Origin of the sequence: Achromobacter spanius, from assembly GCF_029637605.1 — a bacterium.
GTDB classification, from domain to species: Bacteria; Pseudomonadota; Gammaproteobacteria; order Burkholderiales; family Burkholderiaceae_B; genus Achromobacter; species Achromobacter spanius_E.
Window position 1 is genome coordinate 3,990,990 of sequence record NZ_CP121261.1, and the last position, 115,343, is coordinate 4,106,332.

96 protein-coding genes and 1 tRNA gene (2 of these 97 cut by a window edge) are annotated in these 115,343 nt (G+C 64.0%); 43 read left to right on the forward strand and 54 right to left on the reverse strand.

The features are described 5' to 3' along the window. A protein-coding gene (locus P8T11_RS17775; RefSeq protein ID WP_268080734.1) for a type VI secretion protein IcmF/TssM N-terminal domain-containing protein crosses the window boundary here: on the forward strand, positions 1-579 show its end. The gene continues 3,348 nt to the left of window position 1, outside the view; the window shows 579 of its 3,927 coding nt (coding positions 3,349-3,927); its start codon lies off the left edge, out of view; the stop codon is at positions 577-579. Positions 580-714: 135 nt separating this feature from the next. Here P8T11_RS17775 and P8T11_RS17780 read toward each other — a convergent pair whose 3' ends face one another. Genes P8T11_RS17780 through P8T11_RS17790 form a run of 3 tightly spaced genes read right to left on the reverse strand, consistent with a single transcriptional unit; the run spans position 715 to position 5,430 of the window. Next, positions 715-1,866, reverse strand: coding sequence for an acyl-CoA dehydrogenase family protein (locus tag P8T11_RS17780; RefSeq protein ID WP_268080733.1), 1,152 nt, complete (start codon positions 1,864-1,866; stop codon positions 715-717). Between the two features lie 55 nt (positions 1,867-1,921). After that, positions 1,922-4,033: an acetate--CoA ligase family protein gene (locus P8T11_RS17785; RefSeq protein WP_268080732.1), complete on the reverse strand. Its 2,112-nt coding sequence runs from the start codon at positions 4,031-4,033 to the stop codon at positions 1,922-1,924. Between the two features lie 41 nt (positions 4,034-4,074). After that, complete coding sequence (locus tag P8T11_RS17790; RefSeq protein WP_268080731.1) at positions 4,075-5,430, reverse strand: MmgE/PrpD family protein; 1,356 nt, start codon at positions 5,428-5,430, stop codon at positions 4,075-4,077. Between the two features lie 234 nt (positions 5,431-5,664). Here P8T11_RS17790 and P8T11_RS17795 point away from each other — a divergent pair, with 234 nt between their 5' ends. From P8T11_RS17795 to P8T11_RS17820, 6 genes are all read left to right on the forward strand, one after another. Beyond that, positions 5,665-6,558 (forward strand): NAD(P)-dependent oxidoreductase, encoded by an 894-nt coding sequence (locus P8T11_RS17795; RefSeq protein WP_268080730.1) that lies wholly within the window; start codon positions 5,665-5,667, stop codon positions 6,556-6,558. Positions 6,559-6,617: 59 nt separating this feature from the next. Continuing rightward, complete coding sequence (locus P8T11_RS17800; RefSeq protein WP_268080729.1) at positions 6,618-7,595, forward strand: Bug family tripartite tricarboxylate transporter substrate binding protein; 978 nt, start codon at positions 6,618-6,620, stop codon at positions 7,593-7,595. Continuing rightward, complete coding sequence (locus P8T11_RS17805; RefSeq protein ID WP_268080728.1) at positions 7,596-9,026, forward strand: NAD-dependent succinate-semialdehyde dehydrogenase; 1,431 nt, start codon at positions 7,596-7,598, stop codon at positions 9,024-9,026. A gap of 23 nt (positions 9,027-9,049) precedes the next feature. Beyond that, on the forward strand, positions 9,050-10,285 hold the full coding sequence (locus P8T11_RS17810; RefSeq protein ID WP_268080727.1) for an ABC transporter substrate-binding protein: 1,236 nt from the start codon (positions 9,050-9,052) through the stop codon (positions 10,283-10,285). Between the two features lie 87 nt (positions 10,286-10,372). Further along, positions 10,373-10,756: a hypothetical protein gene (locus P8T11_RS17815; protein WP_268080726.1), complete on the forward strand. Its 384-nt coding sequence runs from the start codon at positions 10,373-10,375 to the stop codon at positions 10,754-10,756. Then, positions 10,753-11,637, forward strand: a complete 885-nt coding sequence (locus tag P8T11_RS17820) for an alpha/beta fold hydrolase (RefSeq protein WP_268080725.1) — start codon at positions 10,753-10,755, stop codon at positions 11,635-11,637. Before P8T11_RS17815 ends, P8T11_RS17820 begins: the two co-directional genes overlap by 4 nt. Before the next feature lie 44 nt (positions 11,638-11,681). Here the strand turns inward: P8T11_RS17820 and P8T11_RS17825 are convergent, their stop codons facing one another. The 4 genes from P8T11_RS17825 to P8T11_RS17840 form a co-directional block, all read right to left on the reverse strand. Next, a complete protein-coding gene (locus P8T11_RS17825) occupies positions 11,682-12,584 on the reverse strand; it encodes a LysR family transcriptional regulator (RefSeq protein ID WP_268080724.1) in 903 nt (300 codons plus the stop codon). 145 nt (positions 12,585-12,729) lie between these two features. Next, positions 12,730-12,806 (reverse strand) — tRNA-Pro (locus tag P8T11_RS17830). A 219-nt stretch (positions 12,807-13,025) separates the two neighbouring features. Beyond that, positions 13,026-13,991, reverse strand: a complete 966-nt coding sequence (gene ispB, locus P8T11_RS17835; protein ID WP_100853993.1) for an octaprenyl diphosphate synthase — start codon at positions 13,989-13,991, stop codon at positions 13,026-13,028. A 155-nt stretch (positions 13,992-14,146) separates the two neighbouring features. Next, entirely contained in the window at positions 14,147-15,307 is a 1,161-nt protein-coding gene (locus P8T11_RS17840; protein ID WP_268080723.1) for a fumarylacetoacetate hydrolase family protein, read from the reverse strand. Positions 15,308-15,426: 119 nt separating this feature from the next. Between P8T11_RS17840 and P8T11_RS17845 the strand changes: the two genes are divergently transcribed. From P8T11_RS17845 to proB, 5 genes are all read left to right on the forward strand, one after another. After that, on the forward strand, positions 15,427-16,185 hold the full coding sequence (locus P8T11_RS17845; protein ID WP_268080722.1) for an IclR family transcriptional regulator: 759 nt from the start codon (positions 15,427-15,429) through the stop codon (positions 16,183-16,185). A 298-nt stretch (positions 16,186-16,483) separates the two neighbouring features. After that, positions 16,484-16,795: a 50S ribosomal protein L21 gene (gene rplU / locus P8T11_RS17850; RefSeq protein WP_006216228.1), complete on the forward strand. Its 312-nt coding sequence runs from the start codon at positions 16,484-16,486 to the stop codon at positions 16,793-16,795. Between the two features lie 34 nt (positions 16,796-16,829). Further along, positions 16,830-17,090: a 50S ribosomal protein L27 gene (rpmA, locus tag P8T11_RS17855; RefSeq protein WP_050445798.1), complete on the forward strand. Its 261-nt coding sequence runs from the start codon at positions 16,830-16,832 to the stop codon at positions 17,088-17,090. A 188-nt stretch (positions 17,091-17,278) separates the two neighbouring features. After that, complete coding sequence (gene obgE, locus P8T11_RS17860) at positions 17,279-18,415, forward strand: GTPase ObgE (RefSeq protein ID WP_268080721.1); 1,137 nt, start codon at positions 17,279-17,281, stop codon at positions 18,413-18,415. Between the two features lie 55 nt (positions 18,416-18,470). Then, entirely contained in the window at positions 18,471-19,607 is a 1,137-nt protein-coding gene (proB, locus tag P8T11_RS17865; RefSeq protein WP_268080720.1) for a glutamate 5-kinase, read from the forward strand. Here proB and P8T11_RS17870 read toward each other — a convergent pair. Further along, entirely contained in the window at positions 19,604-20,341 is a 738-nt protein-coding gene (locus P8T11_RS17870; protein ID WP_268080719.1) for a response regulator transcription factor, read from the reverse strand. The genes proB and P8T11_RS17870 overlap by 4 nt on opposite strands. A gap of 41 nt (positions 20,342-20,382) precedes the next feature. On the opposite strand from P8T11_RS17870, the gene P8T11_RS17875 reads away from it, so the two are divergent. Then, positions 20,383-20,811 carry a helix-turn-helix domain-containing protein gene (locus tag P8T11_RS17875; RefSeq protein ID WP_268080718.1) on the forward strand — a complete coding sequence of 143 codons (429 nt, stop codon included), beginning with the start codon at positions 20,383-20,385 and terminating at the stop codon, positions 20,809-20,811. Positions 20,812-20,907: 96 nt separating this feature from the next. Here P8T11_RS17875 and P8T11_RS17880 read toward each other — a convergent pair whose 3' ends face one another. Further along, on the reverse strand, positions 20,908-21,477 hold the full coding sequence (locus tag P8T11_RS17880) for a SecDF P1 head subdomain-containing protein (RefSeq protein ID WP_268080717.1): 570 nt from the start codon (positions 21,475-21,477) through the stop codon (positions 20,908-20,910). A gap of 402 nt (positions 21,478-21,879) precedes the next feature. Between P8T11_RS17880 and thiC the strand changes: the two genes are divergently transcribed. Beyond that, positions 21,880-23,793 carry a phosphomethylpyrimidine synthase ThiC gene (thiC, locus tag P8T11_RS17885; protein ID WP_268080716.1) on the forward strand — a complete coding sequence of 638 codons (1,914 nt, stop codon included), beginning with the start codon at positions 21,880-21,882 and terminating at the stop codon, positions 23,791-23,793. A 321-nt stretch (positions 23,794-24,114) separates the two neighbouring features. Here thiC and P8T11_RS17890 read toward each other — a convergent pair whose 3' ends face one another. The 7 genes from P8T11_RS17890 to gpmA form a co-directional block, all read right to left on the reverse strand. Continuing rightward, positions 24,115-25,527 carry an FAD-binding oxidoreductase gene (locus P8T11_RS17890; protein WP_268080715.1) on the reverse strand — a complete coding sequence of 471 codons (1,413 nt, stop codon included), beginning with the start codon at positions 25,525-25,527 and terminating at the stop codon, positions 24,115-24,117. Next, entirely contained in the window at positions 25,524-26,243 is a 720-nt protein-coding gene (locus P8T11_RS17895) for a FadR/GntR family transcriptional regulator (protein WP_268080714.1), read from the reverse strand. The genes P8T11_RS17890 and P8T11_RS17895 overlap by 4 nt, the downstream gene beginning before the upstream one ends. A 116-nt stretch (positions 26,244-26,359) precedes the next feature. Then, on the reverse strand, positions 26,360-27,562 hold the full coding sequence (locus P8T11_RS17900) for a GGDEF domain-containing protein (RefSeq protein ID WP_268080713.1): 1,203 nt from the start codon (positions 27,560-27,562) through the stop codon (positions 26,360-26,362). 151 nt (positions 27,563-27,713) lie between these two features. Further along, positions 27,714-28,469 (reverse strand): HesA/MoeB/ThiF family protein, encoded by a 756-nt coding sequence (locus tag P8T11_RS17905; protein ID WP_277549952.1) that lies wholly within the window; start codon positions 28,467-28,469, stop codon positions 27,714-27,716. Further along, positions 28,466-29,911 (reverse strand): S41 family peptidase, encoded by a 1,446-nt coding sequence (locus tag P8T11_RS17910; protein WP_268080712.1) that lies wholly within the window; start codon positions 29,909-29,911, stop codon positions 28,466-28,468. The genes P8T11_RS17905 and P8T11_RS17910 overlap by 4 nt, the downstream gene beginning before the upstream one ends. A gap of 69 nt (positions 29,912-29,980) precedes the next feature. Beyond that, on the reverse strand, positions 29,981-31,579 hold the full coding sequence (locus P8T11_RS17915) for a murein hydrolase activator EnvC family protein (protein ID WP_268080711.1): 1,599 nt from the start codon (positions 31,577-31,579) through the stop codon (positions 29,981-29,983). Positions 31,580-31,586: 7 nt separating this feature from the next. Next, positions 31,587-32,339, reverse strand: coding sequence for a 2,3-diphosphoglycerate-dependent phosphoglycerate mutase (gene gpmA / locus P8T11_RS17920; RefSeq protein WP_050445786.1), 753 nt, complete (start codon positions 32,337-32,339; stop codon positions 31,587-31,589). A 184-nt stretch (positions 32,340-32,523) separates the two neighbouring features. Between gpmA and P8T11_RS17925 the strand changes: the two genes are divergently transcribed. From P8T11_RS17925 to P8T11_RS17945, 5 genes are read left to right on the forward strand one after another with little or no spacing between them, the layout of a single operon-like run. After that, positions 32,524-32,946, forward strand: coding sequence for a rhodanese-like domain-containing protein (locus P8T11_RS17925; protein ID WP_268080710.1), 423 nt, complete (start codon positions 32,524-32,526; stop codon positions 32,944-32,946). A gap of 60 nt (positions 32,947-33,006) precedes the next feature. After that, complete coding sequence (gene grxC, locus P8T11_RS17930; RefSeq protein ID WP_050445784.1) at positions 33,007-33,264, forward strand: glutaredoxin 3; 258 nt, start codon at positions 33,007-33,009, stop codon at positions 33,262-33,264. A gap of 37 nt (positions 33,265-33,301) precedes the next feature. After that, on the forward strand, positions 33,302-33,847 hold the full coding sequence (gene secB, locus P8T11_RS17935; protein WP_268080709.1) for a protein-export chaperone SecB: 546 nt from the start codon (positions 33,302-33,304) through the stop codon (positions 33,845-33,847). Between the two features lie 15 nt (positions 33,848-33,862). Further along, positions 33,863-34,975, forward strand: a complete 1,113-nt coding sequence (locus tag P8T11_RS17940; protein ID WP_268080708.1) for an NAD(P)H-dependent glycerol-3-phosphate dehydrogenase — start codon at positions 33,863-33,865, stop codon at positions 34,973-34,975. A 50-nt stretch (positions 34,976-35,025) separates the two neighbouring features. After that, complete coding sequence (locus P8T11_RS17945; protein ID WP_268080707.1) at positions 35,026-36,018, forward strand: Bug family tripartite tricarboxylate transporter substrate binding protein; 993 nt, start codon at positions 35,026-35,028, stop codon at positions 36,016-36,018. Positions 36,019-36,165: 147 nt separating this feature from the next. On the opposite strand, the gene P8T11_RS17950 is transcribed toward P8T11_RS17945, so the two are convergent. Both P8T11_RS17950 and P8T11_RS17955 read right to left on the reverse strand, forming a co-directional pair. Then, positions 36,166-36,636, reverse strand: a complete 471-nt coding sequence (locus P8T11_RS17950; protein WP_050445780.1) for a tRNA (cytidine(34)-2'-O)-methyltransferase — start codon at positions 36,634-36,636, stop codon at positions 36,166-36,168. Between the two features lie 357 nt (positions 36,637-36,993). Then, on the reverse strand, positions 36,994-37,431 hold the full coding sequence (locus P8T11_RS17955) for a ComF family protein (protein ID WP_268080706.1): 438 nt from the start codon (positions 37,429-37,431) through the stop codon (positions 36,994-36,996). A gap of 477 nt (positions 37,432-37,908) precedes the next feature. Between P8T11_RS17955 and P8T11_RS17960 the strand changes: the two genes are divergently transcribed. From P8T11_RS17960 to P8T11_RS17990, 7 genes are all read left to right on the forward strand, one after another. Continuing rightward, on the forward strand, positions 37,909-38,844 hold the full coding sequence (locus tag P8T11_RS17960; RefSeq protein WP_268080705.1) for a methyltransferase domain-containing protein: 936 nt from the start codon (positions 37,909-37,911) through the stop codon (positions 38,842-38,844). 7 nt (positions 38,845-38,851) lie between these two features. Further along, positions 38,852-39,442, forward strand: coding sequence for a sigma-70 family RNA polymerase sigma factor (locus P8T11_RS17965; RefSeq protein ID WP_268080704.1), 591 nt, complete (start codon positions 38,852-38,854; stop codon positions 39,440-39,442). Further along, entirely contained in the window at positions 39,436-39,678 is a 243-nt protein-coding gene (locus P8T11_RS17970; protein ID WP_268080703.1) for a hypothetical protein, read from the forward strand. The genes P8T11_RS17965 and P8T11_RS17970 overlap by 7 nt, the downstream gene beginning before the upstream one ends. A gap of 120 nt (positions 39,679-39,798) precedes the next feature. After that, positions 39,799-40,095: a BufA1 family periplasmic bufferin-type metallophore gene (locus P8T11_RS17975; protein WP_268080702.1), complete on the forward strand. Its 297-nt coding sequence runs from the start codon at positions 39,799-39,801 to the stop codon at positions 40,093-40,095. A 17-nt stretch (positions 40,096-40,112) separates the two neighbouring features. Next, positions 40,113-41,000, forward strand: coding sequence for an MNIO family bufferin maturase (bufB, locus tag P8T11_RS17980; RefSeq protein ID WP_268080701.1), 888 nt, complete (start codon positions 40,113-40,115; stop codon positions 40,998-41,000). Then, positions 40,997-41,758, forward strand: a complete 762-nt coding sequence (locus P8T11_RS17985) for an HvfC/BufC N-terminal domain-containing protein (protein ID WP_268080700.1) — start codon at positions 40,997-40,999, stop codon at positions 41,756-41,758. The genes bufB and P8T11_RS17985 overlap by 4 nt, the downstream gene beginning before the upstream one ends. Before the next feature lie 42 nt (positions 41,759-41,800). Beyond that, positions 41,801-42,313 (forward strand): DoxX family protein, encoded by a 513-nt coding sequence (locus P8T11_RS17990; protein WP_268080699.1) that lies wholly within the window; start codon positions 41,801-41,803, stop codon positions 42,311-42,313. A 131-nt stretch (positions 42,314-42,444) separates the two neighbouring features. On the opposite strand, the gene P8T11_RS17995 is transcribed toward P8T11_RS17990, so the two are convergent. The 7 genes from P8T11_RS17995 to rsmB all read right to left on the reverse strand — a co-directional run bounded on the left by P8T11_RS17995 (position 42,445) and on the right by rsmB (position 51,896). Then, positions 42,445-43,686 (reverse strand): YbdK family carboxylate-amine ligase, encoded by a 1,242-nt coding sequence (locus tag P8T11_RS17995; RefSeq protein ID WP_268080698.1) that lies wholly within the window; start codon positions 43,684-43,686, stop codon positions 42,445-42,447. A gap of 331 nt (positions 43,687-44,017) precedes the next feature. Further along, on the reverse strand, positions 44,018-45,487 hold the full coding sequence (locus tag P8T11_RS18000) for a TrkH family potassium uptake protein (protein ID WP_268080697.1): 1,470 nt from the start codon (positions 45,485-45,487) through the stop codon (positions 44,018-44,020). A 52-nt stretch (positions 45,488-45,539) separates the two neighbouring features. Continuing rightward, on the reverse strand, positions 45,540-46,919 hold the full coding sequence (trkA, locus tag P8T11_RS18005) for a Trk system potassium transporter TrkA (RefSeq protein WP_268080696.1): 1,380 nt from the start codon (positions 46,917-46,919) through the stop codon (positions 45,540-45,542). Beyond that, positions 46,916-47,608, reverse strand: coding sequence for a response regulator (locus P8T11_RS18010; RefSeq protein ID WP_268080695.1), 693 nt, complete (start codon positions 47,606-47,608; stop codon positions 46,916-46,918). The genes trkA and P8T11_RS18010 overlap by 4 nt, the downstream gene beginning before the upstream one ends. An 11-nt stretch (positions 47,609-47,619) precedes the next feature. Further along, positions 47,620-49,932, reverse strand: coding sequence for a sensor histidine kinase (locus P8T11_RS18015; protein ID WP_268080694.1), 2,313 nt, complete (start codon positions 49,930-49,932; stop codon positions 47,620-47,622). Beyond that, complete coding sequence (locus tag P8T11_RS18020; protein ID WP_268080693.1) at positions 49,929-50,519, reverse strand: DUF4390 domain-containing protein; 591 nt, start codon at positions 50,517-50,519, stop codon at positions 49,929-49,931. The genes P8T11_RS18015 and P8T11_RS18020 overlap by 4 nt, the downstream gene beginning before the upstream one ends. 39 nt (positions 50,520-50,558) lie before the next feature. After that, entirely contained in the window at positions 50,559-51,896 is a 1,338-nt protein-coding gene (gene rsmB, locus P8T11_RS18025; RefSeq protein ID WP_268080692.1) for a 16S rRNA (cytosine(967)-C(5))-methyltransferase RsmB, read from the reverse strand. A 92-nt stretch (positions 51,897-51,988) separates the two neighbouring features. Between rsmB and P8T11_RS18030 the strand changes: the two genes are divergently transcribed. Then, positions 51,989-52,621, forward strand: a complete 633-nt coding sequence (locus tag P8T11_RS18030; protein WP_268080691.1) for a LysE family translocator — start codon at positions 51,989-51,991, stop codon at positions 52,619-52,621. Positions 52,622-52,649: 28 nt separating this feature from the next. Here P8T11_RS18030 and P8T11_RS18035 read toward each other — a convergent pair whose 3' ends face one another. The 12 genes from P8T11_RS18035 to P8T11_RS18085 form a co-directional block, all read right to left on the reverse strand. Beyond that, positions 52,650-52,820, reverse strand: coding sequence for a hypothetical protein (locus P8T11_RS18035; RefSeq protein ID WP_268080690.1), 171 nt, complete (start codon positions 52,818-52,820; stop codon positions 52,650-52,652). Next, on the reverse strand, positions 52,817-53,023 hold the full coding sequence (locus tag P8T11_RS18040; protein WP_268080689.1) for a hypothetical protein: 207 nt from the start codon (positions 53,021-53,023) through the stop codon (positions 52,817-52,819). Before P8T11_RS18040 ends, P8T11_RS18035 begins: the two co-directional genes overlap by 4 nt. A 785-nt stretch (positions 53,024-53,808) precedes the next feature. Further along, positions 53,809-54,138 (reverse strand): Imm45 family immunity protein, encoded by a 330-nt coding sequence (gene imm45 / locus P8T11_RS29260; protein ID WP_418910294.1) that lies wholly within the window; start codon positions 54,136-54,138, stop codon positions 53,809-53,811. A gap of 1 nt (position 54,139) precedes the next feature. Continuing rightward, positions 54,140-54,559 carry a colicin E3/pyocin S6 family cytotoxin gene (locus tag P8T11_RS18045; RefSeq protein ID WP_268080688.1) on the reverse strand — a complete coding sequence of 140 codons (420 nt, stop codon included), beginning with the start codon at positions 54,557-54,559 and terminating at the stop codon, positions 54,140-54,142. Between the two features lie 129 nt (positions 54,560-54,688). Next, entirely contained in the window at positions 54,689-54,937 is a 249-nt protein-coding gene (locus tag P8T11_RS18050; protein ID WP_268080687.1) for a hypothetical protein, read from the reverse strand. Between the two features lie 353 nt (positions 54,938-55,290). Continuing rightward, positions 55,291-55,671: a hypothetical protein gene (locus P8T11_RS18055; protein ID WP_268080686.1), complete on the reverse strand. Its 381-nt coding sequence runs from the start codon at positions 55,669-55,671 to the stop codon at positions 55,291-55,293. A gap of 272 nt (positions 55,672-55,943) precedes the next feature. Further along, positions 55,944-57,542, reverse strand: a complete 1,599-nt coding sequence (locus P8T11_RS18060) for a pre-toxin TG domain-containing protein (protein ID WP_277549937.1) — start codon at positions 57,540-57,542, stop codon at positions 55,944-55,946. Positions 57,543-57,549: 7 nt separating this feature from the next. Continuing rightward, positions 57,550-57,858 carry a DUF6984 family protein gene (locus P8T11_RS18065; RefSeq protein WP_268080684.1) on the reverse strand — a complete coding sequence of 103 codons (309 nt, stop codon included), beginning with the start codon at positions 57,856-57,858 and terminating at the stop codon, positions 57,550-57,552. Next, positions 57,855-63,065 carry a hemagglutinin repeat-containing protein gene (locus tag P8T11_RS18070; protein WP_278072143.1) on the reverse strand — a complete coding sequence of 1,737 codons (5,211 nt, stop codon included), beginning with the start codon at positions 63,063-63,065 and terminating at the stop codon, positions 57,855-57,857. The genes P8T11_RS18065 and P8T11_RS18070 overlap by 4 nt, the downstream gene beginning before the upstream one ends. A 112-nt stretch (positions 63,066-63,177) precedes the next feature. Next, on the reverse strand, positions 63,178-63,660 hold the full coding sequence (locus tag P8T11_RS18075) for a pentapeptide repeat-containing protein (protein WP_268080682.1): 483 nt from the start codon (positions 63,658-63,660) through the stop codon (positions 63,178-63,180). Beyond that, a complete protein-coding gene (locus tag P8T11_RS18080; protein ID WP_278072144.1) occupies positions 63,657-77,621 on the reverse strand; it encodes a hemagglutinin repeat-containing protein in 13,965 nt (4,654 codons plus the stop codon). The genes P8T11_RS18075 and P8T11_RS18080 overlap by 4 nt, the downstream gene beginning before the upstream one ends. Positions 77,622-77,734: 113 nt before the next feature. After that, a complete protein-coding gene (locus tag P8T11_RS18085; RefSeq protein WP_268080680.1) occupies positions 77,735-79,348 on the reverse strand; it encodes a ShlB/FhaC/HecB family hemolysin secretion/activation protein in 1,614 nt (537 codons plus the stop codon). A gap of 474 nt (positions 79,349-79,822) precedes the next feature. On the opposite strand from P8T11_RS18085, the gene rimO reads away from it, so the two are divergent. Then, positions 79,823-81,139, forward strand: a complete 1,317-nt coding sequence (gene rimO, locus P8T11_RS18090; protein ID WP_268080679.1) for a 30S ribosomal protein S12 methylthiotransferase RimO — start codon at positions 79,823-79,825, stop codon at positions 81,137-81,139. Positions 81,140-81,249: 110 nt separating this feature from the next. Here the strand turns inward: rimO and P8T11_RS18095 are convergent, their stop codons facing one another. Then, positions 81,250-81,801 carry a ferritin-like domain-containing protein gene (locus P8T11_RS18095; RefSeq protein ID WP_268080678.1) on the reverse strand — a complete coding sequence of 184 codons (552 nt, stop codon included), beginning with the start codon at positions 81,799-81,801 and terminating at the stop codon, positions 81,250-81,252. Between the two features lie 230 nt (positions 81,802-82,031). On the opposite strand from P8T11_RS18095, the gene P8T11_RS18100 reads away from it, so the two are divergent. From P8T11_RS18100 to P8T11_RS18120, 5 genes are read left to right on the forward strand one after another with little or no spacing between them, the layout of a single operon-like run. Beyond that, positions 82,032-82,619, forward strand: coding sequence for a TIGR00730 family Rossman fold protein (locus tag P8T11_RS18100; protein ID WP_050448759.1), 588 nt, complete (start codon positions 82,032-82,034; stop codon positions 82,617-82,619). Positions 82,620-82,645: 26 nt separating this feature from the next. After that, positions 82,646-83,230, forward strand: a complete 585-nt coding sequence (locus P8T11_RS18105; protein WP_418910293.1) for a hypothetical protein — start codon at positions 82,646-82,648, stop codon at positions 83,228-83,230. A gap of 32 nt (positions 83,231-83,262) precedes the next feature. Then, positions 83,263-83,889, forward strand: coding sequence for an HAD hydrolase-like protein (locus P8T11_RS18110; RefSeq protein ID WP_268080677.1), 627 nt, complete (start codon positions 83,263-83,265; stop codon positions 83,887-83,889). Positions 83,890-83,910: 21 nt separating this feature from the next. Next, positions 83,911-84,537 (forward strand): pyridoxamine 5'-phosphate oxidase family protein, encoded by a 627-nt coding sequence (locus P8T11_RS18115; protein ID WP_268080676.1) that lies wholly within the window; start codon positions 83,911-83,913, stop codon positions 84,535-84,537. A gap of 24 nt (positions 84,538-84,561) precedes the next feature. Beyond that, positions 84,562-85,083 (forward strand): class IV adenylate cyclase, encoded by a 522-nt coding sequence (locus P8T11_RS18120; RefSeq protein WP_268080675.1) that lies wholly within the window; start codon positions 84,562-84,564, stop codon positions 85,081-85,083. Between the two features lie 4 nt (positions 85,084-85,087). Here P8T11_RS18120 and fmt read toward each other — a convergent pair whose 3' ends face one another. Together fmt and def are read right to left on the reverse strand one after the other, a co-directional pair. Further along, the gene (gene fmt / locus P8T11_RS18125; protein ID WP_268080674.1) at positions 85,088-86,029 is read right to left on the reverse strand and encodes a methionyl-tRNA formyltransferase; all 942 of its coding nucleotides are present in this window, start codon (positions 86,027-86,029) and stop codon (positions 85,088-85,090) included. Between the two features lie 33 nt (positions 86,030-86,062). Next, positions 86,063-86,575: a peptide deformylase gene (gene def, locus P8T11_RS18130; RefSeq protein ID WP_268080673.1), complete on the reverse strand. Its 513-nt coding sequence runs from the start codon at positions 86,573-86,575 to the stop codon at positions 86,063-86,065. Between the two features lie 288 nt (positions 86,576-86,863). Here def and dprA point away from each other — a divergent pair, with 288 nt between their 5' ends. The 3 genes from dprA to P8T11_RS18145 all read left to right on the forward strand — a co-directional run bounded on the left by dprA (position 86,864) and on the right by P8T11_RS18145 (position 89,513). Continuing rightward, entirely contained in the window at positions 86,864-87,976 is a 1,113-nt protein-coding gene (gene dprA, locus P8T11_RS18135; protein ID WP_268080672.1) for a DNA-processing protein DprA, read from the forward strand. Between the two features lie 158 nt (positions 87,977-88,134). Then, on the forward strand, positions 88,135-89,043 hold the full coding sequence (locus P8T11_RS18140; protein WP_268080671.1) for a hydroxymethylglutaryl-CoA lyase: 909 nt from the start codon (positions 88,135-88,137) through the stop codon (positions 89,041-89,043). Then, complete coding sequence (locus P8T11_RS18145) at positions 89,040-89,513, forward strand: hypothetical protein (protein ID WP_268080670.1); 474 nt, start codon at positions 89,040-89,042, stop codon at positions 89,511-89,513. The genes P8T11_RS18140 and P8T11_RS18145 overlap by 4 nt, the downstream gene beginning before the upstream one ends. Positions 89,514-89,549: 36 nt before the next feature. On the opposite strand, the gene P8T11_RS18150 is transcribed toward P8T11_RS18145, so the two are convergent. Then, positions 89,550-90,566, reverse strand: coding sequence for an amino acid ABC transporter substrate-binding protein (locus P8T11_RS18150; RefSeq protein ID WP_268080669.1), 1,017 nt, complete (start codon positions 90,564-90,566; stop codon positions 89,550-89,552). Between the two features lie 150 nt (positions 90,567-90,716). After that, on the reverse strand, positions 90,717-91,958 hold the full coding sequence (locus tag P8T11_RS18155; RefSeq protein ID WP_268080668.1) for a PLP-dependent aminotransferase family protein: 1,242 nt from the start codon (positions 91,956-91,958) through the stop codon (positions 90,717-90,719). 200 nt (positions 91,959-92,158) lie between these two features. Here P8T11_RS18155 and P8T11_RS18160 point away from each other — a divergent pair, with 200 nt between their 5' ends. Together P8T11_RS18160 and P8T11_RS18165 are read left to right on the forward strand one after the other, a co-directional pair. Beyond that, positions 92,159-92,878, forward strand: coding sequence for a YggS family pyridoxal phosphate-dependent enzyme (locus P8T11_RS18160; protein ID WP_268080667.1), 720 nt, complete (start codon positions 92,159-92,161; stop codon positions 92,876-92,878). Between the two features lie 159 nt (positions 92,879-93,037). After that, positions 93,038-94,006, forward strand: coding sequence for a Bug family tripartite tricarboxylate transporter substrate binding protein (locus P8T11_RS18165; RefSeq protein WP_268080666.1), 969 nt, complete (start codon positions 93,038-93,040; stop codon positions 94,004-94,006). A gap of 304 nt (positions 94,007-94,310) precedes the next feature. Here P8T11_RS18165 and P8T11_RS18170 read toward each other — a convergent pair whose 3' ends face one another. Beyond that, positions 94,311-98,270 (reverse strand): FAD/FMN-binding oxidoreductase, encoded by a 3,960-nt coding sequence (locus P8T11_RS18170; protein WP_268080665.1) that lies wholly within the window; start codon positions 98,268-98,270, stop codon positions 94,311-94,313. Between the two features lie 132 nt (positions 98,271-98,402). Continuing rightward, on the reverse strand, positions 98,403-98,939 hold the full coding sequence (locus P8T11_RS18175; RefSeq protein ID WP_230693770.1) for a YqaA family protein: 537 nt from the start codon (positions 98,937-98,939) through the stop codon (positions 98,403-98,405). Positions 98,940-99,096: 157 nt separating this feature from the next. Here P8T11_RS18175 and ilvA point away from each other — a divergent pair, with 157 nt between their 5' ends. Continuing rightward, positions 99,097-100,605 carry a threonine ammonia-lyase, biosynthetic gene (gene ilvA, locus P8T11_RS18180; RefSeq protein WP_268080664.1) on the forward strand — a complete coding sequence of 503 codons (1,509 nt, stop codon included), beginning with the start codon at positions 99,097-99,099 and terminating at the stop codon, positions 100,603-100,605. A gap of 161 nt (positions 100,606-100,766) precedes the next feature. Here ilvA and P8T11_RS18185 read toward each other — a convergent pair whose 3' ends face one another. Then, a complete protein-coding gene (locus tag P8T11_RS18185; protein ID WP_268080663.1) occupies positions 100,767-101,879 on the reverse strand; it encodes a porin in 1,113 nt (370 codons plus the stop codon). A 478-nt stretch (positions 101,880-102,357) separates the two neighbouring features. After that, positions 102,358-102,741, reverse strand: coding sequence for a DUF4148 domain-containing protein (locus P8T11_RS18190; RefSeq protein WP_268080662.1), 384 nt, complete (start codon positions 102,739-102,741; stop codon positions 102,358-102,360). A 391-nt stretch (positions 102,742-103,132) separates the two neighbouring features. Between P8T11_RS18190 and P8T11_RS18195 the strand changes: the two genes are divergently transcribed. Next, a complete protein-coding gene (locus tag P8T11_RS18195) occupies positions 103,133-104,023 on the forward strand; it encodes a LysR family transcriptional regulator (RefSeq protein WP_268080661.1) in 891 nt (296 codons plus the stop codon). A gap of 396 nt (positions 104,024-104,419) precedes the next feature. Here the strand turns inward: P8T11_RS18195 and P8T11_RS18200 are convergent, their stop codons facing one another. From P8T11_RS18200 to purT, 8 genes are all read right to left on the reverse strand, one after another. Further along, a complete protein-coding gene (locus P8T11_RS18200; protein ID WP_050446237.1) occupies positions 104,420-104,971 on the reverse strand; it encodes an adenine phosphoribosyltransferase in 552 nt (183 codons plus the stop codon). A 54-nt stretch (positions 104,972-105,025) separates the two neighbouring features. Then, positions 105,026-106,723: a thiol reductant ABC exporter subunit CydC gene (cydC, locus tag P8T11_RS18205; protein WP_268080660.1), complete on the reverse strand. Its 1,698-nt coding sequence runs from the start codon at positions 106,721-106,723 to the stop codon at positions 105,026-105,028. After that, a complete protein-coding gene (gene cydD / locus P8T11_RS18210) occupies positions 106,720-108,390 on the reverse strand; it encodes a thiol reductant ABC exporter subunit CydD (RefSeq protein WP_268080659.1) in 1,671 nt (556 codons plus the stop codon). The genes cydC and cydD overlap by 4 nt, the downstream gene beginning before the upstream one ends. Positions 108,391-108,467: 77 nt before the next feature. Beyond that, the gene (cydX, locus tag P8T11_RS18215; protein WP_268080658.1) at positions 108,468-108,593 is read right to left on the reverse strand and encodes a cytochrome bd-I oxidase subunit CydX; all 126 of its coding nucleotides are present in this window, start codon (positions 108,591-108,593) and stop codon (positions 108,468-108,470) included. A gap of 14 nt (positions 108,594-108,607) precedes the next feature. Then, entirely contained in the window at positions 108,608-109,762 is a 1,155-nt protein-coding gene (cydB, locus tag P8T11_RS18220; protein ID WP_268080657.1) for a cytochrome d ubiquinol oxidase subunit II, read from the reverse strand. Positions 109,763-109,776: 14 nt separating this feature from the next. Further along, positions 109,777-111,351, reverse strand: coding sequence for a cytochrome ubiquinol oxidase subunit I (locus tag P8T11_RS18225; protein WP_268080656.1), 1,575 nt, complete (start codon positions 111,349-111,351; stop codon positions 109,777-109,779). Positions 111,352-111,479: 128 nt separating this feature from the next. Then, on the reverse strand, positions 111,480-112,025 hold the full coding sequence (locus tag P8T11_RS18230; protein ID WP_268080655.1) for a GbsR/MarR family transcriptional regulator: 546 nt from the start codon (positions 112,023-112,025) through the stop codon (positions 111,480-111,482). A 196-nt stretch (positions 112,026-112,221) separates the two neighbouring features. After that, the gene (purT, locus tag P8T11_RS18235) at positions 112,222-113,439 is read right to left on the reverse strand and encodes a formate-dependent phosphoribosylglycinamide formyltransferase (protein ID WP_268080654.1); all 1,218 of its coding nucleotides are present in this window, start codon (positions 113,437-113,439) and stop codon (positions 112,222-112,224) included. A gap of 107 nt (positions 113,440-113,546) precedes the next feature. Between purT and P8T11_RS18240 the strand changes: the two genes are divergently transcribed. The 3 genes in view from P8T11_RS18240 to lptC are tightly spaced (at most 37 nt apart) and all read left to right on the forward strand, a layout consistent with a single transcriptional unit that may run on beyond the window. Then, entirely contained in the window at positions 113,547-114,536 is a 990-nt protein-coding gene (locus P8T11_RS18240) for a KpsF/GutQ family sugar-phosphate isomerase (RefSeq protein WP_259250964.1), read from the forward strand. Next, on the forward strand, positions 114,533-115,141 hold the full coding sequence (locus tag P8T11_RS18245; protein ID WP_418910292.1) for a KdsC family phosphatase: 609 nt from the start codon (positions 114,533-114,535) through the stop codon (positions 115,139-115,141). The genes P8T11_RS18240 and P8T11_RS18245 overlap by 4 nt, the downstream gene beginning before the upstream one ends. 37 nt (positions 115,142-115,178) lie before the next feature. Beyond that, positions 115,179-115,343 carry the start of an LPS export ABC transporter periplasmic protein LptC gene (lptC, locus tag P8T11_RS18250; protein WP_268080652.1) on the forward strand. The gene runs 468 nt beyond the window's last position, so only the first 165 of its 633 coding nucleotides appear in the window; its start codon is at positions 115,179-115,181; the stop codon falls past the right edge of the window.

Here is a 115,343-nt window from a genome sequence, read left to right on the forward strand (position 1 = left end):
GACGTCCAATGGATCGTGGTCACCTATCGCCAGCAGGGCCAGGCGCCGCTGCAGAACGCGTTCGCCGAGGCGGACCGCCTGGCGGCCCAGGCGGAAGAGATCAAGGCGCGGCTTGCTGAACTGCAACCCGGCACCGCCCCCGGATCGACCATGCCGACGCCGGCCCCGGCAAGCCCGGTGCCGCAGCGTATCGTGTCCTATTGCATGGGCCCCATCGACAGCGCGGCTCTCCATCTGCCGGAACCCCAGGCGGCGCCCGAGCCCAGCCCGGCGCCCGTCGCCAAACCGCCTGCCACCAAGCGGGCGCCCGCAGCGGTACCGGCAAAGCCCGCGAGCCGCGCGGCAGGGCCCTACGCGGTACAGGTCGGCATCTTCTCGCACCCGGACTCCGTGCGCGCCACGCTGAAAAAGAACGGCTATACCGCCCAGGAATCCGACATCACGCTCCGAGGCGTGAAATACCGCAAGATCTGGGTCGACGGCTACGCCACCCGGGAAGCCGCCCAGAAGGCGGCGGACAAGATAGGCGCCCTGCTCAAGCTGAAGCCGGAAGTGCTGCGGCAGGAGGCCGAGCGGTAGATGACTAACGGGTCAGGCCCGCGCAATTGCTTGCGCGGGCCTGTTCGATTCATCCACGGATGGGGCGGATGGCGTGCCTGCCCCTTGCGTGGCAGCCCGGATGGGGCACGCGGGATGGGGCACGCGGGATGCCGCTTAGCGCGGGAGACGCTGCGGAAAGCTGCGTTCGAAGATGCCCTCGGCGATCCGGTTCTTCAAGATTTCGATAGAGCCGCCTGCGATCATCCAGCCGCGGCACCGGCGCACGCAGTACTCCACCAGCGACTCCCGGCTGTAGCCCAAGCCGCCCAGCACCTGCAGGGCATCGTTGGCCACATCGAAGCCCACTTGATTGCAGTAGGCCTTGGCAATCGCGGTATCCGTGGCTGAGGGGAAGCCGGTGTCCGCGCCACTGGCCGCCCGATACAGCAGCAATTGGGCGGCATCCAGCTTGATCCGCATGTCCGCGAATTTCCACTGCAAGCCTTGGAATTCGCACAGCAAACGGCCGAACTGCTTGCGCTGCATTGCCCAGTTGCGCGCTTCTTCATACGCATAGCGGCCCAGCGCCAGTGACCGCGCCGTATTGCCGATGCGCTCTACGTTGAAGCCGGCGATCTGCTTCTTGAAACCGCCCTCACCCAAGACGACCATGTCGTCGGCCACAAACACGTTGTCGAAAAAGATTTCGACCCATTCCTCGCCGGACATGAACGCGGAGCGTTTGCCGAGTTTCACGCCGGGGGCCTTGGTGTCGATCAGCACCGATCCGATGCCGCCCGTGCCGGGGCCAAAGCGCACATAGGTCAGGATCACGCTGGCGTGCGGGCCGTGCGTCGTGAAGATCTTGGTGCCGTTGATGCGCCAGCCGCCCTCGGCACGCGTGGCGCTGGTCTTGAGCTCGGTCACCGCGGACCCGGCGTCGGGTTCCGTCATGCCGACAGAGATCAACCCTTCGCCGGCCAGCAACGCCGTCAGGTACTTCTGTTTTTGCAAGCCGCTTCCGTATTCGGCCAGCACGCGGATGGCGCCGAAGTTGCCCGCCTGCACCACGTCCGCGCTGCGCGGGCAAACGGACGCCACGGTCTCGATGGCGATAACGGCGTCCATCAACGACCCGCCGACGCCGCCGTCCTGCTCGGCGACGGTGATTCCCAATAGCCCCTGTCCGGCCATCTTGCGGGCCACGTCCCAGGGGTAGTCGTCGGAATGAGCGCGTTCGACGGCGCCGTCGCGCAATTCGCGGTCCGCGAAACGGCGCACGGCGGTTTGGAAGTCTTGTTGTTCCGAAGTCAGATTGAAGTCCATTTAGGCTGTTCTCGATGCAAAGGTGAAGGGATGGGTGCGGGTCAGGCCAGGCGGGTCAGGCCAGGCGCGCCAGGCCATCGACGGCGACGACACCGTCGGCGCGCACGAACAAGGGGTTGATTTCGGCTTCTTCGACCCGCGCGTCCGCCAGGCAGGCCAGCCGCGAAAAGGCCGCAACGGCGTGGGCCAACGCGTCGCAGTCGCCTTCGGGCAAGCCGCGAAACCCGCGTATCAGCCGGGTCTGCCGCACTTCCAGGACCATGCGGCGTGCTTCGTCCACGTCCACCGGCGCCAGGCGCAACGCAAAGTCCGGCGCGAGCTCGGCAGCGATGCCGCCCGCGCCCAGCAATACCGTGGGGCCCACCAAGGGGTCATGGCGATAACCCAGGATCAGTTCGATCAAGCGGCTTTCCATGGGCTGGACCAGAATGCCGTCGATCCTCGCGTCCGGCGCCTGGCGGTGCACCGCTTCCAGCATCTGGTGCACGGCTTCCGACAAGGCCCTGGCATCCGCGATGCCCACCCGGACGGCGCCCAGCTCGGTCTTGTGTGCAAGGTCCGGCGAGCAGACTTTGGCGACCAGCGGGTAAGGCACGGCGTGCTGCAGCGCATCCGGCGACAACAATTGGCCGGCCGCCACCGGCACGCCCAAGCTACGGAACAGCGTTCCCGCCTGATGCTCGCTAAGCATGCCGTGTCGCGGCAGGCCTTCCGGACACGCCACGGAATCACCAGCGGTAGGGGGTTGGCCCGCGTCGGCGAAAAATACCGATAGCGCGTCGGCGCAAGCCTCCGGCGTGCGAAAGGCGGCGATGCCGCCCTCCCGCAGCAAGGCCAGGGACTCCGGGGCCTCTGGCGCCAGGAACACCACCAGGGGTTTATTCGTAGGCCTCTCGGCCTCCAGCAACGGCTTGACTGCCAGGCCCGGATGGAATTGCGCGGATGAGCCCACCACGCTCAGAACCGCGTCGCACCAATCGGCGCGCAGCAGGTGTTCAAGCAGCATCTTGTATTGCGCGCTGGTCGCGGCCAGCGTCAGATCAATGACGGGCGTTTCGCGGATATTCAATCCCGCTTCTGCGATCGTCCGAACGAAATCAGGCGGCGGCGGCACGGCAGCCAAGCCGTGCAATCCCAGGTTATCGACCACGGTGGCGGCGCCGCCGCCCGTCGTCGTGATGACCGCCACCCGGGTAGCCGCAGCGGCCACGCCGGCCGCGGCACGCGGTGGCCGGGCATGCCGCGCGGCCAGCGGCGCGATCTCGAACAGCGTCTCCAGATGCTGAACCCGCATGACTCCATGCGCGGTCAAGAACGCGTCGACCGCCGCGTCATTGCCCGCCATGGCGCCAGTATGCGACTGCGCCAGCGCGTCGCCCTGCTCGGACCGACCTAGTTTGTAGGCAATCACGGGCTTGCCCAAGGCGCGCGCGCGCGACAACGCTCGCCCCAGCGTGGGCGCGTCGCGCAGGGTTTCCAGGAACAGAAGAATGACCTTGCTGCGGGGGTCATCCACCAGCGCGTCGACCACCTCGCCGACCGAGATATCGCTTTCATTGCCAACCGACACCGATTTGGCGAAGCCGAACCCGCGGGCGGCTGCGCGCGACAGCAACGACCCCATCATCGACCCGCTCTGCGACACCATGCTGATGTCGCCGGGCAGCAGGGTATCCGCCTCGAACACAGCATTCACGGACAGGATGCCGCCGGTATGCAGGTCGGCCAGGCCGATGCTGTTCGGCCCCAGCAGACGCAGCCCCAGCCCCCGAGCCTGCGCCACCAGCGCGGCCTGGCGTGCCTGGCCGTCGGGTCCGGTTTCCCCGAACCCGTCCGAATAAACCGTCACGACCCGCGCGCCCGCCTGGGCGCATGCGGGTAACAGCGCGGCGACCTCACTGCCGGGAATCATCACGAAGACGTGGTCCACCGGCCCGGGTAGGCCGGCCAGTGACGGGTAGGCCCGTTCACCCAGGATGTCGGCGCGGGTGGCATTGATGGGATAGATAGCGCCGGTGTAGCCGTGCTTGCGCATGAATCGCAGTGGCCGCGCGGTGTTCTTTCGCACGTCGCCCGATGCCCCCACCAAGGCGATGGCACGGGGGGACAGCAGCGCGTCGGCGAAGGACGGCGATGAGGAGCAAGAGGAAGCGTAGGAAGAGGACATGGATACGACTGGGGTCATGGGTTCCGGAATGGGATGAGGGTTCACAGCCGAGGCATGTCGGCGGCCAGGCGCAGCGCACGCACCGGCATCGTGTCCAGACGCCAGACGGCGTCGCGTAGCGCACGCACGCGCGCATGGCCCAGCACGGGGCCGGCCAATTCATCGAACTTGTCGTTGAGGTCCGCGTCGGACAGCGGCGACTCGGGGTCACCCTTGCGGTACGGGGAATGGTGTTCAAGCACCAGCCCGGCGGTGGTCGTGACCGACAACCGGGCAGCGCGCATGGTCGGAAAGCCCGCGGTGAATGCGGGATCGGCCCGCAGTTCCAGCCCTTGCATCAAGCGGTGCACCTGAGGGTCGCGCAGACGCTCGGCGCCGAATGCGTCCAGGCGAACCGAGCCATGAACCAACGCGTGCGCCACCACATAGGGCAAGCTGAACTTGGCTTCGAAGGCGGTCGCGGGCGCGAAGTTTCCCGTGACGTCCAGGGCCGTCTGATAGGCGTCCACGCGCAACGATGCAACGTCGTCCGCGCGCAGCCCTTGCTGGCGCAGCGCCAGCGCGGCGTCAATCGCGGCAAAGGTGTGGCCGCAGCAGCCGTGGTTCTTCTGCGTGATCGACAGGATGTTGTAGCGCTGGCCCAGGCCATCGACCGCGGCGGACCAGTCCGGCTCTTGCGCCAGCGCCGCGCCGAAGCCCACCTTGCCTTCCAGGATGTCAGCCACGCCGGTGATGCCGTGCGCCGCGCCCTGCCCGGCCCGCACGCCTACGGCGGCTGCATGGCCGGCATGCAGCGCCTTGCTCATGGCATCCGAGCGGAATGCTTGCTGCAGGCCGCTGGCCAAGGTACCGGCGGTGGCCAGCGCGTGCAACATCGCTTGCGCGTCACCCGGCGCACACAACGCGGCGGCAGCGGCTGCACTGCCGAAGCAACCCACCGTGCCCGTCGTATGGAAGTAGCGGTAGTGCGACGGCTGCACGGCAACGCCGATGCGCGTCGATATCTCGTACCCCACAACGATGGCATTCAACAGCGCCTGGCCGCTTACGTCGCCCTCTTCCGCCAACGCCAGCGCGGCGGCGATGGTCGGACAGCCGGGGTGGTAGATCGCGTCGCGGAAGATGTCGTCGAACTCCACGGCATGCGACACGCTGCCGTTGATCCACGCCGCCGTCGCCGCGAACGCGGTGGTGGCGCAACCGGGCAAGCTGGATGTACCCGCGCCCAGTTCCGCCCCGTGCGCACCCAGTAATTGCAGGCAAGGCGCGGTGCGCGTGCCCGGATACAAGGCGGACAACCAATCCAGGAATGCCCGCTTGGCGTGGTGGAGGACCTCGTCCGGCAATCTTGCCAGCGTGTCCCGCGCGCCATAGGCGGCGATCGTGTCCAGCAGCATGCTTGTGTCTCCCGTTGTTGTTGCGGCGCGGCACAGGCGTCGCTGATATCTGCCGTCCACTCTATGCGGCCGGCCCGGGGTCAGGATTGATAAAAAGGAAAACGAGCGTTCTTGATCTTGGGGGGCGGATTTGGAGATAGTTGCTTTGCCAATTTTTCACACCGCCGCGTCGGGGCCTTCCGTAAGCTGCATGGCAATAGCTAGAAAAACAGATGCCATCCCAAGGAGGAAGTAATGAGTGAGACAAAGACCCCGCTGGGCTTCATCGGCCTGGGCGTGATGGGCGAACCCATGTGCGCCAACCTGGTCCGCAAATCCGGGCATCCGGTGTATGTGGCCGATATCAGCCAGGAACCCGTGGCCCGCGTCGGCGCATTGGGCGGACACGCCTGCGCATCGGTCGTGGAAGTGGCCCAGGCCGCCGAAATCGTGTTCCTGTCTTTGCCCAGCATCGTGCAGGTGGAACAGGTATGCACCGGACCCGGTGGCCTGGTGGAAGCCGCCGGCCGCGTGCGCATCGTGGTGGACATGAGCACCAGTGACGTCGGCCGCACCCGCCGCCTGGCCGAGGTTCTGCGTGGCCACGGCATCCTGCTGATCGACGCGCCGGTGGCCCGCATGCGCGAAGCCGCTCGTCTGGGCACGCTGATGATCACCGTGGGCGCCACCCGCGAGGATTACGAGGCGGTTCTGCCCTATCTGTCATGCATGGGCACGGACGTGCTGCTTTGCGGCGGCGTCGGCAACGGCCAGGTCGTGAAGATCATGAACAACATGGTGGTGTTCATGACCGTGCATGCGCTGGCCGAGGCCATCACGATCGGGCGCAGCGCGGGTGTCGACGGCACGCTGCTGCTCGATGCGCTGAGCAAGGGCTCGGCCGACAGTTTCGTGCTGCGCAATCCCGGCCAGAAGGCGCTTGCCGCGGAGACCTTTCCCGAGAAGACCTTTCCGACGGAATACGCCATCAAGGACATTCTGCTGGCGCTGGAACTGGCAAACCAGGGCGATGTCGACGCCCGCGCCGCCAAGCTGACGCATGACCTGCTTGAACGCACTCGCGCCGCCGGCTACGTCAAGGAGTACTACCCGGTGATGGTGAAGCTGATAGAACGCGGCTACGCCTGAACCCCACCGTACTGCCTGCGGCGCCCGCCGTGCCGTGGACTTCCCTATTCGAGACAATCATGACATCCATGCTTCGCAGATGGGCGCTGCCCCTGCTCGCCACCGCGTTCGGCTTCAATGCCGCAGCCGCGGAATACCCCGTCAAGCCGATCACACTGGTGATTGGATTTACCGCCGGCGGCCCGACGGACGCCGTCGGACGCTACCTGGCCCGCGGCCTGGAGGCCGAGCTTGGCCAGACCATCGTGGTGGAAAATCGCCCGGGCGCCAACGGCGTCGTGGCGTTGCAGGCCGTCAAGCGCGCCGCCGCCGACGGCTACACCCTTATGCTCGGCAGCAGCGGCACGCTGTCCATCGAACCCGTCTACAAGCAGAAGGTCGACTACCAGGTGCTGAAGGACTTCCAACCCGTCGCCCTGGTCGCCAGCTACCCGTATTTGCTGGTCGTGCCCGCTGATTCGCCCTTCAAAACGGTGCAGGAATTGATCGCCGGCGCGCGGCAGAAGCCCGGCGCGCTGACCTTCGCATCCGCCGGCAACGGCGCCGTGAATCACCTGGCTGGCGAATGGTTCAAGAGCGCGTCCCACGTAGACATCACCCACGTTCCCTACAAAGGCGACTCGGCGGCGATCGCGGATCTGGTGGCGGGACGCGTGGACATGGCGTTCTTGAGCGCAACCGCCGCAATGCCACAGGTGCAGGCAGGCAAGATGCGTGTGCTTGGCATCGCCGCCGCCAAGCCGTCGTCCGTGGCACCGGGCGTGCCCACCGTGGCGGCATCAGCCGGTATTCCAGGATTCAGCGCTGAACCGTGGAACGGCGTACTGGCGCCCGCCGGCGTGCCGCCTGCCGTGACGCAGCGTTTGAACGCCGCGATCAACAAGGTGATGGGCACCGAGGCCGCGCGCGACGCGCTGCTGAAGCTGGGCCAATACCCGATGACGGGCAGCCCCGACGACTTCGCGCGGCACATCGGCACGCAAACCGAGCGCTGGGCGCAAGTGATGCAGACCAGCCACATCGCAAAGGCGAATTAAATGCACTATCCCGAACTGAATCTACTGATAGGCGGCCGGGCCGTGCCCGCCGGCAACCGCTCGAGCCTGGACGTGATCGACCCGGCCACGCTGGACGTGCTGGGCCGTGTGCCGGTGGCCACGCCGGAAGACATCGACGAAGCGCTGGACGCCGCCCGGCGCAGCTTTCCGGGCTGGCGCGATACGCCCGCGCTGGAACGGGCGGCGATCCTGCGCCGCGCCGCCGCGCTCATGCGGGAACGCACTTCCCTCTTGGCATGGCTGATCACCCGCGAACTTGGCAAGCCCTTGCCCGAATCCGAAAAGGAAGTGGCGACCGCCGCCGAAATGTTCGAATGGGCCGCCGAAGAGGCCCGGCGCACGTATGGCCGCCTGATCCCGGGGCGCGTCGGTGGCATCCGGCAAATGGCCATTCCCGAACCCGTCGGCCCCGTCGCGGCGTTCTCCGGGTGGAACGCCCCGGCGATCACGCCGTCGCGCAAGATAGCGGGCGCGTTGGCCGCCGGCTGCTCGATCGTGATCAAGCCATCCGAAGAAACACCCGCGATCGCGCTGGAAATCGGCCGTGCCCTGGCGGATGCCGGCCTGCCCGCCGGCGTGTTGAACATGCTGTTCGGCGACCCAGGCGAGATCTCGCGGTTGCTGATCGCCTCGCCCACGATCCGCATGCTGACGTTCACCGGTTCCACGTCCATTGGCCGCGATCTGGCGGTGATGGCCGCCAGCGGCCTGAAGCGCGCCACGCTGGAATTGGGCGGGCATGCCCCGGTGTTGGTCTTCGATGACGCCGATCCGGAAGCCGCCGCCGATGCGCTGCTGGCCGCCAAGCTGCGCAATAGCGGTCAGATCTGCACGTCGCCCACCCGCATGTATGTGCAGCAAGGCGTCTACGAACGCTTTGTGCAGCGCCTGGCCGATCGCGCCCGCGGCTGGCGTGTAGGCAACGGCCTGGATGCCGGCGTGCAAATGGGGCCGATGGCGAACCCGCGCCGGCTGGCCGCGATGGAATCCATGGTGGCCGATGCCGTCAAGCACGGCGCGCAGCTTGCCGCCGGGGGCTCGCGTCTGGACCTGCCGGGCTGGTTCTGGGCGCCGACCGTACTGCGCGATGTTGGCCCCGATTGCCTGGCCGCCAACACTGAACCCTTCGGACCGCTGGCGCTTGTGCAGCCTTTTGGCGATACGGATGAGGCGCTGGCGCTGGCCAACCGCCTGCCCTTCGGCTTGGCGTCCTATGTGTACACGCGCGACGCGGCCACCGCGCGGCTGGCGTCGGAGCGCCTCGAAAGCGGCGTCGTCTGCATCAACCATTGCCAGGCCTCGCTGCCGGAGACGCCCTTTGGCGGCTTCAAGGACAGCGGCCTGGGCAAGGAAGGCGGCGTCGAAGGCCTGCAGGAATTCATGCAGGTGAAGTACGTCAGTCAACTGTAGCCGCGTCCCCAAAGGAGAAGATCATGAACAAGAAAATCACCGCCGTGCTTGCCTTGGTTGCAGGCACCGGCTTGGCCCATGCCCAGACTCAAACCGAGGCTCAAGCTGAGGCGCCCGCGGGCATTTCGGACGGTGTCGTACGCATCGGCGTGCTGACCGACATGTCCGGCGCGTATTCGGGCAACGTCGGGCCGGGTTCCGTGCTGGCCACCCAGCTTGCCATCGAGGACTTCGGGGGCAAGGTGCTGGGCAAGCCCGTTGAAATGTTGTCCGCCGACCATCTGAACAAGACTGATGTCGCCGCCGGACGGGCTCGGGAATGGATAGACCGCGACAAGGTCGACGTGGTGACCGAACTGGGCAACAGCGCGGTCGCGCTGGCCGTCATGAACATCGCTCGCGAAAAAGGCCGGATGACCATGGTGACGGGCGCCGGCGCCACTCGCATCACGGGCGAAGACTGCTCGCCCAATAACGTCCAATGGGTCTATGACACCTATGCGCTGGCCAAGGTGGGCACCCTGCCGCTGGTGAAGGCCGGCGCAAAAAAATGGTACTTCGTCACGGCCGACTATGCCTTCGGCCATTCGCTGGAAAGCGACGGCATGCGCTTCGTCAAGGAAGGCGGCGGCACGGTGGCGGGCTCGGTCCGCTATCCCTTCCCGGGCACGGATTTCGCGTCCTTCCTGCTGTCGGCGCAAGCCAGCAAGGCCGACGCGGTCGCATTCGCCAGCGCGGGCGCCGACTTGCAGAACGAAATCAAGCAGGCGCGCGAGTTCGGCCTGGCCGACCGCCAGAAGCTCGTCGCCATGCTGATGAGCATCACGGACGTGCATGGCGTGGGTCTGGAAGCCGGCCAGGGCATGACGTTCGCCGAGACCTTTTACTGGGACATGGACGACGAAACCCGCGCCTTCGCGCAGCGCTTCTTCAAAGCCGCCAACAAGATGCCGACCGCGCTGCAGGCCGGGCAGTACTCCGCCGTGCTGAACTACCTGCGCGCCGTGGAAAAGGCCGGCACGGACAACGTGGACGCCGTGATGCGCACGCTGCGCAGCATGCCGATCCATGACGCTTTTGCCCGCAACGCCCGCCTGCGAGAAGACGGAAAACTGATCCATGACACCTATGTCGTCGAGGTCAAGGCGCCGTCTGAATCCAAGGCCCCGTGGGACTATTACAAGATCGTCAAGACGGTGCCAGGTGACGAGGCATTCATGCCCTTGGCCGAGAGCCAATGCAAGCTGGTCAGGAAATAATCTGGCAGTCGTCCGGCAATATCCGCCCGCCGACGATGTAGCGGCATCTACCTGCCGGCACGCCGCCTTTGTGACAAGGAACATCCGATGCAAGACGACTTCATCCTTAACCGCCTGGCCGACGCCGTCAACCAGCAGGAACGCCTGGTGTGGCGCGGCCGGCACCTGAACACCACGTTCCTGCTCGAACGCGGCACGGACGCCTTCCTGATCACGGTGGCGGCGGGCCGCATCCAAGCCGTGCGCCAGGGCCCGTTCGTGATGCCGCGCTGGCAGTTCGCGCTGCGCGCCTCGGCTGAAGACTGGGCACAGTTCTGGCGCCCGTTGCCGCCGCCGGGTTACCACGACCTGATGGCACTCGTGAAATTCCGGCGCCTGCGCGCCGACGGCGACCTGTATCCCCTGATGTCCAATCTGCTGTATTTCAAGGACGTGCTGGCCTGCCCGCGCGCCGAAGGAGCGCCCTCGTGAATCCGCAACAAGCGAATCCGGATCCCACTGTGTTCGAACCCATCATTGGCCGCTATCTGCATTTGACGCTGGGCGGCCGCGCGCACCGGGTCTATGTCGAGGAAGCCGGCAGCGGCATCCCGCTGCTGTGCCTGCACACCGCGGGCGCCGATACCCGCCAGTACCGCGCCGTGATGAACGACCCAAGGATCCTTGAGTCGTTCCGCGTGATCGCGTTCGACCTCCCTTGGCACGGGAAGTCATCACCACCAGAAGGCTGGCAGCAGGAAACCTACCAACTGACGTCCGAAGACTACGCGCAAGCCATCATCGCCGTGGCCGACGCGATGGTGCTGGACCGGCCACTGGTGATGGGGTGCTCGATTGGCGGGCGCATCGTGCTGCATCTGGCGCTGGAACATGCGAACCGTTTCGGCGGCGCAATCGGGCTGCAATCGGGCGCCCATGTGGATCCCTATTACGACCTTGAATGGCTGAACCGGCCCGACGTGCATGGCGGCGAAGTCTGCGCCGGCATCGTATCCGGCCTGGTCGGCCCGGGCAGCCCCGACAACCATCGCTGGGAAACACTGTGGCACTACATGCAGAGCGGCCCGGGTGTGTTCAAGGGCGACCTCCATTTCTACACGGCCGATGGCGACATCCGCGACCGCGTAGCCCGGATCGACACGCGCCATTGCCCGTTGTGGCTGTTGACCGGCGAGTACGACTATTCCTGCACGCCGCAAGACACCGAGTTCCTGGCCGGACGCATCGCGGGATCCCACTGGCAGATCATGGAAGGCATGGGCCACTTTCCCATGAGCGAAGACCCCGACCGCTTCCTGGACTATCTACGTCCGGTGCTGGCGCAGGCGGCCGAGGCGCGGCAGAGCGGATAGCGTCCGTCACTTCTTATCGCGGCCACTTCTTGTCGCCGGCGCGTCTACTGTGCCGGCGACTCTGGCGCCAACAGCGCGGTCAGCAATTCATCCACTGGGCGTGCCAGTTGCGCCGTGTCGCGCACGCAAACGTAGAACTGCCGTTCGGCCCAATCATCGCGCAACCGCAGCAGCACAAGCCCCATCGACGCCAGGTAGTGGCGAGCGATGCCTTCCGGCACCACACCAATGCCAAGGCCCTCACGGATCATCCGGCACCGGGTCTCGAAATTGGACACTTGCAGCTTGACGTTGGGCGGCCTCGACAGCGTCTGCCCCGCATACGCCAGAAACTGGTCCAGCGAATGGCGGGGAAAGTAACCCAGCAGGTCATAATCCAGCGCGTCCTCCAGAAACAGTTCCGTCCGCTCAGCCAGAGGATGCCCGACGGGCACCACCAGCCCAACGCGATCACGCCGGAACGGAAACGAGGCCACGCCGGGCACGGGATGATCGGCGTGGTAGATGCCGAGATCGACCGAGGCCTCGGCCACCAGGCGGGGAATGTCGTAGCTGTGGCCCTCAAGCAAATCCACGCTGACATCGCTGCGGCCCGCCAGGAACCGTCCCATCACGCCGGGCAGGAACTGCAGAATGGTCGACGGGTTGGAAGCCAGCCGGATCTTCGCCTGTCCGTTGAGGGAGTAGCCGTTGATCGCCTGTTCCGTCAGTTGGACGCTGCGCAGGATGGCCTTGGCGCGCTGGTAGAGCAAGACACCCGCGGACGTGGGTTCGACGCCGCGGCCGTGGCGGTGCAGCAGCGTCCGGCCCAGGTGGCGCTCTAGCTCGGCCACTCGTTTGCTGGCCGCCGATGTCACCAGATTTTCCCGTTCGGCCGCTTTCGACAGGCTCTTTTCTTCGACGGCCGCGACGAAGATTTCCAGGGCAGGAATATCCAGCTTTTTCATATCGCGAATATACCGTGCCGCTACCCCACTACCACGCTGATGGCTCACAAAGCCTCCAGACGCAAAAAAGCCGGCCCGCTTTCGCGATACCGGCTTTCAGCTAAAAGTGTCGGGAAACACTTTCAAGAATTCGACCACAAATCAGTGGTCGGGGCGAGAGGATTCGAACCTCCGACTCCTGCGTCCCGAACGCAGTACTCTACCAGGCTGAGCTACGCCCCGAATCAGTGAGTTTGGCAATCTGCCAAGCTCGTACTACCAACTTAGCGGCGCTCAGTGCTACCAAGTTTCTACTGCTTTTTTTTCTACTACTTTTTCCGCTGCCAATTCAACAGCGACCGCTATTAGAACCTATATTCCGTTTTTTTGAAAATCAGGTTTGCTCACCTGCTCGGTTTGCTTCCCTGTCTTTCACTTCCATCCGGAACATCAAGTTCGCTCTCAGCGATCTCTATTCACCGCGAAAGCGCAGAATTCTAGCAGAGAATCCAGAAAAGGCGAAACGGGGTAGATCGACAGCGCATCCCGAGCGCGATCTGCCTCGGCCACGGCGGCCAGGCGGGCGTGTTCCAGCGCATCGGTCGCTTGAATCGCGGCAGCCACGGCCGCGAAATCCGCGTCGCCCGTCTTGATGGCGTCGCGGATCAACTGTTGCTGTTCCGGCGTACCCACTTCCATCACGCGGATCAGCGGCAGCGTCGGCTTGCCTTCGCGCAAGTCATCACCCACGTTCTTGCCCAAGGCGGCCGCATCGCCGCTGTAGTCCAGCACGTCGTCAACCAGTTGGAACGCGGTGCCCACGTGGCGGCCGTAGGCGGCGGCGGCGGCTTCCTGTTCGGGCGTGGCGCCCGCCAGCACGGCGCCCACCTGGGCGGCGGCTTCAAACAGCTTGGCGGTCTTGTAGCGCACCACTTGCAGGTAGCGTTCCTGCGAGACATCGGGATCGTGCACGTTCAGCAACTGCAGCACCTCGCCTTCGGCGATCACGGTCGTGGCCTCGGACAGGATGCTCATGATGCGCATCGAGTCGGCCTCGACCATCATCTCGAACGAACGGGAATACAGATAGTCGCCCACCAACACGCTGGCGGCGTTGCCGAACACGGCGTTGGCGGTTTCACGGCCACGGCGCAGATCGGATTCGTCCACCACGTCGTCGTGCAGCAGCGTCGCGGTGTGGATGAATTCCACCACGGCGGCCAGCAGTTGGTGATGGGTGCCTTCGTAGCCCAGGGCGCGCGCCACCATCAACACCATGGCGGGGCGCATGCGCTTGCCGCCCGCGCCAATGATGTAGTCGCCAATCGTGCGGATCAAGACCACGTCCGAATTCAGCCGATCGCGGATGACCGCGTCGACAGCCTTCATGTCGTCTGCAATGGGGGCAATAAGCGCGGGGAGATTCAAGACGTATCCGACAAGTGAAACGAGCCGCAAGGGGGCTCTTACCGCTGGGCCCGCCAGGTGCGGCGGGGGATTCGACCAGCGATTATACGGGGTGTGACAAGAGGGGCGGCCCGCTGCCGCCCCTCTTGTCAGTGCAGGCGGCGCCGGCCGCCGCCCTAGCTGACCAGGCCGCGCTTGGCCAGGTTGGCGTACAAGGCTCGCACGCCAAACGTCCACGGCGTGATCTCGGTGGACAAGCGCACTTCGTTGACCAACGCCCCGATGCGCTCGGATGCGATCTGGACGCGGTCACCCAGCTTGTGCGTGAACCCCGTGCCCGGGCCCTTGCGGTCCTGGCTGGGCGAGAACATCGTGCCCAAAAACAGCATGAAGCCGTCGGGATACTGATGGTGCGCGCCGAACGCCTGGCGCACCAGGTCTTCGGGGTCGCGGCTGATTTCGCGCATGTGGCTCACGCCATCCAATTGGAAGCCGTCGGTGCCGTCGATGCGCAGCGACACGTCGGCCTGGCGCACGCTATCCAGATCGAAGTCGCCGTCGAACAGGCGTATGAAGGGACCGATGGCGCAAGAGCCGTTGTTGTCCTTGGCCTTGGTCAGCAGCAAGGCGCTGCGGCCTTCGATGTCGCGCAGGTTGACGTCGTTGCCCAGCGTGGCGCCCACGATCTCGCCTCGGCTGTCCACGGCCAGCACGATCTCGGGCTCCGGGTTGTTCCATTGCGATTCGGGCAGCACGCCGATCTGCGCGCCGAATCCCACGGAGGCCATCGGCGGCGTCTTGGAGAAGATTTCGGCGTCGGGTCCGATGCCCACTTCCAGGTACTGCGACCACTGGCCGCGTTCGACCAATTCCGCTTTCAGCTTGGCCGCCTGGTCCGATCCCGGCTGCAAGCGTGACAGATCCGACCCGATCAACGCCTGCATCCGCACGCGGATCTCGTCGGCGCGGCTGGCGTCGCCGCCCGCCTCTTCTTCGATCATCCGCTCCAACAGGCTGATGGCGAAGGTGACGCCAGCGGCCTTGATGGGCTGCAGATCGCAAGGGGCCAAGAGACGCGGCCCGCCCTGGTTCTGCAAGGTGGCGTTCATCAAGGCGCGCACGTCGCCCAACGATTCGCCCTTGGCGCTTTTCGCCAGCGCCACGCGATCAGGGCGGTCAAGCAAGTCTGAAACGGTGGAGGCCACGGCCGTGATGTCGATGACCTCGCCGTTGCGCACCACGACCACGCTGGGGCCATCAATGGGCGCCGGGCGCCACACTCGTCCAACCAGCAGCGCACCCGCTAGGTCGGCGGGCAGTGAGTTTTCTTGGTCCATGAGTCTCCACGCTTTATGCCTTGCAGGCGGCATTCGAATTAGGAGCCACGAGTCTAGAAGAAGGCCGTTATGATGTCCAACATAGTGAATATTCGTCCAATATATTGGAAATAAAGTCGATGACCACGGAATACGATGTGCCCGCCATCCGGCGCACCCACGACATCCTGCGCGTGCTGGCCAGCCGCCGTACGCCCGTCAAGGCGGCCGAATTGGCGCAGTCCTGCCAGCTTGCCAAGAGCACGCTGTACCTGCTGCTGGACTGCCTGGAGCACCGCCGCTGGATCGAACGCAAAGACGGCGGCTACATCATTGGTATTGAATTGATGTCGCTGGGCTTCGCTTACCTGCGCCACGACGGCTTGCAAGCCGCCTTCCACGAGGCGGCCAGCGCCTTCGTCACCCGCTGCAACGAGGTCGTGCAACTGGCGGCGCTGGACGGGTTCGACGTGGTCTACATTGCCCGCGAAGACGCCCGGCGCCCGGTACGGCTGGTGTCGGAACTGGGCCTGCGGCTGCCGGCCCACGCCTGCGCCCTGGGCAAGGCGCTGCTGGCCAGTCTTGACCCGGACGCCCTGGCCGCCTGTGTGCCCGATACGCTGCCGCGCGTGACCGAGCGCACCCTGGCAACACGCCAGGCGCTCGATGAAGAGCTGGACCGGGTCCGCCAGACGGGCCTCGGCCAGGACCAGGAAGAAGTGGCCACGGGCCTGGTCTGCTACGCCGCCTATGTGGGCGTGACGCCGCTGGGCAAACGGGTGGCTGTCAGCACGTCGATTCCCACCGACCGGCTGGACGACGCCCACCGGCGCGACGTGATGGAAGGCATCCGCCAGGTGGCTCGCCACGTGGCGCTGCGGGTGCTTGCCCCGGTCTGAAGCGCCCGCGCCACACCTAAGCCCTTAGCCCACAACGGCTTTTTGACTTTTGAAAAGGCCCACGCTAATATTGCGGATTCGGTCAGCAATGCCCGAATTACGTCGGTTGTTCGCGTAAACCCTTTGGGTGTTTGGCCAGGGCATTTAAGTTAAATGCATTCGGCTAAGTACTTGGGCTCCCTTCCTTCTTGCCAGATTCTGGCGCCAAGACAGGAATTCAGCCTTTCCAAAGCGGCAATCCCACCCAGCAGGGCGGGCCCTCGCGAATGAACCCATTTACCTATTTAAGGAACACCCCATGTACGCGGTCGTAAAAACCGGTGGCAAGCAGTATCGCGTTGCCGCTGGCGAAAAACTCAAGATAGAACAGATACCGGCAGACATTGGGCAAGAAATCACCCTGGACCAAGTGCTGTCCGTGGGCGAAGGCGACCAACTCAAAGTTGGCACGCCCCTCGTCTCCGGCGCTGTGGTCAAGGCAACGGTTCTTGCGCAAGGCCGCCACGACAAGGTCAAGATCTTCAAGATGCGCCGTCGCAAGCACTATCAGAAGCGTCAGGGCCACCGTCAGAACTACACCGAAATCCGCATCGAAGCCATCACGGCTTAAGAAGCGACTCGGTACCACTTAGCAGGAGCTAAACATGGCACAGAAAAAGGGCGGCGGCTCTACGCGAAACGGACGCGACTCAGAATCAAAGCGTCTGGGCGTCAAGACTTTCGGCGGTGAACTGATTCCCGCTGGTTCGATCATCGTGCGTCAGCGCGGTACTCGCTTCCACGCTGGCGTGAACGTCGGCATGGGCAAGGACCACACCCTGTACGCGCTGATCGACGGCAAGGTTCAATTCGGCTTCAAGGGCGCGTTGAACAAGCAGACCGTTTCGATCGTCGCTGCCGAGTAATCGGACAAGCACGTCAGTAACGCGGTTCGCCGCGTTCTCGAACGGCAAAAGCCCTGTCGCATGCGGCAGGGCTTTTTTGTTTTAAGCTTTTTTGTTCTCAGGCAATTGGCGAGTAAAGTTTCCAATGCCACCTGGCAGCGTCCCATGGCGGGCGGCTGTCCTTATTACCCACTACACGCGCAAACACCATGAAATTCGTAGACGAAGCCACCATTGAAGTGGTCGCCGGCAAAGGCGGCAATGGCGTGGCGAGCTTTCGCCGCGAAAAGTTCATCCCCAAAGGGGGCCCGGACGGCGGCGACGGCGGACGCGGCGGCACTATCTATGCCGTGGCAGACCGCAACATCAACACGCTGATCGACTTCCGCTACGCGCGACTGCATCGCGCCAAGGGCGGCGAAAACGGCCGTGGCTCGGACCAGTACGGCGCAGCCGCCCCGGACATCACCTTGCGCGTGCCCGTGGGCACGGTCATCCATGACGCCGAAACCGGCGAAGTCCTGTTCGACATGGACACGCACGAGCAGAAGGTCGTGCTGGCCGCCGGCGGCCAGGGCGGCATGGGCAACATCCACTTCAAGTCCAGCTTGAACCGCGCGCCGCGCCAGTGGACGCCCGGCAAGGAAGGCGAACATCGCTACCTGCGCATGGAACTGAAAGTGCTGGCGGACGTGGGCCTGCTGGGCCTGCCCAACGCCGGCAAGTCGACGCTGATCACCCGCATCTCGAATGCCAAGCCGAAGATCGCCGACTACCCGTTCACCACCCTGCACCCGAACCTGGGCGTCGTGCGTACGTCGCCGTCGCGCAGCTTCGTCGTGGCCGACATTCCCGGCCTGATCGAAGGCGCGTCCGAAGGCGCCGGCCTGGGCCACCTGTTCCTGCGCCACCTGGCGCGCACCCGCGTGCTGCTGCACCTGGTGGACGTGTCCACGCCCGATCCCGACGCGGATCCGGTCGAGCAAGCCGTGATCGACGCGCGCGCCATTGTTGAAGAACTGCGCCGCTACGACCAGGAACTGGCCGACAAGCCGCGCTGGCTGGTCCTGAACAAGCTGGACATGGTGCCCGATCCCGAAGACACCAAACGCCGCTTCCTGGAACTGTATGACTGGAAGGGCCCTGTATTCGCCATTTCCGGCCTGACGGGCGAAGGCACGCAAGACCTGCTGTACGCGCTGCAAGACTACCTGGACGCCGAGCGCGAAAAGGAACACCTGTCGCGCGACCAGGCGGACGGCACCTACGTGGCGCCGGACCCCCGCTTTGACGACACGCGATCCGACGCCGACAAGCCGGCCGCGCCGCGCGGCGGTGACGAATAAGCCATAATCGCAGTCCTTTCGATTACGTCTTTTTTCGCCGCAGCCGGCGCCTACCATGTCTGCTGAAACACCCGCCGTTTCCGTCGTCACCCACGCCCAGCGCCTGGTCGCCAAAGTCGGCTCGTCGCTGGTCACCAACGAAGGCCGAGGCCTGGACCGCGCCGCCGTGGCGCACTGGGCCTCGCAGATCGCCGCCCTGCACAAGCAGGGCAAGCAGATCGTGCTGGTTTCCAGCGGCGCCATTGCCGAAGGCATGGCGCGGCTGGGCTGGCGCAAACGCCCTTCCGTCATGCACGAGCTGCAAGCCGCGGCCGCCGTGGGCCAGATGGGGCTGTGCCAGGCCTACGAAGCAGCGTTCGCCGAATACGGCCTGCGCACCGCGCAGATTCTGCTGACCCACGAAGACCTGGCCGATCGCCACCGCTACCTGAACGCCCGCAGCACGCTGTTTGCGCTGCTGCGCCTGGGTGTGGTGCCGATCGTGAACGAGAACGACACGGTCGTCACCGACGAAATCCGCCTGGGCGACAACGACACGCTGGGCGCGCTCGTCACCAACCTGATCGAAGCCGACACGCTAATCATCCTGACCGACCAGCGCGGCCTGTACGATTCCGACCCTCGCAAGAATCCCGGCGCCACCTTCATGTCGCATGCGCAAGCGGGCGACCCTGCGCTGGAAGCCATGGCGGGCGGCGCGGGCAGCGGCATCGGCACGGGCGGCATGCTGACCAAGGTGCTGGCGGCCAAGCGCGCGGCGCACAGCGGCGCGCACACCATCATCGCCTCGGGCCACGAGCGCAACGTGCTGACCCGGCTGGCGCAAGGCGAATGCATCGGAAGCGAACTGCGCGCCGTGCTGCCCGTGTGGTCCGCCCGCAAGCAATGGCTGGCCGACCACCTGCGGCTGCGTGGGCGCGTGGTGCTGGACGATGGCGCGGTGCAAGCGCTGATGCGCGAAGGCAAGAGCCTCCTGCCCATCGGCGTGACCGAAGTGGAAGGCGAGTTCGGCCGTGGCGACGTGGTGGCCTGCATGGATAGCCAGGGCCGCGAATGCGCCCGCGGCCTGATCAACTATTCGTCGGCGGATACCCGGCGCATCCTGCGCCAACCCTCGTCGCAAATCGCCCGCATCCTGGGCAGCATGACCGAACCCGAGCTCATGCACCGGGACAACCTGGTGGTGCTCTAGTCGCGCGTTTCCTGGGGCGGGCTGTGCTGCAGCAGGATGTAGCCCCATCCGCGCACGGCCAGCACCGGCAGCTCAATATCAAAGCGGCGCGCCTTGGTGCGCAGCCGCGATACCAGCACATCCACGCTGCGAGCCCCTTCCCTTGGATTGCAGGGAAAGAAGCGGTCGCGCCGCAGGCATTGCCCGGGTGCTCTCAACAAACGGATAAAAAAGTCCCGTTCGGTCAGCGTCAATGGCAGCCGTTCGCCAGCGGGCCCTGACAGCACCCGTTTGTCCAGGCGCCAAGCCGGCCCATCGGTAGATGGCGGCAACAGTCGGCGCCGCACATTGCGCAGCAACGCATCCCATTCCTCGGGTTCCATGCGGGCTGAACTATAGAAGTGCACACCGGCCTCCAATGCCTCGACGCGCTCACGTGCCGATGCCGCCGCCGACTGCCACACCACCGCCGCATCCGGCGCCGCGCGGCGCAACGCCGCAATCAGCTTCGGGACCTCGGCGCCCTGCCCACGCAATACCATTGCGTCGACATGATCCGTGCGCAGCCGTTCAAGAAGTTCGTCGCCTGACTCAAACGCGCTGACTTGCCATTGAAAATCCTGCAATGCAGCGACAAAATGATTGCTCGTCATTTCATCAAGTTGCACGACGAACACGTTGCCTCGTTCATGCATGTGCGCTCGCCTCCTAAAACTATCACTCAGGTAATGCTTATAACCACCAAAGTAAATCATGAGCAAGCTTCAATCGACGCGTGAAGACATTTTCAGACCGATTGAAGCAAGCCCGTCTTCTGCGTGGTCACACGCAGAAGACGCTCGCTCGTCTTGCGCGAATCTCGCAAAGTGCAATCGCCAGTTACGAAAGCGGGCTGCGGCACTCCAGCCGCTCCGTCCGTAAGCTTGCGCAGATTCTGAAGATTGAGCTGGAATGGCTGGAGACCGGCAAGGGTCCCATGGAAATGCCCATGGAAGGCTACGACCTGTCCGACACCTTGCTGCCCGTGGGCGTGGCCGAAACCATGCCCCGTGTGGCGCGAAGGCCGCGCCCACAGGCGCCCTGGCCCTTTCCCAACATTGCCCCGTCGCAGTTCGACGGCCTGACTCCCGACGATCGCGCGATGCTTGAAGCGTTGACGCAGACCTTCATTGAAACGGCGCAGGCGCGCCGCACCGTCAAACCGCGCGGGCGCAAGATAGGCTGACCGCTACGCGCAACGCTAGTCGCCCAACCCATTACTGGCAGGCAAAAAAATATCCGCACCCTAGGGTGCGGATATTTTTTCTTATGCGCTGAAAGATCAGGGCTTGGGTGCGGGTGCCGTGCCGCCGGTGGCCGGAGCCGATGCCGGAGCCGGCGGGGCATCACCGCGGATCTTGGCGGCAATGTTGGAAGCCGCTTGCGCCGATGCCACACCGAAGGCCAGCACGCCACGGTTGAGCGGTTCGGCGATGCTCGGGGCAGCAACGAGTTCCTGGTCAATCACCAAGGCCAAGCGGTTGCCGACGTTCTTCGTGCTGATTTCGGTCAGCTTGCGGGCGCCAGCTTCCGAGAAGCGCAGGCCCACGAAATTCTGGCCTTGGCGGTCGACCAATGCAGCGGCGTCGGTGAGATCGGCACGCGTCAGCACGGGCACTTCCTGCAAATAGAGCTTGCCGTCGGGCAGAGCGATTTCACGCAGGCCCGGGCCAGGTTGTTGGTGAGCCAGATAGAAATCCACCGACGAAGCGGCGGCGGGTTGGGTCGTTTGTTGGCCGGCGTCGGGCGTGGTTGCCGCGCCAGGCGCTTTGGTCGGAGCGGTTTTGCAACCCGCCAGCGCCAACGTCACGACAACCAGGGCGGGCGCCAATTTGCGTAGGGTCAGTTGCATGCTCGATTCCTTCTTCTAAGTTAGCTATGCCCAGCGAAGATAAGGCCCGCCGGGCGTTTGGTTGGAAAAAGTGTACAGAACCTGAATGACGGTGTCGCCGCAGACTGAATCCAAATGTAAACCAGTAATACCAGCTCTCTGCGACGAGCGTTGCACGAATGATCTCATGCACGCCAGGCATGAGTTGGACCGCGTGGCGACGTGCACCGGCTTGGCACGCTCTATACTTCGCTTTCGTGCAGGGGTACTCGTTTCACCTTTTGGGGTGGAACGTGTTGAGAGAGTCCCTTCGTACCAGTACGGATAATGCCGATGCTGGGAGCCGTATTTCCGCCTTGCGTCGCTGCACGCCTGGAGGAAGTCCATTCCCGATCGGCTCCAACCACTCGCTTGGAGCTTTCCATGAACGCCAATCCCAAATTCCTGGCCGCTACCGCCGAAGTCGACGCGGCGGCCGTCGCACCGCTGCCCAAATCGCGCCGCGTGTATGAGACGGGCTCGCGCCCCGACATCCGCGTCCCGTTTCGCGAAATTGAGCAGGACGACACGCCGACGATGTTCGGCGGGGAAAAGAACCCGCCGTTGACCGTCTATGACTGCAGCGGCCCCTACACCGATCCCGACGTCAAGATCGATATCCGCCGAGGCCTGCCCGCGCTGCGCCGCGCCTGGATTGAAGAACGCGGCGATACCGAGGTGTTGGCCGGCCCCACCAGTGAATACGGCAAAGAACGCCTGACCGACCCCAAGCTGACGGCGATGCGCTTTGACCTGCAACGCCCGCCGCGCCGCGCCACAGCGGGCGCCAACGTGTCGCAAATGCACTATGCGCGCCGCGGCATCATCACGCCTGAAATGGAATATGTGGCCATCCGCGAAAGCCTGCGCCGCGAGCACTACCTGCAAACGCTGCGCGACAGCGGCCCGGATGGCGAAAAAATGGTCAAACGCCTGCTGCGACAGCATCCGGGCCAGTCGTTCGGCGCGGCCATTCCCGCGGCGATCACGCCGGAATTCGTGCGTGATGAAGTCGCGCGCGGTCGCGCCATCATCCCGGCCAACATCAACCACCCCGAGGTCGAGCCCATGGCAATCGGGCGCAACTTCCTGGTGAAGATCAACGCCAACATCGGCAACTCGGCCGTGAGTTCGGGCATAGGCGAAGAAGTGGAAAAGATGACCTGGGCGATCCGCTGGGGTGGCGACACGGTGATGGATCTGTCCACCGGCAAGCACATCCACGAAACGCGCGAGTGGATCATCCGCAATTCACCCGTGCCGATTGGCACGGTGCCCATATACCAGGCACTGGAAAAAGTGGATGGCAAGGCCGAGGACCTGACGTGGGAAATTTTCCGCGACACGTTGATCGAACAGGCCGAGCAAGGCGTGGACTATTTCACGATCCATGCGGGGGTTCGACTGCCGTTCATTCCGATGACGGCCGACCGCATGACTGGCATCGTGTCGCGCGGCGGTTCGATCATGGCCAAATGGTGTTTGGCGCATCACAAGGAAAGCTTCCTGTACGAGCGCTTCGAAGACATCTGCGACATCATGAAGGCCTATGACGTGAGTTTCTCGCTGGGCGACGGGCTGCGTCCGGGCTCGGGCTACGACGCCAACGATGAAGCGCAGTTCGCGGAATTGAAGACGCTGGGCGAGCTGACGCAGGTGGCGTGGAAGCACGATGTGCAGGTCATGATTGAAGGCCCGGGTCACGTGCCGATGCAGATGATCAAGGAAAACATGGAGCTGCAGCTTGAACACTGCCACGAGGCACCGTTCTACACGCTAGGGCCGCTGACCACCGACATCGCGCCCGGCTATGACCACATCACGTCCGGCATCGGCGCGGCGCTGATCGGCTGGTACGGCACTGCAATGCTCTGCTACGTGACGCCCAAAGAACACCTGGGCTTGCCGAACAAGAAGGACGTGAAGGACGGCATCATCACGTACAAGATCGCGGCGCATGCGGCGGATTTGGCCAAGGGTCACCCGGGCGCGGCGATTCGCGACAACGCCTTGTCAAAGGCGCGGTTCGAGTTCCGCTGGGACGATCAGTTCAACCTGGGCCTGGACCCGGACACCGCGAAGGAATTCCACGACGAGACGCTGCCGAAGGATTCAATGAAGGTCGCGCATTTTTGTTCGATGTGCGGCCCGCATTTCTGCAGCATGAAAATCACGCAGGACGTGCGCGATTACGCGGCGGCGCAAGGCGTCAGCGAGAAAGACGCCTTGCAGAAGGGCATGCAGGAAAAGTCGGTGGAGTTCGTGAAGAAGGGCGCCGAGGTTTATCACCGGCAATGATGGGTTGCGCGCGAGGCGCATCGTCATTCTTGCGCGCACATTGCCGCGCTACACCCATCCTACGTAGGATGGGTGTAGCGCGCCAGATTGATGCCACGAACACCGCCGCCCACCGCGCGAAACCCATCAAGCAGCGCACAAAAATTCATCACCCGTAGGATGGGTGTAGCGCGCCAGATTGACGGCAAGAACACCGCCGCCCACCGCGCGAAACCCATCAAGCAACGCGCAAAGATTCATGACCCGCCGGATGGGTGCAGCACGCCAGATTGATGCCACGAACACCGCCGCCCACCGCGCGAAACCCATCACAGCAGCCAACTACAGCAACTTCCCCGGATTCATGATTCCCGCCGGGTCCATCACCTTCTTGATCTCTCGCATCAACCTCAGCTCCACCGAGTCCTTGCTATGCAGAAAATGGTCGCGCTTGAGCTGCCCGATGCCGTGCTCAGCGGAAATACTCCCGCCATAGCGGTTCACCTCGTCCAGCACGGCATCGGTGATCGCCGCCCCATTCACCGCCACCCAATCGCGCGCCGCGCCTGCCGGGCGAGACAGGTTGTAGTGCAGATTGCCGTCGCCAAAATGCCCGAAGATGAACGGACGGATATCAGGGAATATCGCCCGCACCCGCGCTTCGGCGGACACCATGAATTCCGGGATCCGTTCAATCGGCAGCGACACGTCGTGCTTCAAATGCGGACCATCAGCGCGTTGCGCCTCGGAGATTTCCTCACGCAGTTTCCACAAGGTCTGCAACTGCGCCATCGAAGCCGACACCGCTGCGTCCAGGCACAGGCCGCGTTCCAGCGCCGTGCCAATCACGTTTTCCAACAGCGTAGTAAGACCCGCCTCGTCCGCCGTATCGGCAAGCTCCACCAGCACATACGCGGGATAGCGCTGGTCGAACGGCTCTTGCACGCCTTCGGCATGCGTCAGCACCAAGTCCAGACAATCACCCGAGAAGTACTCAAACGCCTGCAGGCGCGCGCCGCATTGTTCGAACAGGATCTCAAACAACTGCAAGGCCTGCGCGGGCGATTCAACCGCCGTCAGCACCACCGAACGTACATCCGTGCGCGGGAACAGGCGCAGGGCTACCGCCGTGATCACGCCCAAGGTGCCCTCGGAGCCGATCAGCAACTGCTTCAGGTCGTAGCCCGTGTTGTCTTTGCGCAGCGTGCGCAAGCCATTGAAGATTTCGCCGGTGGGCAGCACGGCTTCCAGACCCAGCACCAGCTCGCGCGCCATGCCGTAACGCACCACGTTCACGCCGCCGGCATTGGTGGCGACGTTGCCGCCGATCTGGCTGGAGTCTTCCGCTGCCAGGCTCAGCGGCAAGAGACGCCCCGCGTCTTGCGCGGCGCGGCGCAAATTCCCCAGGATGGCGCCCGCCTCGGCCACCATGGTGTTGGCCACCGTATCAATCGAGCGCACGGCATTCATGCGGTCCAGGCTCAATACCACGTTCCGCGCGCCGGCGTCGGGCGTTGCGCCGCCGCACAGCCCGGTATTGCCGCCACGCGGCACCACCGGCACGCCCTCGTGCTGGCACAACGCCAGGCAGGCGGCGACGTCCGCCGTGGTGCGCGGACGCACGACCGCCTGCGCGTGGCCGTTGTAAAGGCCGCGCCAGTCGGACAACCAGGGTGCGATGTCCGCCTCGGCGGTGTAGACGGTGTCAGGGCCCAGGGCTTGGACCAGGCGTTGCGTGAAGTCGGATGCGGTCATGATGTTGGCGTGCCTGCGGGAAAAAGGAGATCAAGTTGCAGGCGGTTGGCCGCCTGCTGCAAATGGCGCACCGCCGCCTGGCGGGCGCGGTCGGGATTGCGGGCGCGGATGGCTTCAAACACCGCCACATGTTCCTGGTGCACGGCTGCGCTCAGGCCGTCATGCAGGCGGCTGTTCGCGCGGGCAGTGCTGACGGCCAGGCGCAGTTGCCGGTTCAGGTACTGCAGCAGGTCCTGATAGCTGCGGTTGTGCGTGGCGGCGGCAATCGCGACGTGAAACGAGACGTCGTGCTCGACGCCTTGCTCGGGATGTTCAAGATGGGTTTCCAGCAACGCCAAGGCCTGCGCCATGGCATTCAGGTCGGCGGCATTGCGCCGCAAGGCAGCCAGCGCCGCCGCGCCCCCTTCCAGTTCCATCCGCAATTCATAGAGGTTGGCCAACAGTTCGCGGTTGAGCGCGACCCCGCTCGACACCTGGAAGCCTTGGCCGCCGGTGCGTGACACGACGGTGCTGCCCGAGCCCTGACGGCTTTGGATCAGCCCTTGGGCACGCAGGCGCTCGGTCACCTCGCGGATCACAGCGGCGCTCACGCCATATTGCTCGGCCAGCACGCGGCCAGGCGGAAGCTTGGCGCCCACGGCGTGTACGCCGTCGGCAATATCCGCAGCGATCCGATGCGCGACTTGTTCGGTCAGGGTCAGGCTTTTAGTCAACATGGGGCGAATTATAGATAACTTTTCAGGTTATCTGATAAGTTTGCGCAAAAAAATCCGGTCGATCTGTGGTCCACGCAAGGTCGCAGCACGCGTGGCACTCTCAAGCCGTGGCGTTCTCAGGCGGTCGCTGGCTCGCTGCTGCTGCTGCCCGCCACCGGCTCTTGCTGCCCGTCCACCTCACCATTGTCGACTTCGCAGCAGCGCCCTCCTCTCGCCTTGGCGCGGTACAGCGCGGCGTCGGCGGAATCCAGTGCCGCCTGGGGGCTGCGGTGGGTAGCCGAAATAATCGAAATACCGATCGACAGCCCGACAATCACCCGCGTGCCATCCGCCAGGGCGATGGGCTGCAAGGCATCCAGCAGCAGATGCTCCCCCAGGCGTCGAGCGGCCGTGGCGTCGATACCTGTCACCAGCACGATGAATTCATCGCCGCCAATCCGCGCCGCCACGTCGTCCACCCGCAACATGGCGCGCATGCGCTGGGCAATCGTCACCAATACCTGGTCGCCGGCGGCATGGCCGTAGGTGTCATTGATGCGCTTGAAATCGTCCATGTCCATGTAAAGCAGCGCGGCGTTGCTGTCCTGCCCGCGCGCGCTGGCGCATACGCGCTCAAGCGCCACCTGCAAGCCGGTGCGGTTGGCCAGCCCGGTCAGCGCGTCTTCGTTGGCGCGGCGCTTGCTGGCCCGCTCGGCCACCATGGTCGACACCAGAATGCGGTTCAGCCGGTGTGAGGCGATGGTCATGCTGACCAGGTAGAACGGGATCTGGATGAAGACGATGGCGGTGACGTATTCGCCCGTGAACAAGGCGCCCAGGCACATGGGCCCCATGCTCAGGAAGATCATCACGCCCACCAGGCGCGGCGCGCCATAGTTGCGAAAGCAGATGCCGCCGGCCATGGCCCCGCAGGAAACGCCCGCCAGGGTTGCCGCCAGCCAGTCACCGTTCAGGAAGGTGATGAAGACGCCATACCCCACGCTGAAGGCCCAGCCCAGGGCCAGCACGATATACAGGTCAGTGTGGGTGTTGCCGCCTTTGGGAGCGGCGCGCAAGGCCGCGCGCAGGACCGTGACGCGGATAATGGCCAGCACCACCTCCAACAGCAGCCAAGACAGGTACAGGGGTTCGGGGCGCCGCCAGGCGACGACGCCGGAAATCATGAGTGTGTTGATGACGCCGCCCGCAAAAATGGGCAGCGTGCCGAATAGGCTGGCAATCAGCGCCGCCCGAATGTCCGCGGGGGTGTCCGGCCCCGAATGGGTCAGCCAACGCGTCAGGCGCCACTTGGGCAAGCTGAACTTCAGTCCTGTATCCACGCGGTCACGTCCATTTCGCCACCTTTGATTTCAGTAGGCTGGCTGGCGTTATAGCAGGTATTGATGGCCTTTAATATTGTCCGCAAGGGCAATACGGCGCCTGTGCAGGTGGCGACGCCGAGGCGGACAGGCTGCCGAAGGGAGCAGCGAGCTAGTGCCCGCGATGCCCGCAGACCTCGCATTCGGGATCGCGCTGCACGTTGACGCTGCGCCATTGCATGGTGCGAACATCCAGCCACAGCAACCGGCCCGACAGGCTTTCACCCACGCCGGACAGCAGTTTCAGGGCCTCGGCGGCCTGCATGCTGCCGATGATGCCGACCACGGGGGCAAACACGCCCATCGTGGCGCAGTTGGCTTCTTCGACATCGTCCGCTTCGGGAAACAGGCAGTGGTAACAGGGCGCGCGGTCGTCGCGCAGGTCGTACACGCTGACCTGCCCGTCAAAGCGGATCGCCGCGCCCGACACCAAGGGCTTGCGGTGCTGCACGCAGGCGCGATTGATGGCATGGCGGGTGGTGAAGTTGTCGGTGCAGTCCAGCACCAGATCCGCCGCCGCGACGGCATCGGACAGGGCTTGCCCTTGCAGACGCTCAACCCGGGCATGGACCTGCGCCTGCGGGTTGAACGCGGCCAGCATGTCGCGCCCGGACTCGGCCTTGTGGCGGCCGATGCTGGCGGTGGTGTGGAGAATCTGGCGTTGCAAGTTGCTGAGCTCGACGACGTCGTCGTCGGCCAGGGTGATGTCGCCCACGCCGGCGGTGGCCAGGTACAAGGCGGCGGGGGAACCCAGCCCCCCGGCACCCACGATGAGCACACGCGCCGCCAGCAGTTTTTCCTGCCCTTCTATGCCCAGCTCATCCAGCAGGATGTGGCGGGCGTAGCGCAGCAATTGCTGGTCGTTCATTTGGCCTTGCTGGGCTCGACTCCGGTCGGCGTGATCGTCATGCGCACCGGGGCGCCGCCGCCCGCCTTGGCGTCGGCCTTGGCTTGCGCGCGGGCCGAACCCTTCTGCACCGGCTTGCCGGCCAGCACGTTCAGGGCTTGCTGCAGTTGGAAGTCGTCCTTGCCGCCGAACTCGAACACCTTGGTGGGCAGGTCGACGTTGTCTTGCGACGAGTTGGACTTCACCTCGTTGGTGGTCTCGGGGTTGGACAGGTGGCGCTGCAGGTCGGCTTCGCGCGGCAGGCGGAACAGGTCGCCATCGGCCGTATCGGCAACGACGTAGTCCGGCTCAATGCCCGTGGCCTGGATGGAGCGGCCGCTGGGCGTGAAGTAGCGCGAGGTGGTCAGCTTGACGGCGGTGGATTCGGACAGCGGCAGGATGACCTGCACCGAGCCCTTGCCAAACGTGCGGTTGCCCAGCACCTTGGCGCGCTTGTGGTCTTGCAGCGCGCCGGCCACGATTTCGGATGCCGAGGCCGAACCCACGTTCACCAGCACCACCATCGGCACCGTCTTGGTCCAGGCCGGCAGGCCCGACAGGTAGTTGCTTTCGCCACGGGCATATTCCGACGGCGTGGCCAGGTATTTGTGGCGGGCGTCGGGCGTGCGGCCGTCGGTGGACACCACCAGGGTGTCCGGCGGCAGGAACGCGCCCGACACGCCGATGGCGCTGGTCAGAAGGCCGCCCGGGTCATTGCGCAGGTCAAGCACCAGACCCTTGGGGGCTGCCTTGGCGCCCAGGTCCTTCAGTTGCTTGGCCAGATCGGCACCGGTCTTTTCCTGGAACTGCGCAACACGAACGTAGCCGACGCCGTTGTCCAGCATCTTGCTGCGCACGCTGCGCACCTTGATGACATCACGCACGATCTTCAGCACGATGGGCTGGGGACGATCGGCACGCATGATGGTCAGGGTGATGGGCGACTTGGGCGCGCCACGCATGAGCTTGACCGCGTCGTTCAGGGTCATGCCCTTGGTGGGCGTGTCGTCGATCTTGATGATGAGGTCACCGGCCATGACGCCGGCGCGCGCGGCGGGCGTGTCTTCGATGGGCGAGATCACCTTCACGAAGCCGTCTTCCGCGCCAACCTCAATGCCCAGGCCGCCGAATTCGCCTTGGGTCGCCGTCTGCATTTCGCGGAAGGCATCGGCATCCAGATAGGCCGAGTGCGGGTCAAGGTTCGAGACCATGCCCGAGATCGCATTGTCGATCAGGGTTTTGTCGTCGACCGCTTCGACGTAGTTGTTCTTGATGGCGGCGAAAACGTTGCTCAGTTGCCTGAGCTCGTCCAAAGGCAATGGACTGCCGCGCTGGGCAACGGCTGTTACCCCTACGCTAAGCAATACGCCAGCCACCGCACCGATGGCAATCAGACCGAAACCGCGAAACTTGCGAGTGCCCATGCACACTTCCCGAATTTTGTTTTCGCCGATGGCGGTTTGGTAATTTACCAACGACTTGTACCTACCAACCTATTGGGCCAGCCACTGGGCCGGGTCCACAGGAGCGCCACGATGGCGAATTTCAAAGTATAGGCCGGATTCCACTTGGCCGCCGGTTGCACCTACGGTAGCAATAGTATCGCCACCTGACACCGAATCCCCCACCCGTTTGAGCAAGCTTTGGTTGTAAGCATAGACAGTCAGGTACTGCTGACCATGATCCACAATGATGAGATTGCCAAAACCACGCAGCCAAGCGGCGTAGACCACGGTGCCCGGGGCCACCACCTTGACGGGCGTGCCTTCGGGCGCGCGCAGCACCACGCCCCGCCAGACGCCGCCATCCGGGCGGTCAACCCCGAAACGGCCCTGCACCTGGCCCCGCACCGGCATGGCCAAGCCATGTTTCAAGCCGCTGCCACTGCCCAACGGCGCGGCGCGGGCGCTTTGTTGCGCCGATGCACTGCGGGTTGGAGTGGTTTCAGCCTCTGCGGGTTCCGTCTTTTTTGCGGGTTCGGGCGATTTGGCCGAGGTTTGCGGCGTTGATACGGCCGGATCGATCAGGCGAGTCTGCTTTTGTTCAGCCGGGCGTAATCCGGCGGCGTCTGGGTCGGCCACGGCGATCGGGCCACGGCTTTGGCGCGAGGCCGCCTGGACTTGTTCGCGGGCTTGGGCCGCGTCGCGGGCATCGCGGCTATCGCGCTCGCGGCGGGTGGCGGCTTCGGCGGCCAGCTTGCGGTCGGCCTCGGCTTTTTTGCGGGCGTCTTCGGCACGGCGTTCGGCCTCGACGCGCTTCTTGGATTCTTCGGCCGCACGGCGCGCTTCTTCCACGCGGCGGGCCTCTTCGGCCTTCTTGCGCGCCTCTTCGGCCTTGCGGGCTTCTTCGATCTGCTTGGCGATGGCCGCATCCAGATCGGTGATCAGGCGCGACAGGCGCTGATCGTCGCGCCCCAGCTTGTTGGCTTCGGCACGCTGGGCGGCGATCTGCCCTTCCAGCCGGGCCAGGAGCGTGGCGCGCTCTTTCTGCTGGCCGACCAGCGCGGCCTTCTGCTCGGACGTCTCAGCCACGACTTTTTCGATTTCATCGCGCCGGGCATCAGCGCGCGCCTGCAAGGCCGCCAGGCGATCGATGTCGGCCCGAAGCGCCTTGACGGCATTGGCCCGGGCTTGCGACACGTAGTCCAGGTAGCCCAGGTTGCGGCCCAGCACTTGGGGATCGTCGCCGGACAGCAGCGCCGTCCACGGCGACAGGCCGCTGGTGTACTGGGTGCGAAGCTGGTCGGCCAGTTCCACACGGCGCTTGGCCAGCACGGCTTCCTGCTCGCCGATCTGCTTTTCCAGCCCGGTCAGTTCGGTCTGCGCCTGACGGCCGGCATCGGCCAGTTCGCGCAGGCGCAGGTTGATCTTGGAAATGGCCGATTCCGACTGCTTGAGCGCGTCGGCGGCTTCCTTGCGGGCGGTTTCCCGTCCGTCGATTTCCTTTTGCAGATTCTCGATGCGGTCGCGCAAGGCCGCCTGCTGACGCTCGGCGTCGGACTGGCGGCCTGCAAGGTCGTTGGGCGCGGCGCGAGCCGACAGCACCCCACCGGTCAACATGACCGCCAACAACAACCCTGCCGTGCGACGCATAGAGATATCAGTCCTTCTTAGCCTTGCCTTGGGCGGCAACCGCAGCCATGGCCGCCTCGATCTCGGCGGCATCGCCCAGATAATAGTGGCGGATCGGGCGCAGGTCATCATCCAATTCGTAGACCAGCGGCTGGCCGGTCGGGATGTTCAGGTTGACGATGTCGTCGTCCGAGACGTTGTCCAGGTGCTTGATCAGCGCGCGCAGGCTGTTGCCGTGGGCGGCGATCAGCACCTTGCGACCGGCGCGGATGGCCGGGGCGATCGAATCATTCCAGAACGGCAGTACGCGGTCCACGGTGTCTTTCAGGCACTCGGTGGCGGGCAACTGGTCGGCCGGGATCTTGGCGTAGCGGCTGTCGAAACGCGGGTGGCGTTCGTCATCCAGCGACAGCGGTTCCGGGGCGATGGCGTAGGCACGGCGCCAGATCAGCACTTGCTCGTCGCCATACTTGGCGGCGGTTTCGGCCTTGTTCAAGCCTTGCAGCGCGCCGTAGTGGCGTTCGTTCAGGCGCCAGTTCACGCCCACCGGGGTGTACATGGCGTCCATGGCGTCCAGCGCGATCCACAGCGTGCGGATGGCGCGCTTGAGCACCGACGAGTAGGCCAGGTCGAAGGTGTAGCCTTCTTTCTTCAGCAGCTCACCGGCTTTGCGGGCCTGTTCACGGCCGGTTTCGGTCAGGTCGACGTCGGTCCAGCCAGTGAAGCGGTTTTCCAGATTCCACTGGCTTTCGCCGTGGCGCATGAGAACAAGTTTATGCATGGTTTGGCACGCTTTCCGCGCGGGTTAAAGTTAAAGGATGGTTAAAGAATGCGCTCATTTTATAATTGAGTGATTTTGCCCTTGATTTTGCCCCGGCGCACTCGTCCAATTCCCTGGCGCGGCGCCCGCGGGTTGGCCGAGGGTTCGCCCATATCCGGCTAGCTGCCGCCCTTCAGGATGACCCGTGGATCTTTTGCAATTCTTGCTCGATAAAAATAACGTCTTCATCGTCGCCGTCACCGTGATTTCCGGCGTGATGCTGGCCATTCCCGCCCTGCGCAAGGGCCGCAAGGGCTCTGCCGTCAGCACCGGCGAGGCCATCCAGATGGTGAACCAGCGCAACGCCGTGTGGATCGACGTACGCCCCGCCGAACAATTCCAGGCCGGCCACATTGCCCAGGCACGAAATGTGCCGGCGGCCGATATCGAACAGAAGGCCGCGTCGCTGCCGAAGAACAAGCCGCTGGTCGTGGTTTGCGACAATGGCCGCGACTCGGCCCGCGCCGTCGCCAAGCTGCGTGCGCAAGGTTTCGCCGACGCGGTGCCGCTGGAAGGCGGCATGCGCGCCTGGTCGGCGGCCAGCCTGCCGGTCACGCAAAAGGGCTGACCTGGGGACGCCCCCCGGGGCTGCCCCCTCTTTTCAATCTTGAATTCGCAAGGAGCGCCTATGAATAAAGTCGTCATGTACAGCAAGGACTACTGTCCCTATTGCTCACGCGCGAAGGCCCTGCTTGAGCAGCGTGGCGTGACCGACCTGGAAATCATCCAGATCGACCGCGACCCGTCACAACGCGATGTCATGATCGAACGTACCGGCCGACGCACCGTGCCGCAAATCTTCATCGGCGATACCCATGTCGGCGGTTGCGACGACCTGATGGCCCTGGACCGCTCGGGTGGCCTTGCCCCCATGCTCAACGGCTAATCGCCTCTACTTTTGCCCCCCACCAACGGAAACACTCATGGCTGATCAAGACCAAAACACCCAGCAAGAAGGCAGCAACGACGCGCCCTCGTTCAATCTGCAACGCGTCTACCTGAAAGACCTTTCGCTGGAAATGCCGAACGCGCCTCACGTCTTCCTGGAGCAAGAAGCGCCCCAGGTTGAAGTGAGCATCACCGTGGGTGGTCAGCGCCTGGCCGACACCGTGTTCGAAACCACGGTCACCGTCACCGTCACCACCCGCATCAACGACAAGGTCGTGTACCTGGTCGAAGGCACGCAAGCCGGCATCTTCGAAGCGGCCAACATCCCCGAAGAGCAGCTTGATCCGCTGCTGGGCATTGTTTGCCCGACGATGCTGTACCCGTACCTGCGCGCCAACGTGGCCGATGCGATCACCCGCACCTCGATGCCGCCGCTGCACCTGACCGAAGTCAACTTCCAAGCCCTGTACGAACAGCGCCTGGCCGAGTTGCAACAGCAGCAAGGCGCCGCCAACGGCAACGGCAATACCAACGGCAGCGATTCGGGCATCATCCTGCCCGCCGGCGCCACCCGTCAGTAAGCACGCCGCGCCCCGATGAACCATCCCGCTCAGCCGCGCTTGCGCGTTGCCGTCCTGGGTGCGGGAAGTTGGGGCACCGCGTTGGCGGCGGCCTCCAGCCGCCGCCACCCCACCCTGCTCTGGGCGCGCGACGCCGCGCAGGCCGCCAGCATGGCCGCCTCGCACGAGAACGCGCGCTACCTGCCGGGCATTTCCCTGCCCGCGTCCCTGAATTTTTCGTCCGATCTGGACGCCACGCTACGCAGCCTGCAGGACGAGGCCGACGATGAGAACGCGCGCCGTCTGATCGTGCTGGGCGTGCCCGTGGCCGGGCTGGCCGCCATCTGCGGCGAACTGGCCCGCCGGCTGCCCGTCTTGGGCCTGCAAGACACTCCCATCGTCTGGACATGCAAGGGCTTTGAGGCCGACACGGCCAGGCTGCCCCACGAGATCGTGCAAGAGGCCCTGCCCGGCGCGGTCGGCGGCGCCTTGTCCGGCCCGTCCTTCGCCCGCGAAGTGGCCCAGGGCCTGCCCGTGGCGCTGACCGTGGCCAGCACCGACATCGGCCTGCGGGACGCCACCACCTCTGCCTTTCACGGGGCGGCGCTGCGCGTCTACGCCAGTTCCGACCTGGTTGGCGTCGAGGTTGGCGGCGCCTTGAAAAACGTCATCGCGGTCGCCTGCGGCATCGGTGACGGGCTGGCGCTGGGCACCAATGCCCGCGCAGCGCTGATCACACGCGGCCTGGCTGAAATGACCCGCTTCGGCGTAGCGCTGGGCGCGCGCGGCGAGACCTTCGCCGGGCTGACCGGCCTGGGCGACCTGGTGCTGACCGCCACGGGCGAGCTCTCGCGCAACCGTCGCGTGGGCCTGGAAATCGGCGCCGGCCGCAAGCTGGCTGACATCCTGGCCAGCGGCATCACCGCCGAAGGCGTGCGCTGTGCCCGCGCGGCGCGCGACCGCGCCCGTGCCATCAATGTCGAACTACCCATTACCGAAGCCGTCTGCGCCGTGCTGTTCGACGGCGTTGCGCCCATGACCGCGGTGTCCGCGCTGCTGGCGCGCGACCCGCGCGATGAAAGTGCCGACCTCAGTGCCAACGCCAGCGCCAACGGCGCGCTGGACGATACGCTGGGCGGCCATCTTTGACCCCTCTCTAACAACAACACACACGCCCCCATCCCGAGGAGACATCCGTCATGACGCAAACCCGCAAATTCCGGGTCGGCCCGCTGCTGCGCGGCCTCTGTCTGAGCCTGGCCGCCGTGCTGCCGGCCGCCGCCCATGCCGACTGGCCCGACCGCCCCATCCATATGGTCGTGCCGTTTCCCCCCGGCTCGTCGCCGGATCTATTGGCGCGCACGATCTCCGAGCCGCTGTCGCAGGCGCTGGGCCAGCCCATCGTTATCGACAACAAGCCCGGCGCGGGCGGCAACATCGGCACCCGCGTTGTGTCGCAAGCCAAGCCGGACGGCTACACGCTGCTATACACGATCAACGGCCCGCTGGTGACCGCGCCCACGCTGTACAAGAAAACGCTGGGCTACGACCCGCTGAAGGATCTGGCGCCGGTGACGCTGGTGGGCACCAGCCCGAACGTGCTGGTCGTGCCCGGCAGCCTGAAGGTCGATAACGTCCAGGACTTCGTCAAGCTGGTCAAGGAACGCGGCAATTCGTTGAACTACGGGTCGGTGGGACCGGGCAGCTCGGCGCATCTGGCGATGGAAATGTTCAAGGAAAGCGCGGGCGTGGACCTGGCGCATATTCCGTATTCCGGTTTTCCGCAGGTGATTACGGCGATCATCGGCGGCGACGTGCAGGCGGGTTTCATGGTGCCGGCGATTGCGGTGCCGCAGGCGCGCGACGGCAAGGTGAAGCTGTTGGCGGTGACCAGCCTGCAACCCAGCGAGGCGTTGCCAGGTGTGCCGACGATGGCGTCCCAGGGGTATCCCGACTTTGAGGCGATTTCCTGGAACGCGGTGCTGGTGCCGGCGGGGACGCCGACGCCGATCATCGAGCGGCTGAATAGCGAGTTGGCGCGCGTCATCAATAGCGAGGCGGTGCGCAAGCAGTTGGCGTTGCAGTATTTCACGCCGGCGGCGTCGACGCCTGAGGCGTTGGTGGAGCGGATCAAGAATGAGAAGGCGCGGTGGGATCAGGTAATTGAGCGGTTGAAACTGTCGCTGGATTGATGCGCTTGCGTGTTTAAGAGGGGCGGGGGCGATGGTTTTTATTCGCCCCTGCTTTGTGGAGAGAGCGGTTTGGTTTCGCCGCTGTTTGATGGGTTAGCGCGTTGGGCGGTGGGGTTCTTGAGCCGGCCGTGGCGCGCTACACCCATCCTACGATCCGCCTTCGAAGCCTTGTTGGCGCCAGGCTTCGAAGACGGTGACGGCGACGGCGTTGGACAGGTTCAGGCTGCGTTGGCCGGCGCGCATCGGCAAGCGCAGGCGTTGCTGGGGCGGGAACATCGCTTGATGTTCGTCGGATAGGCCGGCCGTTTCGCGGCCAAAGACGAAGACGTCGCCTGGTTTGAAGGCGACGTCGGCCACGCTGCGCTGCGCATGCGTGGTCAGCGCGTAGATGCTGGAGGCGTCGGCCCCCGTATCGTCCAGCGCTTCCTGCAGGGTGTCATGCACCCGCACGGGCTGCCACTCGTGATAATCCAGCCCGGCGCGCCGCATGCGGGCGTCATCCAATTCGAATCCCAACGGGCGCACCAGATGCAATTGGGCGCCCGTGTTGGCGCACAGCCGGATGGCGTTGCCGGTGTTGGGGGGGATCTCGGGGCAAACGAGGATGACGTGGAACATGGCGAATAAGGAAGCAGGACGGAAGACAAGGACGGCTTGCGGCGCCAGGGGTGGCCGCGTGGCGGGATTGTCGCCGATTTGTGGCGACGCCGCGCTGACGGTCCAGCGTTCTGCCCGCTTTGAGGGCGAGCCATGCAGGCAGCTCGAAGCTCCGCACGCTTATGGGCGAACCGTGCTGGCAGCTCGAAGCGCCGCCCGCTTTTGGGCGAACCGTGCTGGCGGCTAGAAGCTCCGCCCGCTTTTGTGGGCGAACCGTGCTGGCGGCTAGAAGCTCCGCCCGCTTTTGTGGGCGAACCGTGCCGGGGCAGCCACCTGACGGCTCTATGCTCCGCCTGCTCGGTGACGAGGCTGACGCCATCACGGCGTGCGGGCAACCACCAGCACCGTTACCCCGGCTGCGCCCGCCGCCAACAGCGCGACTGCGGCGGCTTGCACGGTGCTGCCGGTCGTCATGACGTCGTCCACTACCGCCACGTGGCGGCCGCGTACCACTGTCGAGGCTTTGAACAGGCCGGCGGCGACCTGGCGCCGCGCGTGGCGGCCCAACGCCGTCTGCCTGGGCGTTTCCCGGCGCCGCCGCAGCGCTTGCCGGACCAGCGGCAGGTTCAGTTCGGCCGCCAGGCTGCGGGCGATTTCAGCCGCCGGATTCATGCCGCGAGCACGCAGCGACGCGCGACTGGCGGGCACGGGCGCCAGCAAGACGCCGTCGGGCAGACTTGGTTCGTGCCGGATGGCATCGGCCAGCAAGCGGGCCAGCACCGGCGCCATGCTCAGGCGCAGTTGCGTCTTCAGCATCCGGATCAGCGCGTCGGCGGGCGGCGCATAGTCAAAGGCCGCGATCGTCCGCGCATAGGCCCTTGGTGCGCCCAGACAGGCGGGGCAAATTGGGGCTGGCAGGGGGGCCGGTGCGAGCACCAGTGCCGGGGCTGCGGCTGGGCTTGGGCTTGGGCTTGGGCTTGGGGCCGAGGCCGCGTCCTCGATCAACGCCGAAGCCACCGCCGAAGCAATACCCGGCAACCGAAGCGCGCAGCGCGGGCATCTCGGGCGGCCGCCTGGCGGCGCGGCGGTGATGTCGTCCGCGCAGCCGCCGCACAGGCGCGCACCGGCCACCCGCGCCCCGCACAGCGGGCAATCGCAGCCCACGCAGGACCAAAGCCGCCGCCCCATGGCCTGTAGGGACAATCGAATTCGCCGGCCGGGATGCGCAATAATGGATGCCATTCCTCATGAAACCATGTTCCGCCCCGCGGCCAAGACGCGGGTGCGACCGAAATGTCCCTGCCAGAATCCGCACCGTTACCCACTCTTCCCATCGTCAGCGCCGACGTACCCCGGCAGTTCGCCCGCCGTGGCGACTTGTCGGACGCCCAGTTCCTTTATGGCGAGGTGGCGCGCCGCATGCTGGGCCGCCTGCAATACATCCGTGTGCAGCCGCAAGCCATGCTGGACGCGGGCTGCGGCGCGGGAGACAACCTGCCCCTGCTGCGCGAGCGTTATCCCGACGCGGGCTACATCGGCCTGGACAATTGCGAGCCACTGCTGGAACTGGCCAAAAAGCGTCATGCGCCCGCGGGCTTGGGCGCCTGGATCGGCAAGCTGGCCCGCCGCGGGTCCGCCGCGCCCAGCTTCGTCAACGCCGACCTGGCGGAAACGGGGCTGGCCCCGGAATCGCTGGAGTTGGTGTGGTCCAACCTGGCGATGCATTGGCACCGCGCTCCGCATGCGGTGTTGGCGGAATGGCGCCGCATCCTGAAGGTGGGCGGGCTGGCGATGTTTTCCTGTCTGGGGCCCGCCACCCTGCGCGAATTGCGGCAAGCCCTGACCGATGCGGGTCTGGCCACCGCCACGCCATCCTTCGTGGACATGCATGACTTTGGCGACCTGCTGGTGGAAAACGGCTTCGCTGACCCCGTCATGGACCAGGAAATCCTGACGCTGACCTACCGCAGCCCGGAAAAGCTGCTGGCCGACGTGCGTGCACTGGGCGGCAACCCCGCCGAAGGCCGGCGCGGCGGGCTGGTCGGGCGAGACTGGCGCAACCGGCTGTGCGCCGCGCTGGAAGCACAGCGCCGCCCCGACGGCCTGATCGCATTAAGCATTGAAGTGGCCTACGGCCATGCCTGGCGCGCCGCGGCGCATCGCACCGTGGCGGGCGAGACCCGGCTGTCCGTCAGCGCCATCGGCGGCCGACAGGCCAAGCCCCTCTGAGGCTCCGATGACACTGCCCCCCCGCGCCACCGCCGACCCACACGCCTGGATCGACGTCTTCCGGGGGCAGATGCTGCGCTTTGCCACATTGCAACTGGGCCAGCCCGAAGCGGCGCAGGACGCGGTGCAGGAAGCCATAGCCGCCGCATTGGCCAAGCGGGGCGCGCTGGAAGATAGCGCGGCATTCAAGCAATGGGTGTTCGGCATCCTCAAGCACAAGATCGTCGACACCATCCGCAGCCGCGCGCGCCTGACGCATTTTCCAGAGGCCGACGACCCGGACATGATGGACGCCTGCTTCACGCCCAACGGCGAATGGACCGCGCAAGCCCTTCCGGCGGCTTGGGCGGCGCCGGATGAGGCCATGCAGAGCAAACAGTTCTGGCTGGTGTTCAGCACGTGCCTGGAGCGCTTGCCGCCCGCCAACGCGCGCGTCTTCATGATGCGCGAGTACCTGGAATTTGATGCCGTCGAAATCTGCGAGCGCCTGTCCCTGACACCCGGCGCGCTGCACATTGCCATGCACCGGGCCCGCCTGCGGTTACGCAGTTGCCTGGAACTGAACTGGTTTGCCGACCGAGGAGGCCGCAAATGCTGAAATGCCGCGACGTCTCGCAACTGGCGTCTCAAGAACGCGAGTCGCCCCTGCGCCTGCCACAACGCATCGGCATGGCGATGCATCTGGCCATGTGCTGGCGCTGCCGCCGTTTCCGCCAGCAGATCGGCCTGCTGGGGGATATGACGCGGGCCTACCCTGGCCCGCCTGAAAACAATGCCGAATCGCGTCCGCCTGAACGCGACGGTGACGCTGGCCCCAAGCCGCCATCGCCCTGAATTTACATTTCTTACACTTCTCCCCGTAAGGAAAGCGCTCTCTCGCGCGACTACCTCTTGCCAGCACTGCAATCCGCGGTGCGGCAACCGTTCACGTAGATTCCCCTGGAGAGAGACATCATGAAGACACGTACCACCGCCGCCCTGGCACTGGCTTTTGGCGCCGCGTTCACCATGGCCGGCGCCCCCGCCGCCCACGCCGCAGACATGGAAAAGTGCTATGGCGTCGCCCTCAAGGGCAAGAACGATTGCAAGGCGGGCGCCGGCACAACCTGCGCGGGCAGCTCCAAGATCGACTACCAAGGCAACGCCTGGAAAAACGTGCCCAAGGGCACGTGCGAGAAGACCGCGTCGCCCACGTCACCCACGGGCCAGGGTCAACTGAAGGAATTCAAGGAAATGAAGAAAGCGTCCTGACTTGCCCCTGGCGCGTCATGAAATCGCTCCCTTTTCCAGACACGGCGTCCGGCCCGGGCCTTTCGGCCCAGGTCGGCGTCGGCTTGAAGCCCGAGCACGCGGACGCCCTGCTGGACGGGGTGGCCGGCGTGGGGTTTCTGGAAATCCACGCCGAGAACTACATGGTTCCGGGGGGGCCGATGCACGCAATGCTGACCCGCTTGCGTGAGCGCTATCCCTTGTCTGTACACGGCGTGGGTCTGTCGCTGGGCGGGCCGGACCCACTGGACGAGGAACTGCTGGCCGGGCACCGCAAACTGCGCGATCGCTACGCGCCTGCGCTGGTGTCCGAGCATCTGGCCAGGTCTCGCGACGCCGGAGTATTTCTGAATGACCTGCTGCCATTTCCCTACGATGGCAAGACGCTGCGGCGCACCAGCGAACACATCGATGCGTTCCAGAACAGCCTGGGCCGCCGCATCCTGATCGAAAACCCGGCCACCTACCTGCGGTTTGACACGAGCCTGATCGACGAAGCGCAGTTCCTGGGCGAATTGCTCGCCCGCACGGGTTGCGGCCTGCTGCTGGACGTCAACAACGTGTACGTCAGCGCGGTGAACCATGGGTTCGATGCGCGCGGCTATCTGGGCATGCTGCCGCTGGATAGCGTGGGAGAAATTCACTTGGCTGGCCATCACCGGCAAGTCGACACCGACGGCGCCGTGGTGCTGATCGACAGCCATGACGCTCCCATCTCCGAGCCCGTTTGGGCACTGTATGAATACGCGCTGCGCGCGACCGGACCCGTTCCCACGCTGATTGAGCGCGACGGCAACATCCCGCCCCTGGCCGACTTGCTGCATGAGGCGGCACGCGTCCAGGCCTGCCTGGCCAAGCTGGATGCCGCACAGGTGACGCCGCCATGACAGCCCTGCGCCAATTCGCCGATTTGCTGTTGGGGCAGGATCCCCCCACGCCGGAAGCGGTCAGGACGCGGCTACAAGTCGCGCCCCCGGAACGCTTCGCCATCTACCGGAACAATGTCGTCAGTTCACTGATGCAGGCATTGGCCGACAACTTCCCTGTTTGCGTTGAGCTGGTGGGCGACCCGTTCTTTCGGCACATGGCCCGCGGGTATGCACAGGCAAGTCCGCCGCGTTCCGCCGTCATGGCCTACTACGGCGACACGTTTCCAGATTTTGTCCAAGCCTATGCGCCCGCGGCGTCGCTGCCCTATCTGGCGGATGTGGCGCGGCTGGAATATCGGGTCGTGCTCGCCTACCATGCCGCCGACCAGGAACCGCCCGCCACGGCCGCGCTGCAAGCCTGCATCACAGACATGACCGACTTGCCCGCCGCGCGCCTGCATATTCATCCCGCCGTGCAGGCCATGTCGTCAAGCCATGCGGTGTTCTCGATCTGGGCCGCCCATCGGGGCCAGGGAGACCTGGCAACGGTGGACGTCAGCCTGCCGGAATCAGTCGTGGTGCTCAGACCCGGGCAAACCGTCCATGCCGTTGCGGTGGACGCCCCGCTCGTTGACCTGATCGACGCCCTCCGCACGCAGCCGCTTGGCGAGGCATTTGAACGACTGACGCAACAGCATGACGATTTCCAGTGGAGCCACGCACTGGCGCAACTGATCCGCCACCAGATCATCGCGGGCATATCGCCGGGCGCGTAAGGCCGCGCCTGCCCGCCTTCACTTAACCCAAGGACCCTCATCATGGACCGCACCGCCACTGCTCCGCCCGTACCCGAACACCGCTGCGTCTGGCGGCGGCTGAATGCGCAGTTTGAACGTATTCCGCACGGGTTGATCGCCTTGCTGGGGCGGTTTTCCATTGCGGCGGTGTTCTGGAAATCCGGACAGACGAAGGTGGAGGGTTTCGCCGTGGATCTGATCTCGGGTGAATTCCAATTGGGCTGGCCATCGGTGTCGGCGTCGGCCGTGAGCCTGTTCGCCGACGAATACCGGCTGCCCCTGGCCCCGCCCGAGTGGGCGGCGCTTGCGGCTGCCACGGCCGAGCATGTGCTGCCCGTGTTGTTGCTGCTTGGCTTGGCCACGCGCTTGTCGGCGCTGGGGTTGCTGGTGATGACCGCCGTGATCCAGATCTTTGTGTACCCCGACGCCTATCCCACGCACGGCGTGTGGGCCGCGGTGCTGCTGTACCTGGTGGCTCGCGGCGGCGGCGCCGTGTCGCTGGACGCCCTGATCCAGAGCGCCACGCGGAGATAAGACCTGACCGCGGTAAAACAATGCCTCAACAAGGCAAAGCCGCAACGAGACAAAGCCGCAACAAGACAAAGCCGCGATAGAACTCGCGGCTTTGTTCCCCTCGGTGGCTTCCACCCAAGCGGCGGCAGCGGCTAGTGCAAGCGTTCCGGCAACGGCACGCTGACACCGGGTTCGGACGCCGACAAGGGCTGCATCGGTTCGGAATTTGCCCGAATGCGCCGGCGCAGCACGGCGGTGGGTTCGGCCGGCGGGGCTGCCACCGTTTCGCCACGCCAGGCGTGGGTCATGGCGTCAACCATCAACGGCAAGTCACGCAGGCGATGGAACTGGCTGCGCAGCCAGCGCGCATCGTTGCCGCTGCGCATGGCCTCGTCGCGCAGGGTGGCGATCATGTCACCCGTGCCCAGCTCTTCGGCCACCGGCATCAGGCGCTGGAACAGGGCCCGCAGGTGGTCCATCAGGCGCAGCCGCTGACCGTCGGGCGTCACGTAGCTGCCCTGCAAGCCAAAACGGCAGGCCTGGAAGTGGTTGCTGCGGTAGGACAGCCAGGCATTGTCACTGGGGTCGTCCTCGCGCATCAGCAGTACGGCCAAGGCTTGGGCGAACGCGGCGATCTGGCAGGCGCGTTCCACAGTCAGGGGCGTGTCGCAGACGCGGATTTCTACCGTGCCGAATTCCGGCTTGGGGCGGATGTCCCAATACAGGTCCTTGATGCTCTCGGCCAAGCCGTAGGCGCGCAATTGCGACAGATGGGCCTCGAACTGGTACCAGTCCTTCACCTCGGGCGGCATGTGGCCGGCCAGCGGGAAGCTGTTGACGGCGTTCAGGCGCGAGCACGAGAACAGCGTGTCCACACCCTCGCAGTACGGCGACGAGGCCGACAGCGCGATGAAGTGGGGCACGTAGGGCGACAGGCGGCGCAACAGTTTGATGGAGTCATCGCCACTTTTCACGCCCAGATGGATGTGTTGGCCGAAGACCGTAAATTGACGCGCCAGGTAACCATACATTTCGGCCAGGTACTGGAACCGCGGGGTGTCCGAAATGGACCGTTCCTGCCAACGCATGAAGGGATGGGCGCCGCCGCCGGCCACCGACACGCCAACCGCGTCGGCCGCTTCGACCAGGGCATCGCGCATCTCGCGCATTTCGGCCAACAGGCCCATGGGGTGCTCATGCACCGAAGAATTCAGTTCGATCATGGACCGCGTGATCTCGGGTTTGACGCGGTCGGCAATGGGGTGGTTGGCCATTTGGGCCAGCAATTCGTCAGAGGCGGCGGTAAGGTCAAAACTGCGGGGGTCGATCAGTTGCAACTCTAGTTCGATGCCCAGGGTGTTGGGGGCCGACGAAATGAACGGGATCGGTTCCATTCCGGACTCCTTTGAATGTTTGATATGAGGGGGCGCGCCGTTCGACCTTGAAGCCCGGTAACTTCCCGGGGGGCACTAGACGGCAGCTTGTGGAATGGATGATAGCCGCAGGTTTGTGGCAATACGATTGAAAATCGTGACATTTGTGTGCAACATCGCGTAGCACACGGTTTTGCCCTCTGAAGATAAGTGAGCAAGCGCTTACAAGTCAGGAACGGCGCGGGTTGCCAAGCGATGGCGCCCGGAATCGCAGCAGGCAAGCGGTTTTCAGAGGGGGATGGGTTAACCCTTAATAGGGTAATTCCCGAGCAGCTTTGGGGGTCAGCGCCCCTTATTTGCGCCAGAACATGGGCGTGAAAAGCACCAGCACGGTCAGCAATTCCAGGCGGCCGATCAGCATGGCGAAGGTGCAGACCCAGATCTGGAAATCGGACAGCACCGCGAAGCTGCCCATGGGGCCAACGGGTCCCAGCCCAGGGCCGGTGTTGTTGATCGTGGCGAATATGGCGGAGAACGCCGTGATGGGGTCCAGCCCGGACAACAGCAGCAGGCTGGTGAACACCGCGATGGACAACCCGTAGATCAGCATGAAGGCCAGCACGGACGACATGGTCCGCCCTTCCACCGCCCGGCCATTGATGCGCACCGGGCTGATCGCATGCGGGTGCAGCATGGTCACCAATTCATTGCGGGCCTGCTTGACCAGCAAAATCGCGCGAATCATCTTGATGCCGCCCCCGGTGGACCCGGCCGACGTGGCAAAGCCCGAGAGCAGCAGCATGGTCAACGGCGCAAACAGGGGCCACTGGGCGAAGTCGGTATTCGCGTAGCCGGTGGTGGTAGCCATGGAAATGGTGTTGAACATGCCAAAGCGCAGCGCTTCCAGAGGCTCGTCGTAGACGCCCTTGATGTACAGGAACACCGAAATGACCAGGCCTGCGCCCAGCACCACGACCAGGTACGGGATGGCTTGGGGACACTGCGCGTAGGCGCGCACACTGCGCTGGCGGAAGGCGTTGAAATGGGTGGCGAAGTTGATACCGGCGATCACCATGAACACCATGGCGACCATTTCCACGGCTACCGAATCAAAGTGGGCAAAGCCGTCGTCCCAGGTCGAAAACCCGCCCAGCCCCATGGTGGTGGCCATGTGGCACCAGGCTTCAAACCAGGACAGGCCCGCCGCGCGGTACGCCAGGAAGCACAGGATTGAAAACACGAAGTACACCGCGTACAGCGCCTTGGCGGTACTGGCGATGCGGGGCGTCAGGCGTTCATCCTTCATGGGGCCGGGCGTCTCGGCCCGCACCACCTGGTGGCCGCCCACCCCCAGCAGCGGCAAAATCGCCACCGCCAGCACCAGGATGCCCATGCCGCCAATCCAGACCAACGTGGCGCGCCACAGGTTGATGGACGCTGGCAAGGCGTCAAGATTGGACAGCACCGTGGCGCCGGTCGTGGTCAGCCCCGACATGGCCTCGAAATAGGCGCTTGTGAACGACAAGGGCAAGCCGGCCCGGTGAAAGTAGAGCAGCAGCGGGATCGACGCCAGCAACGGCAGGCCGGCCCACACCGCCGACACCAGCACGAAGCCATCGCGCGCCCGCAGCTCGCAGCGGCTGCGCCGCGTCAGGGCGGCAAGCCCCCCCCCAATGCCCAGCGAAAGCAGGAAGCCGTGCAGGAAGGCGTCGCGCGCCGCATCGCCGCCCACGTAGGCCACCAGTAGCGGGATGAGCATGGTGAGGGCGAACATCACCATGGTCAGCCCAAGGATATAGAGGGTTCCGAGAACGCGATTCATGGAGCTTATCCGGCGGCGCCCGGCCCGCGGCGGATCAGGGGCAAGGTGCGCATCAGAAGAAGGACGCCGAAACTTGGAACAGCTTTTCCACGCGCGGCATCTGCCGGCGCGAGGGGACGAAGACGATCACGTGGTCGTTCGTTTCAATGACGGTGTCGGCATCGGGCAGGATGATTTCGTCTTCGCGCACCAGCGCGCCAATGCTGGCGCCCTTGGGCAGGCTGATCTGGCCCACCGGCCGGCCGACTACCTTGGACGTGGAGCGGTCGCCATGGGCAATGGCCTCCAGCGCCTCGGCCACGCCTTGGCGCAAGCGGTGCACGGCAGCCACGTCACCGCGCCGAACGTGGCGCAGCAATTCGCTCATCGTCGCCTGCGAGGGCGACACGGCGATGTCGATATGGCTGCCCTGCATGAGTTCGCCATACGCCTGGCGATTGATCAGCGCGATCACCTTGCGGGCGCCCAGCCGCTTGGCCAGCAGCGAAGACATGATGTTGTCCTCGTCGTCACTGGTCAGCGCAAGCCAGGTGTCCATGTCTTCGATGTTCTCACGCTCCAGCAAGGCTTCGTCGGTGCCGCTGCCGTGCAGCACCAGCACGCTGTCGGGCAGTTGGGTCGCCAGGTATTCGCAGCGCTTCAGGTCGCGTTCGATGATGCGAACACTGTATTTTTCTTCGGCCAACTGGCGCGCCAGGCGCAGGCCGATGTTGCCGCCGCCCGCGATCATCACGCGGCGCACGGCGCGTTCGGCATCGCGCAATTGGCGCACGGCGCGACGCGCATCGCGCGAATCCACTACCAGCACGACCTCGTCGCCCGGCGCGATGACGGTGCCGCTGCCGGCCCGTAGCGGCCGCCCGCCGCGCAGCACGTCAACGACGCGCGCCTTCACGTCCGGCCAGACGTCGCGCAGCTTGTCCACGGGCGAATGCGCCATCGGGCTGCCATGCCCCACGCGCACGGTCACGACCGACACGCGACCTTCGGCGAATTCAACCACCTGTAGCGCTTCGGGAAATTCAATCAGGCTATGCAGATAGGTGGTGACGCTGCGTTCCGGGCTGATCAGCGCGTCGATGCAAAAACCCTCTTCGCTCATGAGTTCCGGGTGTTCCGGGAATTCGGCCGAGCGGATGCGGGCAATGCGGCGGGGAATGTTGAACAGTTGGCGGGCGATCTTGCACGCCACCATGTTGGAGGCGTCAGAGGCCGCACAGGCGATGAACAGGTCGGTATCGGCCGCGCCGGCGGCTTCCAGCACAGAAACCTGCGAGCCGTCTCCGTGGACGACACGCAGGTCAAAGTGTTCTTGCAGGAAGCGAAGCTGCGTGGGGTCCGTATCCACCACGGTGATGTCGTTTTGCTCGGACACCAGGTTTTCGGCCACGCTGGTGCCTACGCGACCAGCGCCCATGATCAGGATTTTCATGTGCTGCGCTTGCGCGCCGATTCAATGCCCAACTGCTTGAGCTTGCGATACAGGTGGGTGCGTTCCAGGCCGGTGCGCTCGGACACGCGCGTCATGCTGTGGCTTTCGCGTACCAGGTGGTATTCGAAATAGATGCGTTCGAACTCGTCGCGCGCTTCGCGCAAGGGCTGGTCCAGCGAAATGCTGCCCAGTTGACCGTTGGACGCCACCGGCACGTCGTTGGCGGGCGCCGCCGTCAACATGGGAGGATCCAGTTCATCTTCAAGCGCCACGGCCGTGTTGGCGGCCGCCGAATGCGCGGCGACAGGCGCCGGTTGCGGTGCGCGCCCGCGCGCCAGGCCCGCCGCCACGGTCTTGAGCAAGCGTTGCAGCGTAATGGGCTTTTCCAGGAAATCCATGGCGCCGATGCGCGTGGCTTCAACCGCGGTGTCGATGGTGGCGTGGCCGCTCATCATGATCACCGGCATGTCCAGCAGGCCTTGCGAGCCCCACTCTTTCAGCAAACTTACGCCATCCGTGTCGGGCATCCAGATATCCAGCAACACCAGATCAGGACGCATGCGAAGGCGTGCCGCGCGCGCTTGCGCCGCGTTTTCGGCCAGTTCGACCGTGTGCCCTTCGTCGTAAAGGATCTCTGACAAAAGCTCGCGTATACCGACTTCGTCGTCAACCACCAGAATTCTGGCCATAAAGCATCCACCTATTGCGTAGCCGCATTATCCTTTTCTTGCGCGGTCGCGTCCATAGTATCTGCCCCGATCGCCAACCGGGTCAGCAAGATGGAAATCCGCGCGCCCCCTTCCTTGCGATTCGCAAGGTCGATACGTCCGCCGTGCTCTTCCACAATCTTGCGTACGATTGCCAATCCTAACCCAGTCCCGTGGGACTTTGTGGTTACGTAGGGCTCGAACGCACGCTGCATCACCTGAGCCGGAAAGCCCGGCCCGGTGTCTGCCACGGTAAATCTCAAGGCTTGCTGGTCGGCGCGGTCGGGCTGTTCGCTGCGCATCAACTGCGTCGTCACGCTGACCCGCCCCTGGCCGCCCAGCTCGGCGATCGCGTCGCGCGCGTTGGACAGCAGGTTGTGGATGACCTGGCGCAGTTGGGTCGGGTCACCCTCGATCTCGGGCAGGCCCGGCGCCAGCGTCACATCCAGGTTCATGGCCTTGCCGGTGTTGCGGGACGCCCCGCCATCAGGCTCCCAGCCATACAGCGACAGCACGTCGGCCACCAGCGCATTGAAGTCAATGCGCTGCATCACGGCGGGCGGCGTGCGGGCGTATTCACGGAAATCGTCCACCATCTGCTTCAGCGAAGCCACCTGATTGACGATGGTATTGGTGGACCGCTGGACGATCTGCGCTTCCGCCGGTTGCAGCTTGCCTTCCAGCTTCATGGCCAACCGTTCGGCCGACAACTGGATGGGCGTGAGCGGGTTCTTGATCTCGTGCGCCAGTCGCCGCGCCACTTCGCCCCAGGCCACGGTGCGGTTGGCGGAGATCACTTCGGTAATGTCGTCGAACACCACCAGATAGCCGTTGCCTCGCCCGTCCACGCGCAGATGGGTGCCGCGCGCCAGCAGGGTCAGCGGTTGGGGCACGGTGGTGGCATCACCCTGGCCCGGGTTGATCTCAAACTGCTGCTGCCAATGCTGACGTTCCGACCCGACCGCCGCGTGGGTGGAAAAGGCCTGTCGAACAATGTTCGCAAATTCAAGCATGCCGTCCACCGTTTCCAGCGGGCGGCCGATCACCGAACGCAGGTCGACTCCCAGAATGGTCTGGGCGCCCTGGTTGACGGTGGTCACGCGGAACGACTCATCAAACACCAGCACCCCGGAGGACAGGTTCGACAGCACGCTTTCCAGGTAGACGTTGGAGCGCTCCAACTGCTGGCGATTGCTCTCGACCATGCGGCGCGCTTCATCCAGCTGGCGCGTCATGGCGTTGAACGAGCGCGTCAACTGGCCGACTTCGTCGCGCTCCGGGGGCTCGGGCAGCGGCCGGTAATCGCCCACGCCCACCGCCTGCGTACCGCCCGCCAGGCTGAGCAAGGGGCGCACCAGCCGCTTGGACAGCGACAGCGCCACCGCGATGGCGCCGAACGCGGCCAAGAGCAGCGCCAAGGTCAGGGTGATGCCGTAAAGCTTGCGCAGCCCCAGACGCGACAGTGCCAGTTCCTGATAATCCCGAAACCCCTGCTGCACCAGATTGGCGTTGTGCGCGATCTGCTCCGGCACCGGCTGCAGCAGTTGCAGCCAGCGCGGTTCGGACGACCCCAGCAGGTTGTCGTAGCGTTCGGGCCCGGTCAGCGGAATCACCACACGCAGATGCAGCCCGCCTTCAGCGCCCGCCGTGACCGGGTCGTCCGCTTCGGCCGCGGAATAGCCGCGCGCCAGCCGAAGCTGGTTCATAACGGTGGACGGGGGCATGGCGGGCAGCAACTGACCGTACTGGCTGGTGGAAAACGCCACCATGCGGCCGCTGCCCGTGAACACCATCGCCTCTTGCACGCCATTGGCCTCGCGCAGCCGGGTCAGCGCCAGCGTCACGCCGCTGTCCGTGTTGCGGTTCAGTTCGACGGCCATGGAGCGCGCGCGCGCATCCAGATCGGCCAACAGCGAGTCGAGCGCCGCGCGGCCCAGGTTCAGGCCGGCTTCCAGCGCCGTATCCACCCGCACGTTGAACCACGATTCAATGGACCGCGACATGAACTGCACGGACACGGTGTAGATCAGGGCGCCCGGCACCACGCCGATCAGCGCGAACGCCAAGGAAAAGCGCGCGGTCAGCCGCGCGCCAAACTGCCGGCGCCGAATCTGGCGCGCCAGCCGCACCGTCAGCGCCACCACCCAGACAAACAGCGCCAGGGCGAAGATGCCGTTCAACACCAGCAGCGTGTCGTAATAGCGCGCAAAGCGCGAGGCGTTGCCCGTGGACCATGCCAGCAAGCCCAGCAACGCCAGGCCGCTTACGGCACCTACCATCAGGGCCAGCCGGAGCAACAGCCTCATGAGGGATTCTTCTCCTTGTCGCTCAGCGTGAACGAGAAGTCCATCCAGGGCGTGCTCTGCGCCCACGAACTGCTGTTCAAGGCGTTGACCTGAAACGGACGGGGCAGCAGCGAGGTATCCAGCCGCAGCCGAATCTGTCCGCCGTAGAGCACGTCGGCATCAAAATCGGCGGCATCCGCCACCGACCAATTACGTATATGCCGGATGACGCTCATCGCGTCGTCCAGCGACGCCACCGGAAAAGACAGTTCGCCCACGCCCGCCCGCCATTGCCGCGTCAGCGCGTTATAGATGACGCGCCAGGTGCGCGAGGTGTCCACCAGCGACTCGTCAAACCACCACCAGCGTTCGCGCGTCACGGTCAGGTCGGCCGTGAAATACAGCGGGATGCCGCGCTGGGCCGCGTCCCGCAACTGCTGATTCAGTTCAAATTCGATATCCGCATCGAATTCAAGCTTGCCATTGCGCACCACCGGTTCAACCCGCGTCACCTGCGGTTCCGCGGCATGCACCTCGCCGCCCGGCACCGTGGAAAGCAAGGTAGATACCAGCAACAAGCCAAGAAATAAACGCGAAATAATGGACATACGACACCGCAACACCGTTATGCCCCTATTCTTGGTGATTCAGGACTGCTTGGCAAACAAGGCATAGAAAAAGCCGTCATGTTGCTCGACGGGTGTTGCATTGAGCGCAACTGGCAGCAACTGCCCGGGCGCGTCCAACCGTTGGGCCTCGGGATGACGCTGCAGGAACTCAAGCGCCTGGCGCGCCCCTTCAATCGGGAAGACCGAGCACGTCACATACAGCAGACGGCCACCGGGCGCGACGGTTTTCCATAGGGAATCCAGAATCCGGGCCTGCAACGTGGCCGTGCGGCGCACATCGTTTTCCCGGCGCAGCCAGCGGATGTCGGGGTGACGGCGCACGATACCCGAGGCCGTGCAGGGCACGTCCGCCAGCACCGCGTCAAAGGGCTTGCCGTCCCACCAGGCGTCCAGGTCAGCCGCGTCGGCCGCTTCCAGCTGCACGCGCTTGCTTGCCAGGCCCAGCCGGTCCAGGTTTTGCTCCACCCGTTCCAGCCGTTCGCCGTCGGCGTCCAGCGCCACCAGGTCGATATCGGCCAGTTCCAGCAGATGCGCCGTCTTGCCGCCGGGCGCCGAGCAGGCGTCCAACACCCGCATGCCGTCGGTGGGCGCCAGCAGCTCAGCCGCCAACTGCGCGCCCGCATCCTGCACCGACCACCAGCCTTCGGCAAAGCCGGGCAACTGCGTCACGGGCTTGGGGCTGCCAAGCACCACGCCGGCCTGGCCAACCGGTTGCGCTTCCAGACCCGCGGCTTCGAAGGCGGCCAGCACCTGTTCGCGGCTGGCGCGGCGGCGGTTGACCCGCAGCGTCAGGGGCGCCGGCACATTGGCCGATTCAAGAATCCGCTGCCAGTCCTGCGGGTAGGCGATTCCCAATTGCTTGACCCACCAGCCGGGGTGATTCCATTGCGCCTCGGGGCTGTCGGCCACCGCGGCTTCCAGCGCCGCGCGTTCGCGCAGAAAACGGCGCAGGCAGGCATTCAACATGCCCTTGAACGACGCCAGGCTGCGGGTGTTGGAGGCGGCTGTCACGGCCTGATCCACCACCGTGTGGGCCGCGTAGACCGGCATGCCCGGCAACTGCGCAGCGGCCTCGCCCTCTTCTTTCAGCAACGTCAAGGACACCAGCAGCAGCGATTCGAACAACACGCTGGGGTAGCGCTGCACCAATTCCCGGCCCACGGCATCGGCCCAACCCAGGTAGCGCATCGCATGAAACGAGACCGCCTGGGTGGCCGGGCGCAGGGCAGCACTGACGTCGGTCAACGCGTCCGTCAGGGAACGGCCGTCCAGCACGCCCTCGACCACCCCCGCGCTGGAAAGAAGAACGGAGGACAGCGGGGGAGCAAGATGGGGGGAGTCGGAACGCGTGGACATGGTGGGAATTCTGAGGATAAGACCGATATGGTAGCCGGACCTGGACGATTGGCGCTGGCAGCGTCAAACTGGCCGCTGCCTAGGAGCGCTATATGTCCACCGTCACGCTGCTGCTGTTCATCCTGGCCTCGGCCGTCGCCATCATGACGCCCGGCCCCACCACCCTGCTTGCCATGAGCAACGGCTCGCGCCACGGCGTGCGCGCCGCCGGCTGGGGCATGGCGGGCGCGGTGCTGGCGGATTTGATCCTGGTCGGCTCGGTGGCGTCCGGCCTGGGCGTGGTGCTGGCCGCCTCTGAAGTCGCCTTTCAGATCATTAAATGGGTCGGCGCGGCGTATCTGGTTTATCTGGGTTGGAAGATGCTGCGGTCAGATTCAGCGCTGGTGCTGCCGACCACCACTGCGGTTGACGGCCGCCCAGTTGGCTTGGCGCTGGGGGTGCGCAGTTTTCTGGTGGCGCTGACGAATCCCAAGGCGCTGTTATTCATGTCGGCGTTCTTGCCGCAATTCATCGATCCGCAAGCGCCGCTGTTGACGCAGTACGCCATCGTGGCGGGGGTGCTGGGGACGATTAATGTGCTGACGATGCTGGTTTATGCGGCGCTGGGCGCGCGGTTGGTGCGGGTGTTTAGAGGGGCGGGGCTGAGGTGGCTGAATCGGGTTTGTGGGGGAGTGATGATGGGGCTGGGGGGGATGTTGGCGTTGTATCGGCGGGGGGTGGGGTAGGTGGTGTGGAAGGGGGCTGCTTGGGGGCTCATTTAGAGGTCTGCCAGCTACTCCAATCAATTAAGTACTTCTTCGACACCGTTCCGAGCTGGCTACCCACTTTTCTTTCAAGATCGCAGTTTTTAGAAATTTGCGAGCTTATAGCCTCGAGCAAACCTGTTGCGACAGCGGTATTGAGGACAGCATCGGAAGAATTCATTCCTTTCTCGACCACATCAAAATATAAGCCCGCTCGTCAAGCGAAAAATTCTCGAATTCATCGACGATAGTTCGTCCAAATTCCGCAAGTAAAACGGTGATTGGGATGTCACTCCCCCAATACTGAACAGCGGCCAGTCTGGCCCGTCGGATAGCATAAATACGGGCTAAATTATCCACAAAAATTGTTTGCAATTCTTCCATAATTTCCTTGCAGAGCTTTATTAATATCGCACAAGACATTCTGCGCCAACGACGATCACTAAATAACGCATCCGGATTAGCATTCAACCACTTCCGAAGTGCGGTCGAGTACACTTTTGCTCTCGAGCACGGATCCAAAAATTTGGCTCCCAGCAAGGTCAGCTATTAATAATCCTGACCGTTCTCCACCATCTAAATTACAGCCAATTCAATGTCTTAACCGCCCGATTCAATAAAGACATTAGCTCTTCAAGTTCAAAAATCCACTTCCCGTCATCAACAGGTGGATATATTTATATTTCCAGGGGTCTTTCAGGCTCGTGGAATACTTCAGCTAGCTGGTCAGTTCCAAACCATATTTCTAACACCAGATTTTCTCGATCTGGAGGGCTGCTAATCAAAGAGGATAAATGACTCATGGTTTCGATGACCCCAACAGGCGGATAACTTTTCCATTGGCATCGTACGCACCCCTGTCAAGTAGACATTGGCTAATAGAAGATCAAAGAGAGGGTTAACCGAGGCATTCCACCGCACCTCCGTAACGTTCCTCCCAGCGGGAACTGAGAAGACGGCCAGTCCAAGCCGATTTTGGCCGTAAAACCCCATTTTTCCGCTTCGTTATACCGATTTTTGAGATCACCCTTAAGCGCTGGGTCCGTCATTAAAATTCTCTTTTGCTCCTACTAAGACGTGCAAAATTACTCACCGCCCGTGCAATCTCGCGTCGTGGATAACGAGAAAATTATAAGAACAACAAACAACCAACCAGAACTTTTAAAAAATCAAAAAAGGCACGCAGATCTGTATCTATCGATCAGATAAACGCAAGATACGTCACAATCGGGATAAATCCAAGTATTCCAATTTGAAACTATCCATACTCGATCAATCCCTCTTCCTAATGCGGAGCTTTCCGCAGGCAAATGGACCAAGACTAGCCCGGCCTTATAGCCAGAGGTAACAATCAATCCATATGGCCTATCTCGATCCTTAGTTTCAAAGACCATAAAGTCCACGAAATCTTCATACGGATATTTTGCTGGCAGACTAAGTATATTACCTCGCCACAAAAAATCTTCTGTAGATTCTACGAGCTTCACTTTTTCGATCATATTAATTAACCTTTAAATTATGCCCACCCGCCTTGTCCGCTGCCGGTGTTTCCCTAAACTCGAAGTTGACCTCGCCTAGATGTTTGCCATTTTTAGCATTAACAACCTCAAAGCGTCCGTGCTGCGTATCTACCGCGTACAGATTTCCATCCCGAGCCTTATAGACATCACGTCCATTAAGTTTGCTCAGCTTGTTGTCCTTAATCATTCCATTCGCTTTCGCTACGCTAGCTACCATGCTCTTGATGTGAGCCACTCTCTCGCCCGGCGGCAAGTTAACTATGGATTGTTCAAATTCTTCGGCAGTTTTTCCCCCAGGCAGCGCACCCTTTGCCCCCACCTTCGCCGGTCGGACCCCCACCGCGCCAACCGCCGTCGCCGCACCCGACACCCCGGCTTCAGCGATGCTATCCCATGCCAATTTCTTGGCGTCTGCCCCTCCGCTTTCAATCGCGCGTTTGATCGCGGTATTGCGCGGAAATAAGGTGTCAGACTACGTTTTCCGGCAAGATCTGCCTGAAATTGCAGTCTGACACCTTATTTCGACACCTTATTTCACCTTATTTTTTGCACAAAGGCGTGCCTCACGGCAGTTCCCGCGCAAAGTACGCTGCGGCTTTTTTAGGATGTCGCGCTCTTCGGTGACCTCGGCAAGCTTACGCTTGAGGCGTTGGATCTCGGTCTGCTCGTCGGTACGCGTTTTGCCTTTGCCGGGAAACGAAACGTCTGGCCCGTGCATTGCCAGCTCTTTCTTCCATCGGTAGATAATCGAGCGCTTCACGCCCAGCATCAGTGCCAACTGCGTACCGCTGATCTAGCCTTCCTCCAACTGCCGCACCGCCTCGATTTTGAATTCTCGGCTGTGGTACTGGCGCTTGGCATCACTCGGCTTGGCTTCGGGTTTGTATTTATCCATGGGACACCTCCTTAAAGTATTGTCTACTTCTTAGGGTGTCCGGAAAACCCGGGTTAGCTCAGTCTGACACGATATTTTCAACGGATTCAGCTAGATGTTCTATTGTGCGTTCATTTCCAGCCCGGTCAAAACCCATATCTCCTTCACTCAAATGTACTTTACACACGAGCGATTAACGCAGGCCAAGCGCATTAATCGCTCGGCAGCTTTTTGTTCAGATCAGAATCCCACTTGGCCTAGCGCCAATATTCCACTATCACCTCTATTGCTCGCCCCCTGATTAAGACGCGCCCCCAGTCGCCTGCCAACTCATAACCACCATCACAGCCGACAAAAATATCGATATTTCCATAATCCAATTCACCTGACGCATCTGCAAACGCCATAAACTTCCGATCAATCCACTCTATAGAGTCTACATTGATAAATCTCAGCGAAATTCTAGCGTAACTATAAATCTCTCCAACTTGAGGCGTTTCATAGTTCGGATTATCTTCTGTAAGAACTGCTTCCAATTCAAAAACAAACACCGTCTTATGCTCGTGAATCGATAGGACGTAGCTATCTTCAAAGTAGATATTTGAAAGCGCAGGAATTTCGTAGTATTTGATTTTCATTCTTACAGATCATAATCAATTGGCATATGATTACCCGGACTTTTTCTAGCGACTGGATTACCGAAGGCATCTGTTCTTTGACCTATTGCACTTTTAAACTCAACGTGTGGATCAAAACTTCCCGGCGCTCGTGAACTGCCTTGTTTGATTGTGACCCGTGCAATGCCATTTTCGTCAATATATTTGAGAGGGCCACCGTCCGTCTGAGTAGGCTTCCAACCTTGCGCTTCCGCATATTGCTTCAACTCGCTCGCTTTTGATGGCCGACCCGTTTAAAAAATTTCATCGACACCTTTCGCCCCAACTATCTCGGCCTTCCCCCCCACCTTCCCAACGTCAAGCGCCTTCTCCGCCATCGCGAACGCATGAACCGATTGACCACCCTTTTTCAGCATCCCGCCGACCACCGGCACCAATCCGATCGCGGCGAAGTATCGGTTTGCATCGTCGCCTGTCGCAGTTTTGCCCGTCAAAAGCTCGTACAGCGCACTCGCATTGGACACCCCCGGCGCCAGATCTAACACCGATTGCGCGAGCATGTCCGTCTTTTCTTTGCTCAGCTTTGGGTAGTGGCCTAGTGTCAGCGCAACGTCGTACGCTGCCGCCATCTTGTCTGCCCGCGCGAACTCCGCGGACAAACATGCATCGTCACCGCCGCAAGAAGCAATCGCCGAAGTGGTGATATCCGCCTTCATCCGCGCAACCTTGTCGCGGTTCTGATACTGGCTGTTGTGCTCCGCCTCGATGCGCGCCGCGATTTCCGCCGGCACTGCCGCACTCGGATCAATCGACGCAGCAATCCCTGCGACGATGCTGCTAATCAGGTTGACTCGCGCTTGCGCCTCTTCAGGTGACAAATCCTTGGCGTTGGCTCCATCCATGCTCTCCAGCAGCTTGCTCAGCACAACCCCAGAAAACGCGCCCGCACCGCCGGCACCACACGATGCGCCTTGCGCAGCAGCCCCCGCGCAACCCAATACCGCATGCAGCGCTGCGTGCCCGACGGAACCCTCGCCGCCCAGCGCACCACTCAACTCCTTGATCTTCGCTGCGCCCAGGGTCTGCAGGTAATTGACGGCTGCAGCTTGGATGAACTGGCTGCTGCTCCCGGTCACGTTGCCGCTGACCGCGCCCAAAATGATCGTGGCCCATTGGCTAGACGTCCCTTGACTGCCCCATTTGCTTTCCAGGTCAGCATATTCTTGGGCGGCTTTAGCGCGGTCAGCGTACGAAAGGGACTTATCTTCCGAACGCTCCCTAGCGTCTTGAATTTCCTTGCCCCGATTCACCAAAAACTGGCCCACCTGCCGGCCAGCTTCCCCCACGATCTCGAACCCGGCCCGAATCTCCTTCTCGTTAAAAATCGGATCCAGGCTGTTCAACGTGTCCGTGGTGTCGCGGTTCAGTCCGGCGATCACCTCGGCCGCCGTCTGCCCTGTCTGCGCCTTCTGCCCCGCCTCGTCGCGAATGACGACCGTTCCGCCGCTGATACCGCTGAGCGTGGTGGAGCTGGACTGGTCGCTGGCGCCCATGACGACGGGCACGCCCATGCTGATGCCGTTAGCGCTGGCCAGCTTCGAGTTCGGCGTCGCCTTGCTTCCGCCCGCAACGTCCCCCTTGCCGTCGGTGCCGATGTTGCTCTGGTCCTTGTCGCCGTCCTTCCCGCCGCTTTTGCCGCCGCTTTTACCGTCATCCTTGCCGCCGCCGAAGCTCACGCCTCCGCCCAACTGAATGGACTGCCCTTCGTCGCTGGCGCGGTTTTCGACGTCGCGGCTGGTCAGGGTGCCGGTGGTCAGGACGTTCTTGCCATCGGCAACCGCCTTGTCGCTGCTGGCAATGACGCCACCGACTAGGCCGGTGTTCTTCGCCACAATCGAACTATGGAAAACTCTTCAATTTAGAAAAATCGGTTTTCCAAACATCCAACTCGTACAAATCTCCAAAATTGTCCAAACTAAGGACCGCCATAACCCAAACTCCATCTTCATCTTTGAACTCCCCACGCGCAATTTCTCTTCCAAGAATACGTCCTGGACGGGCAGAGAGGAACAATAAACTTCCCATTCCTCCATCTTCGATGCTTTCCACCATCACATCATCAAGCCTTGCCACTAAGGGCCTACCGGCGCCCGAAGACTTAATCATTTCTTCTATGTATTTACGCTCGTTAAAATTTAATCTTCTCATCTGAGGACCTTCGACGGAGTAATGCGTCCCACATTAATTGTTCCATCCGGAAATTTAAAGGCACTATATTCAAGCCTAATTCCGTTTACGATCACAAATCCGGCGTACGGACCGTCCTTAAGATTGACTCCAGCCTTTGACAAATCCTTTTGAATAGCACGGCCCACAACTTCCCGCTGAAAGCCCGCCGCCTCAACGTGCCTAAACGTATGATTTGTTTGATTCTCAACTCTTCCAAACTGAATCTTTTGCCCTGTGGTTTGGTCTTTCAGACTATGCCCTGCGATAGACCCGGAGGTTTCTTCAATTTCCTTTGAGCTACCCGGCCCGCCTTTACCTCCCGTCTTCCCAGGCCGCGCGCCCCCGCCCCCACCGTCACTATCTAGCGCCGATACCCCCTTCACCGCCGCAAATACCGCCGGCGACGACATCATGGCCTCAACTACGAACCGATCTACCTCGCTCGTGTAGTCTGGCGTCCCCGACTGAAAACGAACCAAAGAGTCTTTCAGCGTCAAACGATCATAAAGACCCTTATTGCGCGAATCCAGCAAATCCATGCCTGCTATCAGCGGATCCTTCAATCGGCCGATAGCCGTTGCCAGCCCAGCCATATAGGCATCCCGCTCGGCCAGCCTGTTTTGAATGCAGATCCCCTCTCCGCTGCAGGCGGGAAGATCTCGCTCATCAATAACCCGAATCCAGCCCTCAAAGTGGCCCACGGCGGTCTGGCATGACCGTTCTCCCACGCAGTCCGCCAAAACCTTCACCTTCTCGTCGAACCTCGCCGAGTGAACCTGCGTGTGATCCCGAAGCGTATTGTTTTCCGCTTCGAGACGAGCAGCAGTTGCAATCGTCGCCGCTTGTTCCGGCGTTAGCGCGCTCGCAATGCCCGCGATGATCGAAACCAACTGGTTGGCGCGTTGGTCCTTATCCTCGGCACCGAGCATCTCCGAGCCCTTGCCCGAGAGCTTTTGCAGGAGGCTGTTGACCACGATGCTGGCCGATGCACCTACCGCGCCGGCTCCGCAGTTCGCACCCTGAGCAGCTGCGCCCGAGCAGGCAAGCACTGCATGCAGCGCGATATGTCCGGGGGAACCTTCCCCGCCTAAACTACCCGAAATTTCCTTGATCTTCGACGCGCCCAGACCTTGCAGATAGTTCACGGCTGCCGATTGGACGAACTGCGTCGCTCCCCCGGTGACGTTACCGCCCGCAGCCGCACCTATTGCTGTAATGATCAAACGATGTTGACCATCGGACACCCATTTAGCAGCCTCTGCGTATTGCGCAGCAAGCAGCCTTTTGCGCGGCCCCTCAGGTTCGGCTTCCATCGCCGTCTTCAGCGCATCAGCCTCCCGCGCCCGATTCACCAAAAACTGCCCCACCTGCCGGCCAGCTTCCCCCACGATCTCGAAGCCGGCCCGAATCTCCTTCTCGTTAAAAATCGGATCAAGGCTGTTCAACGTATCCTTGGTGTCGCGGTTCAGTCCGGCGATCACCTCGGCCGCCGTCTGCCCTGTCTGCGCCTTCTGCCCCGCCTCGTCGCGAATGACGACCGTTCCGCCGCTGATACCACTGAGCGTGGTGGAGTTGGACTGGCCGCTGGCGCCCATGACGACGGGCAAGCCCATGCTGATGCCGTTAGCGCTGGCCAGCTTCGAGTTCGGCGTCGCCTTGCTTCCGCCTGCGACCTCCCCCTTGCCGTCGGTGCCGATGTTGCTCTGGTCCTTGTCGCCGTCCTTCCCGCCGCTTTTACCGTCATCCTTGCCGCCGCCGAAGCTCACGCCCCCGCCCAACTGAATGGATTGCCCTTCGTAGCTGGCGCGGTTTTCGACGTCGCGGCTAGTCAGGGTGCCGGTGGTCAGGACGTTCTTGCCATCGGCAACCGCCTTGTCGCTGCTGGCAATGACGCCACCCATCAGTCCGGTATTCTTCGCCACATCAATCTGGAAGCCACCGTCGCCTGCCCACAGGCCCGTCTGCTCCGTGACGCTGGCGTACTGGCTGTTGATCTTGCTGTGGCCGTAGTTGCCGCTGACCGAACTGGCGCCGTAGCACAGGGGCGGTATGCACAGGCTTACCTGCACGCCCACGCTGCGGTCGCGCGCGGCGTAGTGGCTGATGTCCTGCAGGCTTTCGACAACAAGGTTGCCGCCTACCGTCGCCATAATCCGGTCGGCGCTGGCTTGCGCGCCGCGCAAGACCGTGTCGCCGCCGGAGTTCATGGTCAGGTTGCCGCCGGCCTGGACATGGGTGTTGTTCCACTTCGTATCCCGGCCATCGCCTTTGTTCTTGCTACCGCCTGCCGCCAGGTTGATGCTGACGCCGTTCTGGGTTCCACCGATCGAAAAACCCACCCCGACACTGGCGTTGCTGCTCTTGCCGTCAGTCTTCTGGCTGGCGGTATTCTGCTGGGCGGTAAGTAGGATGTCGCCCTGTGCGTTCAGCAGGATGTTGCGGCCCGCGGCCAGGTCGGAGCCCGCCACGACGATGTTGGATTGATCTGCCTTGCCCGCCGCGATGATCGTCAGGTCGCGGCCGGCCGCGATGGCCGCGCCGCTTGCTGTGCTGCTTTGCCCACTGCGGGTCTGGCTGGCGCTGCTGGCGCCGACATCGACGTTGATGTTGATGCCGCCGACCTTCGAGGGATCTTTAGCCACCGCATCGTAGGCGTTCTTGGCAGCCAGCCCCGCCGCGACCGCAGCGATTGCCTGCAGGCGGCCATTGTTGGTCTCTTGCGCCGCCTCGCGCATGCGGTTGGTGCTTTGCACGGCGCTGACAACAGGATTGCTGGCGCTGACGGTGACGCCGACCTGGCTGGTCTCCTGAAACTGGCGATACACGCTGGTGTCGAAGCTGCCGTCGATCGTGACCGCCTGCCCGCCCATCAGGACGTCTCGGCCCGCGCGGATGCCGCTACCGCGCACAAGCACATCTTCCTTGGCGACAATAGAAACGTCGCCCAGATGGCTGGTGACGGTGCTGCCAGCCGCGCTTGGCGTGCTGCTGCGCTCATCCAGGCTGCCGCTGCTGCTGCGAACTCCAACACTGAAGCCGCTGCCTTCGCGCCCCAGATCGCCCACCGTCTTGTTGCTGTAGCTTCTGCCTTGATCGCGCGTCGCGTTGCCCGTATCGACGGTGATCGATCCGCGATTGGCCAAGAGGCCCACGTTGTCGATGGCGTCGATAGCCGAGCCGGCGATACGGATATCGCCATCGCGGCTGTTCAGGTGGACGCTATTGCCAGTGATAAGCGAGGACGTCTGCCCCGTGCCCGAGGACAGCTCATTGGACTTCGCCGATTCGCCGCCGTAGGGGAACATCTTGACCCCACTGGAGTTCGGGCCGCCATCGATTGCCCGTCCGATGTCGCCCAGGCTCATGCCGCCCAACTCGAAGCTGGTGCTCTTGCTCGACTCCTCGCTGGTCTTGGTCTGACGGTTGTCGGAGCCGACAACGGAGATACTGCGCTGGGCGTCCAGCACGACACCGCCCTGGGCGCGCAGGCTGGACCCGGAAATCAGGACGTCGCCATCCCGTGCACGGCCCGAGGCATCGCGCGAGCCGTTGCCGGTGGCACGGATCATGACATCGCCCACGGCGCTAAGCGACGAGCCACTGCTGACCAGGCTAGACGAATCGAACGAGCCGCTGCTCTTGCTGCCGCTGTGCGAGAACGACACACCGGGCATTGTGGCCCCGCTGTGGGCAAGCTCTTGCGCCTTGGCTTTGGTGGTGCTGGCAGTGGCCAGGTTTTTGAAGGTATCCATCAGCGTGCTGACGGCGGACACGCCAAAGCTGCTTTCCTTCAGCGAGTATTCGCTGTGGGTGTTTTCGACGTCGCGGCCCGCCACGATGGCGACGTTCTGGGCCTGGATATCGATGTTGCCCGTATTGCCGGCGGTATCGCCCGAGGCCTTGCCCGCGACCACATCGCTGCCCGCGATCAGTACGTTTCGTCCCGCCGTCATGATGACGTCGCCGCCCGTGGTACCCAGAAGACTACGTGCGTCGCTCTGCGTCATGCCATCGACGGTCTGCAGCGATCGAGCATCGCTGCTTTTGTACGAGATCCCCAGACCTCTGGCGGAAATGCCGCTTTTCTTCACGCGCTTGTAATTGCTTTCCGCGTAAGTGTTCGTGCCGGCCGTCACCGACAAGTCGCGGCCGGCATCGACGATAAGATCTCCGCTGGCAAGGGCCTGCGACGCATTCAGCGAAACGTCCCGGCCAGCCTGAAATACGACCTTATCGCCAGTGAAAGTCGAACCCTTGGCCTGCTCCCAATCCGTCGAATTGATGATGTGCGTGGTCTTCGACGACAAGAAACCGCGCTTTTTATAGTGAAGCTCGTCGTACGCCGAACCGGACTCCACCCCGGCCGTCAGATTGATGTCGCGGCCGGCGCCCACGGCCAACTTCTTGTCGGCGGTGACATCAGCCGCACGCGCGTTCACGTCTTGCCCCGCGATCAGCGTCAGGTTGCCGCCTGCGGCAATCGACGAACCGATCTCTTTGCTGGTGCTCAGGTCGTGGCGGTTTTTCTTGTTGATGACGATCGACTCGCCGTGGCGTTCCGTCAGGGTGGCCAGATTGATATCGCGGCCGGCTTGCAACCCGGCGTTGCGCTCGGCGTTGACTTGCGCGGCGGTCAGGTTGATGTCGCGACCGGCTCGCATGTTCAGGTCACCCGCCTCCACGCGAGCCACGCCCGTGACGTGCGAACCCCAGGTGCTGCCGAAGTTCTCGGACGCCGCCGTCGAGGTCAAGGCGATGTCGCGCCCCGCCTTCAGCGTGACGGCATCACCCAAGATCCGCGAGGCGAGGTTGGTCAGGTTGGTGCGCGCGGAAAGATCCACGGTGGCGCCCTGGACCAGGCCGCCGGCCTGGTTGACGATGTTGGACGCGCTCATGACGGTGGCATGGCGCGCGCCGATCGTGCCGCTGTTGTCGATATTGCCATCGGCGACGAGCTTGACGTCGCGCCCGGCCATCAAGGTGCCGTCGCCTTTCAAGTCGTTCTTGCGGACGAGCAGGTAGACCTTGGGCACCAGCACCGTCTCGGCACGGCCGTCGGGCAGGGTGACCGTCTGCGCCACCAGCCAGACCAGATCGGTCTTGAGCTGGCGTTGTTGCGCGTCGGTCAACGCCACGCCCACCTGCACGTTGTGGTCTCGAGCGAATTGCGCGCCCGCGGCCAGCAAGGCCTTGTACTGGCTGTCGTTGTCGCCAAAGCGTTCCAGGAAGCGCTGGCCGGTGGTGGCACGGAGACGATATAGCTCTACCGCTGTGCTAGACCCGCGCGATGGCTTATACCTATGTCACTTTTATGGCCCCTGCCCCTTCCGGATCGAAGTTTGATGGCCAAATAGTGTTTTCGTCATAAGTCGCACCATGCCATGATGCATCCCCCGCATTTTTTACTCTGACGTCTGCTCCAACAAGCTTCGTACTTTCCAAATTGGCAAAACGAACATCTAAGTTGTAAAGAGTTGCCCCCGTAAAATCTCCATTTGAAAAATCAGCGCCGATCGCGATTGCGTTTGTCAGATCCGAGTTTCTGGCGATCACATGCATGAAGTATGAATTCATCAGCCTAGCTCCCACCATTTTCACGCCAGAAATTTTGGATCCCACAAACCCAACATTTCTGAGAGAAGCACGCGAAAAATCAGCGTTCTGCAAGTCCATACCGTCAAACATCAACCGATGGAAGTTTGCACCACGAAAATCTGCCCGAACCAAAGTATCTACACTCAGAGTAAGGGACTCGCCCGTTTGATATTTAAGAACAATCAATGGTTTCCCCAATCTGCGGAATCAACTTCAATCTTTGAGATGGAACTCTTTTTGTCTCGTAACGAATTTGGCAGCACTGATGGAACAACCTTCACTTCACGACCTAATATCCTCGCAGCGATATATCTGTGATTTCCGTCAACAATCACATCTCCATCCATCTTAATCGGCGGCGAAACTTCCCCGGCCAGCAACCTGTCAACATATCGTTGAATCGCCGGCAAGGATACTGCTCCTTGTATCCCAAAAGCGGGATCACCACGTAAGGCTCGTTCAACAACGTCGGGGGTTACTTCAACACCCGAGGATACATACGGCGTTCCTATTCTTTGCCCGTGCCCTTGCTGGAAAATTATGGTCGACTGGGCAGCCCCCGGAATGGGAGAAATCATCGTAGCCCCACCCGAAGGCCCATTATTCTCCTGTCCCGGCACCCCAATCGACCCAACCGGCTCACCTGGCCAACTCGGGATCTCCGACCCAAACGTCTCCTTCTCGGAAGGCATCGGCGGCGGCGTGTCCACCCTCACCACCTCGCCAGGCTTACCCGGCAGCGCCGTCTCGCGCCCCACCGCGCTGCCCACGAATTCCGACACCCAGTTTCCTACCGCGTCAGACGCAGCGGTAATGCCCACCAGCGCAGCCGTTCCCACATAGATGGCGCCGTCCTTCATTTGCACTGCCACGTAGACGGTCTTGTCCGACACATACGTGACCGCCCGCTGGCAGCTCGGCGTCGTTGCACACTTGGCCGCCGCTGCGCTAACCGCAGGGATTGCGAACTGCCCCCAGTTCTGCGACGTTTCCAGCCCCGCCGCAGTACCCGCCGTTGCCGCATCCGCTCCCGCAGCGCTCGCTATGCCAGCCACCAGACTTGTGACCAGATTGCGCCGCGCGTCGACTTGCTCGGGGGTTAGGCCCTCGGGCGAGCCCATCAGGCTGTTGAGGATGCTGCCCGCACTCGCGCCCAAGGCGCCCGAAGCGCAGGCTGCACCTTGGCCTGCGGCGCCTGCGCATCCCACGATGCCGTGCAACGCCGCGCGTGCAGCCTCCGCTTGCGGATCCCTGCCTAGGCTATCGGCGATCTGCTTGACCTGGGCTGCCCCAAGGCCTTGAAGGAAGTTCACCGCGGCCGACTGCACGAATGCGCTGGTCGATCCCGTCACGTTTGCACCGGCCCCGCCCGACAACGCTAACAAGACCAAGCCGTACTTGCCACCAGCACTCCAATCCCGAGCGCGCTGCACTTGATCCATGAGCGCGCTCATGCTTGCCGCGTCGTTGGCCCCGCCTGTATCGATCGCGTCAGATAGCGCCTTCTCTGCCGCCTGCTTCTCCTTCGCCCGATTCGTCAAAAACTGCCCCATCTGCCGACTGGCTTCTGACGCAATCTCGAACCCGGCCTCGATCTTCTCCTTATCAAAGATCGGCTTCAGCGCATTCAACGTATCGGACGTATCCCGGTTCAACGCCGCGATCGTCTCCGCCGCCGTCTTGCCGGTCAGGGCAATTTGCCCAGCGCCATCACGAATGACTACGCTGCCGCCGCTGATGGCGCTGTGTGTAGTCGAATTGGCATTCCCAGAAGCCGCAACAACCACGGGCATACCAGCAGACGCTCCGTTGCTGCTTGTCGGCAAGCTCGTACCAGGCACTTTGTCCGCGCCGCCTGCCGCCTGGCCTTTCGAGTTCGTCCCAACATCGCCCTTTTTCGCGTCCCCTTCCCCGCTGCCTCCCCAGCTATATCCGCCGCTCAACGCAACCTGATCTGCCTTGTAGCGCGCCATGTTCTGCAAGTCTTTGACGACAAGCGTGCCGGTGGACAGCTCATTCAGACCGTCCGCGACAGCTTGGTCACTGCTCGATACGACGCCACCAGTCAACGTGGTGTTCTGACCAACGTTCACCAGAAAACCGCCATCACCCGCTTTCAGCCCCGCCTGCTGTGTGGCGGACTGGAAATTGCTGTCCATCCGGCCTTGCGAGACGTTGCCGGAGACGGAACTTTTGCAGTAGCCGTAGATGCAAATACTTGCTTGGACGCCAGCACTTTGCTGCTTGGAAACGTAGGTGCTGGTATCTTGCAGAGTCTCAATTTGAAGGTTCTTGCCGACCGAGGCGATGATCTGATCGGCGCTTGCTATCGCGCCGATCAGCGAGGTATCCCCGCCCGATTGCAACGTCAGCACGTTGCCAGCAGTGACATCGGTATACGTCCAATTAGCGTCTTTACCGTCTGCGCGCCCTCGGCCACCACCGGCACTAAGGTTCAGCATCACGCCAATACCGTCTTCGCTGTTCGCTGACACGCCAATGCCGACGCTACCGCTGTAGCTCTTGTTCTTCGTGTGTTGCTCAAAGGTGTTCTGCGCAGCTTGCAGCAGAATGTCGCCATCTGCCTTGATGATGGTGTTGTTCCCTGCTGACAGGCGTGAACCTGTGACGGTGACGTCGGACGCGGAGCCGGCTCCCTTGGCGACGATGGTCAGGTCTTTGCCCGCCGCCACGGTAGAGCCCAAAGCGGAAGACGACGCGCGATCTGTCGTGCTTTGGCTCTTGCTCACTCCAAAGTTGATACTGACGCTCACGCCGCCAGCGCTCTTGGGATCGGCCGCGACTGCGTCATAAGCGTTGGCCGCAGCAAGGCCGGTCGTCGCCAACGCCAATCCTTGCATGACCTTGTTGTCGGTCCTGCCCGCTGCATCCCCCATTCTTCCCGCGGTTTGCATTGCATCGACCAAAGGCGTGTTGGCATTAATGCTCAACCCCGTCTGCTTGATCTCATGGAATTCCTTCTCTTTCGTGGTGTCCAGCGCCGCGCCGATGTTGACTTCCTTGCCGATCAGCGTGATGTCGCCCCGGCGCGCGATGACGTTGCCGCCCTTGATGTTGAGAGCGCTGCCGGCGTTGATCAGCACGTCGCCTTCGACGCTGCCGACGGTGCTGGCGTTGTGGAATACCTTCTTGCTATCAAGCGAATCTGTCTGCTTGCTGGTGCCATAGCTCAAACCACCCATGGCCCCAAAGCCCGACTTCTTGACCATCTTGTAGTCGTAGCTGTCCTCGGCGTTCTGGCCGGGCAGGATGTTCACGTCGCGCTTGGCGGACATCACCAAGTCCTTCTGCGCGCCGGTGTTCGAACCGGCCACGTTCAAGTCGCGCCCGGCCATCAGGACGGCGGTGTCGCCAGTGAAAGTCGAACCCTTGGCCTGCTCCCAATCCGTCGAATTGATGATGTGCGTGGTCTTCGACGACAAGAAACCGCGCTTTTTATAGTGAAGTTCGTCGTACGCCGAACCGGACTCCACGCCGGCTGTCAGATTGATGTCGCGGCCGGCGCCCACGGCCAACTTCTTGTCGGCGGTGACATCAGCCGCACGCGCGTTCACGTCTTGCCCCGCGATCAGCGTCAGGTTGCCGCCTGCGGCAATCGACGAACCGATCTCTTTGCTGGTGCTCAGGTCGTGGCGGTTTTTCTTGTTGATGACGATCGACTCGCCGTGGCGTTCCGTCAGGGTTTCCAGATTGATGTCGCGGCCGGCTTGCAACCCGGCGTTGCGCTCGGCGTTGACTTGCGCGGCGGTCAGGTTGATGTCGCGACCGGCTCGCATGTTCAGGTCACCCGCGTCCACGCGGGCCACGCCCGTGACGTGCGAACCCCAGGTGCTGCCGAAGTTCTCGGACGCCGCCGTCGAGGTCAAGGCGATGTCGCGCCCCGCCTTCAGCGTGACGGCATCGCCCTTAATCCGCGAGGCAAGGTTGGTCAGGTTGGTGCGCGCGGACAGATCCACGGTGGCGCCCTGGACCAGGCCGCCGGCCTGGTTGACGATGTTGGACGCGCTCATGACGGTGGCATGGCGCGCGCCGATCGTGCCGCTGTTGTCGATATTGCCGTCGGCGACGAGCTTGACGTCGCGCCCGGCCATCAAGGTGCCGTCGCCTTTCAAGTCGTTCTTGCGGACCAGCAGGTAGACCTTGGGCACCAGCACCGTCTCGGCACTGCCGTCGGGCAGGGTGACCGTCTGCGCCACCAGCCAGACCAGATCGGTCTTGAGCTGGCGTTGTTGCGCGTCGGTCAACGCCACGCCCACCTGCACGTTGTGGTCTCGAGCGAATTGCGCGCCCGCGGCCAGCAAGGCCTTGTACTGGCTGTCGTTGTCGCCAAAGCGTTCCAGGAAGCGCTGGCCGGTGGTGGCCAGGATCTGGTCGGATACGAGTTTTTGCTCGTAGAAGCCGTCACCCAAACGCTTGGGTTGACCCGATGGCGTCAGGAACCTGGCGCCCTTGGGCACCAGGGTGTCCCAACCTGCCAGCCGCGCGCTGGACAGCGTCTTGCCGCCTTGCACGTCGTGGCCGGCGATGGTGCTGCCGCTGCCCAGGGCAGCGCCATGTACCGAAGAGGCCGCTGGGGCGTCCAGCCGTTGCGCGTCCCCGCCGGAGCCGGCGCCCACAGCGGGGCCTGCCGCCGCTTGCGGCGTGACGGTGCCGGCGCTGATGGCGGCTTGGACCAGGCTTGCGTCGGCGGGTTGATCGACGCGCGGGCCGGTGAGCCCGCCGCCCGCGCCTGCGCCACCTGCGATGGAGGTATCCGGCAGCGCGCCCGGCTGGCGCAACAGCTCGAACAGATAGTCGCTGGACACGGTCGGCCGTTGGCCGATGAAGCGCGGGTCGGTCGCAACGAGGTAAGGCGCGTCGGGCCGCTGGTTTACCGCAAAAAGCTGGCTGTCTGGAATGCTGGCCGGGTTGGAGACGGTGCGCACGACCGTGCCGCCGGGCAGGTCCAGGCTGGCGACCAACACGGGGCCCGGTGTGCCGACACCGGTGGGGCCGGGCGCCGATCCGCCTAGCGTGACGTTGGTGTATCCGCCCGAGGTCCCGACGGGCAGTTCAATGCCCTGCGCCGCCAGCTTGGCGGTGTACGGAACCGAGGTTTCATAGCGATAACTGGAGCGCGGCTGCGAAAGCGTGGCCCTGCCCTCGCGCGTGATGGTGCGCTGACCGCTGGCGCCAACGTTATGGATGGCCGAGCCCGCCACACTCAGCGCGCCGCCGGCGGCGATCTGGCTTTTGTCGTTAGTGACCGTGCCAGCCAGCGTCATGGCGCCGCCCGACAGGATCTTGCCCGGGTCCGACGACAGCGTGCGGGTCTCGGTGACCGTTTCGTTGACCTGGTAATAGGTCAGCGAGCCGACCAGGCGGTTGTTGAAATCAGCGTTGAATTCGCGGATGCGGGCGTTCAGTTCCAGGTGCGGTGTTTTGTACGCGGCATAGGCCGCTTCATAGGCTTTGCGGCGTGCGGCTTCCGCCACGCAGGCCGGGCGGTTGCCAATGCACGGGGATGCAGGAGGAACCCAAATCGGAAGCGTGCCCGTGGGCGGGGTAACGCCGAAGACGGCCCATATGCGGGCGTCCGAGGCATAGAGGAATTTTTCCGGCTCGTCCCAGCAGGGACCGCCCGCGTCTCCGCCGCTACAACCGCTATTGGCGGGGGTATAAGTCGGGGCTATAGGCGAACTCACGCGCGCCTTGCGCTTTCCGCCCGGCGTGTAGTCGAACGGCGGGCCATACCGCGCCTGCGGATATTTGGCGGACGGCAACAGGAACATGCGTTCGGGGTCGTCGTTTAGCCACGCCGGGTCCTTGCTGCACATCGGCGTGACTTCGTCGCACAGCCAGTTGGTCTCGGCGTCGTACATATCCGTGCTGCCGGCCGGGGTGAAGTACACCTTGGCCTGGGACGACACCTGCACGGTCTGGCTGGCGTAGTTGGCGTTATGGTTATGCAGCGATGCCGCCGAGATGCGGGCGTTGCCCGCCGCTTCGATGGTGGCGCCGGTGTTCAGCAGCGATGCGGCCTGGCCCACGGCATTGCCGCCGGCATCCAGCGCCCCGCCGGTGGCGAGGTCTGCCCCGGCATAGATCAGCGCATGCGCGCGATTTACCAGCGTAGCCACGCCCAAATCCATGGCGCCCCGAGACGCAATGACGGCACCGCCACCCGTACCGGCGCGGTTCACCAGCGTATTGGCCAGGATCGCGACCTTGTCGCCGTAGATGCGGGCCAGGTTATCCACGCTGCCCGCGTTGATGCGCGTGACCGCGCCATCGATCAGGCCGGCATTGATCAGGTCGTGCGCGACGGTGATGGTGTTGGCGCCGCCCGCCAGAAGCTGACCGGTGGCGTGGTTGGTGAGCGAGTTCGCCTTGATGTTCAGGTCGCGCCCGGCGCTGATGGTTGCACTGTTGTCCACCGCGCCACCCACGGACAGGTTCATGTCGCGGCCACTGGACAGGTCGCCCGGCTGGTTCAGCGCGCCCGCATAGTGAAAGCTCAGGTCGCCCGCGGATTGCAGCGTGCCCAAGCCATGCAGCACGTGCGCGATGACTGTGAGGCTGTTGCCGCCCAGCAGCTTGCCCTGGCCGTTCTTCAGCGTATCCGCCACGATGTGGGCGTTGCCTTGGGCGGCTACCTCGCCGCCCTGGTTGTCGAGTTCGCGGGTGGTCAGGGTCAGGTTGTGACCCGCCTGGATGGAGCCGCCCTGGTTGTTGACGCGGTCCGCCACAATGGTGACCACTTTGCCCAACACGCCCTGGGGTGCCGACTTTGCTGCCGACTTTGCTGCCTCCAGCGTCGCGCTGTTGTCCAGCGTGGCCGAGGTCAGCGTCAAGGCGTTGTCGGCCTGGATCAAGCCACTGTGGTTATCCACCGCGCCGCTGGCGTTGATGACAAGATTGCCGCCCGCCAGCGTGCCCGCGCGGTTGATGACCGTTGCGGCATCGACTCGCATGTCACCCGCCGCGGCGATCAGCCCTTCGGCGTTGTTGAGTTCGCCGCTTAGAGCCAGACGGGCGTCGCCCGTCGAGGTGAGTTTGCCTGCCTGATTGCGCAGATTGGCGGCCGAGATGTCCAAGCCGCCGCCTTGTACGACGGCATGGCGCGTGTCGATGGCGCCTGGCGTGCCTAGCTTGACGTTGCCCACGGCCGAGAGCGTGCCGTGCGTCAGGTCCAGGCCGCCAGCGGTAAGGCTCAGGTCCTTGCCCGCAAGGCTGGTGCCGGGGTGGACGATGGTGCCGGCCGCAAGCGTCAGGCTGCCCGGCTGCTTGAGCGCGCCGTCACCATCCACGCCTGCCACGAGACGGCCGGCGTTGCTCAGTAGGCCCGGCGTGGTGACGAGCAGGTCGCCTCCCGCCAGGACCGAGCCCGGGTTCAGCAAGGTCTTGCCCGCGCGCACGCTAGCGTCTTCCTGGGCGGACACCACGCCAGCGTTGGCCAGCGCACCACCCGCCTGCAAATCCAGGCCTCGGTTTGATTGAAGACGGCCCTCGGCCGCGACGGCCAGGTCACCCGCCGCGCGAGCCGTCAGGTCGCCCGCCTGGGTGGCGGCGATGCCGCCGAGCGTGGCGTCGGTGCCTGCACGCAACGCCATGCCCTGGCCCGCTGCCAGCGAACCCTGCGTGCGCAGTGCCGCGCCGGCCTTGGCCGTCAGCGTGCCGCTGGCCTGCACGGTTGATGCCGCGCCCAATGCCAGGTCGCCCCGCTGCGAGGTCAACGTCAGGTTGCCGTTCAGCGCGGCAACCGTGCCGTCCACCGTCAAGTCGGTGCCAGCGATCAGCGCTTGCGACTGCCCGGCCAACAGGCGACCTGCGGCAAGCAAGGCGCCTTGCGCGGTGGCGGCAAGCGTGCCGCCTGCTTGCGCAAGACCGGTTGCCGCAACGCTCAGGTCGCGTCCGGTCAAGGTCAGGTTGGCGTCGGATGCGGCGGTGCCGTTTATGCGCAAGTCACGCGCGGCGGCCAATGCCATATCGGCCACCGAACTCAGGGCACCCGTGGCGTTCAGGTCGCGACCGGCACGCGCGGTCAGTGTGCCCGCGGCCTGGACCTGTGCACCTTGCTTGACGGTCAAATCGTGTTGCGCCGTGATCAGTGCATCGCCTGCCGCGCGCTCGCCCAACGCTGCCACCACGCCGCCCAATCGGGCGCTTGCGCCCGCAGCCAGCGTGAGGCCGCCGCCCGCAGCAATGGCGCCGTCGGAATCCAGGTCCGCGCCCGCGCTTGCAGCGAGGTTGTCAGAGGCTTGCATCCGGCCGGCGGCGCCCACTTGCAGATTGGCGCCGGCGTCGGCTTGCAAGCTACCCGCCAGGGCGGTCGCGATGCCGTCGATGTTGATGTCGCGGGTCGCCTTCAAGGCGATGGGTGAGCCGGCGGTGACGATGCCCGTGTCCGTGATGGACAGATCGCGGCCGGCCTGCGCGTGTAGCGTGCCGCCCGAGGCGGCACTGGCGCTCCTGGCGCTCTGAGTGCCCGCTCCCTGAGTGCCCGCGCTCTGAGTATCCGCTCCTTGAGTGCCCGCTCCCCGAGTGCCCGCGCCCTCTGCGGTGCCGGCCGTGCCGGCGATGCGCAGGTCTTGGCCGGCGCTCATCAGCAACTTGCCGCTGCCTTGGGCCAGCGCATTTTCAGCCACCGCCAGATTTCTGCCGGCATCGATTGCGAGCGCTCCGTTGGCGACTGTCTTACCAGTCAGTTCAGCGTCCTTGCCCGCCGTCAGCACGATGTCCGTTTCGCTGGAAACACTGCCCGCTGCAAGCAGCTTGCCGCCCGCCCGTGCATCCAGTTTTCCCCCGGCTTGCAGCGCGCTTGCGCCGCCCAGCGTCATGTCACCGCCACTGCTGGCGACAAGTGCGTCCTTGTCGGCCAGCACGGTGCCCTCGACCGTCAGGTCGTTTTGCACCTGCACCTGCGCCGATTGTCCGGCAACAAGCATGCCGGCAAGCGTTGCGGTGTCCGCGTTGACAGCAATCGCGCCGTCGGCCTGCAGGCGCGAGTCCGCCCGCGCCGTCAATACGCCGCCCACGTTTGCACTGAGTGCTCCCGTCGCCAGCGTCTGCCCGGCCACCGTCATGTTGGCGGCCGCATCCAGGACCAGATCGGCAAGGGACGACATCGTGCCCGCCGCCATCAGCGATGCGCCCGCGCGCGCCAGCAAGGCGCCGCCCGCAAAGGCCTGGCTGTCAGACGACAGCGTCAGGTCTTGTCCGGCAATCAACTGCAACGGCCCCTTGGCCGATGCCGCCGTGCCCGTCATGGCCAGCGCGCCGCCAGCCTGGATGGACGTGCCCCGGTCGCCGCGCACGGCGCCCGCGACCGTTGCGTCGCCCAAAGCGTGGATTTGCGTCTTCTTGGACGCCTCCAACTGCCCGGCCGCACCGACCCTGATGTTGTTGCCCGCGTTGAGATTCAGCGAGCCATCCACGCCCACCTTGCCGGTAACTCCGGCATCGCGCTCAGCGCGCAGTAGCGCATCGCCTTTGGATACCAGCACGCCGTGGACCGCAAGATCGCGCCCCGACTGCCCCTGGACGTTCATCCCTTGCAACTGGCTGCCCACGCCCAGCAGCAGATCGTTGCCGCTCTTCAGGTCCAGCGTGCCACCTTCGGCCAGCGCGTTGCCCTCCACGCGCAGGTCGCGCACGGCAGCCAGCGCCATGCCGCGCTCGGACAAGGCCGTGCCTGCAATGGTCAGGTCCTGGCCCGCGTTCAGCGCCATCGCGCCGTCGGACTGCAGATGCGAACCGCTTGCCGTGGTCAAGGACTGACCCGCTTGCACGTCCAGCGCGCCTGCGGCGTAAAGCTGGTTGCTGATGCTGGCATTGCGCGCGGCCTGCAACGTCAATGCCTTCAACGAGCTGACCGTACCCGCCACGTGCAGGTCGCCATCGGTCTTGGCCCGCAGGGGTCCTGCTGCCGCCATGCGCGCCAAGGCGCCCACGGACAGGTCACCGCCCGCGCTCAGGTCCAGTCCGCCAACGCTGGCGGTCAGTGCGCCGTCCACCGTCAACGCACCCACCGCGGCCAGCGTCATATCGCCATTGCCGCGCCACGCGCCGGACAAGCGCATAGCGTTACCGGCTGCTGCCCGCGACGCGCCTTCTGCTTCCCACTGCGCCGCCTTGCTCATGTTGAGATCGCGCGCGGCAACGAGAGACACGTCGCCGCTTGCCAGCGCGGTGCTGTCAACGCGCGCATCACGGCCCGCGGCCAGTTCGATACCGCCGCGTGACCCCATCGTGCCTGCCGCGTAGAGATCGCTGCCCGCCGTTGCCGAGATGCCCTCGCCTTGCGTACGGCTGGACTCGCCCAGCCGCAGCGCCTTGCCCGCGTTCAGCGCCAGTGCGCCGTCATAGGCCCGCGCGGCGCCATCTATGCGCAGGTCGTCGCCGGCGTCCAGCGTGATGCCTGCGTTGGCTTGCGCCTCGCCCGCCAAGAACAAGTCTTGGCCGGCCTGTAGCGTCATCGTGGCTTCTGATTGCAGGTGCGCCTCGGCGCTCGCCACGATTTTTCCGAACGCCTTGAGCGACAGCGGGCCGCTCGCCAACAGCTTGCCGTCCACTATGGCGTCATGTGCAGCTTGTGCCGTCAGCCCCGCCAACGACGACACCGTTCCCGCCGCGTTCAGCGCGCCCCCGGTGCGTAACGCCAGCGGCCCGGCCGCCTGCACACGGCCGCGGGCGCCGATGGACAGGTCACTGCCCGAACCCAGGTTCAAGGCCCCCCGCACCGCTTCAGCCGCACCGGTGATGTCCAGCTTGCTGGCCGCATTCACCTGTGCGCCAAGATTGCTGCGCAAGCTGCCCGCCAGCGTGATATCGCTGTCGCTCGACAAGGCCGCGCTGCCGGTCGCCTCGAAGGTGCCGGTGACATAGGCCGCATCCGCCGCCCGCAGCGTCAAGTCCCCATCGGCGCCAAGCTTGCCGCCCAGCATCGCGCGATTGCCCGCTGTCAGCACCGCCGCGCCCACAGCGGATACTTCGCCGCTGGTGTAAAGGTCACGTGACGCAGCAAAGGCAACGCCCAAACCTTGGACTTGGCTGGTTTCGCCCAAGCGCAAATCGTTGCGGCTGTTCAGATTCAGCGCGCCACCATGTGCCAGCGCTGATCCGTCCACATTCAAGTCGCGAGCCGCATCGATCGCGATAGCGCCATCGCTCACGGCCGACCCCGCAAGTTTGGCGTCCTGCCCTGCGCTCAGCGTCATGTTCTTGGCCGATTGCAGTTGCGCGGCTCCGCTCGTGCCCAAGCCCAGGCCCGCGCGCAAGGACAGCCTGTCGCCGGACAACAGTTGGCCACCGACGTTGATGTCGCGCGCCGCTGTCAGTGTTTGCGCGTCTTTGCTGGACAACGCCCCATCTACCGTCAACGCGCCGCCGCTCTTGCCCTGTAATGCGCCACCCGCCACTGCCTTGCCCTGCTTGCCGACCGACAGTTCTTTGCCTGCCAGCATATCCAGCCCGCCTTGCGCGACAGAGATTTCGCCGTCCAGGCGCAATGCGCCCTTGGCTCCAATGCGGTTGCCTTCGTTGCTGCGCAGCGCGCCGGCAATCAGGATGTCTTGTCCCGCCAAGATGTCCGCGCTGCGTTCCGCCTCCACGCGCGCGCCCTGGGCCAGGGTGACGTTGCCCGCGCTTTGCAGATCCAGTTTTCCCGTCGCTTGCGCTTGGCCGCCGACCAAGGTGTCGCGACCCGCCGCCAAGACCATATCTCCACGCGAAGCCATCGCGCCGTCAGCGATAAAATCGCCACCTGCCTGCGCGGACACGCCGTCGCCTTGGGTGCGGCTGGCCTTGCCCAGTTGCAAGGTATTGCCCGCGGTCAACGCCAACGCGCCCGCGTAAGCGTGCGCCGCGCCATCGATGCGCAGGTCGCGCCCGGCATTCAGCATCAGACCCGCATTGGTTTGCGCCTCGCCCGCCAGGGACAAGTCTTTGCCGGCAAGCAGCGTCATTGCCCCTTCTGATTGCAGCCGCGCATTCGCGCCCGCCTTCACCTGGCCGTCGGCCTGAAGCAACAGAGACCCACCCGCCAACAATTTGCCGTCGACCTTGGCGTCACGCGCGGCCTGTGCACTCAGCGCCGCCATGGAAGACACCGTACCGGCCGCGTTCAACGCACCTTCCGTGCGCAGCACTACCGGGCCGCCGGCCTGCACACTGCCGCCAGCACCAATCGACAGATCGCCGCCCGACGCCAGCGTCACTGCGCCCCGCGCGGCATCCGCCGCACCGACAACGCCCAGCGTGCCCGCCGCCCGCACGTCCACGCCTTGATTGCCGCTCAGGGTGCCCGCCAACAAGGCATTGCCGCCTGCCTTCAGGTCGACGCTAGTCTCGGACACCATGTCGCCGCCCGTGCGCACATCGCCACCGGCGTTCACCACGATGCGCTTGCCCTGCGCCTTGCTGGCCTGACCCAAGCGCAGATCGCTTCCGCTGTTCAGGTCAAGCGCACCACCGTAGGCCAGCGCGCTGCCATCCATGCGCAGATGGCGCCCCGCATCGATCGACAGGGCGCCATCCGTCAATGCCACGCCGGCGAGACTGGCGTTACCGCCCGCGCGCATCGTCAAGCCCTGGGCCGATTGCAGATGCGCGCCGGCGTCAGAAGCCAAGTCCGCGCCAGCCTGCATCAGCAGGTTGCCGGACGTGTATACCTGGCGCGGCAACACCAGGTCGCGTCCCGCTTCCAGCGTGACACCTGCCTTGGCGGAGACGACGCCGGGCGACACCGATCCGCCGCCTGCCTGCGTTCCGGCAGCCGTGCTTGCTGCCGATGAACTGCCTCCTGCGCCGCCAGCACTGCCGCCACTTCCACTGTTTCCACTGCCGTCTCCAGCGCTGCCGCCAGTGCCGCCACTGTTTCCGCTGCCGCCCCCTGCGCCACCGCCATTACCGGCCACGCCCCCGTTGCCAGTACCCGCGCCGGGCTGCGTCACCGAAGCCTGCACGCCCGCCACCTTCAGATTGCGGCTGGCAAGCGCCTTGATGTCCTGATCAGCCGTCAACAAATGGCCCGACAGAGCCAGGTCCCGGCCCGCGACGACGCGCAACGCGCCCTGGGTGCGCAGACTGCCTTGCGCGCCGACGGTGACATCCTTGCCGCCCCGCACGCTTAACGGCCCGCCGGCCCCCACCGCGCCCTGGATGCTGGCATCGCGCCCCGCGATCAATGTTGTTGCGCCCGCGGCCTGCGCCGTGCCCTGCACGGATAGATCCCGACCGCTTGTCATGCGCAGCGCGCCCGCTGCCTGCGCGGTGCCGCTGGGCGTGATGCGCAGGTCTCCCGCCGCGTCAACGTGCAAGTCGCCAGTCAGCGCCACCAGGTTGCCACCGATGTTCACGCCCACGCCGGCCTCGGTACCAATCAGCCTGATGCTGTTTGCGTACATGCCACCGAGCGCGGCCGTGTCCAGCGCCACGTCGGGCTTGGGGCCTTGCCCGGCTTGGGCGGACACCGCACCCGTGCCGTAGTCGACGCGCGCGGCGCCGGCCGTGACGTTAAGCCTGTCGGCCCAGACGCCCGCATTGATTTCCAGCGTGCGGGCAAGCAGATCCACCTGGCTCAGGTTGGCGCCGTACAAGCCGTCGCCCTCAATGCGGAGCTTGCCCGACGCGATGTCAAAGCCGATACGGCCATCGGAACCGACTTGCGGCTGGCCGGTCGTCAACGTGGCGCGGTCGGCGTTCAAGAAGTCGCAGCCATTGCAGGTGATGCCGGCGGGATTGGCGACGATGATGTTTGCCCGGTTGCCGGCCACCTCCAGGGTGCCCAGCAATTGCGACGGATTCGGCGCCGTGACCTGGTTGAGGATGGTGGTGGCACGCTGGTTGCCCAACATGATGTTGCCCGCGACCTGGCCGGCCAACTGCGTCTGGCTGGCGCCGCCGCTGTTGTTGAGCACCGCGCCGGACGGGCCCACGTTGAATTGCGTGTAGCGGTTGTTCGACACCCCGCCCGCCGAGGGCGGCGCGATGTTGATGACAGGCACCCCGTTGGTGACGCCCACGGCAGGCTTGGCGCCGGCAACGCTCTTGTCCACCGTGATCGGCAAGGTCTGCGCCAGCACCGGCGACCAGACCTGCAAGAAAACGACGGACCAGACAATCATCGAACGAAGCTTGGACATCATGCGTACCCGGTAACGTAGGGGTCGACTACGGCGCAAGCCGTGGCGCCCGAAGCCAAGCCCCGGGCCGTGTCGACCGGATCAATCAGGAAGGCTGGCGGCGCAAGGCCGGCGGGTCAGAACTCGAACATCAATGCGGCCGCGAAAACGGTAGACGCGGTTCTCAAGGACTCGGGTTTTTTCAAAGGCCAACCGGCGGAAAGGTCGTAGCTGGCGTCCACATAAGGGATGGCTAAACGCCCGCGCAGCCCGGCCACCGCACCTACCAAGGTGCGCCCGGTCAGCCATTGCGCCGATTCGCCGCCCACGCGGCCGGCGTCCACGCCCGCATAAAGTTGATGGCCCGGCGCGCCGAGCATGTTTTCGAGCCCCAGCGACACGTCGTTGCGCAGGGTCCAGCCGTCTTCCGCCGCCAGCGTCATCTGGCCGTCGAAACCACGCACCGCGTAGCGATTGCCGATGGTGAAGTAGTCCGATGGCACGATTGCCGTCTTGGCGTGCTGGATCTGCCAGTTCACTTGGTAGGCCCAAGGCTGGTCCGCCAGTTGGAATGGCAGGTAAAGGCCGGCATTGGCCGTCACAATGGTGCTGCGGCCATCCCAGTCGGGTTTGCCGTACACGTAGCCGGGCTGGTCGGACATTCCCGCCAGCGTGCCGCGCACGCCTGCTCCGATATCCAGCACGGCGCGCCCCAGGTAATGGCGGTGCCCGAAGCTGAAGTCGTAACCCGTGACGTCGCGCCGCTGGACTTCAATGGGGACGTCGTTCAAGGTGCTGCCGACACGCTTGCGCAGCATCGCCACCGTTGCCGTGCCCTTGTAGTCGGTGCCGCGATAGGGCACCACTGACACGCCCGCCTGCAACTGCTTGGTGGTGCCACCAAAGACGATGGGCTCATCAAACCCGGCTACGGCTTGTCGATAGGTGGATTTGCTTGCGCCCGCGAACAGCGCCCAATAGCCGAAGGGAATGCTGTAGTGGATGGAAGCCGCCCGCGTGTTGGATTCCGCGTCGCGCCAACGTGCATTGCTGTTCCACGACACCGACAACTGGTCGTAGAGGAACAAGGGGGAATCCAGCGTCAGCCCGGCGTTGACTTGATACTTGCCGATGGCGTCCAGGCCGCCGTTATCGCTGCCCACATAGCCATGCCAGCGTTTGCCCGTGCCCGGGCGAAGAACGATGTCGGAATCGCCCAGTTCCGGGCCGGGTCCCACATCGATGGCTGCGTCAGCCTGACCGCGAAGCCGGCGAATATTCTCCAGCGCCTGGTCCAGATCGCGCTGATTCAACTCTCCGCCCGGGCCGGTCGGCAACGCCGTACGCCACCAACCGATGGCGCCTTCGTCCTGCACGCCGGAGATGCGGCCAGGCAGGTAGCGCAAGGTCAGGACGCCCGCGGCCAGGGACTGCTCAGGCACAACCACCCGCGCGGTCACCTGGCCGCCGCTGATCAGTCGTTCAATCAGGTGGTCCTGCAAGACACGCAGGCCCTGCCCGCCGACGCAATGACCGATGACGGCGTTGGCCGCGCTCGCCAGTTCCGCGGGAGGCGCCGTGCCGTCCCAAGCCAATTCGCGCATCACGAAGCAAGGCGTTTCGGTGGGCAGGTCCAGCTTGGCTTGGCCGGGCCGGGCGCCAGAAGACATGACGTCCGGGCGCTCCGCCGAGCGGGCACGCTGAATGTCCAGTTCTTGCTCGAGCCTGCGTTCAATTTCGGTGGGAAGCACAGCCGTTGCGGGCGGGCTTTGCGCGAGGGATACGGTGGGTAAGGCTCCTGCCACCAACAGGCTTGCGGTAAGACGCCAGCGCCAAAAAGAATTCATAACGGGTCGGCGCCCGCAGCGTGTGCGCGGAGCGATCTATCTCACAGAAACTGATGAAGCGGCAGTCTGTCGTGAAAGATCGTTAACAACAATACTAATTGGGCGCCGACCACAAAAATCTGAGTTTTACTAATATTTGAACGCTGTTTGGGTGAACTTAGCAAAACAAGACGGATTTTTTCGAATCAGCCACCCGACTCCGACGTCAAACTCGGAGAAACGTAAGGGCTTTTCCATCGCGTATTCGTATCGTGCCGGCGCTGCATCAGAACCCGCCGACGCTGCCCGTTTGCCCCTAAAATACGGCCCCTGCTCTGCCGCGCTAAAATTGCGCAGATTTTGATCATTGGCGCCGGCTCGCGCCCACCGAGGTATTCCATGTCTTCCCCCAAAGTCGGCTTCGTCAGCCTGGGCTGTCCTAAAGCCCTGGTCGACTCCGAACGCATCCTGACCCAACTGCGCACCGAAGGGTACGAAGTCACGCCCGAGTACAACGATGCGGACGTCGTCGTCGTCAATACCTGTGGGTTCATTGACAGCGCCAAGGCCGAATCGCTTGAAGCCATTGGCGAAGCGCTGGCCGAGAACGGCAAGGTCATCGTCACCGGCTGTATGGGCGTTGAGGAATCGGTGATCCGCAAGGTGCACCCCAGCGTGCTCGCGGTGACCGGTCCCCAGCAGTATGAAGAGGTGGTGCGCGCCGTGCATGACGCCGCGCCGCCCAAGCAGGACCACAACCCCTATCTGGATCTGGTGCCGCCGCAGGGCATCAAGCTCACGCCGCGCCACTACGCCTACCTGAAGATCTCGGAAGGCTGTAATCACCGTTGCAGCTTCTGCATCATCCCGTCGATGCGCGGTGACCTGGTCAGCCGCCCGGTGGGCGATGTGCTGAGCGAAGCCGAACGCCTGGTCAAGGCCGGTGTGAAGGAACTGCTGGTGATCTCGCAGGACACCAGCGCGTACGGCGTGGATGTGAAGTACCGCAGTGGCTTCTGGAACGGTCGCCCGGTCAAGACGCGCATGACGGAGCTCTGTCTGGCCTTGTCCGAAATGGGCGTCTGGACGCGCCTGCACTATGTGTACCCGTACCCGCACGTGGACGAAGTGATTCCGCTGATGGCCGAGGGCAAGATCCTGCCGTACCTGGACATTCCGTTCCAGCACGCCAGCCCGCGCATCCTGAAAGCCATGAAGCGTCCGGCGTTCGAAGACAAGACGCTGGCGCGCATCAAGCGCTGGCGCGAGATCTGCCCCGACCTGACCATCCGTTCCACCTTCATCGTGGGCTTTCCCGGCGAGACCGAGGAAGACTTCCAGTACCTGTTGGACTGGATGCAGGAAGCGCAGCTGGATCGCGTGGGCTGTTTCCAGTATTCGCCGGTGGAAGGCGCGCCCGCGAACCTGCTGGACAACCCCGTGCCCGACGAGGTCAAGCAAGACCGCTGGGAACGTTTCATGGAATTGCAGCAGGGCATTTCGACTGCGCGCCTGGCCCGCAAGGTGGGCCGCGAGATCGACGTGCTGATCGATGAAGTGGACGAAGACGGCGCCATTGGCCGCAGCAGCGCCGACGCGCCTGAGATCGACGGCTGTGTGTACGTCAGTTCGGAAAAAACGCTGAAAGCGGGCGACCTGGTGCGCGTGCGCGTCACCGAATCAGACGAATACGACCTCTGGGGCGAGGCGATCTGATAAAGCAGATACAGCAGGGGCGCGCCGCCAGCCTTGACGGTGCGCCCCTCTTGGTTTGACCGCGCCCGTCAGGCGGACGCCCACGCCGCGCGCAACGCGCGGCTGTTTCTTTACAGGAAATCCGCCAGATCGTCGGCGTGTTCCTCTTCCACTGCCAGAATCTCTTCCAGCAGGCGACGCGTGGTCGAGTCCTGTTCACCTATGTATTCGATCATCTGGCGATAGCTGTCGATGGCGATACGTTCGGCGATCAAGTTTTCCTTGATCATGTCTTGCAGGCTTTTGCCTTCGACGTATTCCGAATGGCTGCGCTCCAGGATGCCCTTGGGAGACAGGTTCGGTTCACCGCCCAACTGCACGATGCGCTCGGCCAGACGGTCGGCGTGATCCTGCTCTTGCGTGGCGTGTTCGGCGAATTCCGCGGCCACCGGTTCGGCGTTCAATCCACGGGCCATGAAGTAGTGGCGCTTGTAGCGCAGCACACAGACGATTTCCGTGGCCAGTGCTTCGTTCAGCAGTTTCAGCACGGTTTCGCGGTCTGCGCGATAGGTGTCCGTGACGGCGCCGGACTCGATGTCTTGGCGTGCTTTGGCGCGGATCGCCTTCACGTCCATGTCGAATGGGCGGCTGGCCTTCTCGGGGGTTCGGGTTGCTTGTTCCATATCGTTCGCTCCTCTAGTTAGTGAAAGCCCTACGACGCTGGATTTCCAGTCGTACCGAACAACCCAGTCTACCGATCACAGCGGAACTTGCTGTGTCCAAACATTGCTCCTGCCACCAATTTGCACGGCTCGGGGCCCGGAAACGCGCCCGCTGACCTTCTCGTAAACTATCGACTTCCCGGAATGCCCGTGACGCAATCTGTAACGGGCCCGGCCATCTCGTATCTGTCATGAACCTGAAGAACATCTGCGTGTATTGCGGCTCGAATCCCGGCACCCGCCCGGACTACATCGAACAGGCCCGCGTGCTGGCCCGCGAATTGGTCAAGCGCGACCTGGGGCTGGTGTACGGCGGATCCGTCGTCGGCATCATGGGCGTGGTGGCCAACGAGGTGCTCGCGGCCGGTGGCCGCGTGATTGGCGTGATCCCCGAACTGCTGCAGAAAAAAGAACAGGCGCATCGCGGCCTGACCGAACTGCACCTGGTGCAGAACATGCACGAGCGCAAGGCGATGATGATCGAGAAGTCCGACGGTTTCATCGCGCTGCCTGGCGGCGCCGGCACGCTTGAAGAGTTTTTTGAAGTCTGGACCTGGGCGCAATTGAACATGCACCAGAAGCCCTGCGGCCTGTTGAATATCGCGGGGTACTACGATGCGCTGGTGCAGTTCGTGGACCACGCCGTCGAAGAAGCCTTCATCCGCCCCCAGCATCGCGACATGCTGGTCGTGGAAGAAGACCCCGCCCTGCTGCTGGATCGCTACGCCATCTACGAGCCGCCCAACGTCTCGAAGTGGTTCGATCCCATCACGGCCTGATGTCCCACACCCACACACTTGAGACCATGACGGAAGCCCTTGCAATGTCGTCCGATTCGTTGTCCCCCTCCAGCACCGAGTCCGTGTTGCGCGCTTATTTCCACGCCAAGGACGAAAACCGCCCCCACCACCTGGCGCGCGCATTCGCCCCCGACGCCGTGCTGAAAATGGCCCTGCGCACGCAGGCCATTGCCTTTCCGCCCGAATCGCACGGCTTGGCGGCGATTGCCGACACGCTCGTTCGCAAGTTCGGCCAAACCTACGAAAACGTTTACACGTTCTACCTGTCGCGCCCCGCGGCCGATGCACGCCTGCCCGATTACCAGTGCGACTGGATCGTCGGCATGACCGAAAAGGCCACCGGCAACGTGCGCGTGGGCTGTGGCCGGTACGACTGGAAGTTCCAATCGGAACCCTATCGCGCGACCGACCTCACCATCACCATCGAAACCATGGTCACGCTGCCGGCTGGCGACATGCCCGCCGTGTTCGGCTGGCTGCTGGGCCTGGACTATCCCTGGACCAACGCCGCCCGTGTCGTGGCAAGCGCGCCGCCGCTTGAAGCACTGGCGCCGGTGGTGCACTATTTGCTTCACCCCAACGGCTTGTAGCGCCGCCGCAAGCCGGCAAACGGATTGATTACTTGAAATACGACATCGCTGCATTCGACTTCGACGGGACCTTGGCGGACACCATGCCTTGGTTCAATTCCATTCTGAACACGGTGGCCGACAAGTACGGCTTTCGCAAGATCGACTTGTCCGAACGCGAAAACCTGCGCCATCGCGAAGCCTCTGAAATCCTGAAATACCTGGGCATTCCGCTGTGGAAGCTGCCGGCCATCATGACGCACGTACGCACGCTGATGCAGGACATCGACCCCAGCGTGCACCTGTTCGAGGGCATCCCCGACATGCTCGCGCAATTGAAGACGGGCGGGATGCGCCTGGCGGTGATCAGTTCGAACTCCATTGAAAACGTGCAGCGCGTGCTGGGCGCCGACACCGCCGCGCTGTTTGACGACTATGAATGCGGCACCGACCTGTTCGGCAAGGCCGCCAAGATCGACCGCTTGATGCGGCGCCATGAAGTGGCCCCCGAACGTTTCCTGCTGGTGGGCGACGAAATGCGCGACATCGACGCCGCCCGCAAGGCAGGTGTGCGCGTCGGGTCGGTCGCCTGGGGCTATAACCACATGGACGCCCTGCGCGAACGCAAACCCGACGAACTCTTTACAGCCGTTGCCGACCTGCCCGCCATCCTGGCCTGACCCCGCCCACCGGAACCCGCCATGCACACCGACCCCGCTCATCTCGTCACCGACCCCGCCGCGCTGCAGGCGTTGTACGGGGAACCCGGCGAGGCCTCGTTGAAGAAAGAAGTGGACCATGTGCACCCGCACTACCGCGCCTTCATCGAAGCGGCGCCGTTCGCGATGCTGGCTACCTGCGGGCCGGATGGCCTGGATGCATCGCCGCGCGGCGACCCCGCTGGCTTTGTGGTGGTTGAAGACGAAAAGACGCTGTTGCTGCCCGACCGCCGTGGCAACAACCGCATGGACAGCCTGCTGAACGTGCTGGCCGACCCGCGCGTGGCGCTGTTGTTCCTGGTGCCGGGCGTGGGCGAAACGCTACGGGTGAACGGCACGGCGCGCATCAGCGTCGACCCGGCCCTGCTGGAACGCTTTGCCATGGACGGCAAACTGCCGCGCTCGGTGTTGATCATCGATGTGCAGACCGTGTACTTCCAATGCTCGCGCGCCCTGCTGCGCTCGCGCCTGTGGGATCCGGCCACGCAAGTACCGCGCAGCGCGCTGCCCAGCACCGGCCGCATCCTGTCGGACCTGACGGCCGGCACCTTTGACGGCGTGGCCTACGACCGCGACCTGCCCGCGCGCGTTGCGGGCACCTTGTACTGATATCGGCCCTGGGGGTCCGCACACATGGCACGCAACGTCGAAATCAAGGCCCGTGTCGATAGCATCGCCGCGCTGGAACCCCTGGCCGCCGCGCTATCAGGGCAAGAGCCCGCGTCCCTGGAACAAGACGACACCTTCTTCACCTGCACCCATGGCCGCCTGAAGCTGCGGGCATTCGCCGACGGCACGGGCGAACTGATCTTTTACCGCCGCGCCGACGACATCGGCCCCAAAGAAAGCTTCTACTCGATATCCCCCACGGATTCGCCCGACACCCTGCGCGAGACCCTGACGCTGGCCTATGGCGCCATCGGCCGCGTGAAAAAACATCGTGTGGTGTTCATGGCCGGACGTACCCGCATCCATCTGGATCAGGTCGAGGGCCTGGGCGAATTCCTGGAACTGGAAGTGGTGCTGCGCGACGGCGAAAGCACCGACGCCGGCATGGCAGAAGCCCGCACCTTGATGGCGGGGCTGGGGGTGGCGCCCACGCAGTTGGTGGCGGGCGCCTATCTTGACTTGCTGGCGGGCAGCCGCCGGCCCTGAGCCTTCAGGACGGCTGCCAGCCGCGCATGAACACATCCACCGGCTGGCGCTTGCCGCCGGCCTTCTGCAATTCCAGCAAACGCAGCACGCCCGAGCCGGTGGCGATGTCGATACCGTTCGCGTCGGCGCGCAACACGCTGCCGGGCTCGGCCGTCACGGCCATGTCCAGCGCCTGAGCGCGCCACACCTTGACCGGGTCGGGCAGGCCGGCCAAGCGGATGCTGGCACCGGGCACGGGGTTGAAGGCGCGCACGCGGCGCGCCAGCAATTCGGCGGGCTGGGTGCAGTCCAGCGCGGCTTCGGCCTTGTCCAGCTTGGCCGCGTAGGTCACGCCGGCTTCGGGTTGCTTGCGCGGGGTCAGGCCCTCTTGAGCCAAGGCGCTCAGCGCATCCACAATGGCTTCGCCCCCTGCCAGCGCCAACGCGTCGTGCAATTGCGCGGCGTTGGTATCGGCGGAAATGGGCACCACGCGCTCAAGCAGCATGTCGCCCGTATCCAGGCCCTGATCCATCTGCATGATGGTCACGCCCGTTTGCGTATCACCCGCTTCAATGGCGCGCTGGATCGGCGCCGCGCCGCGCCAGCGCGGCAGCAGGCTGGCGTGGATGTTCAGGCAACCCAGGCGCGGCAGGTCCAGCACCCATTGCGGCAGGATCAGGCCATAGGCGGCCACCACCATCACGTCGGGCGCCACCTGCTCCAGCAGCGCGCGGGCCTCGGCGGCCTCGTCGGGATAACGGCCATCCAGACGCAGGCTGCGCGGCTGGGCAACGGGAATGCCGGCGTCCAGCGCGGCCTGCTTGACCGGGCTGGGCGTCAGCTTCAGGCCGCGTCCGGCGGGACGATCGGGTTGGGTCATCACCAGGGCGATCTCGTGACCCGCGGCCCGCAAGGCGTCGAAAGCAATACGGGCGAATTCCGGCGTGCCGGCAAAAACTAGGCGCATGGGGGTGTCAGACCAAAGAGTGGAAAACGGGAATCAGTCGCGCAGCGCTTCGCGCTCGGCCTTCTTCAGCTTGGTCTTGATGCGGTTCTGCTTGAGGTTGGACAGGTATTCGACGAAGACCTTGCCTTCCAGGTGGTCCAGCTCGTGCTGCACGCACACGGCCAGCAGGCCGTCGGCTTCGAACTCGAAGGGTTTGCCGTCGATGTCCAGCGCCTTGCAGCGGATACGCGAGGCGCGTTCGACCTCGTCGTAGACGCCCGGCACGGACAGACAGCCTTCTTCGTAGACCTTGTGGTCGTCGCTGCGCCAGGTGATCTCGGGGTTGATCAACGTGAGCAGTTCGTTGCTGTCCTCGGACACGTCAATCACGACCACGCGCTCATGCACGTCGACCTGAGTGGCGGCCAGGCCGACACCCGGCGCGTCGTACATGGTGTCGGCCATGTCGCGCACCAGTTGACGAATGCGGTCGTCGACTTCGGCTACCGGCTTGGCCTTTTTGTGCAAGCGCGGATCCGGGTAGCGAAGGATAGGAAGTAAAGCCATTGAAAGGGGATCGCCAATAATTGATACTTGGGCAAGAGTTTAATTCATTAGAGTCTTGATTTCTAATAGTTTTCGGCTAAGTCCGGCATTGCGGGGCTGCTGCGTCCCCGCTTGTTGATGACGCGGGTCCGCCCCCTTTTCAACGGCGATCCAGCATCCTGGCCAGACCGCATCACGGCTGCATCACACGGCCCCTGCCAGGACGCTTTCATCCCTGCCCCGCCGACGCGCATCGCGCCTTGCATGCGACACTTGCCCACCCTGGTTGCCCACCTACCTGCCCGCCTCATGCCGCTTACGCATACTGTTGACGAACTGTCCGCCTGGTTGCGGCTGTCCCTGGAGCCCAATGTGGGTTCCGCCACCGCCTGTACGCTGCTTAGCGCGCTCGGCCTGCCCGAGCAGATCTACGCGCAGCGCGCCACCGCCCTGGCCCGCCACTTGCCCGAGGCGCTGGCACGCCAACTGGCCGCGCCCATGCCGGCCGACATGGCGGCCCTGGTGGAAGGGGGGCTGCAATGGGTGCAAGGGCCTGACCGCTACATCGTGACGCTGGCCGACCCGGCCTATCCGCAGAATCTCTTGACCATCGCCGACCCGCCCATCCTGCTGTACGTGGTGGGTAATCCCGACTTCCTGCAAGGGCCATCCCTGGCGGTCGTGGGCGCGCGCAACGCCACGCCGGGCGGCCAGGAGAACGCGCGCGCGTTTGCCCGCCATCTGGCCGGACACGGCTGGCGCGTGGTCAGCGGCCTGGCCCTGGGCATCGATGCCGCGGCGCACGAAGGCGCGCTGGAAGCAGGGGCCGATGGCGCGGGCACCGTCGCCGTCATGGGCACCGGCATCGACCGCATCTATCCCGCGCGTCACCGTGATCTGGCGCACCGCATCGCCGCGCAGGGCGCACTGGTGTCTGAATTCCCCTTGGGCACGGGCGCCCTGCCGCCGCACTTTCCCAAGCGCAACCGCATCGTGGCGGGCTTGGCGCGCGGCGTGCTGGTGGTGGAAGCCGCCAAGCAAAGCGGGTCGCTCATCACAGCGCGGCTGGCCGGCGAAAGCGGGCGCGAGGTCTTCGCCATTCCCGGCTCCATCCATTCGCCCTTGTCGCGCGGCTGCCATGCCTTGATCCGCCAAGGCGCCAAGCTCGTGGAAACGGCCGCCGACATCACCGACGAACTGGGTGGCGGCCCCACGCCCACGGCGCGCCGCGTGACGCCGCCCTCCCCGGCATTGCCCAGCCACCCCGTGCTGGAGGCACTGGGCTTTGATCCGCTGCACCTGGACGCCATTCAGGTCCGCTCGGGGCTGGCCGTTGGCGATCTGCAAGCGCAATTGGTGGAACTGGAATTGCAGGGGCGCATCGCCCGGCTGGATGATGGGCGGTACCAGCGGCTGACGTAGGGGCGGGGCACGGGATCCCAACCCGCGCTCATTGCACGCGGCTCGAATACCCATATACCCATCACTCGCTCGGGCAGCACGCATTCCGATGGCGCTAATATTGACGATGGCGCCGCAGCCTTGCGCGCCGCGTCACCCAAATCGAACCAGGAAGAGACATGGCTTTGCCCTCCCGCGTGAAGATCGTCGAAGTGTCGCCCCGCGACGGTCTGCAGAATGAAAAGGAATTCGTGCCGACCGAGATCAAGGTCGAGCTGATCAACCGCCTGTCGGCAGCGGGCTTCCCCAACGTGGAAGCCGCGTCGTTCGTGTCGCCCAAGTGGGTGCCGCAAATGGCTGATGGCGCCGACGTCATGGCGCGCATCGAGCGCCGCCCGGGCACCATTTATTCGGTGCTGACGCCCAACATGAAGGGCTTTGAAGGCGCGCTGGCCGCCGGCGCGGACGAAATCGTCATCTTCGGCGCCGCCAGCGAAGCGTTCTCGCAAAAGAACATCAACTGCTCCATCGCCGAATCCATCGCCCGCTTCGAACCCGTGGTGCAAGCCGCGCGCGACGCCGGCATCCGCGTGCGCGGCAGCATCAGTTGCGCGCTGGGCTGTCCCTACCAGGGCGAGGTTCCCGTGGAAGCCGTGGTGGACGTGGCGCAGCGCTACCTGGCGATGCAGGTCGATGAAATTGATGTGGCCGACACCATCGGCGTGGGCACGCCGCAGCGCGTGCGCGACGTGATGGCGGCGGTCACCCGCGTGGTGGACCCGGCGCGTGTGTCCGGCCACTTCCACGACACCTACGGCCAGGCGTTGGCCAACATCCTGGCAGCGCTGGAAACCGACATTTCCATCTTCCATACGTCGGTCGCCGGCCTGGGCGGCTGCCCTTACGCCAAGGGCGCCACCGGCAACGTCGCCACCGAAGACGTGCTGTACATGCTGCGCGGCCTGGACATCGACACGGGCGTGGACTTCGACGCCGTGGTCGATATCGGCCAATGGATGTCGGGCCACCTGAACCGCAAGGGTTCCAGCCGCGCGGGCAATGCCATCGCGGCCAAACGGGCCGCATGAGCCAGCCCGGCCCGGCCCCGTCCTTGGAAGACCGCGTGGCCTTGCTGCGCGAAATCGGCCCCCTGCCCCTGTCGGGGCAGGCCTGGCCGGATTGGGTGCGGATCCTGGCCTGGGTCGTCCTGGCCGTGCTGGGCGTGCAGGTGGTCACCACCGCCATCCGCGCGCCCGCGCAGCCCTTCGACACCCTGCTGGCCGTCGTGGTGGTGCTGTGCTTTGTCGGGCTGCTGTTCGTGTCGTGGCACATGCAGGTGTCGATCACCACGATCGACGAGCGCGGGCTGCGCCAGTCGTGGTTCACGCGGCGGGAAGTCGCGTGGGAAGACGTGCGCTACGCCCGCTTCGTACCGATGCTGTTTTCAAAGCGGCTGGTGATCTTTACGCACCGGGGCCGGCCCGTGATTCTTCAGGGCGGCACCCGGGAACTGCGCATCGCTTTCGTGAAGATCGCGCAGTTGTACCGGCAAGGGTGACCGGGGCGCCCGCTGGCCGTCAGGGCAATCGGACGATCAACGGATTGGCAACGCGTACATCAAACCGCCCTGCGTCCACTGCGCATTCAGGCCACGCCTGATCTTCAACGGGCTGCCTTCACCCACATTGCGCTCAAAGCTCTCGCCGTAATTGCCCACCTGCTTGACGATGTTGTAGGCCCACTTTTCATCCAGGCCCAGGTTGGCGCCGCTGCCCGGCGTTACGCCCAGAATGCGCTTGATGTTGGGGTTGGCGCTTTTCAACTGCTCGTCCACGTTCTTGGACGTCACGCCGTATTCCTCGGCTTCGATCATGGCCGACAGTGACCAGCGCACGATGTTCAGCCATTTATCGTCGCCCTGGCGCACGAAGGGCCCCAGCGGTTCTTTCGAGATGATCTCGGGCAGCACCAGATAATCGTCGGGATTCTGCAGCTTGGAAATACGGATTGAGGCCAGGCCCGAGGCATCGGTCGAAAACACGTCGCAACGGCCCGTGGCAAAAGCGTTGACCACTTCGTTGAACGTTTCGATCACCACCGGCTTGTAGGTGACATTGTTCGCGCGCGCCCAGTCGGCCAGCGTGTTTTCGTTGGACGTGCCCGTTTGCAGGCAGATGGTGGCGCCGCTGATTTCCTTGGCACTTTTCACGCCCAGCGACTTCGGCACCAGAAAGCCCTGGCCGTCGTAGAAGTTGATGCCGGCGTGGATGATGCCCAGCGCGGTGTCGCGCTGCTGGGTCACGGTGGTGTTGCGCGTCAGCACGTCCACTTCGCCCGATTGCAGGGCGGTGAAACGCTGCTGCGAATTCAGGGGCACGACCTTAATCTTGCTGGCGTCGCCGAAGACCGCCGCGGCAATGGCGCGGCAGACGTCCACGTCCAGCCCCTGCCATTTGCCTTGCGCATCGGGCGCCGAAAAACCCGCGAAGCCCGTGGTGGTGCCGCAGGCCACGGCGCCGCGCTCACGCACGACGTCCAACGTTGCCGCCTGCGCACCTTGCACTGCCGCCATCAAGAGCGCCGCGCCCACCAACCCTTTTGCAATGTTCATGACCTGGTTCCTGTGTTACCGGGCGCGGGGACGCGCCGAGGCAAGAAGCTTATAGACATGAAGCGCCCGCGCCAAATAACAAGCGCTTATTAAGGTATGTGCGCGGCGGCCCGCAAGCGAGCGCCGCTTTGCCGCGATGCGATTATGCCGTCACGCCGCCAGCGAAATCGACACGGGCTCGTTGGCCTGGCAGGCATCCAGCGCACGGCCCAGGCGCACCATGCCCTGGGCGATCTGGCTTTCGTTCATGGTGGCGAACGACATGCGCATGGCGAACAGGTCGGCCTGTTCGGCGTTGGCGTAGAACGCCTTGCCCGGCACATAGACCACTTCGTGCTCGATGGCGTAGGGCAACAGGCGCGTTGCGTCCACGTCGCCCGTCAGGCGCGCCCAGAAGAACATGCCGCCCTCGGGCTTGCTGAAGCTGACGCGGCCGTCCAGTTCGCGGGCCAAGGCCTCGGCCATGGCGTCGCAGCGCAAGCCATAGGCAGCGCGGATGCGCGGCACGTGTTCGTCGTAGCGGCCGTTGGCCAGGTATTGCGCCACCACTTCCTGGATCCAGGCGGATGACGCCATGTCGTCGGCGGCCTTGGCGCTGACGCAGCGGCGGCGGATTTCGGGCGGGGCAATCAGCCAGCCAATACGCAGCGCCGGGGCCATGGTCTTGGACATGCTGGCCAGGTACACGGCCCAGTGGCGGGCTTCGCCCTCGGCCAGAGCCGCGATGGGCGGCACCGCTTCACCGGCAAAGCGCAGTTCGCTGTAGGGGTCGTCTTCAACGATCAGGAAGCGGTGCTTGACGGCCAGTTCCAGCAAGCGCAAGCGGCGCTGGCGCGAGATTGTTGCGCCGCAAGGGTTCGAGAACGATGCCACCACGCAGACCATCTTGGGTTTGACGCGCGTGGCCAGTTCGTCCAGCGCATCCACGTCGATACCATCCGGGCCCGATGCAACCGTATGCACCGTGGCGCCGGTGTAACGCAGGGCCTGCACGGAATTCGGAAAGGCGGGCGATTCGATAATGGCGTGGTCGCCGGGTTGCAGCATCACGCGGGTCAGCAGCGCCAGGGCCTGCTGCGAGCCGCCCGTCACAACAAGTTCGGTATCGGCATTGCATTGCAGGCCGCGCGCGGCGGACAGGCGGGCCAGTTCGTTGCGCAGGCTGGCTTGGCCGTCAATGTTGGAATACTGCAGGCACGCGCCCAGGCGCGACATGACCTGGGTGGATGCGATCGACAGGCCCTCGACGTCGAACAGTTCTTGCGCGGGGTAACCGCCAGCCAGCGAAATCGTGCCCGGCCGCAAGGCATACGGCATGAGCGATCGGATGGGGGATGCGGGGGGATTCAGGAACGGCGTGGCAAAGGCGTATTCTGGCGCTGCGCTGGACATGGCGGGGAGACTGGGAAGGGGAAGAACCGTGTCGCCTGCTGGGGCGGCGCCGGAGGGCATAGAACATTGAAATATAAACAAATCTCCGCAAATTCTAAGCCTGCCGATTACACAGGGTCAACGGCGGCCGCACGCAGTGTGGCGAAACCGTCCTGCACAGTCCTACACTATGGGACATCCTGTTCCTGCAAGAGAGCTGCATGACCGTCGTAGACACCATGGCCGGGCGCCTCGCCCACATCCGCCAACGCATTGCCGATGCCTGCGCGCGCGCCGGGCGCAGCCCGGACAGCGTGGTGCTGCTGCCCGTCAGCAAGACCTTCGAGGTGGACGCAATACGCGAAGCCATGGCGCTGGGCCTGACCCGTTTTGGCGAAAACAAGACCCAGGAAATCCGACAGAAGGCGGCCGCGCTGGCCGGGCAAGGCCTGCAATGGGTGCTGATCGGCCATTTGCAGACCAACAAGGCCAAGGACGCCGCGCGCGACGCCACCGAAGTGCAATCGCTGGACCGCGCCGATCTGGCGGAGGCCCTGCACCGCCGCCTGCTCAACGAGGGGCGGAGCCTGGACGTGCTGGTCCAGGTAAAGACGTCGACCGAGCCCAGCAAGTTCGGCATGGCGCCCGAAGACGTATCCGCGTTCCTGCGCCGCATTGCGGCGGAATTTCCCACCCTGCGCGTGCAAGGCCTGATGACGCTGGCGGTGAACTCGCCCGACCCGGAACAAGTGCGGGCCTGCTTTCGCACCCTGCGCGAGCTGCGCGACGGCCTGCGCGCCGAAAATATCGATGGCGTCTCGCTGGAGCGCCTATCGATGGGCATGAGCGGCGACTTTGAACTGGCTATTGAAGAAGGCTCGACCGAGGTGCGTATCGGCACGGCGATTTTCGGTGCCCGCACTTACCCCGATACACAGTAAACCGATACTGCATGCGGGAAAACAGGGGGCCGGCCGGCCCCCTTTTCACGCGGAACGCGAGCATAATAGCGGCGCAAAAAATAGCGGCGCAGACTGACGGCGCATAACAAAAGCGCCCGCGTCGCGCTCAATCTTTGATCCCGCACGAGGAGACACCCCATGCACAATCCCGCACGGCGCCTGTTGGCGCTGGCCGCCCTGTCGCTGGCCGCCGCCACGGCTTCCGCCCAATCCTGGCCCACCCAGCCGATCCGCTGGATCGTGCCGTATCCGGCAGGCGGCGGCACCGACGTGGTTGCCCGCACCGTCGCCAGCAGCCTGGAAAAGACGCTGGGCCAGACCATCGTGGTGGAAAACCGCCCTGGCGCGGCCACCATCATCGGCGCCACCGCCATCGCGCAGGCCGAACCTAACGGCTATATGGTCGGCACGGCGGATTCGGGGACGCTGGCGTTCAATTCGTCGCTGTATGCGAAGCTGTCCTACGATCCGGCCAAGTTCACCTACATCGGCGGCATCGCCAAGTTCCCGCTGCTCTTGGCCGTGAACGTCAATTCGCCGTACAAGACGGTGGCCGACGTGCTGGCCGCCGCAAAGAAAGAGCCGGGCAAGCTGAGCGCGGCCTCGGCCGGCGCGGGTTCGCCGCACCATCTGGCGCTTGAACTTTTCAAGCAGCGCACCGGCGCGGACCTGCTGCATGTGCCTTACAAGGGCGCGGCGCCCGCCATCCAGGATCTTCTGGGCGGGCAGGTGGATGTGATGTTCATCGACCTGGCATCCGGCTTGCCGAACGTCAAGGCCGGCAAGCTACGCGTGCTGGCCGCCGCCACGCCGGAACGCCTGTCGGTGCTGCCCGACACCCCGACGATGGCCGAACAAGGCGTGGCCAATTTCACGGCCTACGCCTGGCAAGGCATGGTCGGCCCCGCCGGCCTGCCGGAAGCGGTGGTGAAGAAGCTGTCAGCCGACCTGGACGCCACGCTGAAGAGCGACGCCGTGTCCAAGAAGATGCTGGACATGGGCGTGATCCCGATGCCGATGCCGGCGCAAGACTTCAAGGCCTACGCCGAACAAGAGCGCAGCGCTTGGGCAGACGTGATCAAGAAGGCGAACATCAAGCTGGAGTGATCCGGTCAGCCGTTAAAAAACCCGCGTTCAGCTTGGGCTGCACGCGGGTTTTTTGTTGGTGGAAAGTGCCAGGTACCATGACGATGGGTTCCGCGCGATTCGCAATCCGGTCCTTCTGACCAAGCTCTCGCGCTTCACCCATCCTACAAAAGACGACCATCCGTAGGATGGGTGAAGCGCGCACCACCGCCCAGAAAAACCCAAGTCAATTTCGCGCGCAACCCATCAAACCAACCGCCCGTAGGATGGGTGAAGCGCGCACCACCGCCGAGAAAAATCCCCAGTCAATTTCGCGCGCAACCCATCACACCAGCACCCGCTCGATCCCGCCCGCATTCGCGCGCTTCACGTAATCTTCCATCCACCCTTCACCGAGAATGTGCCGGGCCATCTCAACGACGATGTAATCCGCTTCCATCTTGACGTCGCCTTCATAGCGCGACAGCCCCTGCAAGCATGACGGGCATGACGTCAGCACCTTCACGTCGCCGGCAAAGCCATCATCGCGCAGCGCCGCATCGCCCTTCAGCAGCTCTTCCTGCTTGCGGAAACGCACCTGCGTCGAAATATCCGGACGGCTGACCGCCAACGTGCCCGACTCCCCGCAGCAGCGGTCGCTCTTGATGGCCTCATCGCCCACCAGCGCCCGCACCGTCTTCATCGGCTCTTGCAGCTTCATCGGCGTATGGCAGGGGTCGTGATACATGTAGCGCACGCCCTTGGCGCCTTCCAGCTTGATGCCCTTTTCCAGCAGGTACTCGTGGATGTCGATCAACCGGCAGCCCGGGAAAATCTTGTCGAATTCATAGCCCGACAACTGGTCGTAACAGGTGCCGCAACTGACCACCACCGTCTTGATATCCAGGTAATTCAGCGTATTGGCGACCCGGTGGAACAGCACCCGGTTATCCGTAATGATCTGCTCGGCCTTGTCCGTCATGCCGTTGCCGCGCTGCGGATAGCCGCAGCACAGATAGCCCGGCGGCAGCACCGTCTGCACGCCCGCGTGCCACAGCATGGCTTGCGTGGCCAGACCCACCTGCGAGAACAGGCGCTCTGAACCGCAGCCCGGGAAATAGAACACCGCTTCCGTATCGGCGGTCGTGGCCTTGGGGTCGCGGATGATCGGCACATAGTTCGCGTCTTCGATATCCAGCAGCTTGCGCGCGGCCTGCTTCGGCAGTCCGCCCGGCATCTTCTTGTTCACGAAGTGAATGACCTGCTCGCGCAGCGGCGGCTTGCCCACGGTGGCCGGCGGCTTGGCCGTCTGCTTTTTCACCAATCCCGAAAACAGATCATGCGCCGCGCGCTGCACCTTGTAGCCCACGCCCACCATCGCCTTGCGCGTGGCGTTGATGGTGGCAGGGTCCTTGGCGTTCAAGAAGAACATGGCGCTGGCCGTGCCCGGGTTGAACGACTTGCGGCCCATGCGGCGCAGCACGGCACGCATGTTCATCGACACGTCGCCGAAGTCGATGTCCACCGGACAGGGGTTGTAGCACTTGTGGCAGACGGTGCAGTGGTCGGCCACGTCTTCGAATTCTTCCCAGTGCTTCAGGCTGACGCCGCGCCGAGTCTGCTCTTCGTACAAAAAGGCTTCAACCAGCAGTGAGGTCGCCAGAATCTTGTTGCGCGGCGAATACAGCAGGTTGGCGCGCGGCACGTGGGTGGCGCACACCGGCTTGCACTTGCCGCAGCGCAGGCAGTCCTTGATGGATTCCGAGATGGCGCCGATGTCGCTTTGCTGCATGATCAGCGACTCGTGGCCCATCAGGTTGAAGCTGGGCGTCCAGGCGTGGCGCAAATCAGCGCCGGGCATCAGCTTGCCGGCATTGAAGTGGCCGTTGGGGTCGACGCGTCGCTTGTAGTCCTGGAACGGCGCCAGCTCGGCGTCGGTCAGGAACTCATACTTGGTCAGGCCGATGCCGTGTTCGCCGGAGATCACGCCGTCCAGGTCGCGGGCAATTTGCATGATGCGGTCGACAGCCTGGTGGGCCTCGCGCAGCATCTCGTAGTCGTCCGAGTTGACCGGGATGTTGGTGTGCACGTTGCCGTCACCGGCGTGCATGTGCAGCGCCACGAACACGCGGCTCTTCAACACACGGCCGTGGATGGCGATCAGCTCATCGACGATCTTCTTGTACGCCGCGCCCGAAAACGCACGCTGCAGGCCGGGCAGTACTTCAGTCTTCCACGACACACGAATCGTGCGGTCCTGCACCACATCGAACAGGCGCGCGGTGGGTTGCGCGGCCAGGCGGTCGGTCAGCGCGGCTTGCACGTCGCCCAGGCCCAGCGCTTGCAGTTCAGGCAGCGCCTGCGCCAGCGGCAGGTCCAGGTTGTCCAGCAGCCATTGCCAGCGCTGGCGCACGCTGCCCAGCACTTCAAGCGCCTGGCGCGTGCGTTCGGCCAGCACTTCGGCACGGGTGCTGTCGATGTCTGCATCGTCGGCCTTGCCGATGGGCAGCGGCGTGCACAGGTAGGCGTCCAGCGCACCCAGCAGCTTCAGCTTGTTGCTGGTCGACAGTTCGATGTTGATACGTTCGATGTGATCCGTGTATTCGCCCATGCGGGGCAGCGGAATCACGACGTCTTCGTTGATCTTGAAGGCGTTGGTGTGGCGCGCGATCGCGGCGGTGCGCGAGCGGTCCAGCCAGAACTTCTTGCGCGCCTCGGGGCTGACGGCCACAAAGCCTTCGCCATGGCGCGTGTTGGCCAGGCGCACGACTTCGCTGGCGGCAGCAGCCACCGCGTCATCGTCGTCGCCGACGATGTCGCCAATCAAGACCATCTTGGGCAGCACGCCGCGCTTGCTCTTGGTGGCGTAGCCCACCGCGCGCAGATAGCGTTCGTCCAGGTGTTCCAGGCCGGCCAGGATGGCGCCGCGCGCCTTGCCTTCGCCGTCCAGGTAACCCTTGACCTCGACAATCGACGGGATGGCGTCGCGCGCCTGCCCGAAGAATTCCATACAGACCGTGCGCGTGTGGCGCGGCATGCGGTGCAGCACCCAGCGCGCCGACGTGATCAGGCCGTCGCAACCTTCCTTCTGAATGCCGGGCAGGCCGGCCAGGAACTTGTCGGTAACGTCCTTGCCCAGGCCTTCCTTGCGGAACACGCGACCCTTGATTTCCAGCAGTTCGGTCTTCAAGAGACGTTCGCCGGGCTTGCCCTTGCCATCGAACCACTTGAGTTCGAATCGCGCCGTGTCCACGTCATGGATCTTGCCCATGTTGTGTTCCAGGCGAGTGACTTCCAGCCAGTTGCCGTCCGGATCCACCATGCGCCACCAGGCCAGGTTGTCCAGCGCGGTGCCCCACAGCACGGCCTTCTTGCCGCCCGCGTTCATGGCGATGTTGCCGCCCACGCACGACGCTTCGGCCGAGGTCGGGTCAACCGCGAAGACAAAGCCCGCGGCCTCGGCCGCTTCCGACACGCGCTTGGTCACCACGCCGGCGCCGGCATGGATGACGGCCACGGGCTCGGTCAGCCCGGGCAAGATACAGGACTCGACCTTGCCCAGCTTGTCGAATTTTTCGGTGTTGATGACGGCCGACTTCCAGGTCAGCGGGATGGCGCCGCCGGTATAGCCGGTGCCGCCGCCCCGCGGAACAATGGTCAGGCCCAACTCGATACAGGCGGTGACCAGCGCGGCGATCTCATCTTCGGAATCGGGCGTCAGCACCACGAACGGGTATTCCACGCGCCAGTCGGTGGCGTCCGTCACGTGGGACACGCGCGACAGGCCGTCGAACTTGATGTTGTCGCGCGCGGTGATGCGGCCCAGCACCTTCTGCGCCTGTTTGCGCATCATGGTGGTCTGGTCGAATTCCCCTTCGAAGGCGGCAATCGCGGAACGGGCGCGGGCCAGCAGGCCGACCACCTTCTCGTCGCGATGCGGATCATGGCCTGCTTCGGTGGGGATGCCCGGTTCGCGGCGGCGGTCGATCTCGCCCAGGCGATGGTGCAAAGCATCGATCAGCTGCTTGCGCCGCTTGGGATTGTCCAGCAGGTCGTCCTGCAGGTACGGGTTGCGCCGCACCACCCAGATATCGCCCAGCACTTCGTACAGCATCCGCGCGGAACGGCCCGTGCGGCGCTCGCCGCGCAGGTCGGTGAGCAAGCTCCAGGCGTCATCGCCCAGCAGCCGGCCGACAATCTCGCGGTCGGAAAACGACGTGTAGTTGTAGGGGATTTCGCGCAGTCGCGCGGGTGTCGCGGGCGGCATCGCCCCGTTCAGAATGTGGCTAGCGAGTGGGGCGTTCATGGCAGCAAGAGGGGCCCATAAAAAATTATTTTATGCCATCGGCCGGACTTGACCCCAAATAACCCTGGGAAGCCGGCCAATGGCACGGGGAAATCGGCACCTACCGTCCCCTTTTAAGTTCGATGTCAGTGCTTAGATCTGGCCCGGGAAGAACCACAGCAGACTGGCCGTCATGGTCAGATAGCGCAGGAATTTGCCGATGGCCATATAGAACACGCAAGGCCAGAACGACAGGCGCAGCCACCCGGCCACGGCGCACAGCGGGTCGCCCACCGCGGGCAGCCAGGACAGCAACAGGGCCGGCGGGCCCATGCGGTGCAGCCAATCGTGGGCGCGTTCGTTCCAACGGCCCCGCATCCGCCCGCCCTCGGTGGCGTCGGGATGGGGGTGGGGATGCTTTTCCTTCCAGCGTTCAACCGCCTTTTCAGCGCCCAGGCCCATGGCGTAGCTGATGGCCCCGCCCGCGGTGTTGCCGGCCGTCGCCACCAGGATGGCGGGCCAAAACATGTCGGGCGCCAGCTTGATGAAGCCGAATACCGCCGGCTCGGAGCCCAGCGGCAGCAAGGTGGCGGAAACGAGCGACACCGTAAAGATGGCGGACAAACCCACCGAGGGCAGCGCCAGCGTGCCCATGAGCCAGTGAACCGCGGATAAGAGGCTTTCTTCCATGATGAGCGAGTGTAGCCGCGCGCAAGCGAATGCCCATCGGGAATCGAATCGGCCGCGCTTGGCGCTGCCGCGCCATCGCCACGACAAAGCTTTTCAGGCGGCGCGGCATTCCCTGCAATAATCTGGCCCAGTCCTCACTCTTGCTCTTGCGCGGTCCATGTCCACTGATTATCTGAAACGCATCCTGACTTCGAAGGTTTACGACGTAGCGGTCGAGTCACCGCTGGAAGCCGCGCCCCAGCTATCCGCGCGAATTTCCAACACGGTGCTGCTCAAGCGCGAAGATACTCAGGCGGTGTTCAGTTTCAAGCTGCGAGGCGCCTACAACAAGATGGCCAACCTGACGCCGGCCGCGCTGAACCGGGGCGTGATCGCGGCCTCGGCCGGCAACCACGCCCAAGGCGTGGCGCTGGCCGCCAGCCGCCTGGGCTGCCGCGCCGTCATCGTCATGCCCACCACCAGCCCGCAAGTGAAGATAGACGCCGTGCGCCGCCTGGGTGGCGAAGTCGTCCTGGCGGGCGAGAGCTTCACCGACGCCTTCGCGCACGCGCAGATACTTGAGAAGAAAGAGAAGCTGACGTTCGTCCATCCTTTCGACGACCCCGACGTGATCGCCGGCCAGGGCACGGTGGGCATGGAGATCCTGCGCCAGCACCCGGGGCCGATCGACGCCATCTTCGTGGCCATCGGCGGCGGCGGGCTGATCTCCGGTGTCGCCGCCTACATTAAGCAACTGCGGCCCGAGATCAAGATCATTGGGGTGCAGACCGAAGATTCCGACGCCATGCTGCGCAGCGTGCGTGCCGGCCGCCGCGTGCAATTGAATGACGTGGGCCTGTTTTCGGATGGCACCGCCGTCAAGATGGTGGGCGCCGAAACCTTCAAGCTCACGCGCCAGTACGTGGACGACTTCGTGGTGGTCAACACGGATTCAATCTGCGCCGCCATCAAGGACGTGTTCCAGGACACGCGCAGCGTCCTGGAACCCGCGGGCGCCATGGCGGTGGCCGGCGCCAAACAATACGCGGCCGAGCACCACCTGAAAGGCAAGACGCTGGTGGCGATCGCCTGTGGCGCCAACATGAATTTCGACCGCCTGCGCTTCGTGGCCGAACGCGCCGAAGTCGGCGAAATGCGCGAAGCCGTGTTTGCGGTGACCATGCCCGAGCAGCGAGGCAGCTTCCGCCGTTTCTGCGAACTGGTCGGCGAACGCAGCGTCACTGAATTCAACTACCGCATTTCCGACGCGGACCGCGCGCATGTGTTCGTGGGTATCCAGGTGTCGTCCGCGACCGAGCCCGACAAGATCGCCGCCAACTTCCGTCGTCATGGCTTCGATACGCTGGACCTGACCCACGACGAAATGGCCAAGACGCACCTGCGCCACATGGTGGGCGGGCGTTCAGCGCTGGCGCGCAACGAACTGCTGTATCGCTTTGAGTTCCCGGAACGCCCGGGCGCGCTGATGCGTTTTTTGAACGCGATGAACCCGGACTGGAACATCAGCCTCTTTCACTACCGCAACCAGGGCGCGGACTACGGGCGCATCCTGATCGGCATCCAGGTGCCCCCCACGGACAAGAAGCAGTTCCGCGCGTTTGTGGCCGAACTGGGTTACCCGCACTGGAATGAAACCGAGAACCCGGCCTACAAGCTGTTCCTGTAGACAGCACGGCGCCAGAATGCGAGAGGGCCTCCAGATGGAGGCCCTTCCCTTCTGGGCGTCGAATGCGCCCGGCCGGACCCAGGCGGGGGGAGGTGCTGTCACTCGGCGGCCTACGGAGATAAGCCGCGCATTCAGCAGGGTCCGGTCAGGCGCCCCGTCGCTTAGAAACGGTGGCGCATACCGACGGCAACGGCGGTGTCGCGGGCGTCGTGCTGGAACGCGTAGTTGTCGCCATAGGAGGCGTAGGCGTACAGGTTGGTGCGCTTGGTGAAGTCGTAGGTGTAGCCCAGGCTGTAGACATTGAACGTGGCGTCATCGCCCGTCAGCTTGTCGTTGCCGGCGGTCGCGCGCTGCCAGGAACCGAACACGGCGTGGCGGCCCAAGGGCACGGTGGCGCCGATCATGTACGAGTTGGCGCGAAAGCCGTCGGCCAGCTTGAACGAACCCAGCGTGTTCATGCCTTCCGGCGTGGTGCCCATGTTCTGACCCACGAACCAGCCGTCGCGCGTTTGGCCAAACGCGGCAGCCAGCTTCACGACTTCAAAGTCGTATGTGCCGCCGATGATGTATTCCTGGATGCGTGCCGCGCTCTTGCCGCCAACGCGATCGTTGGTCGGGTCGAAGCGGTCATAGGCCGCGGCCAGGTTCAAGGGGCCGTTCACGTACTGCATGCCAACGGTCAGCACACGGTTGTTGTCGCCGGTGGCGAAGCCGGTCTGCGTGGTGTCGCTGACGGTGTCGTCCGCGCTGAACGAATAGCCGACACCGGCCTTGAAGCCGCCCAGGCTGGGGGTTTGGTACAGCACCATGTTGTCCAGGCGCATCGTGTTGGCGCTGCCGAACGTGGTGCCCATGTTGGCGGTGTTGTAGCTGGTCGAGAACGGGTCGATCGAACCGAAGTACTTCGACGCCAGGTTCGTCTGACGACCGAATTCCAAACGGCCCCAGGAATCGCTGTCCAGGCCCACGGTCGCCTGGCGACCGAACAGGCGGCCGTTCTGGGCTGACTTGCCATTCATGGGGCCGAAGCCGCCTTCCAGGGTGAACACGGCGCGCAGGCCGTCACCCAGGTCTTCCGTGCCGCGCAGGCCGAAACGCGAGCCGCTGCTGACACCCTGAACGCCGCCAAAACGGCTTTGCTTGGCCCCGTTGAATTTCACTTGCTCGTAACCGATACCCGCGTCGATCAAGCCGTACAGCGTTACGGAGTCGGCGGCTTGCGCGGCGCTGGCAAAGCCTGCCAGCAACGCAACGGCCAATAGCGTCTTCTTCATGTAAGTCCCCAAAATGGCGAGATAAAGGCATGCGCAGTCGCGCCGTCCAGGCGACGGGGCGCTGCGTGCCGCTGCAATCCGCAAGCGGCGTCTGCACTAAATCCAGTGTCCATCCTGATGCAACTCTAAGTAACACCGATTTCGACGAACTACTTTCCACGATTGGGATAATGACAGCCGGCTGACATTTCAAAAGACCCGCAGGTTCTCCTCAGGCTCTCGTTAACGCCTTGAAAACAAATACGAATATTTGCTCGCTATTGAGAGGGGTGCAAGGCGCGGCAGCGTCACGGCACAAGAATTTTCGACAGCAGTTGTTGGCGGCTGCGTACAGTGTTGCGGCGTAAACACCACAGTGTTGTCCCACAATCACCACGCCATCGCGGCCACCATTGCTTCGACGAAGACAAAAAAACCCCTTGGCGTCTCAAGGGGTTTCGTGACCATCCAGGCGCAGGTACAAGCCTGGCTTGCAGCCTTACTTGCCCTTGGGCGGGTAGTCCAACTCACCAAAGGTGTATTCGCCGCTGGCCTTGGCTTCGGCCAATTCCTGGCGGACTTGTTCGCGCGACTTGCCTGCCGATTGCGACACGGCGGCCTTGGGCGGGTAGTCCAGTTCGGCGGAGGTGACTTGGCCGGCGATCTTCGCGGCTTGCAGTTCTTGTTGGACCTGATCGCGCGTCAGGCTGGTTTGCTGCACCGTGGCGGGCGGGTAATCCAGTTCACCAAACGTGACCTGGCCGGCGGCCTTGGCGGCTTGCAATTCTTGCTGAACCTGCTCACGCGTCTTGCCATCGGCGTGGGCGGCGGACATGCCAACCAGGGTTGCGGTGACCATAAGTGCGCTTGCTAGTGCTTTCATTGTGATGACTCCATCCTAAACCTTGCACAGCGTCTGCTGCCAGAATGGCAACGGCTTTGTGACTGTTTGATTGCTGGGACGAAGTATCTGGGGTTTCAAGCCTAGTAAAAACCCTTATTTTGGTGAACATATTTTCACGAGTGGGACAATTGCTCGTTGCATCCGGCAAATGCCGCAGAAATTTGCGCAACTTCTGCGCATCCCCATGGGCCTCGACGTGCCGTAAGCCCTACAGGCATTCAGCTTGCCGCAAGCCGGACAGAGAAATTCGGCTTGAGAGCCTTCGGAAGCAGATGTTCGTCACGCGGGAATAGACATTTTCGCTGACGGGACAATAAATCCATTTATCATACAAACCTGCCAGAAATGGAATTTATAGACTCGAGGCCCCATGGATATCCAGCTTAACGACATCGCGCTCTTTGTCGAAGTCGCCAAGCGCAAGAACTTCAGCCACGCCGCCGAAGCCTTGAATATTCCGACATCCACGCTCTCGCGCCGCGTCAGTGAACTGGAACGCAGCGTCGGGATGCGGCTGCTGAACCGCAGCACGCGCAAAATCGATCTGACCGAAGCCGGCGCCATCTATTTCGAACGCTGCCGGCACATCGTCGAAGAAGCGCGCATCGCGCATGACCAATTGCTGGACATGGCGGTGCAGCCCAAAGGGCGTTTGCGCATTTCACTACCCACCAGTCTGGCGCAACTGTTCTTGCCCGCGGTCATTCGCGAGTTCCGCGAACAGCACCCCGACATCGAATGCGATTTCGATCTGAGCATGCGTCCAATCGACCCCATCAGCAATCCGTTCGACCTGGTTCTGCGCTTCGGGCAGCAACCCGATTCGAGCCTGATCTCACGCAAGATCGTGCTGATGGCGCACCAGTTGTATGCGTCGCCGGACTATCTGGCGCGCTACGGCGAGCCGCGCGTACCGGCGGACCTCAGCCACCACGAATGCCTGCGCCCCACGATGCGCGAGGAATCGTCCTTCTGGATGCTGCATTCGGGCGACAAGGTAGAGCGCGTGCAAGTGTCGGGCAGGCTGTCGGCAAACAACGTGGGCATGTTGGGGCGGCTGGCCGGCCAGGGCTTGGGCATTACGCCGCTGCTGGTATTCGACGCGATGGAACGCGCCATCAATCAAGCGGGCCTGGTGCGCGTGCTACCCGATTGGAGCCTCACGCCCCTGCCGCTATTCGCGTTGCTACCCTCGCGCATGCTGCCCGCCAAAACCAAGGCGTTCCTGGATTTCATCCAACCGAGATTGTCGGATTCGTAGGATGGGTGGAGCGCGAGGAATCCGCCGCCAAGCACCCCACCGCAATTCGCGCGAAACCCATCAAGCAGCCGCTGAACAAACAAAAATTCAGCCACACCGCAGCGATGAACACCTAGCAAATTCACCCACAACGCGACGGTCACCTGATGGGTTCGCGCGATCAGCATTGCATTCCCAATGCACACCGCCGCGCGCCACACCCATCCTACCGACAACCGTAGGATGGGTGCAGCGCGAGAGACCCGCGCCAAGAACCCCACCCCAATTCGCGCGAAACCCATCAAGCAACGGCGAATAAAACGGCAAACCCTAGGATGAATGCAGCGCAAGAAACCCGCGTCAAGCACCCCACCCCAACCCACGCGAAACCCATCACTCCACCGTTACCAGCAACCCCTATGGCGTATCCGCTCCATACTGGCAAACCGTAAACAGCGGCGTGCCCGTTGCGGCGACTTTCGCCGATCCGCCCAGATCAGGCAGATCAATAATCGCCGCGGCCTCCACCACATTCGCGCCCAGGCGTTGCAGTAGCTTGATCGCGGCCAGCATCGTGCCGCCCGTGGCGATCAAATCATCGACCAGCAGTACGCGCTGACCGGTGCGCACGGAGTCCGTGTGCATCTCAACCGCCGCGTTGCCGTATTCCAGCGAATATTCCTCGGCCACCGTACGGAAAGGCAGCTTGCCCTTTTTGCGCACCGGCACGAAACCCAGGTTGAGTTCATAGGCCAGCACGCTGCCCACGATGAAACCGCGCGCGTCCACACCCGCCACCAGGTCAAGGCGTTGGCGCATATAGCGGTAAACGAACAGATCGATCAGAACCCGGAACGCCCGCGGGTCCTGCAGAACGGGCGTGATGTCGCGGAAGGTGACACCGGGTTGGGGCCAGTCCGGAACGCTGCGGATGGTGCGCCGGATGGCCTCGGCGTTGTCGGTCTGCATGAAAGGCGGGCCTGAAGAATTGAAGCAAGGCGAACTATAACCTTGCCACCGCGCTTAAGCCAGGATTGCCGCCTGCGATGACACGTCATGCAATCGACCATTGCGCAATTGCAGGCAACGGTCCATCGCGCCGGGAGGCAAGGCCGCGTGCGTGGCCAGCACCACGGTGCGTCCCTGCACCGCGCGCTCCAGGTCATTGAAGAAGTCAGCTTCCGCCACGGCGTCCAAACCGGCGGTGGGTTCGTCCAGCACAAGCACGGCGGCTGGCGACAGCAGTGCGCGCGCCAGGCACAGTCGGCGCGCCTGCCCCGCCGACAACTGCGACCCCGTTTCTCCCGCCCAGGTGTCCAACCCTTCCGGCAGCGCGCGCACAAAGTCGCCCAGCCGGGCCGCATCCAAGGCGCGCCACAACGCCTCGTCGTCGGCCGAGGCATCACCAATCAGCAGATTGGTGCGCAGGGTGCCCAGAAACACGGGCGCATCCTGCGACAGCAAGGCAATGCGCCGATGCCAGTCGCTTTGCATGGCGTCGCGCGCATCGCATCCGCCAAAGCGCACCTGCCCCGCCTGCGGGTCTTCCAAGCGCAGGATCAAGTGCAACAAGGTGGACTTGCCCGCGCCGCTGGCACCCAGGATTGCCACGCGATCGCCCGGCTCCACCCGTAGATCGATGCCATCCAGCACCACCGGGCTGGCGCCCACCGACCGGGCGGGATAGCAGAAGCTGACGCCGACCAACTCCAGCGCCCCGGCGGCCGGCAAGGGGCGCGGCGTGGCCGGGTCGTGCATGTCGGGCTGTGCCTGTGTAACGTCCCGGATGCGCGCCGCCGCCGTCATGGCGGAGCCCATGCGCGAAGCGCCCCGCATGATCGGCCCCGCCACTTCAAAAATGCCGATGACGGCCAACAGCAGCCCCGCCAGCACCGGCCCTTCGATGCCGCCCGCTTCGTGCGTCCCCAAGCCGAACCACAACAACGCCAGCACCGACACCCCCGCCGCCACCTGCAAGAACCACTGCCCTCTTGCGGCTACACGCGCCTGGCTTCGGCGAGCCTGCGCACTGGCCTCACACAAGCGTTCAAAATGCTCGGCCGTCTGCGCTTGCGCGTGCAACGCCACCATGTCCGCGTGGCCGTCCACCGCATCCAAGGTTGCCGCGCGCAGTCCCGCCGCGCTTTCCTGCGCGGCCGCGCCCGGCTTGCGCACGGCGCGCAGCAGCCACAGGGGCACCAACACACAGGCGGTCAGCAATGCCAGCGCAAATGCCAGCGCGGCGGCAGGCACCCACATGCCCAACACGGCGGTCAGTACCGCCCCCGCCAGCACGGCCGTCGCCAGGGGCGCCAGCACAAACAGGAACACCGTATCCAAGGCATCGACGTCGCCCGTCATGCGAGCGACCAGATCGCCGTTGCGATAGCGCGCCAGTTGGCGGGGCGTCAAGCGAATCAAGGCGCCGAACACCGTGGCGCGCAAGTCCGCCAGCAGACGCAAAGTGGCTGAATGGCCCACCACACGATCCGCGTAACGGGACACGATGCGCAGGAAAGACAGCCCGCGCACCAGCGCTGACGGCGCAAACAGATTAAAGACGCCGCCTGCGCCCGCGATCGCGGCGCCAGTCAGGAACCAACCCGAAACGCCAAGCAGCCCAACGCCTGCGGCAACGGTTGCCAGCGCACAGAACAATGCGAGTAAAAGCCCGCCTTTTCGGCGCGCATACAAGGGCAACAGCAACAACAGATTCTTCATGCGTCTTCCACCTTCCCGCCCACCACCCGCACGACACGGCCCAGTCGCGCCGCCACCGCGGCAGAATGCGTCGCCAGCAGCAAGGTGCGGCCGACGGAGAACGTCAGGATTTCATCCAGCAGCCGCGCCTGGGTTGCCTCGTCCAGATGCGCCGTGGGTTCATCCAGCAGGATCAGGCCGGGGTCACGCAGGAACAGGCGCGCCAGCGCCACGCGCTGCGCCTGCCCCCCAGACAAGCCCTGGCCTCGGCTGCCCAGCTGCGTATCCAGGCGTTGCGGCAGCGCGACCGCGAACTCAAGCACACAGGCGCGTCGCGCGGCTTCCTGCACATCGGTGTCGGACGCGCCGGGACAGCCCAGCCGGATGTTGTCGGCGATGGAGCCGGCCAGCAATTGCGGTGTCTGTCCAATCAAGGCGACCCGGCCGCGCAATGCGGTTTCATCCCAGTCGGCCAAAGGCTGGCCGTCGATAAGAATCTCGCCTTGACAGGGGCGCAGCCGCGCGATGGCCTCGATCAACGTGGACTTGCCGATACCGCTAGGCCCCATCAACGCCACGTGCTCGCCGGGCGCCAGCGTCAGCGACGCCTCGGACAAAACGGCTTGCGACCGTCCTGGCGCCAGGATGGTCAAGCCGGACACCGCCAGGCCCGCGCCCGACGACATTACCGTCGAAGCGCGGCCGCCATGCACAGGCTTGGGCGCGCCATCCTCTTGCGGCAGGCCATCGAACAATACGGCGATCTGCGTGACGGCAGCCAGCGCCGTGGCGCGGTCGTGATAGTGCGCTGCGAATTGACGCAGCGGCGCATAGACCTCCGGCGCCATCAACAGGCAGAACAGGCCCGCCTGCAACGTCAGAGGTGACCAGCGCACATCCAAAAACCCCAGGTACGTCAGACCGATATACACGGCCACGCCCGCCACGCCCAAGGCCGCGAAGAACTCCAGTACGGCCGACGACAGGAACGCAATGCGCAGCACCGACATCGTGCGTTGGCGCAACGCGTCGCTGGCCGCTACGACCGAAGCCGCTTCGGCGTCGGCGCGCCCATAGAGCTTCAGCGTGGACAAGCCACGCAGACGGTCCGCGAAAAACCCGGACAAACGAGCGAAGGCGCGCAAATGGCGGCGGCTGGCGCCTTGCGCGCCCCACCCGACCAAGGCCATGAACAGGGGAATCAAGGGCGCGGTGATCAGCAACACCAGCCCGGCAACCACATCCACCGGCAGCAGCAATACCGAAAACGCCACCGGCAACATCGCGGCGGCCGCCATGGCGGGCAGGTACTTGGCAAAGAAGCCATCCAGGGCCTCGACCTGATCCACGACCGCGCTGGCCAGTTCGCCAGACGCCTTGCCCCGGCTCCAGTAAGGCCCCTTGGCGACCATGCGCGCAAACAGCGACTGGCGCACGTGGCGCTTGATGCGTTCGGCCGCGTCCGCGCCCGCGCGCTCGGCCGCCCAGGTAATGGTGGCGCGCAGCAGCATCAAGGCGGCGATGCCCACAATGCTGGCCAACAATTCCTGGCGCGGCACGTCTTGCATGATCGCCGCGTCCAGCACGCTGGCCAGCAGCCATGCCTGAACCACCAGCAAGGCGCCGCTGACGAGCGGCGCGCCGCCTGCCAGCATCAAGGGAAGCCTGGCCGACTTGGCAAGCGTCATCAACCACCGCGACTGCTCGCGCGGCGGTTTCTGCAAACTTGCCGAAGGATCGTGCTCTAGGCTGCTAGTGCCGCCGCTCACTCGTCGTCACGGTTGGCGCGCGGGTCATGCGTTTGACCCTCGCGCAGCTCGAACCACATTGCATTGAGAATGGCGAAGGCACACGCCAAACCCAGACCGAGTATCCACGAGAAATACCACATGGATTGGACTCCTTTTAGTATGAGTTGGGCGTGTCGCCCACGGATTCATGGGTGACCTTGCCGCGCATCACGCGATACACCCAGGCGGTGTAAAGCGTGACGATCGGCAGGAACACGGCAACCGCGATCACCATGATCCACAGCGTCAGTTGGCTGGACGATCCGTCCCAGATGGTCAGGCCGGCCTGCGGCTTGGTCGAGGACGGCATGACGAACGGGAACAACGCGAAGCCCACCGTCAGGATCACCCCGGTGATCGACAGCGCCGACGACAGAAAGGCCAGCATATTCGCGCGCACGGTCAAGAGCAGCGCCACCAACAGCGCGCCGCCCACGCCCAGCACGGGCGCAATCCACATCAAGGGCCAGGTGGCGTAGTTGGCCATCCAGGCGCCGGTCTGCACCGCCACGGTCTTGAGCATGGGGTCCGACGGCCCATTCGCGTTGACCGCGCTGGTGATGGTGTGGCCGCCAATGTCGCCGGCCACCCAGAAGCCACCCGCGACGAACAGCGCGGCAGTCAGCAAACCCGCCAGACGGCCCCAGTTGCGCGCGCGGGACGACACGGGATCGTCGGTGCGCCAGGCCAGCAACACCGCACCATGCATGGCCAGCATCACCACGCTGAGCACGCCGGCCAACAAGGCGAACGGCGCGAAGAGCTGATAGAAATGCCCTTCATAGATGGGCCGCAGCGTCACCGGGTCGAACGTGAACGGCACGCCCAGAATGATGTTGCCCATGGCCACGCCAAACACCAGCGAAGCCACCACGCCCGAAAAGCACAGCACGCCGTCCCAGCGATTGCGCCAGCGCGTGCCTTCCATCTTGCTGCGGTACTTGAAGCCCACGGGGCGCAGGATCAGCGCAATCAACACCAGCATCATCGCCAGGTAGAAGCCGGAGAAGGATGCGGCATACAACAAGGGCCAGGCGGCAAAGATGGCGCCGCCCGCCGTGATCAGCCAGACCTGGTTGCCTTCCCATACCGGGCCGACAACGTTGATGACGATGCGGCGTTCGGCGTCGGTCTTGGCCACCACGGGCAGCAAGGCGGCCACGCCCAGGTCAAAGCCGTCCATGACGGCAAAGCCGATGAGCAATGCGCCCAGCAGCACCCACCAGATCACCCGCAAGGTGCCATAGTCGAAAGGAATAAGGGTATCCATCTGCGTCTCTCCCCTTAGGCGCGCACGGCGGCGCGCACAGGATCGGCGGCGGCGTTGCCCGCCACCGGCCCATCGGATTTCGGACCCGCCTTGATGGCGTGCAACATGACTTTCACGCCGATGATCAGCAGAACGGTGTAGAGCACCAGGAAGATGGCCAGGCTGATTGCCAGGTCGGCAATGGTCAGGCCGGATGCCGCGTAATACGTCGGCAGCACCCCTTCGATCACCCAGGGCTGGCGGCCGTACTCGGCCACGAACCAGCCGCTTTCAATGGCGACCCAGGGCAGCGGCAGGCTCCACAGCGCCACCTTCAACAGGCCCGGGCGGCTGTCCAGACGCCCGCGCGAGGCCAGCCAGAAGGCCACGCCGAAGAACAGGATCAGGTACATGCCCACCGCCACCATGATGCGGAACGCCCAGAACAGCGGCGCCACATTCGGCACGGTGTCGATCGCGGCCTGCTTGATGTCGGCCTCGGTGACCTTGCTCATGTCTTCCTGGTAGCGCTTGACCAGCAGGGCGTAGCCCAGGTCCGGCCAGGTCTTGTCGAAGACCATGCGCGCGTCCACATCCTTGGGATTGGCGCGGATCTTCTGCAAGGCGTCATAGGCCACCATGCCGTCGCGAATGCGGTTTTCGGCGCGCAGGATCAGGTCGTTGATACCCAAGAGCGGCGTGGTGAGCGAACGGGTGCCGATGATGCCCATGACGTACGGGATCTCGATGGCGAAGTCGTTCTTGCGCTCGGCCTGGTTGGGAATCGCGAACAGGTTGAAGGACGCGGGCGCGGGCTCGGTCTCCCACATGGACTCCATGGCCGCGATCTTCATCTTCTGATGCTCGGTGGTGAGGTAACCGCTTTCGTCACCCAGCACCACCACCGACAACGCACCGGCCAGACCGAAGCTGGCAGCCACCGCCATCGAGCGCTTGGCCAGGTCGGTATGACGGCCCTTCAGCAGATACCAGGCGCTGATCGACATCACGAACATGGCGCCCGCGACGTAGCCGGCGCTGACCGTGTGCACGAACTTAGCCTGCGCCACGGGGTTGAAGATCACCGAGGCAAAGTCGGTCATCTCCATGCGCATGGTGTCGGGGTTGAAGATGGCGCCCACCGGGTTCTGCATCCAGCCGTTGGCGATCAGGATCCACAGCGCCGAGAAGTTGGTGCCGAATGCCACCAACCAGGTCACCACCAGGTGGCTGACCTTGGACATGCGATTCCAACCGAAGAAGAACAGGCCGACGAAGGTGGCTTCCAGGAAGAAGGCCATCAGCCCTTCCAGCGCAAGCGGCGCGCCGAAAATATCGCCCACGTAGTGACTGTAGTAGGACCAGTTCATGCCGAACTGGAATTCCATCACCACACCGGTAGCCACGCCCAGCGCGAAGTTGATGCCGAACAGCGTGCCCCAGAACATGGTCATCCGTTTCCAGATGGGGCGGCCGGTCATGACATACACGCTTTCCATGATGGCCAGCATGAACGACAGGCCAAGCGTGAGGGGAACGAACAGGAAATGGTAAAGCGCGGTCGCGGCAAACTGGAATCGCGACAGGTTGACGACGTCAAGATCAATCATTGGGGCGCTCCCAAGCAGTCGAGACACCGCGGCAACCGGCATGGTTCCCAGGCCGACTCTGGCGCCATGTTACGGGCGATGGATACAACTTCATAGCGGTTTCCTGAAAAATTTGGGTGCATGGCAGCTCAGTCCTTGCCCCGCAGTTTGCCGGCGAAGCCCAGCACCTTTTGCACCTGCGAACCCAGTCGCATGAGCTTTTGCAAGGTCTCCGGGGGCAGGCGTTGAACCTCATCGAACCATCCGGAAGACAATTCGATGAGCTCCAGCATTTCGGTCATGCGTTGTTGCGCGTAAGCGTCATTGGGCCCTGACGGTGTTTCCAGCAGGGTGTCGCGCAGCAGGGTCAGGGTGGGATCGATTTCGCGCTTGCGCTTTTCTTCCATCAGGATGCGGAAGATTTCCCAGACGTCTTTGGGCGTCTCGAAGTAGTCGCGGCGGTCGCCCACCTGGTGCACCAGCTTGACCAGGCGCCACGACTGCAACTCCTTCAGCCCCAAGCTGACGTTGGAGCGAGAAAACCCCAGCGTCTCGGCGATTTCGTCGGCATTCAGGGGGTCGGGGTGCAGGAACAGCAGGGCGTATATCTGGCCGACGGTGCGGTTTACGCCCCAACGGCTGCCCATTTCGCCAAAGTGCAGGACGAAACGTTCGTTTTGAGCGGTAAGAACCATGAGTATCGACGCCAGGGAGATCAAACATGGCGGCGTCGCTGACAGATACAGTTACACCGCTTTCAGAAATTCCTGAAATTATCGAACAAACTGTTCGTCAGCGCAAACCGTGTCGCAAAAAGCAAACAGCCACCGGGCCCAAAGGCGCGGTGGCTGTAAACAGGGACAAAAGCCCCCGGGGATTCAATCGGGCCGGTCAGCCTGCCTTGACGGCGACTGCGGCGGAAACGCGCTTGGCCTTGGCGCGCGCGGCGGCCACGTCCTCCGCCACGGCCAGTCCCACGCCCATGCGGCGCTTGACGAAGGATTCCGGTTTGCCGAACAGGCGGATGTCCGTGCCCGGCTCGGCCAGCGCTTCGGCCACGTTGTGGAACGACACGGCAGCCGCGTCCACGCCGCCATAGATGACGCTGCTGGCGCCCGGCTGGCGCAGGCTGGTGTCCACCGGCAGCCCGAGCAAAGCGCGCGCGTGCAGTTCAAATTCGTTCTGGGTCTGGGTGATCATGGTGACCATGCCGGTGTCATGCGGCCGCGGGCTGACTTCCGAAAACCACACCTGGTCCCCCGCCACGAACAGCTCAACACCGAAGATGCCCAGCCCGCCCAGGTCGGATGTGACCGCCAGGGCGATTTCGCGAGCGCGCGCAAGCGCGGCGGGCGACATGGGATGCGGCTGCCAGCTTTCCACGTAGTCGCCGTCGACCTGCTTGTGGCCAATGGGTTCGCAATATTGGGTTTCGACGGTGCCGTCGGCGCCACGGGCGCGCACCGTCAGCAGCGTGATTTCGTAGTCGAAGCGGATGAAGCCTTCAACAATGGCCCGGCCGCCGCCGACCCGCCCGCCTTCCTGGGCGTAGCGCCACGACTGCGCCACGTCATCGGCGCTTTTGATCACGGACTGGCCCTTACCGGAGGACGACATCACCGGCTTGATGACGCAGGGGTAGCCGATGCCACCGTCGATGGCGGCCCGCAATTCTTCCTCGGTGTCGACAAAACGGTAGGGGGACGTGGGCAGCCCCAGCGTCTCGGCCGCCAGGCGCCGGATGCCCTCGCGGTTCATGGTCAATTGGGCGGCGCGGGCCGTCGGCGTCACGCGGGCCACGCCCGCCGCTTCCAGTTCCACCAGCAAACTGGTGGCAATAGCCTCGATTTCGGGGACAATAACGTGCGGCCGTTCCTGCTCGATGACCTTCTTCAAGGCGTCCGCGTCGGTCATGGAGACCACATGCGCGCGGTGCGCCACCTGGTGGCCCGGCGCGTCGGCATACCGATCCACCGCAATGACTTCCACGCCCAGCCTTTGCAGGGCAATGATGACCTCTTTGCCCAACTCGCCGGACCCGAGCAACATGACTCGGGTGGCCAGGGGGGACAGGGGCGTGCCAAGAACGGGGCTGGAGATACTGGACATGGAATGGGCCGGGATAGAAGGATTTGAAAGCCGTTGAAAAAAGTTCCGCCAGGATGCCATACGCCCCTGCCCGGGGCAAACCCGCCTACTGATATTAAAATCCCTGAATGACTGATCATCCCATCACATCGTCCGATGCCGCGCTGGCATCTGCACGCAGAACGTTGCAAGTCGAAAGCCAGGGTCTGCTGGACCTGTCCGCGCGGCTGGACGACTCATTCACCCAGGTCGTCGCCATGCTGCTGGCCTGCCGGGGCCGCGTCGTGGTCACCGGCATCGGCAAGACCGGGCACATCGCGCGCAAGATCGCCGCGACGTTCGCCTCGACCGGCACGCCCGCTTTCTTCGTGCACGCCGCGGAAGCCGTGCATGGCGACCTGGGCATGATCACGCAGGATGACGTGGTGATTGCCGTGTCGTATTCGGGCGCCGGCCAGGAACTGCTGACCATTCTGCCCGTGGCCCGGCGCATGGGCGCCAAGCTGGTGGCCATTACCGGCAACCCGCAATCTGAACTGGCCCTGCTGGCCGACGTGCACCTGGACGGCAGCGTGGCGCAGGAAGCCTGCCCGCTCAACCTGGCGCCCACGGCCAGCACCACGGCCGCGCTGGCCCTGGGCGACGCCCTGGCGGTTGCCTGCCTGGAAGCGCGCGGCTTCGGCCCGCAGGATTTCGCGCGGTCGCACCCCGGCGGCGCGCTGGGCCGCCGCCTGCTGACCCACGTGCGCGACGTCATGCGCCAGGGCAACGCCCTGCCCATCGTGCTGGCGGGCACCCCCGTGTCGCAAGCGCTGGAAGTCATGTCCGCCAAGGGCATGGGCATGACGGTCGTGACCGACGCCCAACACCGGCCGCTGGGTATCTTCACCGACGGCGACTTGCGCCGCCTGATCGCCCGCCACGGCGATATTCGAAGCTTGACTGTGGAGGCCGGCATGACCCGGTCTCCGCGCAGCATTCCCCCCGACGCGCTGGCCGCCGAGGCCGCCCAGCACATGGACGAGCTGCGGCTCAGCCAGATGCTGGTGCTGGACGCCGACGGCGCGCTGCTGGGCGCCTTGCACATGCATGATCTGATGGCCGCTAAAGTGGTATGACTATGACTCTTCCTGCTTCCGTGACTCACCCGGCCGAAGCGCTGGTCCTGGCCCGCATTCCCGCCACCGTGCGCGACCGCGCCGCCACCGTGCGCCTGATGGTGTTCGACGTGGACGGCGTGCTGACCGACGGCAGCCTCTACTACGGCGAAGGTGGCGAACTGCAAAAGCGCTTCCACGCCCTGGACGGCCACGGCTTGCGCCTCCTGATGGAAGGGGGCTTGACGGTGGCGCTGATGACGGGCCGCTCCGGCCCCATCGTGGCGCGCCGTGCCGCCGAACTTGGCATCTCGGAAGTGGTGCAGGGCGTGCGCGACAAAGGTTCGGCGCTGGCCGAACTTGCGCAGCGCGCTGGTGTCCAACTGAATCAAACCGGCTATATGGGCGATGACATCATCGACCTGCCGGCCATGCAGCGCGCCGGCTTTTCGGCCAGCGTGCCCAACGCACCCGGCTACGTCAGCCAGGCGGCACATTGGGTCTCCACGCAGCCCGGCGGCAGCGGCGCGGTGCGCGAATGCTGCGACCTGCTTCTGGCATCCCAAGGACGCCTGGGCGCGTTCCTGGCGGCGCCGGGCCTGTTAGGCCCGGGCGCCATCCAATGACGGCCCCGAACCCCGACACGCCCTTGCGGCGACACTGATGAAAGAACGTTTTCCTTCCCTGATCGCGCTGTTCCTGCTGCTGGTGCTGGTCACCAGTTCATGGTGGGCCGCCGATTACGCGCAGCGGGCCATCCAGGTGGATCCGCCCCGCCGCATCACCCACGAGATGGACGCCTGGTCGCGCGATTTCGTCATGCTGCGC

What these genes read in the sequence shown, in the direction of transcription:
- P8T11_RS17780 (WP_268080733.1), bottom strand. Translation starts at nt 1,866, where the DNA reads ATGGACTTCAATCTGACTTCGGAACAACAAGACTTCCAAACCGCCGTG.
- P8T11_RS17785 (WP_268080732.1), bottom strand. Translation starts at nt 4,033, where the DNA reads ATGTCCTCTTCCTACGCTTCCTCTTGCTCCTCATCGCCGTCCTTCGCC.
- P8T11_RS17790 (WP_268080731.1), bottom strand. Translation starts at nt 5,430, where the DNA reads ATGCTGCTGGACACGATCGCCGCCTATGGCGCGCGGGACACGCTGGCA.
- P8T11_RS17795 (WP_268080730.1), top strand. Translation starts at nt 5,665, where the DNA reads ATGAGTGAGACAAAGACCCCGCTGGGCTTCATCGGCCTGGGCGTGATG.
- P8T11_RS17800 (WP_268080729.1), top strand. Translation starts at nt 6,618, where the DNA reads ATGACATCCATGCTTCGCAGATGGGCGCTGCCCCTGCTCGCCACCGCG.
- P8T11_RS17805 (WP_268080728.1), top strand. Translation starts at nt 7,596, where the DNA reads ATGCACTATCCCGAACTGAATCTACTGATAGGCGGCCGGGCCGTGCCC.
- P8T11_RS17810 (WP_268080727.1), top strand. Translation starts at nt 9,050, where the DNA reads ATGAACAAGAAAATCACCGCCGTGCTTGCCTTGGTTGCAGGCACCGGC.
- P8T11_RS17815 (WP_268080726.1), top strand. Translation starts at nt 10,373, where the DNA reads ATGCAAGACGACTTCATCCTTAACCGCCTGGCCGACGCCGTCAACCAG.
- P8T11_RS17825 (WP_268080724.1), bottom strand. Translation starts at nt 12,584, where the DNA reads ATGAAAAAGCTGGATATTCCTGCCCTGGAAATCTTCGTCGCGGCCGTC.
- P8T11_RS17840 (WP_268080723.1), bottom strand. Translation starts at nt 15,307, where the DNA reads ATGGACCAAGAAAACTCACTGCCCGCCGACCTAGCGGGTGCGCTGCTG.
- P8T11_RS17845 (WP_268080722.1), top strand. Translation starts at nt 15,427, where the DNA reads ATGACCACGGAATACGATGTGCCCGCCATCCGGCGCACCCACGACATC.
- rplU (WP_006216228.1), top strand. Translation starts at nt 16,484, where the DNA reads ATGTACGCGGTCGTAAAAACCGGTGGCAAGCAGTATCGCGTTGCCGCT.
- rpmA (WP_050445798.1), top strand. Translation starts at nt 16,830, where the DNA reads ATGGCACAGAAAAAGGGCGGCGGCTCTACGCGAAACGGACGCGACTCA.
- obgE (WP_268080721.1), top strand. Translation starts at nt 17,279, where the DNA reads ATGAAATTCGTAGACGAAGCCACCATTGAAGTGGTCGCCGGCAAAGGC.
- proB (WP_268080720.1), top strand. Translation starts at nt 18,471, where the DNA reads ATGTCTGCTGAAACACCCGCCGTTTCCGTCGTCACCCACGCCCAGCGC.
- P8T11_RS17870 (WP_268080719.1), bottom strand. Translation starts at nt 20,341, where the DNA reads ATGATTTACTTTGGTGGTTATAAGCATTACCTGAGTGATAGTTTTAGG.
- P8T11_RS17880 (WP_268080717.1), bottom strand. Translation starts at nt 21,477, where the DNA reads ATGCAACTGACCCTACGCAAATTGGCGCCCGCCCTGGTTGTCGTGACG.
- thiC (WP_268080716.1), top strand. Translation starts at nt 21,880, where the DNA reads ATGAACGCCAATCCCAAATTCCTGGCCGCTACCGCCGAAGTCGACGCG.
- P8T11_RS17890 (WP_268080715.1), bottom strand. Translation starts at nt 25,527, where the DNA reads ATGACCGCATCCGACTTCACGCAACGCCTGGTCCAAGCCCTGGGCCCT.
- P8T11_RS17895 (WP_268080714.1), bottom strand. Translation starts at nt 26,243, where the DNA reads ATGTTGACTAAAAGCCTGACCCTGACCGAACAAGTCGCGCATCGGATC.
- P8T11_RS17905 (WP_277549952.1), bottom strand. Translation starts at nt 28,469, where the DNA reads ATGAACGACCAGCAATTGCTGCGCTACGCCCGCCACATCCTGCTGGAT.
- P8T11_RS17910 (WP_268080712.1), bottom strand. Translation starts at nt 29,911, where the DNA reads ATGGGCACTCGCAAGTTTCGCGGTTTCGGTCTGATTGCCATCGGTGCG.
- P8T11_RS17915 (WP_268080711.1), bottom strand. Translation starts at nt 31,579, where the DNA reads ATGCGTCGCACGGCAGGGTTGTTGTTGGCGGTCATGTTGACCGGTGGG.
- gpmA (WP_050445786.1), bottom strand. Translation starts at nt 32,339, where the DNA reads ATGCATAAACTTGTTCTCATGCGCCACGGCGAAAGCCAGTGGAATCTG.
- grxC (WP_050445784.1), top strand. Translation starts at nt 33,007, where the DNA reads ATGAATAAAGTCGTCATGTACAGCAAGGACTACTGTCCCTATTGCTCA.
- secB (WP_268080709.1), top strand. Translation starts at nt 33,302, where the DNA reads ATGGCTGATCAAGACCAAAACACCCAGCAAGAAGGCAGCAACGACGCG.
- P8T11_RS17940 (WP_268080708.1), top strand. Translation starts at nt 33,863, where the DNA reads ATGAACCATCCCGCTCAGCCGCGCTTGCGCGTTGCCGTCCTGGGTGCG.
- P8T11_RS17945 (WP_268080707.1), top strand. Translation starts at nt 35,026, where the DNA reads ATGACGCAAACCCGCAAATTCCGGGTCGGCCCGCTGCTGCGCGGCCTC.
- P8T11_RS17950 (WP_050445780.1), bottom strand. Translation starts at nt 36,636, where the DNA reads ATGTTCCACGTCATCCTCGTTTGCCCCGAGATCCCCCCCAACACCGGC.
- P8T11_RS17955 (WP_268080706.1), bottom strand. Translation starts at nt 37,431, where the DNA reads ATGCTGAAGACGCAACTGCGCCTGAGCATGGCGCCGGTGCTGGCCCGC.
- P8T11_RS17960 (WP_268080705.1), top strand. Translation starts at nt 37,909, where the DNA reads ATGTCCCTGCCAGAATCCGCACCGTTACCCACTCTTCCCATCGTCAGC.
- P8T11_RS17965 (WP_268080704.1), top strand. Translation starts at nt 38,852, where the DNA reads ATGACACTGCCCCCCCGCGCCACCGCCGACCCACACGCCTGGATCGAC.
- P8T11_RS17970 (WP_268080703.1), top strand. Translation starts at nt 39,436, where the DNA reads ATGCTGAAATGCCGCGACGTCTCGCAACTGGCGTCTCAAGAACGCGAG.
- P8T11_RS17975 (WP_268080702.1), top strand. Translation starts at nt 39,799, where the DNA reads ATGAAGACACGTACCACCGCCGCCCTGGCACTGGCTTTTGGCGCCGCG.
- bufB (WP_268080701.1), top strand. Translation starts at nt 40,113, where the DNA reads ATGAAATCGCTCCCTTTTCCAGACACGGCGTCCGGCCCGGGCCTTTCG.
- P8T11_RS17985 (WP_268080700.1), top strand. Translation starts at nt 40,997, where the DNA reads ATGACAGCCCTGCGCCAATTCGCCGATTTGCTGTTGGGGCAGGATCCC.
- P8T11_RS17990 (WP_268080699.1), top strand. Translation starts at nt 41,801, where the DNA reads ATGGACCGCACCGCCACTGCTCCGCCCGTACCCGAACACCGCTGCGTC.
- P8T11_RS17995 (WP_268080698.1), bottom strand. Translation starts at nt 43,686, where the DNA reads ATGGAACCGATCCCGTTCATTTCGTCGGCCCCCAACACCCTGGGCATC.
- P8T11_RS18000 (WP_268080697.1), bottom strand. Translation starts at nt 45,487, where the DNA reads ATGAATCGCGTTCTCGGAACCCTCTATATCCTTGGGCTGACCATGGTG.
- trkA (WP_268080696.1), bottom strand. Translation starts at nt 46,919, where the DNA reads ATGAAAATCCTGATCATGGGCGCTGGTCGCGTAGGCACCAGCGTGGCC.
- P8T11_RS18010 (WP_268080695.1), bottom strand. Translation starts at nt 47,608, where the DNA reads ATGGCCAGAATTCTGGTGGTTGACGACGAAGTCGGTATACGCGAGCTT.
- P8T11_RS18015 (WP_268080694.1), bottom strand. Translation starts at nt 49,932, where the DNA reads ATGAGGCTGTTGCTCCGGCTGGCCCTGATGGTAGGTGCCGTAAGCGGC.
- P8T11_RS18020 (WP_268080693.1), bottom strand. Translation starts at nt 50,519, where the DNA reads ATGTCCATTATTTCGCGTTTATTTCTTGGCTTGTTGCTGGTATCTACC.
- rsmB (WP_268080692.1), bottom strand. Translation starts at nt 51,896, where the DNA reads ATGTCCACGCGTTCCGACTCCCCCCATCTTGCTCCCCCGCTGTCCTCC.
- P8T11_RS18030 (WP_268080691.1), top strand. Translation starts at nt 51,989, where the DNA reads ATGTCCACCGTCACGCTGCTGCTGTTCATCCTGGCCTCGGCCGTCGCC.
- P8T11_RS18035 (WP_268080690.1), bottom strand. Translation starts at nt 52,820, where the DNA reads ATGAATTCTTCCGATGCTGTCCTCAATACCGCTGTCGCAACAGGTTTG.
- P8T11_RS18040 (WP_268080689.1), bottom strand. Translation starts at nt 53,023, where the DNA reads ATGGAAGAATTGCAAACAATTTTTGTGGATAATTTAGCCCGTATTTAT.
- imm45 (WP_418910294.1), bottom strand. Translation starts at nt 54,138, where the DNA reads ATGATCGAAAAAGTGAAGCTCGTAGAATCTACAGAAGATTTTTTGTGG.
- P8T11_RS18055 (WP_268080686.1), bottom strand. Translation starts at nt 55,671, where the DNA reads ATGAAAATCAAATACTACGAAATTCCTGCGCTTTCAAATATCTACTTT.
- P8T11_RS18065 (WP_268080684.1), bottom strand. Translation starts at nt 57,858, where the DNA reads ATGAGAAGATTAAATTTTAACGAGCGTAAATACATAGAAGAAATGATT.
- P8T11_RS18080 (WP_278072144.1), bottom strand. Translation starts at nt 77,621, where the DNA reads ATGATGTCCAAGCTTCGTTCGATGATTGTCTGGTCCGTCGTTTTCTTG.
- rimO (WP_268080679.1), top strand. Translation starts at nt 79,823, where the DNA reads ATGTCTTCCCCCAAAGTCGGCTTCGTCAGCCTGGGCTGTCCTAAAGCC.
- P8T11_RS18095 (WP_268080678.1), bottom strand. Translation starts at nt 81,801, where the DNA reads ATGGAACAAGCAACCCGAACCCCCGAGAAGGCCAGCCGCCCATTCGAC.
- P8T11_RS18100 (WP_050448759.1), top strand. Translation starts at nt 82,032, where the DNA reads ATGAACCTGAAGAACATCTGCGTGTATTGCGGCTCGAATCCCGGCACC.
- P8T11_RS18105 (WP_418910293.1), top strand. Translation starts at nt 82,646, where the DNA reads ATGACGGAAGCCCTTGCAATGTCGTCCGATTCGTTGTCCCCCTCCAGC.
- P8T11_RS18115 (WP_268080676.1), top strand. Translation starts at nt 83,911, where the DNA reads ATGCACACCGACCCCGCTCATCTCGTCACCGACCCCGCCGCGCTGCAG.
- P8T11_RS18120 (WP_268080675.1), top strand. Translation starts at nt 84,562, where the DNA reads ATGGCACGCAACGTCGAAATCAAGGCCCGTGTCGATAGCATCGCCGCG.
- fmt (WP_268080674.1), bottom strand. Translation starts at nt 86,029, where the DNA reads ATGCGCCTAGTTTTTGCCGGCACGCCGGAATTCGCCCGTATTGCTTTC.
- def (WP_268080673.1), bottom strand. Translation starts at nt 86,575, where the DNA reads ATGGCTTTACTTCCTATCCTTCGCTACCCGGATCCGCGCTTGCACAAA.
- dprA (WP_268080672.1), top strand. Translation starts at nt 86,864, where the DNA reads ATGCCGCTTACGCATACTGTTGACGAACTGTCCGCCTGGTTGCGGCTG.
- P8T11_RS18140 (WP_268080671.1), top strand. Translation starts at nt 88,135, where the DNA reads ATGGCTTTGCCCTCCCGCGTGAAGATCGTCGAAGTGTCGCCCCGCGAC.
- P8T11_RS18145 (WP_268080670.1), top strand. Translation starts at nt 89,040, where the DNA reads ATGAGCCAGCCCGGCCCGGCCCCGTCCTTGGAAGACCGCGTGGCCTTG.
- P8T11_RS18150 (WP_268080669.1), bottom strand. Translation starts at nt 90,566, where the DNA reads ATGAACATTGCAAAAGGGTTGGTGGGCGCGGCGCTCTTGATGGCGGCA.
- P8T11_RS18155 (WP_268080668.1), bottom strand. Translation starts at nt 91,958, where the DNA reads ATGTCCAGCGCAGCGCCAGAATACGCCTTTGCCACGCCGTTCCTGAAT.
- P8T11_RS18160 (WP_268080667.1), top strand. Translation starts at nt 92,159, where the DNA reads ATGACCGTCGTAGACACCATGGCCGGGCGCCTCGCCCACATCCGCCAA.
- P8T11_RS18165 (WP_268080666.1), top strand. Translation starts at nt 93,038, where the DNA reads ATGCACAATCCCGCACGGCGCCTGTTGGCGCTGGCCGCCCTGTCGCTG.
- P8T11_RS18170 (WP_268080665.1), bottom strand. Translation starts at nt 98,270, where the DNA reads ATGAACGCCCCACTCGCTAGCCACATTCTGAACGGGGCGATGCCGCCC.
- P8T11_RS18175 (WP_230693770.1), bottom strand. Translation starts at nt 98,939, where the DNA reads ATGGAAGAAAGCCTCTTATCCGCGGTTCACTGGCTCATGGGCACGCTG.
- ilvA (WP_268080664.1), top strand. Translation starts at nt 99,097, where the DNA reads ATGTCCACTGATTATCTGAAACGCATCCTGACTTCGAAGGTTTACGAC.
- P8T11_RS18185 (WP_268080663.1), bottom strand. Translation starts at nt 101,879, where the DNA reads ATGAAGAAGACGCTATTGGCCGTTGCGTTGCTGGCAGGCTTTGCCAGC.
- P8T11_RS18190 (WP_268080662.1), bottom strand. Translation starts at nt 102,741, where the DNA reads ATGAAAGCACTAGCAAGCGCACTTATGGTCACCGCAACCCTGGTTGGC.
- P8T11_RS18195 (WP_268080661.1), top strand. Translation starts at nt 103,133, where the DNA reads ATGGATATCCAGCTTAACGACATCGCGCTCTTTGTCGAAGTCGCCAAG.
- P8T11_RS18200 (WP_050446237.1), bottom strand. Translation starts at nt 104,971, where the DNA reads ATGCAGACCGACAACGCCGAGGCCATCCGGCGCACCATCCGCAGCGTT.
- cydC (WP_268080660.1), bottom strand. Translation starts at nt 106,723, where the DNA reads ATGAAGAATCTGTTGTTGCTGTTGCCCTTGTATGCGCGCCGAAAAGGC.
- cydD (WP_268080659.1), bottom strand. Translation starts at nt 108,390, where the DNA reads ATGACGCTTGCCAAGTCGGCCAGGCTTCCCTTGATGCTGGCAGGCGGC.
- cydX (WP_268080658.1), bottom strand. Translation starts at nt 108,593, where the DNA reads ATGTGGTATTTCTCGTGGATACTCGGTCTGGGTTTGGCGTGTGCCTTC.
- cydB (WP_268080657.1), bottom strand. Translation starts at nt 109,762, where the DNA reads ATGGATACCCTTATTCCTTTCGACTATGGCACCTTGCGGGTGATCTGG.
- P8T11_RS18225 (WP_268080656.1), bottom strand. Translation starts at nt 111,351, where the DNA reads ATGATTGATCTTGACGTCGTCAACCTGTCGCGATTCCAGTTTGCCGCG.
- P8T11_RS18230 (WP_268080655.1), bottom strand. Translation starts at nt 112,025, where the DNA reads ATGGTTCTTACCGCTCAAAACGAACGTTTCGTCCTGCACTTTGGCGAA.
- purT (WP_268080654.1), bottom strand. Translation starts at nt 113,439, where the DNA reads ATGTCCAGTATCTCCAGCCCCGTTCTTGGCACGCCCCTGTCCCCCCTG.
- P8T11_RS18240 (WP_259250964.1), top strand. Translation starts at nt 113,547, where the DNA reads ATGACTGATCATCCCATCACATCGTCCGATGCCGCGCTGGCATCTGCA.
- P8T11_RS18245 (WP_418910292.1), top strand. Translation starts at nt 114,533, where the DNA reads ATGACTATGACTCTTCCTGCTTCCGTGACTCACCCGGCCGAAGCGCTG.